Source organism: Pseudomonas sp. TE24901 (genome assembly GCF_054058375.1).
Window position 1 is genome coordinate 1 of sequence record NZ_JBSSAF010000001.1, and the last position, 115,343, is coordinate 115,343.

Below are 115,343 nucleotides of genomic sequence, written 5' to 3' on the forward strand. Positions count from 1 at the left end.
TCCGATCTCTCGTTAGCGGGAGGCGAATTCTACAGCGTTACACGCTGCTGTCAACACCTCTTTTTCTCCGCTTTCGACCGAGAAGATCGAAACGTCAATAGAGCCAAACAACACCGCCCTATCAACTCCTTCTGGGCTTCGATGAACTGAAGCAACTCACCATCGAAACCTACTTAACTCATTGAAAATCAAGGAGTTTTCCGTTTCGACTGCGCCGGAAGTGGGGCGAATTATAGACAGATATAATTCGCCGTCAACACCTAATTTCAGCTTTACTCGGATTTGAGCGTGATACGCGCAAACGCCTTCTTCCCAGCCTGACAAACGTGGGTAGCACCCAGCTCGTATATAAAGGTGCGATCCACAACCTCACCATCTATACGCACACCACCGGAGCCCAGGAGATCCCGCGCAACTGCCGAGTTTTTCACTAGGCCTGCCTTGTTAAGGACAGCCGCGATTGGCATCGCTTCAGCAGCAGACAGCTCGATCTCCGGAAGATCATCCGGCAACTCGCCATCCTTCATGCGATTACCTGCCGCACGATGAGCACTGGCCGCAGCCTCTTCACCATGGAAGCGCGCAACAATCTCTTCCGCCAGCTTGATCTTCACATCACGCGGATTGGCGCCCGCCTCAACTTCAGCGCGCAGCGCATTGATCTCGTCCATCGAGCGGAAGCTCAGCAATTCGAAATAACGCCACATCAACGCATCAGGAATAGACACCAACTTGCCGTACATAACACCCGGCGCTTCCTGGATGCCTACATAGTTACCCAAGGACTTGGACATCTTCTTGACGCCGTCCAGCCCTTCCAACAAAGGCATGGTGAGGATGCACTGCGCTTCCTGCCCATACGCACGCTGCAGCTCACGCCCCATCAGCAGGTTGAACTTCTGATCGGTACCGCCCAGCTCAACGTCCGCACGCAACGCCACCGAGTCATAGCCCTGAACCAGCGGATAGAGGAACTCATGGATAGCAATAGGCTGGTTGGTGGAGTAGCGCTTATCGAAGTCATCACGCTCAAGCATCCGCGCGACAGTGTACTGGGAGGTCAGTCGAATGAAGTCCGCCGGCCCCATCTGATCCATCCAGGTGGAGTTGAACGCCACTTCGGTCTTGGCCGGATCAAGAATCTTGAACACCTGAGTCTTGTAGGTCTCGGCATTATCGAGGACCTGCTCACGAGTCAACGGAGGGCGCGTAGCACTTTTGCCGCTCGGATCACCGATCATCCCGGTGAAGTCACCTATAAGGAAGATGACCTGGTGCCCCAGCTCCTGGAACTGGCGCAGCTTATTAATAAGCACGGTATGCCCCAAGTGCAGATCCGGCGCAGTCGGGTCAAAGCCGGCTTTAATACGCAGGGGTTGGCCGCGCTTGAGCTTTTCGATCAGCTCAGCTTCCACCAACAGTTCTTCCGCACCACGTTTTATCAGCGCTAGCTGCTCTTCAACCGACTTCATAACAGACCCGCAAGGCTCAGATTCAAAAGGGAACCAACCATACAAGATCAGGGACTAATTACAAGTTTTGCCCTGCGAACGGACACCGTTCAGCAAGCCCAGCGTTCGCGAGCTTGCGCCACAGATGATTTGGTTATATTTTATACAGTTATTTCATCTTCATCATGTCATTCATCTTTTCCATTTCATCTTCAAAGTCAAAATTACTTATGACCACAGAACCGTCTAAAGCGCCGCCGCTTTACCCGAAGACCCACTTGCTTGCCGCAAGTGGTATCGCCGCCCTTCTCAGCCTGGCACTCCTGGTATTCCCTTCCAGTGACGTAGAAGCCAAACGAACCTCCCTGAGCCTTGACCTGGAAAGTCCTGTTGAACAACTGACACAAGATCAAGACGCTTCCGACGCCCAACAAGCCACAAATGCGCCAACCGAATCGCCGTTCGCACAGATAGAAAGCACACCTGAAGACACCCAGCAGGCCACCCAGGAAGCGCCCGCCGCCAAGAACCCTCAACACCGCGAAGTCATCGTGACCAAGGGCGACACACTGTCCACCCTGTTCGAAAAGGTCGGCCTGCCCGCAGCAACCGTTAATGAGGTGCTGGCGAGCGATAAACAAGCCAAGCAGTTCACACAGCTCAAACACGGCCAGAAGCTTGAGTTCGAACTCACGCCCGACGGCCAGCTGAACAACCTGCACAGCAGTGTCAGCGACCTTGAAACCATCACCCTGACCAAGGGCGCCAAGGGCTTTGCTTTCAACCGCGTCACCACCAAGCCCGTCATGCGCTCGGCTTACGTGCATGGTGTGATCAACAGCTCCCTGTCCCAGTCTGCCGCCCGTGCCGGCCTGTCCCACAGCATGACCATGGACATGGCCAGCGTGTTCGGCTACGACATCGACTTCGCCCAGGACATCCGCCAAGGCGACGAATTCGACGTGATCTACGAGCAGAAAGTCGCCAACGGCAAGGTCGTCGGCACCGGCAACATCCTCTCGGCCCGCTTCACCAACCGCGGCAAGACCTACACCGCCGTGCGCTACACCAACAAGCAAGGCAACAGCAGCTACTACACGGCTGATGGCAACAGCATGCGCAAGGCCTTCATCCGCACACCGGTGGACTTCGCTCGCATTAGCTCGCGTTTCTCCATGGGCCGCAAGCATCCAATTCTGAACAAAATCCGCGCCCACAAAGGCGTCGACTATGCCGCCCCACGCGGTACGCCGATCAAGGCGGCAGGTGACGGCAAGGTACTGCTCGCAGGACGTCGTGGCGGCTACGGCAACACCGTTATCATCCAGCACGGCAACACTTATCGGACCCTGTATGGCCACATGCAAGGCTTCGCCAAGGGCGTGTCCACTGGCAGCAACGTGAAACAGGGTCAAGTGATCGGCTACATCGGCACCACCGGCCTGTCGACTGGCCCGCACCTGCACTATGAATTCCAGGTCAATGGCGTCCACGTCGACCCACTGGGCCAGAAGCTGCCGATGGCCGACCCGATCGCCAAGGCCGAGCGTGCGCGCTTCCTGCAACAGAGCCAGCCGCTGATGGCGCGCATGGATCAAGAGCGCTCCACCCTGCTGGCTTCGGCGAAGCGTTAAGCCATGACGCTCTATATAGGTGTGATGTCCGGGACCAGCCTCGACGGCCTGGACATTGCCCTGATCGAACAAGGCCCGGCGATCAACCTGATCGCCACGCATTACATCCCCATGCCAGACACCCTGCGCACCGAGCTGCTGAGCCTGTGCGCCAGCGGCCCAGACGAAATCGCCCGCTCCGCCATTGCTCAACAGCACTGGGTGAAACTCGCCGCCCACGGCATTCACACCTTGCTTGACCAGCAAAACCTCAAGCCCCAGGCCATTCGTGCGATTGGCAGTCACGGCCAGACAATCCGCCACGAACCTGCGCGGGGCTTTACCGTCCAGATCGGCAACCCTGCGCTGCTCACGGAGCTGACCGGTATCACCGTGGTCAGCGACTTCCGCAGCCGCGATGTTGCCGCAGGCGGCCAGGGCGCCCCTCTGGTTCCGGCTTTCCACGAAGCACTGTTTGGCGAGCGCACCGGTAACCGGGCGGTATTGAATGTGGGAGGTTTCAGCAACCTCAGCCTGATCGAAACTGACAAACCTGTAGCCGGTTTCGACTGCGGCCCAGGCAACGTTTTACTGGATGCCTGGATCCACCAGGCCCGCGGCGAGCACTTCGACCGCAACGGTCAGTGGGCAGCCAGTGGCAGGGTCGAGCCACAGTTGCTCAACGCCCTGCTCAGCGATCCATTCTTCGTGACCAAGGGACCAAAAAGCACCGGGCGCGAAGTGTTCAACCTGGGATGGCTGCAACAACACCTCGGGCGCCTGCCGGTATTCCCGGCGCAAGATGTGCAAGCTACGTTGCTGGAACTCACCGCCCTCACCATCGTCGAGTCCCTGCAAGCCGCCCAATCCAGCACCGAAACCTTGCTGGTCTGCGGCGGCGGCGCCCACAACGCGACGCTGATGAATCGCCTGGCAGCATTGCTACCTTCCACACAGGTCGCCAGCACCGCCGCCTACGGCGTAGACCCTGACTGGGTCGAAGCCATGGCCTTTGCCTGGCTCGCCCACTGCTGCCTGGAAGGCATTGCCGCCAACCGCCCCAGCGTCACCGGCGCACAGGGGCTTCGGGTACTGGGCGCCATCTACCCCGCTTAAGCCCCAGACAGCAAAACGCCGCTTGGCCTATGAAGGCCAAGCGGCGTTTTTGTTTGCGCCGTCGATCAGATCGAGAATGAAGACCCGCAACCACAGGTAGTGGTGGCATTAGGGTTCTTGATCACGAAACGCGAACCTTCCAGACCTTCCTGGTAATCCACCTCGGCACCTGCCAGGTATTGGAAGCTCATCGGGTCCACGACCAGGCTCACGCCCTCGCGCTCGACGATGGTGTCGTCATCGGCCACATCTTCATCGAAGGTAAAACCGTACTGAAACCCTGAACAACCGCCGCCCGTAACAAATACGCGCAGCTTCAAGCGATCATTACCCTCTTCATCGACCAGGCTCTTCACCTTGTGCGCAGCACCGTGGGTGAATTGCAAAGCCGTGGGGGTGAAGGATTCAACGCTCATGCTGATAATCTCCCGGCGTACCGCCGCCATATGCGTAATGGCGGGCATTATCCGCTTCTCCTAGAAAAGCGGTCAACTATTGTTACGGTATATCAATCTGCGCTGCCGCCATTAAAAACACAAAAGGCCCGATCAACGGGCCTTTTGCTTAGCGGCTCAACAGCCTTAAGGCAGCATGCCCGCGTGGGACAGGCCCAGTTTCTCATCCAGGCCGAACAGAATGTTCAGGTTCTGCACAGCCTGGCCCGAGGCGCCCTTGACCAGGTTGTCGATCACCGACAACACCACCACCAGGTCGCCATCCTGCGGACGGTGCACGGCAATTCGGCACACGTTGGCGCCGCGTACGCTGCGCGTTTCCGGGTGGCTGCCAGCCGGCATCACGTCGACGAACGGCTCATTGGCATAACGCTTTTCAAACAGCGCCTGCAGGTCGACCGAACGATCCACCACGGTTGCGTACAACGTGGAGTGAATGCCACGGATCATCGGGGTCAGGTGCGGCACGAAGGTCAGGCCGACGTCCTTGCCCGCAGCGCGGCGCAAACCCTGGCGGATTTCCGGCAAGTGACGATGCCCTTTCACTGCGTAGGCCTTCATGCTTTCGGACGTCTCGGAGTACAGCGAACCCACCGCTGCGCCACGGCCGGCACCGCTGACACCCGACTTGCAGTCGGCGATCAAACGCGAGGTGTCCGCCAAACCAGCTTCCAGCAATGGCAGGAAGCCAAGCTGCGTCGCCGTTGGATAGCAACCCGGCACCGCAATCAGGCGTGCTTGCTTGATCTGCTCACGATTGACTTCCGGCAGGCCGTATACGGCTTCTTCCAACAACTCAGGCGCACCGTGAGGCTGGCCGTACCACTTGGCCCACTCATCGGCGTCTTGCAGGCGGAAGTCCGCCGACAGGTCGATGACCCTGGTGCCGGCCGCCAGCAGCTCACCCGCCAGCGCATGGGCCACACCGTGGGGGGTGGCAAAGAACACCACGTCACAGGCGCCGAGGGTCTTGATGTCCGGAACGCTGAACGCCAGGCCATCGTAGTGGCCTCGCAGGTTCGGGTACATATCGGCCACGGCCAGCCCGGCCTCGGATCGGGAAGTGATGACCACCACCTCAGCTTGCGGATGCTGAGCCAACAGACGCAGCAATTCGACACCGGTGTAACCCGTGCCGCCGACGATACCGACCTTGACCATAAACCTGCCCTCAACGAACCCACTGGAAAGCCGTCGATAATAGGGGCCGTATCGCCCTGCGACAACCGTCAACGTGACGTACGGGCGCATGAGCCACTACTATCTTCGCTACCGTGAACCTGGGAATAACTAAAAATGCTTTATCTATGGGTCAAAGCCTTCCACATCATCAGCATCGTCTGCTGGTTTGCCGGGCTGTTCTACCTGCCACGCCTGTTCGTCTACCACGCCCAAAGCGAAGACACCGTCAGCAAGGAACGCTTCAGCCTCATGGAGCGCAAGCTGTACCGCGGCATCATGGGCCCGGCGATGATTGCCGCGCTGGTCTTTGGTGGTTGGCTGATCTACCTCAACCCAAGCATCTTTCACTCCGGCGGCTGGATCCACGCCAAGCTGACCCTCGTCGTACTCCTCATCGGCTACCACCACATGTGCGGCGCGCAGGTAAAACGCTTCGCCCGTGGCGAAAACACCCGCAGCCATGTCTTTTATCGCTGGTTCAATGAAGTGCCCGTTCTGATATTGCTGGCTATCGTAATTTTGGTCGTGGTCAAACCGTTCTAATTTCAATCACACGGGGTACCTCCAATGTCATTGCCCGCTCTGCTTGAACAACGCCTGCGCCTACCCGTGGTGGCAGCGCCGATGTTCCTGATTTCCAACCCGCAACTGGTCCTGGCGTGCTGTCGCAATGGAGTGGTCGGGAGTTTCCCGGCGCTCAACCAGCGCGAAAGCAGCGGCTTCAAGGCCTGGCTGGAGGAAATCGAGGCGGGCCTGGCGCAGTTGGACAACCCCGCGCCATATGCCGTCAATTTGATTGTGCATAACAGCAACCCACGGCTGGAAGCCGACCTGGCGATCTGCGTCGAGCACAAAGTGCCGATCGTCATCACCAGCCTGGGTGCCGTGAAGGAACTGGTCGACGCCGTCCACAGCTACGGCGGCCTGGTGTTCCATGACGTCACCACCCGACGCCATGCCGAGAAAGCCGCCGAGGCCGGTGTCGATGGACTGATCGCCGTTGCAGCGGGCGCCGGCGGTCATGCGGGCACCTGGAGCCCGTTTTCTCTGATCGCCGAAATTCGCCAGTTCTTCGACAAGACATTGCTGCTGGCCGGCTGCCTCAACCATGGCCACGAGATCCTCGCCGCCCAATTGCTGGGCGCCGACCTCGCCTATTTCGGCACCCGTTTCATCGGCACCACCGAAAGCCACGCCCCGGATGCGTATAAAGAGATGCTGCTCACATCGCGCGCCGCCGACATCGTGCACACTCCCGCAGTCTCCGGCGTGCCCGCAAGCTTCATGCGCCAGAGCCTGGAAAACGCCGGTTTTGACCTCGCCGCCCTGCAGGGCAAGGGCGAAGTCAACTTCGGTTCCAAGCTCAAGCCGTTGAGCGACGAGGCCAAGGCATGGAAGACTGTGTGGTCTGCCGGCCAAGGCGTCGGTGAGATTGATGATTTGCCCAGCGTCGATGAACTGATTGCCCGCCTGGATGCCGAATACCGCAAGGCACACGAGCAAGCAGCACAATTGCGCTGGCCACGCTGACCCAACCGCAAGGCCTGCCAACTGAGCAGGCCTGCATCACCTCCCAGACAAGTGACAAGGATGCCCGCATGAGCGACAACCGTTTCAAGATTGTGTTTGACGGAGCCTTGCTCCCGGGTGTCGAAAGCACCACTGCCAAACTGAACCTCGCCGAACTGTTCAAGAGCGACGTGGGTGCCATCGAAAAACTGTTTACCGGTCGCCCGGTTGCGCTCAAGCGTGACCTGTCCCGTTCCGACGCCGAAACCTACCTCACCGCGCTGAAAAGCGCCGGCGTCGATGCACGTATCGAAGCCGAGCAGCCCGTCGCCTTCAGCCTGGCGGAAACCCATGAGACCGATTCCGCTGACTATTCGCGCCCGGCCGCATCGCCTTACGCCCCACCCCGCGCAGCCGTGGGTGATGACGGGGCAGAGTTCTCCACGCTCAAGGTCTTCACCATCCACGGCCGGATCGGCCGCCTGCGTTACCTGGCGTGGACACTGGTGCTGACCGTCGCGATGCTGGTCGCGGGCGGTATCATCTCCACCGCCAGCTTTGCCGTGGCCGCCGCCTCGCCAACCATGGGCATCGTCCTTGGCTCCCTGCTGGGTTTTGCACTGTTTGTTGCGCTTGTCTGGGTCAGCGTGCAAATCGGTGTGCAACGCCTTCACGACCTGGGCTGGTCGGGCTGGCTGTACCTGCTCAACCTGGTACCGCTGGTGAACAGCATTTTCCCGCTGCTGCTGCTGGTACTGCCGGGCAACACCGGCGCCAACCAGTACGGCCCGCCGCCACCGCGCAACTCCACCGCGGTAAAAGTCCTGGCCACCTTGTGGCTGGCGTTCATCCCGGTGGTGTTCGCGATTGCCGTGACACTGGGTATGAACGGCTACCTGAACCAGTTGGAGTCCAGCGTCGACAGCGGCTATGAAAGCAGCTCCATCACCTCCGACGACGACAGCGACCCGAGCGTGATCGTTGAGGAAGAAGACGCGCAAAGTGCTGATGAAGCAGCCGAACCTGTAGACTCTCCAGAACAGTGAAGAAACGCCCGTCGCCTGTGATGCCTCTGTCACAGGCCCGGTCGCGTTGCGATGGAGAAAGGCATGACCCGTTACGCTCTGATCACCGGTGCCTCCAGCGGCATCGGCCTGGCCTTGGCCGAAGCATTGGCCCGTCGCGGCCGCAGCTTGATTCTGGTGGCCCGCCAGCGTGATCAGTTGGAAAGCATTGCAATCGAATTGACCCAACGGTTTGGCGTCGAGGTGCTGTTTCGGGCCTGCGACTTGGGCGAGCCGCTGCGTTTGTCCGGTTTTCTGCTGGAGCTTGAAGAGGGCGAGCGGCAGATCGACCTGCTGGTCAACTGCGCCGGTATCGGCACCAGCGGGCCGTTCCTGGCCCAGGACTGGATGACCGAGCAGGACCTGATCGAAGTCAACATCCTGGCCCTGACCCGCATGTGTCACGCCCTCGGCAACGCGATGGCACTGCAGGGCGGCGGGCAGATCCTCAATGTCGCCTCGGTCGCAGCCTTTCAACCCGGCCCGTGGATGAGTAGCTACTACGCCAGCAAGGCGTATGTACTGCACTTCTCCGAAGGCCTGCGCGAAGAGCTGAAGACCTGTGGCATCAAGGTCTCGGTGCTCTGCCCCGGCCCGACGCGCACTGCCTTCTTCGGCACAGCGCAGATGGACACCGCCAAGCTCGACGCCAGCGAAAAGCTGATGAGCCCCGAGGAAGTGGCGCTCTACACCGTGCGCGCGCTGGAAAAGAACAAAGCCATCATCATTCCCGGCCGACGCAACCGCTGGATCACCTTCAGCCCGCGACTCAGCCCGCGCTGGCTGACACGCAAGATCGCCGGTGCCATCAACAAGGCCTATTGCCCGCGCTGAACGCCTGGGTACACTCACCCTGCACTTTCATAATGGAGAAACAGCTGTGGATACTCTGTTCACCAAGATCATCAACAGAGAAATACCTGCGGACATCATCTACGAAGACGACCAGGTCCTGGCCTTCAAGGATATTTATCCGGCGGCGCCCGTGCATTTCCTGGTCATTCCGAAGAAACACATCCCGACCCTCAACGACCTGACCGAGGAAGACAAAGCCCTGGCCGGCCATATCCTGTTCACCGCCCAGCGCCTGGCCGTGGAACAAGGCTGCGAGGAAGGTTTCCGCCTGGTGATGAACTGCAACCCGAAAGGTGGGCAGACCGTTTATCACATCCATATGCACGTGCTGGGTCAGCGCCAGATGAACTGGCCTCCGGGCTGATCAGCCTTTGGGCAGCGGTCGCGCGCCCCCAGGCTGCGACCCTATGCCCTTGACTCAGCGCAAACGCTCGCCCCTCTCTTGCGGTAAACTGGCCGCCGAGATTCCTCCCGGAGGTCAGCATGACTACCCAACGTCACTACTCGCCGATTGATCGTCTGTTGCTGCAAGCCGACATGGCCATGCGCACGCTGCTGCCATTCAGCGGCCAACCGTACCGCCCGTCGCCCGCCATCGTGCAACCCGACGCACAGTTGAGCGAGACCGACACCCGCCATGTCGCCGGCCTGATGCGCATCAACCATACCGGTGAAGTCTGTGCCCAGGCGCTGTATCAAGGCCAGGCCCTGACGGCCAAGTTGCCGCAAGTGCGCGCAGCCATGGAACATGCCGCCGAAGAAGAGATCGATCACCTGGCCTGGTGCGAACAACGCATTCGCCAGCTCGGCAGCCACCCGAGCGTGCTGAACCCGCTGTTCTATGGCTTGTCGTTCGGCATCGGCGCCGCCGCCGGCTTGATCAGCGACAAAGTCAGCCTGGGTTTTGTCGCCGCCACCGAGCACCAAGTGTGCAAGCACCTGGATGAACACCTTGAGCAACTGCCAGCCGAAGACGAAAAGTCCCGGGCCATTCTTGAGCAGATGCGCATCGACGAAGAACACCACGCTGAAAGCGCGCTGGATGCTGGCGGTTTCCGTTTCCCGGCGCCGGTGAGGTTTGGTATGAGCCTGTTGGCCAAAGTCATGACTAAAAGCACGTACCGAATCTGAGCCGAAAAAAAGGGCGCTATCACAGCGCCCTTTCTTTTTGCCCACCGATTGCGCGATCAACCCAATTCGATGATTTCGTAATCATGGGTGATGGCCACGCCAGCCGCGCCAAGCATGATCGACGCCGAGCAATACTTCTCGGCCGACAGCTCGATAGCACGCTTGACCTGGGCTTCCTTCAACGCCCGGCCCTTCACCACAAAATGCATGTGGATCTTGGTGAACACCTTGGGGTCTTCAGTGGCGCGCTCGGCTTCCAGGAAGGCCTCGCAGCTTTCCACGGCCTGGCGGGATTTTTTCAGGATGCTGACCACGTCGAAATTGCTGCAACCGCCCACGCCAAGCAGGAGCATTTCCATCGGGCGTACGCCCAGGTTTCGGCCACCGGCTTCCGGCGGGCCGTCCATGACCACCACATGGCCACTGCCCGACTCACCGAGGAACATGGCTTCGCCCGCCCATTGGATGCGTGCCTTCATCGCCCAGACTCCACTGCTAAAAAAGGGTCGCCAGCTTAGCACAGGGTCAGATCAGCACAGCGCTTCCCATCAAAGCGATCAATAGCAGGCTTTCCCCAGTAAATTGGCTAATCGAGTCAGAATGTGTCTGGTAAGCTGGCGCCAGCGAAATGGCGCATTGCCATCCTTTGTACAGCGTGTATCAATGCCGATACCACTGGATAAAAACAACTCCAACCACACCGTGCAGTCTTTTCGGGATACAACCATGGTTGCTCTTACTCCCATACCCAAGATCAAGAATCTCGACAAACTGTTGATGCACTGCCAGCGTCGCCGCTACCCCGCCAAGCACAACATCATCTGCGCGGGGGAGCGTTCCGAAACACTGTTCTTCATTATCAAAGGTTCGGTCACCATCCTGATCGAGGATGAAGACGGCCGCGAGATGATCATCGCCTACCTGAACACCGGCGATTTCTTCGGAGAACTGGGCCTGTTCGAACAAGCCGGCAAAGAGCAGGAGCGCAGCGCCTGGGTGCGGGCCAAGGTCGAGTGCGAAGTGGCCGAGATCAGCTACACGAAGTTTCGTGAACTGGCCCAGCACGATCCCGACATCCTGTATGCCCTGAGCGGCCAGATTGCCCAGCGCCTGCGCGACACCACCCGCAAAGTGGGCGACCTGGCATTCTTTGATGTCACCGGCCGCGTAGCCCGCTGCCTGCTGGAGCTGTGCAAGCAGCCCGACGCCATGACGCACCCTGACGGCATGCAGATCAAAGTCACACGCCAGGAAATCGGGCGCATTGTCGGCTGCTCACGGGAAATGGTCGGGCGCGTGCTCAAGGACCTGGAAGAACGCAACCTGGTGCACGTCAAAGGCAAGACGATGGTGGTGTTCGGGACGCGTTAACCCGGCAGGAAACCGGCCAGCATCGTTCGGTACAGCTCATCCAGCCGACTGATTGCATCCGGTGCCGGGAAGGCTTCGTGCAAGGCGATGTGACTACCGGCGCGAACGCGCTGGTCGAGACCGCAGGCTTCATTGAAGCGATTGACCGCCGCGATCAGTTCTTCACGGTCGTTTTCCAATAGCAACGCGCCGTGGATCAGGCCCACCGGACGCCCTCCGCTTTGTCGCCAACGCTGTGCGGTGCCGACCATCTTGCGGCCATTAAGGTTGACGTTGTAACGGCCATCGCAAAACGCGCCGTCGATTTCGCCGACGGACGCATCACCGCCCAACTCGATCAGCAAGTCGCAGATCGGCTGGCACAAACGCAGGTAGCCGGTTTCGATACGCCCCTGGTCGCCTTCGCTGCGGGGCGGTGCATACACCAGGGCGATATTGACGGTGGCACTCGACTGCGGCACCGGCTCGCCACCGGTTTCCCGCAGCAATACGGGCCAACCGGCATCGGCCGAAACCTGGCTGGCGGCGTCGAAAGCCGGCAGACGGCTCAAGCGACGCGGCATGACGAGGGCTTGATCGATGGGTTGCCAGAACAGCAGGCCGAACTCCTGTTCGCCTGCGCAAACGGCGGCCAACAGGGTTTGCTCGGCAGCAAGACCTGCTTCAACCGTCATCCTTACTGGCTTATCCATCAACACCTACCTATCTGAATAGACACAAAACCCAATGTGGGAGCGGGCTTGCTCGCGAATGCGGTATATCAGACACATATTCAGTGACTGACCCACCGCTTTCGCGAGCAAGCCCGCTCCCACATTTAGACTGCATTCCAAATGATGGCCGCGTTTCAAATCAATCCAATGTCGAGCCGCTGACCGCCACACCACGCTCCGGGAAGAACAGGCGCTGCAATTCCGCCCCCGGGTTCTCGGCGCGCATGAAGGTCTCGCCCACCAGGAACGAATACACCCCACTGATTTCCATCAGCTCGACATCGGCACGGTTGACGATGCCACTCTCGGTGATCACCAGGCGGTCGCGCGGAATACGCGGCAGCAGGTCGAGGGTGTTTTCCAGGCTTACCTCGAAGGTGTGCAGGTTACGGTTGTTGACCCCCACCAGCGGCGTGTCGAGGGTTTTCAGTGCGCGCTCCAGCTCATCGCCGTCATGCACTTCCACCAGCACATCCAGGCCAACGCTTTTGGCCACGGCCGCCAGCTCGGCCATCTTCACATCGTCCAGTGCGGAGACGATCAGCAGCACACAGTCGGCGCCCAGGGCGCGAGCCTCGACGATCTGGTACGGGTCAACCATGAAATCCTTGCGGATCACCGGCAACTTGCACGCGGCGCGGGCCTGCTGCAGGAACAGGTCGGAACCCTGGAAGTAATCGATGTCGGTCAGCACCGACAGGCAGGTCGCGCCGCCCTTTTCATAGCTGGCGGCGATTTCTGCCGGGACAAAGTTCTCACGGATCACACCTTTGCTCGGCGAGGCTTTTTTCACCTCGGCAATCACGGCCGGCTGCTTGAGCTTGGCCTGGGCGATCAGCGCATTGGCGAAACCACGTGGCGCATCCGCGAGCTTCGCCTGGCTCTCCAGCTCGGCGAGGCTTACACGGGCACGGCGCTCGGCGACTTCTTCGGCTTTGCGGGCCAGGATCTTTTCCAGAACGGTCGGCACACTCATCCTTCATTCTCCATCTTGAACACCGCAGTAAAGGCACCCAGTTCTTCGAGCTTTTCGCGAGCGAGCCCGGTGTGCAATGCATCGTGAGCGAGGGCCACGCCCTCTTTAAGACTGTAGGCGTGATCGGCGGCATACAGCGCCGCACCGGCATTGAGCACAATCATTTCTGCCGCTTTCTGGCCGTTTTCGGTCTTGCGGCGCCCCAGGGCATCGCGGATCAGCTCCAGCGAGGCGGCCGGGCTTTCCACCGACAGGCCGTGCAGGCTCTGGCTCTTCATGCCCAGGTCTTCCGGCTCGACCCAATATTCGGTGACCTGGTCATTCTTCAGCTCCGCCACAAAAGTCGGTGCCGCCAGGCTGAATTCGTCCAGGCCATCCTTGGAATGCACCACCAGCACATGCTTGCTGCCCAGGCGCTGCAAGACTTCGGCCAATGGCCGGCACAGCGCCTGGCTGAACACGCCCACTACCTGGTGCTTCACGCCGGCCGGATTCGTAAGCGGGCCGAGCATGTTGAACAGGGTACGCAGGCCGAGGTCCTTGCGTGGGCCGGCGGCGTGCTTCATCGCCCCATGGTGGGATTGGGCAAACATGAAGCCGATGCCGACGCTGTCGATGCAGCGCGCCACTTGCACCGGCGTCAGGTTCAGGTAGATGCCGGCCGCTTCCAGCAAGTCGGCACTGCCGCTCTTGCCGGATACGGCACGGTTGCCGTGCTTGGCCACGGTGCAACCCGCCGCCGCCACCACAAAAGAAGACGCCGTCGACACGTTGAAGATGTTCGCACCGTCACCGCCGGTGCCCACCACATCCACCACGCCGTCGAGGGTGTTGAGTTCGACCTTGTCCGCCAGCTCGCGCATCACCGATACGGCACCGACGATCTCGTCGATGCTCTCGCTCTTCATGCGCATCGCCATCATGAAGGCACCGATCTGCGCGTCAGTGCATTGACCGGTCATGATCTCGCGCATCACATCGCTCATTTCAGCGGTGCTCAGGTCCAGATGGCCGACGATACGGCTCAGGGCAGTCTTGATATCCATGAAAAGTCCTTAGCGCGTGCCGCCGCTCTGCTTGAGAAAGTTGGCGAACAGCTCGTAGCCCTGCTCGGTCAGGATCGACTCGGGGTGAAACTGCACCCCTTCGATATTCAGTGTCTTGTGGCGCAGCCCCATGATCTCATCGACCGAGCCGTCTTCCAGCTGGGTCCAGGCGGTCAGTTCCAGGCATTCCGGCAAGGTTTCGCGCTTGACCACCAACGAGTGGTAGCGGGTCACGGTCACCGGCAAGTTAAGCCCATGGAATACGCCCAGATCATGATGGAATACCGGGCTGGTCTTGCCGTGCATCACCTGGCGCGCACGCACCACGTCACCGCCAAAGGCCTGGCCGATGGACTGGTGGCCCAGGCACACGCCCAGGATCGGCAACTTGCCGGCGAAATACTTGATCGCCTCCAGGGAAATGCCCGCCTCGGTCGGCGTGCACGGGCCTGGCGAAACCACGATGCGCTCCGGGTTCAGGGCGGCGATCTCGGCCACGGTCAGTTCGTCGTTGCGCACCACCTTGACCTCGGCACCCAGCTCGCCCAGGTACTGCACAACGTTGTAGGTAAAGGAATCGTAGTTATCAATCATCAGCAACATGGGGCAAACCTCAGGAATTGGGCGTCTGTTCAGCCAGCGCTACAGCGCGGAACATCGCGCGGCGCTTGTTCAGGGTTTCTTCCCATTCGAGGGCCGGCACCGAGTCGGCGACAATCCCGCCACCGGCCTGCACGTGCAGCTCCCCGTCCTTGATCACGGCCGTGCGGATCGCAATGGCCGTATCCATGTTGCCGTTCCAGGCGAAATACCCCACGGCGCCGCCGTAGACACCCCGCTTGACCGGCTCCAGCTCGTCGATGATTTCCATGGCACGAATCTTCGGTGCACCCGACAAGGTGCCGGCCGGCAGAATCGCGCGCAGTGCATCCATCGCCGTCAAGCCAGCCTTCAGCTCGCCGGTGACATTGGACACGATGTGCATCACGTTGGAGTAACGCTCGATGACCATCTTCTCGGTGAGCTTCACCGAACCGATTTCCGAGACGCGCCCGGTATCGTTGCGGCCCAGGTCGATGAGCATCAGGTGCTCGGCGATCTCTTTATCATCGCTGAGCAGGTCTTCTTCCAGCGCCTGGTCGGCCTCTTCGGTCGCGCCACGGGGGCGAGTGCCGGCAATCGGGCGCACGGTGATCAGGTTGTCTTCGACGCGCACCAGCACTTCCGGCGAGCTGCCCACCACGTGGAAGTCACCGAAGTTGAAGAAATACATGTACGGCGTCGGGTTGAAGCAGCGCAGCGCACGGTACAGGTCGATCGGCGCGGCCTTGAAGTCGATGGACATGCGTTGCGACGGCACCACCTGCATGCAGTCACCGGCGAGGATATATTCCTTGATGGTGTCGACGGCGCGCTCGTAGTCATCCTGGGTAAAGCTTGAGCGGAATACCGGATCAGCGGCCGGAGGACGGCTGAGGTCCAGGCCACGACGTGGGGTGATCGGCTGGCGCAGCTTTTCCAGCAAGGCTTCGAGGCTGGCCTGGCCCTGCTCGAACGCATCCGCCTGGGCCGGGTCGGCCAGCACGATGGCGTGCATTTTGCCGGCAAGGTTATCGAACACCACCACCGCGTCGGAGACCATCAGCAGAATGTCCGGCACACCCAGCGGGTCCGGGTTCGGGCATTTGCCCAAACGCTTTTCCACATAGCGCACGCAGTCATAGCCGAAATACCCCACCAGGCCGCCGTTGAAGCGCGGCAGGCCAGGAATGGTCGGCACGTTGTAGCGCGCCTTGAAGGTTTCGACGAACGCCAACGGGTCATCTACGTCGTGGCTTTCGATCTCGACGCCATCATGGGTGATGCTCACATGGTGGTCGTGTACCCGCAGGACGGTGCGGCACGGCAGGCCGATGATCGAATAACGGCCCCACTTCTCGCCGCCTTGTACCGATTCGAGCAGGTAGGAGTTGGGCTCGTCAGCCAGTTTCAGGTAGATCGACAGCGGCGTGTCGAAGTCGGCCAGGGTTTCGCAGGCCAGGGGAATGCGGTTATAGCCGGCAGCGGCCAAACGCAGGAATTCTTCGCGGATCATGTGTGCCTCGTGGCTTGAGGGTCTAACAGTCAGGTATGCAAACGTGCCGCAGAGCGCGGCCAGGATCAGTCAGGCGCGCCAACGCCAGCGGGCCAGGGCCTTGATGACTTTCATCCAGAGTTTGCGAGTGACCACCACGATGGAATTTCCAGAAGGGGACGGATCGATGTCGGGCAACGTTATCTCAGCGCCAGCTCCCAAGCAACCGGGGATTAACAGACGCAGGTCATCAATCACCATGGCCGGCGACTCTTCGGCAATCGGCCGACCGTGGTTATAGCCGTAGCTGAGCGCCACACACTGCACGCCAGCGGCCTTTGCCGCCAGCACGTCACTGCGCGAATCGCCGACGAACAAGGACTGGGAGGCCGGGATATTGGCCATTTTCATCACGAAAAACAGCGCCGCCGGGTCAGGCTTTTTCTGCGGCAAGGTATCGCCGCCAATGATCCAACGGAAATACCGGCCGATTTTCATCTGGTCCAACAGCGGCGCGACAAAGCGCTCCGGCTTGTTGGTGATCAGGGCCATTTCCACGCCCTGCTTGTGCAGCCATTTGAGGGTGTCGCGCACGCCGGGGTAGACCACAGTCAGCTCGTGGCCGTCCTCGTAGGCGGCGTTGAACAGTTCCAGGGCATGCTCGGCCTCCACGTCATCGACACCTTCGGCATCGATGTGGTTGGCCAGGGCCCGGCGTACCAACATGTGCACGCCGTTACCCACCCACATGCGTACTGACTCGATCCCGACCGGCTTGCGCCCCAGCTTGAGCAGCATCTCGTCCACCGCCGCCGCCAGGTCTGGCACCGAGTCGATCAAGGTACCGTCCAGATCGAACATCACCAGCCGTGGCAGTTTGCCGGGGAACAGCTGCTCAAAGCCGCTCATGGACGCGCCAGCGCCAGTTCGGCGCGCATCTTGCCGATGACTTCCTGGTAGTCAGGCGCGTTGAAGATCGCCGAGCCGGCCACAAAGGTGTCAGCGCCAGCGGCCGCGATTTCGCGGATGTTGTTGACGTTGACCCCACCGTCGATTTCCAGGCGGATGTCACGGCCCGACGCATCGATCAGCGCGCGGGCTTCGCGCAGCTTGTTCAGTGTGCCAGGAATGAACTTCTGCCCGCCGAAACCCGGGTTGACGCTCATCAGCAGGATCATGTCGACCTTGTCCATCACGTACTCGAGCACGCTCAGCGGAGTGGCCGGGTTGAACACCAGGCCGGCCTTGCAGCCGCCCTCGCGGATCAGTTGCAGGGTGCGGTCGACGTGCAGCGAGGCTTCCGGGTGGAAGGTGATGTAGGTGGCGCCGGCTTCGACGAAGTCGCCGATGATGCGATCCACCGGGCTGACCATCAGGTGTGCGTCGATCGGCGCAGTGATGCCGTACTTGCGCAGCGCCGCGCAGACCATCGGGCCGATGGTCAGGTTGGGCACGTAGTGGTTGTCCATGACGTCGAAGTGCACGAAGTCGGCACCGGCGGCCAGTACCTTGTCCACTTCCTCACCCAGGCGGGCGAAATCGGCGGAGAGAATCGATGGAGCAATGACGAAGGGCTGCATGACGCACCTTTTTTGAGCTAAATCACGATGGCGCGCATTGTATACCTCATGCTTTGCTGCGCGCACCGTGACCTAACTCAACGGTTAGTAGGCGGCCCGGTAGATTTTCTCGATATCCGCCGCGCTGAGCTTGCGCGGGTTGTTGCGCATCAGACGCTCGATACCCGCCGCTTCCGTGGCCATGGCCGGTATGGCCTCCTCCGGCACGCCAAAGCTGCGCAGCCCGGCGGGGATCTCCACTGCGGCACACAGTCGCGTCATCGCGTCGACCGCTTCATCGGCCGCCTGGTTGACGCTCAAGCCCGACACATTCACCCCCATCGCCTGGGCGATGTCCTGCATGCGCTCCACGCAGGCCAGCTTGTTCCAGTGCATCACGTAAGGCAGCAACAGCGCGTTGCTCACGCCATGGGCGATGTTGAACCGCCCACCCAACGGGTACGCCAGCGCATGCACCGCGCCAACCCCGGCATTGCCGAACGCCATGCCCGCCATCAGGCTGGCGGTGGCCATGTCGTCTCGGGCCTGCAGGTTGGCCGGGTTGGCGTAGGCCTTGGGCAACGCACTGGCGATCAACTTGATCGCGCCAATGGCCAACGCATCGGTAATCGGCGAGGCGTTCAGCGACAGGTAGGATTCGATGGCATGCACCAGCGCATCCACGCCACTGGCAGCAGTGACGCTGCGCGGGCAGGTCAGGGTCATCTGCGGGCTGATCAGCGCCACATCCGGCAGCAGGTAATCGCTGACGATGCCTTTTTTGAGTTGCGCAGCCTTGTCGGAGAGGATCGCCACATTGGTCACCTCCGAGCCGGTGCCGGCCGTGGTCGGGATCGCGATCAGCGGTGGGCCCTTGCGCGGTACCTGGTCGACGCCGAACAGGTCCGCCAGCGCGCCGTGGTAACCGGCGTAGGCTGCCACGCTCTTGGCGATGTCGATGGCACTGCCGCCGCCCACGCCAATCAGGCCGTCATGCCCGCCTTCGCGGTACACGCGCATGCAGTCTTCGACGATGGCGATTTCCGGGTCGGGCAGCACGCGGTCGAAAATTTCGTAGGTGCGCTCGCCCAAGTGTTCGAGGGCCAATGCCACGGTGCCGGATTTGACCAGCGCGGCGTCGGTGACGATCAGCGGGTTGTCCACATCCAGGCGGGTGAGTTCGGCAGCCAGTTGTTCGATGGCGCCAGCGCCAGTGAGCAGTTTGTGGGCGATCTTGAATGAGGAAGTACTCATGTGCGCGGCCTCTTATTAAGAAATGGGCTGGCACAAGAGTAGCTTCCTACGGCGTGTTGTCAGCTATTCAGCGACTGAATGCACACAAAACCCATGTGGGAGCGGGCTTGCTCGCGAATACGGTGTGTCAGCCATTACATTTGGCGACTGATCCACCGCTTTCGCGAGCAAGCCCGCTCCCACATTTTGAGCTTCGCCCGGGCTTTAGACCTGTGCGGTACGCAGTTTTTCGCTACGGCCGCGCAGCCATTCCAGTGTGAGCAACAGCAACACCGAGAAGGCAATCAACAAGGTCGCCGCCGCCGCAATCGTGGGGCTGAGGTTTTCGCGGATGCCGCTGAACATCTGGCGCGGCAAGGTCGCTTGCTCGGGGCCGGCGAGGAACAAGGTCACCACCACTTCATCGAACGAGGTGGCAAAGGCAAACAACGCCCCGGAAATAACCCCCGGCGCGATCAGCGGCAAGGTCACCCGGCGAAACGCAGTCAGTGGCGAAGCGCCCAGGCTGGCCGCCGCCCGCACCAGGTTGTGGTTGAACCCCTGCAACGTCGCCGACACCGTGATGATCACAAACGGCACACCCAACACCGCATGCACCACGATCAGCGAAAAGAAGCTGTTGCCCAGCCCCAATGGCGCGAAGAACAGGTAACTGGCCACGCCAATGATCACCACCGGCACCACCATCGGCGAAATCACCAGGGCCATCACCAGCGCCTTGCCGGGGAAGTTGCCACGGGTCAGGCCAATGGCTGCCAGGGTGCCGAAGACCATGGCCAGCACCGTGGCGGCGGGCGCCACAATAATGCTGTTCTTCAGGGCGCGCATCCATTCGGCCGAGCCGAAGAAGTCCTGGTACCAATGCAGCGAGAAGCCTTGCAACGGGTACACCAGGAAACTGCCGCTGTTGAACGACAACGGGATGATCACCAGCACCGGCAGAATCAGGAACAGCAGGATCAAGCCGCAGAGGATCCGCAAGCTGTAGAACCACACCCGTTCAATGGGCGACATATAAGGGCTCAGCATCGCAAGGTCTCCTTAGCTCAGGCGCAGGCGGCTGGCGCCAACCAGTCGGTTGTAGATCAGGTACAGCAACACCGTGGCCAGCAGCAGCAAGCCGCCCAGCGCGGTGGCCATGCCCCAGTTGATGCTGGTGTTGGTGTAGAACGCCACGAAATAGCTGACCATCTGGTCGTTCGGGCTGCCCAGCAAGGCCGGGGTGATGTAGTAACCAATCGCCAGGATGAACACCAGCAGGCACCCGGCGCCGACACCGGCGTAGGTCTGTGGGAAATACACGCGCCAGAAACTGGCGAACGGGTGGCAACCCAGGGATATCGCCGCCCGCATGTAAGTGGGCGAGATGCCTTTCATCACGCTGTAGATCGGCAGAATCATGAACGGCAACAGGATGTGCACCATGGAGATGTAGACCCCGGTGCGGTTGAATACCAGCTCCAGGGGTTTGTCGATCAGCCCCATGCCCATCAGTGCGCTGTTGATCAGCCCACCGGATTGCAGCAACACGATCCAGGCGGCGACCCGCACCAGGATCGAGGTCCAGAACGGCAGCAACACCAGGATCATCAGCAGGTTGCTTTTGCGCGCCGGCAAATTGGCCAACAGGTACGCCAGCGGGTAGGCCAGCAACAGGCAGATGGCGGTGATCACCAGGCCCATCCAGAAGGTGCGGGCGAAGATGTCCAGGTAGATCGCCTGGTCGGGCGTGGCCGGAGCCACTTCACCTAGATCGTCGATACGGTGATCGACGGCCGCCAGCAGGTAGAACGGCGTCAGGTTGCTGGTATTGCGCCGGATCGCCTGCCAGTACGCCGGGTCACCCCAGCGTTCGTCGAGGCTTTCCAACGCTTCTTTATAGGAGGCGGGCGCTTCGCTGAACGGCAGCGCCCGCGCGGTTTTGGTCAGCAGGCTGCGGTAGCCGGCCAGTTCCATGTTCAAGCGCTTGGACAGGTCGCCCAAGGTCTGGTTTTTGCGCGCTTCGCCCAGGTCCTCACTGAGGGCCTGATACACCGATTCACCGGGCAAGCCACGCCCGTCCCAGGCGGTCACGGCCACCACAGTGCGCGGCAAACCGCCCACCACTTCCGGGTTGCCCACGCTTTTGTAGAGCAGCGCAACGATCGGCACCAGGAACACCAGCACCAAGAACAGCACCAGCGGCGCAATCAAGGCCTGGGCCTTCCAGCGGTTGACCCGCTCGGCACGCGCCAGGCGCTGCTTGAGGGTGGGGAGAGCGGCGATGGCCATGGAAAACTCCGGAAAATCTAAGGTGGTTTCACTGTGGACCGCGCTCTCTGTGGGAGCCGGGCTTGCCCGCGATGGCATCGACTCGGTACATCAGATGCACCGAGGTGTTTGCATCGCAGGCAAGCCAGCACCCACACAGGTCCGTTCCCACAGAGGGTTATGCGGTGTTACTTGGCGGCCCAGGCGTTGAAGCGTTGCTCGAGCTGCTCACCGTTATCCGCCCAGAAGCTCACGTCGATCTGCACCTGGTTGGCGATGTTTTCCGGGGTGGTTGGCATATCCTTGAGGATGTCCTTGTCCAGCAACGGCACGGCTTGGGTGTTGGCCGGGCCGTAGGCGATGTTTTCCGAGTAGGTCTTCTGCTGTTGCGGCTGCACCGAGAAGGCGATGAATTTCTTCGCGGCTTCGGCGCGGTCCTTTGGCAAACCTTTAGGAATCGCCCACGCGTCGAAATCGTAGATACCGCCGTTCCACACTACTTTCAGGTTGCTTTCTTTCTGTACGGCAGCGATGCGGCCGTTGTAGGCGGAGCTCATCACCACGTCACCGGAAGCGAGGTATTGCGGCGGCTGGGCGCCCGCTTCCCACCATTGGATGTAAGGCTTGAGCTCATCGAGTTTCTTGAAAGCGCGGTCCTGGCCATCTTTGCCGGCCAGCACTTTGTAGACGTCCTTCGGCGCGACGCCGTCGGCCATCAGCGCAAATTCCAGGGTGTACTTGGCGCCTTTGCGCAGGCCGCGCTTGCCCGGGAACTGCTTCACGTCCCAAAAATCTTTCCAGCCGCCTGGCGGTGCTTTCAGCTTGTCAGCGTTGTACGCCAGCACGGTCGACCACACAAAGAAGCCCACGCCGCACGGCTGGATAGCGCCCTTCACATAGTCCGCACCATTGCCGAACAGTTTCGGGTCCAGCGGTTCGAACATGTCTTCGTCACAGCCACGGGACAGTTCCGGCGACTCCACCTCCACCAGGTCCCAGGACACGCTCTTGGTGTCGACCATGGCTTTCACCTTGGCCATTTCACCGTTGTATTCGCCGGCGACGATCTTGCCGTTGCCCGCGCTTTCCCATGGCGCATAGAACGCCTTGACCTGTGCGGCCTTGTTCGCGCCACCGAAGGACACGACCGTCAGGTCCGGGCCTGCCATGGCCTGGGTGGCGCCGATCAGGCCAAGGGCCAGGGCGGAAAATTTCAGGGATCTCAACATTGTTGTTCTCTCCACGTGCAGGGTTGGTGAAGCCATGGGGCGATTAATTCGCCTCTAGAAGTGGGTCGAGTGCGCGAACGTGCTCGACTTGCCAGCCAATCGGTACCACGTCGCCGACCGCCAACGCCGGGTCCAGCTCGGCGATCGGTTGTTTCACAAAAAAATCGGCCTTGCCGCAGACTTCCAGGCGCACACGCACGTGGTCGCCCAGGTAGATGAATTCCGCCACACGCCCCGAGAAGCGGTTGATGCAGCTTTCGCTGGAGCCGTTGAGGCTGACGCGCTCCGGACGCACCGACAGGGTCACCGGGCCGCCGACCTGGCCAACGTTCACCGCCAGCGCCTCGACTTTCTCGCCACGCGCCAGCTCCACCACGCAGCGCTCGCCGGTATGGCTGTGCAGGCGTCCATTGAGGCGGTTGTTCTCGCCGATGAAGTTGGCGACAAAGGTGTTCTTCGGCTCTTCATACAGCGTGCGCGGCGCGGCGATCTGCTGGATCTCGCCCTGGTGGAACACTGCCACGCGGTCGGACATGGTCAGGGCTTCGCCCTGGTCGTGGGTCACGTACACCACCGTCACACCGAGGCGCTGATGCAGATGCTTGATCTCCATCTGCATGTGTTCGCGTAGCTGTTTATCGAGCGCACCGAGGGGTTCGTCCATCAGCACCAACTGCGGTTCGAATACCAGCGCCCGGGCCAGGGCCACGCGCTGTTGTTGGCCGCCGGAGAGTTGCGCCGGGTAGCGCTGGGCGAAGGCGTCGAGCTGGACCATGCTCAGCACGCGCTTGACCCGCTCGCTGATGTCGGTCTTGCTCAAGCCCCGCACCGACAGCGGAAACGCCAGGTTCTCGGCGACGGTCATGTGGGGGAACAACGCGTAGTTCTGGAACACCATGCCAATGTCGCGCTTGTGCGGCGGCACGTTGTTGATGGAACGCCCGGCCAGCAGGATTTCGCCGGCGGTCGGCGTTTCAAAGCCGGCGAGCATCATCAGGCTGGTGGTCTTGCCCGAACCGGAAGGCCCGAGCAGGGTGAGGAACTCGCCCTTGCGAATCTCCAGGTTGAGGTCTTTGACGATCAGGTTCTCGCCGTCGTAGCTCTTCTGCACGCCACGAAAGCTGACCAGCACATCATTTGAATCCACCTCGCTCATACCCGCACCTTTTTGTTTTGGACTGCTGTGGCACAAGCGTAGTCCAGGGCGCAGGCCCCGGAAATCGGGGGCCGAGAGAGAATTGCATCAGCCGGATGGAAGGCTTGGGGTAAGGATTGCCCTACACGGATGGCGGGGATAGAACAGTACAGCGCTCGTTACCAGCCCCGCCTGCAATTTGCATGTCGCAAACAGACACACCACCCCCTGTAGAAGCCGGCTTGCCGGCGATGAGGCCCTTAGGTGCTATCGCTGGCAAGCCAGCTCCTACAAGGGGTGACGGTGGAGCGGATCACAGGAGTTTATGTTCCATGGCGTACTTCACCAGTTCCGCCAATGACGTGATATTGAGCTTCTGCATCAAGCGCGCCTTGTGGGTGCTGATGGTCTTGCTGCTCAGCGCCAACTGCTGGGCGATGTCGTTGACGTTGGCGCCCTGGGCCAGGCGCTCGAACACCGAGAATTCACGCTCGGACAACAACGAATGCAGCGGCCGCGTATCGGTGAGGCCCACTTCAAACACCATGCGGTCGGCCAGGTCCGGGTCGATGTAACGCCCGCCCGCCGCCACCTTGCGAATCGCCGTCAGCAACAGTGCCGGGTCACTGTCCTTGGTGGCATAGCCCGCCGCACCGACCTTCAAGGCGCGCGCGGCCATTTGGGCTTCATCGTGCATCGACAGCACCAGGATCGCCGGTGGATTGCTCAGAGCACGAATGCGCGCGATGGCCTCCAGGCCGTTGACCCCCGGCATGGAGATATCCAGCAACACCACCTCGCACGGCACATGGCGCAAGGTCTCCAGCAACTGCTCGCCATTGCTGGCTTCGCCGACCACCTGCAGATCCTTGGCCAGGCCAATCAACTGCTTGATGCCTTCACGGACGATGGTGTGGTCTTCGGCTACCAATACGCGAATCACAGGGGTTTCCTCTTATCGTTATGCATCCAGCGGCACCGTGACGCTCAGGGTGGTGCCCTCCCCCAACTCGCTCGCCAGGCTCAATTGACCGCCCATGATCAGCACCCGCTCACGCATGCCGACCAGGCCGAATGACACTGGCCGCCCCTGGGCCTGGACAAAACCCACGCCATCGTCGCTGATGGTCAGCCGCAAGTCGTTATCCTCTACCACCAGGGTCAGTTCCACAGTATGCGCCTGGGCGTGGCGCATCACATTGGTCAGCGCTTCCTGCAGGATCCGAAACAGGCCGATAGCCTTGGCATCACTCAAGGTCGGCAGGTTATCCGGCACTTGCACCAGGCAAGGAATCTGCGTGCGCGCCTCAAAACGCCGCGCTTGCCACTCGATGGCCGAGGCAATCCCGGCGTCGAGGATCGGCGGGCGCAGCGCCGTGGCCACATCACGCACCAGCTGGAACAACTGGGCGATCAGACGCTTCATGCTGTTGAGTCGCTCATGCAGCCCGGGGTCGAGTTGTGCATACGCCAGCTCGCACATGGAGGTTTCCAGCTTGAGCACCGTGAGCATCTGCCCCAGCTCGTCGTGCACTTCACGGGCGATGCGCGCCTTTTCTTCCTCGCGCACGGTTTCGAGGTGGGCCGACAACTCGCGCAATTGTGCGCGGGAAGCATCCAGTTCCAGCTCGATGCGCTTGCTCTCGCTGATGTCCCAGACAATCCCGTCCCAGACCACCGTGCCGTCGTCCAGGCGGCGGGTCACGGCCTTGATGTCGGCCCATCGCTGCTGCCCGAGTCGGGTAAGGATGCGCCCTTGCCACGACCAGTTGCTTTCCGTCTCGATGGCCTGGTCTTGAGTGCGGTGATAACTGGCGCGGTCATCCGGGTGCACCAGGCTGCGGATCCCCATGGCTGGATCACTGAGCACCGACGGCGAGTAACCGACCAGGCCTTCGCTGCCTTGGCTGATGTACGCGAACTCGATGGCGTCGCTGCGCGGCAGGCGCTCCAGGCGGAACACCAGCCCGGGCACGTTGGCGGCGATGCCCTGCAGGCGCGCTTCACTTTCCTGCAAGGCAGCCAAGGCACGACGGCGCTCGGTGACGTCGTTGAGGTACACCACCAGGTATTCGCCACCGCCATAACGCAAGAAGCTCAAGGACACATCGGCCGGCAACACGCTGCCATCGGCGCGCAGGCAATTGGTGGCAAAACTCTGCGGCCCGTCTTCGCTGGCACGGGCGCGCTTCCACAGGTTGAGCCAGCGGTCCATGGTGAGGGTCGGGTCGAACTCGATCAGCGGGCGCTCGATCAACGCGCCAGGCCTGTAGCCAAGCATGGTTTCGGCAGCCAGGTTGGCGTAGCGCACATGGCTGTCCCAGTTGACCCACAGGATGCCCACGGTGCTCTGGTCAATGGAAAACTGCGTCAGCCGCAACGCCTCGGCCCCGGCGGCGCGCGCCGCGCTTTCTTCCCGGGCCGCCAACAGGTTGTGCTCCAGCACGCGCTGCTGGCGGCGTTGCCAGGACACCACCGCCAGGCTGGCCAGCAGTAACAGGCCCAACAATAGGCTCAGGTTTTGCCAGAAGCCTGGAGACTCCGACAGCCTTGGGTACTTGGGTTGCAGCCAGCGGCTGTGCAGTTGATCCAGGTCGCGGGCGGGGATGGCACGCAAGGCGCTCTGCATGATGCTCGCCAGCTCTGGCCATTCGCGCCGCGTGGCGACGCGCAACAGCTGCGGCAGGCCAATATCGCCCACCACGGCCAGCCCGGCGAATTCCGCTTCGCCCGACAACCGGCTCAACTGCGCCTCATCCACCACGGCGTAGCGCGCCTGCTGGCTCACCAGCAACTGCAACGCCTGGCGCTCCATGGGCACGCCTTGCACATTCAGCTTGGGGTAGGTGCTGCGCAAATAGTCGGCAACGGCACTGGGCATGCGCACGGCAACTCGGGATTGTTCGTCGAGTTTTTCCAGGTCCACCGCCGCACCGCCTTCACGAATCCCTACGATGTGCTGGGGCACGCGCATGTAAGGGTCGGTGAACAACCACAGGCGCAGGCCGGCCGGGGTTTGCTGCAGGCCGGGAGCGATGTCCACCTCGCCCTCACGCACGGCAGCCTCCAGTTGCTCCTGGGTCGGGAAGTTGCGCCAGGTCAGCTCGATGTTCAGCGCCTTGGCCAGCGACTGCATCAACTCGACGTTGGCCCCGGACAAGCGCTGCAAGCGCCGATCGTATTGCGCGTAAGGCGCTTGCAATACCAGACCAACGCGCAGGTCCGGGTGTTGGGCCAACCACTCACGTTGCTGTGCATTGAGCTGCGCCTGTGGCGCGACAGGCGCAGGCGCGGCACTTGCCATCAAGGCAAAGCACAAGCAGCCGATAACCAGCAGACAGCGAAAACCCATGATCCACGTCTCACATCACTGACAAATACTGACCAACCCATTAGGCTGCTGGAATCACTTCTGGCCGGGAAATAACGATGCCACATCGAAACCGTTCGGCACTGCCAGCATTGTGCCTGTCGCTGCTATTTACCAGCGGCTTTTCTGTTCAGGCGGCTGACGCACCCGCTCCTAGCGCCGAAAAACCGGCTGAGCGCCAGCCTCTGCCCGAGCGCAGCCAGGAAGACGCCACCGCCCTTGAACGGCAGATCCCGCAGCAGGAACAACAACAACTGCAAGCCGGCAGCGATTCGTTCCTGGCCCTGTGGAAACCGGCCAACAGCGCCGAGCCCGAAGGGGTGGTGATTATCGTACCGGGCGCCGGGGAAAGTGCTGACTGGCCGCAAGCAATCGCACCGTTGCGGCGCAAATTACCGGACGCCGACTGGGGCACCCTCAGCCTGTCACTGCCCGACATGAGCCTGGATACCATACCGCCTCGCGTCATCGAAGCACCCAAAGCCGCCGTCGACACCAGCAGCAAAGAAGGCAGCACCGCCGCCAAGCCCATCGAACAGGCCGCCAGTGCCGAGGCCGAAGGGACGGACCCGGCGGTGGTGCCCGGCACGGATGAGCAGGACAAGACCGACGCCAAACGCATCTTCGACCGCATCGATGCTGCCGTCGCGTTTGCACAAACCCACAGTGCGCGCAACGTAGTGCTGCTCGGCCATGGCACCGGTGCCTGGTGGGCGGCGCGCTACCTGAGTGAAAAGCAGCCAACCCAGGTGCAGAAGCTGGTAATGGTGGCCGGCAAGACCCCTGCGGCGCGTGAGCCTAGCCTGCAGCAGTTGGCGCCAGCCTTGAAGGTACCCACGGCCGACGTCTTCTATCAGGACGACACCCAGGCGCGCAAAACCGCCCTGGAGCGTGGGCAGGCGGCCAAGCGCGCGAAGAATGCGGGTTACAAGCAGGTGTCGCTCACGACCTTGCCCGGCAATAGTTCGGCCGAGCAAGAGCAGTTGTATCGGCGGATTCGCGGTTGGTTGAGCCCGCAACCCCAGGCGGATTGAACCCCGCCCCCCCTGTAGGAGCCGACTTGCCGGCCCCTACAGGGAGATTGGGTTTCCAGGGCCGCATTCGGCAGCTAGCGAAAGTCCCGACGCTCGCGAATCAACGCGTAGGCGTTATGCAGCTCGCGGGTCCGCTCGGTGGCCTCACGCACTTGCGCGGGGCTGGCGCCACTGCCGGCGATCTTGTCCGGATGGTGACGGCTGAGCAGGCGCCGGTAAGCGCGCTTGATGGCCGAAGGCTCGGTGGTGGCCGTCACACCCAGCACGCGAAGCGCGTCCTGGTAAGTCGCGTTACGATTGACCAAGGGTTTGCGCTCCGGCGCGAAGTCGGCAGCCAGCGCTTGAAGCTGTTGCGGTGTCCAACCCAGCCACTTGCCCCATAGGTCGATCAGGTCGCGCTCGGCGTCATCCGCCCTGCCGTCGGCCCAGGCCATACGCCAGCATGCACGCAATACGCCTTCGGCGGCATGGGGTTGGGCCTTGAGCACACGCAGGTAGCTGCGCACGCGGTCGGTGCCTGACTTGCCACGATTGAAAGCCGTGATGGCGCGACGCTGGGCCGACTCGGTCATGTCCAACGAACGCATCTCTTGTCGCGCTTGCTGAATATGCCCGTCGGCCACCCGACCATTGCTTTTCGCCAGGCGCCCCAGCAGCACAAACAGCAGTTCGTCGTTGCGCAGTGCCGGGCGCCCGCCCAAGCGCTCGCGCAACTGCGCCCAACTCTGCAGTTGCAGGCGACGGTCCAGCGCCTGGCCCAACAAAGCCCCCAACAAGGCCCCCGGAATACTGGCAATGGCAAAGCCAGCCCCGGCGCCGATCAGCGTCCCTGGCCACAACATCCTATTGCTCCGCAGTCAGCAAGGCTTCGACTTGCGCCAAGCGTTCCAGCGTGCCGACATCAATCCAGCGTCCCGCCATGTGCTCCCCCGTTACCAGACCTTTAGCCATGGCCGCACGCAACAGCGGCGCCAGCTTGAAGGCACCTGCGCTGCAACCCGCGAACAACTGGGGGTCGAGCACTGAAATGCCACTGAAGGTCAGGTTATCGGCACCGGGCGCGGCATCATGAAGCAAACCCTGATCCAGATAGAAATCACCGCCCGACGGGTGATGCGCCGGATTGTCCACCATCACCAGATGGGCCAGGCCCTCAAGCGGCTGGCGCAACCGGGTAAAGTCGTAGTCGGTCCAGATGTCGCCATTGACCACCAGGAACGGCTCATCCCCCAACAAAGGGAGTGCCTGGAATATCCCGCCACCGGTTTCCAAAGGCTCACCCTCGGGCGAGTACTGGATGCGCAAGCCGAACTGGGCACCGTCGCCCAGGTAGCTTTCAATCTGCTGACCCAGCCACGCATGGTTGATCACGATATCGGTGAAGCCGGCCTTGGCCAGCGCCTCCAGGTGATACTCGATCAGGCGCTTGCCTCCCGCCTGCACCAACGGCTTGGGCGTGTGCAAGGTGAGCGGGCGCATGCGCTCGCCTTTGCCGGCCGCCAGGATCATGGCCTTCATACACCGGCCTCGGCCGGAGCACGCAGGCTGGTCAGCAGCTCGGCCAAGTCACTCAGCTCCGGGCGGTCGGCAAGCACCGCTTCTATATAAGCAAAGAAGCGCGGTACGTCCGCCAGGTAGCGTGGCTTGCCATCACGGTGGCAGATGCGCGCGAAAATGCCGATGACCTTGAGATGACGCTGTACGCCCATCAAGTCGCTGGCACGCAGGAACTCGTCGAAGTCCGCCTGCACTGCAATGCCGGCCTGCTGCGCGCGCTGCCAATAACCGTGCTGCCATTCACGCACACGAACCGCCGGCCAACTGAGGAATGCGTCCTTGAACAAGCAGGTGATGTCGTAGGTCACCGGGCCATAGACCGCATCCTGGAAGTCCAGCACGCCGGGATTCGGCTCGCTGATCATCAGGTTGCGCGGCATGTAGTCGCGGTGCACCAGCACCTTGGGTTGCGCCAGGGCACTGTCGATCAGTTGATCGCTGACACGCTGCCACAGTGTCTGTTGCCGGGTATCCAGTTCGATACCCAAGTGGCGACGCACGTACCACTCCGGAAACAATTCAAGCTCACGCCGCAGCAAGGCGACGTCATAGCTGGGCAACGGCGCGTCCATCGGCAATTGCTGGAAAGCCAGCAGGCTGTCGATGGCATCGGCAAACAATTGATCGGCGTTTTTGTCGTCAATTACGTCCAGATAGGTTTTTCGGCCCAGGTCATTGAGCAAAAGAAAGCCGCGCGGCAAATCTTCTGCGTAAATTTTTGGCACATTTATTCCCGATTTCGCGAGTAAATGGGCGATATCGACGAAGGGTTTGCAGTTTTCCTGGGGGGGTGGCGCGTCCATCACGATGAACGTGTGGTCCCCGCCTTCCCAGCGGAAATACCGCCTGAAACTCGCGTCGCTACTGGCCGCGGTCAATGTAGCCGGGGGGACGGCACCCCAACCCTGGGCATTGAAAAGGATCGGCAACTGCTCATCCAGCCAGACTTCCAGCTGTTGTAAACGTAGATCTTGCTCGGGCATTACAAGGGTCTCCGACGGCGCTAGCCGTCAAGCGGGTCATGCTTTATTATCACGCATCTTTTTCAGACCATCGAGAGGCGTGCGGCCCACACCGCGGGCAGATGGCACGCAGGAAGCCCGGACTAATAAGATGGCATTGAAATCCCCCGCGTTTCGTAGAAAATTTCCGTTGCTGGTAACCGGCAGTCTGCTGGCCATGCAACCTTTCGCCACCTCATTCGTGGTCGCCGCGGAACAGTATGACTGCTCAGTCTCTGCTTCGGGTGCCTGGGATTGCGCGCCGAAAACCGCCGCTGCCCCGTTGCCACCGCGTCCTGTGCATGACGGCGCTGCCGTCAGCTCGGCCACCAGCACGGCGCAAACCGACGCTGGCGGCAAAGCCGACGCCGGGCCGCAGACCGCACTGGTCACCGAGTCCAAGGGCCGTGGCCTGCGTTCGCGCAGCGCCGACTACAGCCATCTGGACTGGGTGCCTCGCGAGAAGCTGACCGCAGCCCAACTGGCTGAAACCGGTCCTTATTGCGGCGGTGCGTACATCGAGCCGACGCGCCCTGGCATGAACGACAAGACGAACAAGAGCGATGCGCCGACCTTCATCGGTGCCAAGGCTTCTCGTTACGAGCAGGAACAACAAGTCGCGACCCTGGCCGGTGACGTTGTCATGCGCCAGGGCAGCATGCAGCTGGAGGCTCAGGAAGCCAGCCTGTATCAGGCCGAGAGCCGTGGCGAGCTGAACGGCAATGTCCGTCTGCGCGACAACGGCGCCCTGATCGTGGGCGACCACGCCCAGGTCCAGCTCGACACCGGCGCCGCCCAGATCGACAACGCCGAATACGTCCTGCACAAGTCGCGTATCCGCGGCAACGCGCTGTACGCCAAGCGTGCCGAAAACGCGATCATCCGTCTCAAGGACGGCACATACACCACGTGCGAGCCAGACAGCAACGCCTGGCAGCTCAAGGGCAACAACATCACGTTGAACCCGGCCACCGGTTTCGGTACAGCCACCAACGCGACGTTGCGGATCAAGAACATTCCGATCCTCTACACCCCTTACATCTATTTCCCGATCGACGATCGTCGCCAATCCGGCTTCCTGCCACCGAGCTTCAGCACGGGCGGCGAGACCGGCTTCACCCTGGTGACGCCGTACTACTTCAACCTGGCGCCCAACTACGACGCCACGTTGTACCCGCAATACATGACCAAGCGCGGCCTGTTGATGGAAGGCGAATTCCGCTACCTCACCAAGTCCAGCGAAGGCCAGGTGGGCGGCGCGTACCTGAACGACGACAACAGCGAGCGTAAAGGCCAGACCGACTACGAGAAAACTCGCTACATGCTCAACTGGCAACACAAGGGCGGGCTGGATTCGCGTGTACTGACCCAGGTCGACTACACCAACATCAGCGACCCTTACTACTTCCAGGACCTCAAGTCTTTCCAGGAAGGCATCCGCAGCCAGGACTTCATCAACCAGCAGGGTTCCGTGACCTATCGCGGTGACTCCTACCAGGCACGCCTGAACCTGCAGGCCTATCAGCTGGCAACGATCTCCCAGATCACGCCGTATGACCGCCTGCCGCAGATCACCTTCAACGGCCAACTGCCATTCCACCCGGGTGGTTTGAACTTCAGCTATGAAACTGAAGCGGTGCGTTTCGAGCGTGACCTGGAAAACGGCAACTTCACCGACGAGAACGGCCTGGTTTCGCCGCGCCTGGACACCTACGTGACCGGCCTGACCCGTGCAAACGGTACGCGCCTGAACGTGGCACCGGCCGTCGAATACCCGATGAACTGGACCTACGGCTTCGTCACGCCGAAGCTCAAGTACGTCTACACCAAGTACGATCTTGACCTGGACAGCATCGGCAAGAACCAGATCATCGCGGCGCAAGCGGCCTCGACTCCTGCCAACCCGTATGCCGGTGGCAGCTTCAGCAGCTCCCAGGACCGTGCAGTTCCGGTTGCCAGCATCGACAGCGGCTTGTACTTCGACCGCAACACCAACTGGTTCGGCAAAGACTATCGCCAGACCCTCGAGCCGCGCGCGTTCTACCTGTATGTGCCGAACAAGGACCAAAGCGACATTCCGGTCTTCGACACCAGTGAGTACTCGTTCAGCTACGCCTCGCTGTTCCGCGACAACCGCTTCAGCGGTAACGACCGGATCGGTGACGAAAACAAACTGTCGCTGGGCCTGACCAGCCGCTGGATCGAAGACAACGGCTTCGAACGTCAGCGTGTATCCGTGGGCCAGGCGCTGTACTTCAAGGATCGCCAGGTTCAACTGCCAGGCATCCTGGCGGCCGACCGTGCCGATGCGAACACCGACGTGTCGCCAATCGCCCTGGACTACGAGTTCCGCTTCAACCGCGACTGGCGCGCCACTGCCGACTACAACTGGGACACCGAGAACCACAGCCCTCGTTCCGGCAGCGCGATGTTCCACTACCAGCCGGAAGACAACCCGAACAAGGTTATCAACGTCGGCTACCGCTACCGCAACGACCAGGTGGTGTACAACCAGCTGACCGGCAAGTGGCAGTTTGGTGGCGACTACGGCAGCCCAGGCGATCCGAACTTCGTGAAGGATTACTACAAAATCCAGCAACACGACTTCTCGATGATGTGGCCGATCGTTCCCCAGTGGAACCTGATCACCCGCTGGCAGTATGACTATGCCCGCAACCGTACCCTGGAAGCCTTCGGTGGTTTCGAGTACGACAACTGCTGCTGGAAACTTCGCGTGATCAACCGTTATTGGGTTTCCAACGACGAATACACTCAGATCGCCCCGTTGAACGAAAAGGGTGACCACGGGCTCTTCTTCCAGATCGTCCTCAAAGGACTCGGCGGCCTGACCGGCGCCAAGGTAGAGAGCTTCCTCGACAAAGGCATTGAAGGTTATCGTGAACGTGAAGACCAAGCTTTCTGATTGCTTGCGCCCGCTAGTGCTGGGCGCGCTGTTCCTGGGTACTGTTTCGGCACACGCTGCGGTTCAGCAACTGGATAAAGTGGCAGCCATCGTCGATAACGACGTAATCATGCAGAGCCAACTGGACCAACGGGTCAAGGAAGTTCAGCAAACCATCGCCAAGCGCGGTGGTGGCGTTCCACCGACCAGCGTGCTGGAACCTCAGGTTCTGGAACGCCTGATCGTCGAGAACCTGCAACTGCAGATCGGCGAGCGCTCCGGCATCCGTATTTCGGACGAAGAGTTGAACCAGGCGGTGGGCACTATTGCTCAACGCAACAACATGAGCATCGACCAGTTCCGCGCCGCCCTGGCCCACGACGGCTTGTCCTACGAGGACGCCCGTGACCAGATCAAGCGCGAAATGATCATCAGCCGTGTGCGTCAGCGCCGTGTGGCCGAGCGTGTTCAGGTGTCCGAGCAGGAAGTGAAGAACTTCCTGGCTTCCGACCTCGGCAAGATGCAGCTCTCCGAAGAGCTGCACTTGGCCAATATCCTGATCGCGACCCCGGACAGCGCCAGCGCCGAGCAACTCAACGCTGCTGCCGCAAAAACCCAGGCTGTTTATGACCGCCTGAAAGCCGGTGCCGACTTCGCCCAGACAGCCATTGCCGTTTCCGGCAGTGACAACGCCTTGGACGGCGGCGACATGGGCTGGCGTAAAGCTGCTCAACTGCCACCGCCATTCGACCGTGAACTGAGCGCCATGAGCGTGGGTGATATCACCCAGCCTGCACGTACACCGGGCGGCTTCATCATCCTCAAGTTGCTGGGCAAGCGCGGCGGCGAGAACTCGCTGAAAGACGAAGTGCATGTTCGTCATATCCTGGTCAAACCAAGCGAAATCCGCACCGAAGCCCAAACCAAGGAACTGGCCCAGAAGATCTATGACCGCATCGAAGGCGGTGAAGACTTCGCGACCCTGGCCAAAAGCTTCTCGGAAGACCCGGGTTCTGCCCTCAACGGCGGCGACCTGAACTGGATCGACCCGAAAGCGCTGGTGCCGGAGTTCCAGGACGTCATGGCCAAGACCCCGCAAGGTGTTCTGTCCAAGCCGTTCAAGACCCAATACGGCTGGCATGTGCTGGAAGTCCTTGGCCGTCGCGCCACTGACAACACCGCTCAAGCCCGCGAGCAGCAAGCACTCACCGTATTGCGCAACCGCAAATACGACGAAGAGCTGCAGACTTGGTTACGTCAGATCCGCGACGAAGCCTACGTGGAAAACAAGCTGCCCGCCGCCGAGCAAACAGGCGCCGATCAGGCAGCCCAGTGAAACCTCAGCGTTTCGCGGTGACACCCGGCGAGCCAGCCGGCATTGGTCCAGACCTGTGCCTGCTGCTCGCCTCGCAACCCCAGCCACATCCCCTGATTGCCATTACCAGCCGCGACCTGCTCCTTGAGCGGGCCGCGCAACTGGGTGTGGCTGTCAATTTGCTGGACGCAGCACCGGGCAATTGGCCCGATCTGCCCGCTCCGGCAGGCAGCTTGTACGTATGGGACACCCCATTGCAGGCCAAGGTCGTTGCCGGGCAACTGGACAAGGCCAACGCGGCCTTTGTGCTGGAAACCCTGACACGGGCAGGCCAAGGCTGCATCGACGGCACCTTTGCCGGCATGATCACCGCGCCGGTCCACAAGGGCGTGATCAACGAATCCGGCATTGCTTTCTCCGGTCATACCGAATTCCTCGCCGAGCTGACCCACACCGAACAAGTGGTGATGCTGCTGGCCACTCGGGGGCTGCGCGTGGCCCTGGTGACCACGCACCTGCCGCTGCGGGACATCGCCGATGCGATCACCGCCGAGCGCGTGGAACGCGTGACGCGCATCCTGCACGCCGACCTGCAACAGAAATTCGGCATCGCCCAGCCACGCATCCTGGTCTGCGGGCTCAACCCCCATGCCGGTGAAGGTGGCCACCTGGGCCATGAAGAAATCGACATCATTGAACCGACATTAGAGCGCCTGCGCCAAGAAGGCATGGACCTGCGTGGCCCACTGCCTGCGGACACTCTGTTTACCCCCAAATATCTGGAGCACTGCGACGCAGTGCTGGCGATGTACCATGACCAGGGGCTGCCCGTGCTGAAGTACAAAGGCTTCGGCGCCGCAGTCAACGTGACACTGGGCCTGCCGATCATCCGCACCTCCGTCGACCACGGCACTGCCCTGGACCTGGCGGGCAGCGGCAAGATCGATACCGGCAGCCTGCACGTGGCCCTGGAAACCGCCTATCAGATGGCCGAGACCCGTATATGACTGAGCATTACCAACACCGGGCGCGCAAGCGCTTCGGGCAAAACTTCCTGCACGATGCGGGCGTAATCGACCGCATCCTGCGCTCCATCCATGCCAAGCCCGACGACCGCCTGCTGGAAATCGGCCCGGGCCAGGGCGCGCTGACCCAAGGCCTGCTGGCCAGCGGTGGTCAGCTGGACGTGGTTGAGCTGGACAAGGACCTGATCCCGATCCTCAACCAGCAGTTCGCCGGCAAACCCAACTTCAACCTGCACCAGGGCGATGCGCTGAAGTTCGACTTCAACACCCTCAACGCCGCGCCCAATAGCCTGCGGGTCGTGGGCAACCTGCCATACAACATCTCCACACCGTTGATTTTCCACCTGCTCAACAACGCCGGGATCATCCGCGACATGCACTTCATGCTGCAAAAGGAAGTGGTTGAGCGTTTGGCCGCAGGCCCTGGCGGCGGTGACTGGGGTCGCCTGTCGATCATGGTTCAGTACCACTGCCGCGTAGAGCACCTGTTCAACGTCGGCCCAGGTGCATTCAACCCGCCGCCGAAGGTCGACTCGGCCATCGTGCGCCTGGTGCCTCACGCCGTACTGCCGCACCCAGCCAAGGACCATCGCCTGCTGGAGCGGGTGGTGCGTGAAGCGTTCAACCAGCGCCGCAAGACCTTGCGCAACACGCTCAAGGCGCTGCTGAGCAACGCTGAAATCGAAGCCGCCGGTGTAGACGGCAGCCTGCGCCCGGAGCAACTGGACCTCGCCGCATTCGTACGCCTGGCTGACCAGCTGGCGATCCAGCCCGCCCCAGCCGCTGAATAACCGTGTAGGAGCCGGCTTGCCGGCGATGGCGTCCTCAAGATCGCTATCGCCGGCAAGCCGGCTCCTACAAGGATGTGCACACCAGGCCAGATAGCATGTCTGGCCTAGTGCCCGGCTGATGGCCTAGACTGACCCGCATCTGCTGTCCTCCGCTTTTGCTTTTAAGGCCTCTTGCATGTCCGATCCTCGCTACCAGATCGACGTCAGCGTCGTCACCCGCTTCCTGGCGGACCAATCGCAACCTGAACAGAACCGCTTTGCCTTTGCCTACACCATCACGGTGAAGAACAACGGCCTGGTGCCTGCCAAGCTGCTATCGCGCCACTGGGTGATCACCGACGGTGACGGCCAGGTCGAGGAAGTGCGCGGTGCCGGTGTGGTTGGCCAGCAACCCTTGATCGACATCGGCGCCAGCCATACCTACAGCAGTGGCACGGTCATGACCTCCAAAGTCGGCACCATGCAAGGTTCGTATCAGATGAAGGCCACCGATGGCCAACTGTTCGATGCGGTCATTGCGCCTTTCCGCCTCGCCGTGCCCGGAGCCCTGCACTGATGGCGACGTACGCGGTCGGCGACCTGCAAGGCTGCCTGGAACCTCTCAAGTGCCTGCTGGAGCGGGTTGCCTTCGACCCGGCCAAGGACCGCCTGTGGCTGGTCGGCGACTTGGTCAACCGCGGTCCGCAATCCCTGGAAACCCTGCGCTACCTCTATAGCCTGCGCGATGCCCTGGTGTGTGTACTGGGCAACCATGACCTGCACCTGTTGGCTGTCGGCAAAAACATCGAGCGCCTGAAAAAGGGTGACACCCTGCGGGAAATCCTCGAAGCGCCGGACTGTGCCGAGTTGCTCGACTGGGTTCGCCGGCAAAAGCTCATGCATTACGACGAAGCGCGCAACATGGCCTTGGTCCATGCCGGTATCCCGCCACAGTGGACGTTGAAGAAGGCACTCAAGTGCGCGGCCGAAGTCGAAAGCGCCCTGGCTGATGACAACCTGTACGCCACCTACCTCGACGGCATGTACGGCAACGAGCCCGTGAAGTGGGATAACGATCTCACGGGCGTGACCCGCCTGCGCGTCATCACCAACTACTTCACGCGCATGCGCTTCTGCACCGCTGAAGGCAAGCTGGACCTCAAGAGCAAGGAAGGCGCCGACACGGCGCTGCCGGGCTACAAGCCATGGTTCGCGCATAAAGAACGCAAGACCCGCGACACACAGATCATCTTCGGTCACTGGGCGGCCCTGGAAGGCCAGTGCGAAGAGCCCGGCGTGTTTGCCCTCGACACCGGTTGCGTGTGGGGCGGCGCCATGACCCTGATGAACATCGACACTGGCGAGCGCCTGAGCTGCCAGTGCGAATCTCCCCTTTCCGTTACCCTGCCGGCCGCCAAGCCCTAGGAGCCCCCGTGAGCGAATTCAAACGTATCCCCCCCGAACAAGCCCAGGCCCTGCGCGAACAAGGTGCCGTGGTGGTCGATATCCGCGACCAGCCGACTTACGTGGCGGCCCACATCAAGGGCGCCCAGCACCTGGACAACGTCAACATTGCCGATTTCATTCGCGCCGCCGACCTCGATGCGCCCGTGATCGTCGCCTGCTACCACGGCAATTCCAGCCAGAGCGCAGCGGCTTATCTGATCAGCCAGGGCTTCTCCGACGTCTACAGCCTGGACGGCGGCTTTGAGCTGTGGCGTACGACGTATCCTGCGGAAATTGCCTCCGGCGATTCGCAATAATTTTTTTCACACCCCGCTACCCCGCGTGACGCTTGGCCTCGCGCCGTTTCTGACGAACGGCGCAGCCAAACTAATTACGCATCGCGCCTTGACCTCCCCGATTCCGAACTATCCTTAAGCGCAGGCCATCCGAATCAGGGGAGAGCCGGTACACCGGCGTGCGGGTCATCGGTAGCGTTTCAGGGTGTTCTGGGGGGAAAACGGCCATTGGCGATCGCCAATGACTGCCAGCATCGACTGATTGATCCGGCGTCGGCTCCACGTATCGAGCGAGGTGACGACGTCATGAGTATTTTTAGCCACTTCCAACAACGCTTCGAGTCCACACGGCAAGAAGAACTCACGCTGCAAGAGTATCTCGAACTGTGCAAACAGGACCGCAGTGCCTACGCGTCTGCCGCCGAACGCCTGCTGCTGGCAATTGGCGAGCCGGAGCTGGTAGACACCTCGAACAATTCGCGCCTGTCGCGAATATTCTCCAACAAGGTGATCCGGCGCTACCCGGCCTTTGAAGACTTCCACGGCATGGAAGAATGCATCGACCAGATCGTCTCCTACTTCCGCCATGCCGCCCAAGGCCTGGAAGAGAAGAAACAGATCCTCTATCTGCTCGGCCCCGTCGGCGGCGGCAAGTCGTCCCTGGCCGAAAAGCTCAAACAACTGATCGAGAAGGTGCCCTTCTACGCCATCAAGGGTTCTCCGGTTTTCGAATCGCCTTTGGGGTTGTTCAACGCCACGGAAGATGGCGCGATCCTCGAAGAGGACTTCGGTATCCCACGGCGCTATCTCAACACCATCATGTCGCCCTGGGCCACCAAGCGCCTGGCCGAGTTCGGCGGCGATATCAGCCAGTTCCGCGTGGTCAAGCTCTACCCGTCGATCCTCAACCAGATTGGCGTGGCCAAGACCGAACCGGGCGACGAGAACAACCAGGACATCTCGGCGCTGGTGGGTAAGGTCGATATCCGCAAACTGGAGGAATTCCCACAGAACGACGCCGACGCCTACAGCTACTCGGGCGCACTGTGCCGGGCCAACCAAGGCCTGATGGAGTTCGTGGAGATGTTCAAGGCACCGATCAAGGTGCTGCACCCACTGCTCACCGCCACCCAGGAAGGCAACTACAACAGCACCGAGGGCTTGGGCGCGATTCCGTTCACCGGGATCCTGCTGGCCCACTCCAACGAGTCGGAATGGCACACCTTCCGCAACAACAAGAACAACGAAGCTTTCATCGACCGGATCTACATCGTCAAGGTGCCGTACTGCCTGCGGGTCAGCGATGAGATCAAGATCTACGACAAGCTGCTGTTTAACAGCTCCCTGGCCAAGGCTCACTGCGCGCCCGACACCCTGAAGATGCTGGCCCAGTTCACCGTACTGTCGCGCCTCAAGGAGCCGGAGAACTCGAACATCTACTCGAAGATGCGCGTGTACGACGGCGAAAACCTCAAGGACACCGACCCCAAGGCCAAGTCGATCCAGGAATACCGCGACAGTGCCGGCGTGGACGAGGGGATGAACGGCCTCTCGACACGGTTCGCGTTCAAGATCCTGTCCAAGGTCTTCAACTTCGACCCGCACGAGATTGCCGCCAACCCGGTGCACCTGCTCTACGTGCTGGAACAGCAGATCGAACAGGAGCAATTCCAGGCCGAAACCCGTGAACGCTACCTGCGCTTCCTCAAGGAATACCTGGCGCCGCGCTACATCGAGTTCATCGGCAAGGAAATCCAGACGGCGTACCTGGAATCCTACAGCGAGTACGGCCAGAACATCTTCGACCGCTACGTGCTGTACGCCGACTTCTGGATCCAGGACCAGGAATACCGCGACCCGGAAACCGGCGAAATCCTCAACCGCGTGGCCCTCAACGAAGAACTGGAGAAAATCGAGAAACCGGCCGGCATCAGCAATCCGAAGGATTTCCGCAACGAGATCGTCAACTTCGTGCTGCGCGCCCGCGCCAACAACAACGGCAAGAACCCCACCTGGCTCAGCTACGAGAAACTGCGGGTGGTCATCGAGAAGAAAATGTTCTCCAACACCGAGGATCTGCTGCCGGTCATCAGCTTCAACGCCAAGGCCAGCAAGGAGGATCAGCAAAAACACAACGACTTCGTCACACGAATGGTCGAGCGTGGCTACACCGACAAACAGGTACGGTTGCTCTCCGAGTGGTACCTGCGGGTGCGCAAATCGCAGTAAGGCAGCCACAGGCGTGCACTGCCGGGCCAAGCGCCCGGCAGCTGACCGCTTGTCTCTAAGCTTCCAGCGCGTAGCGTGAAGCTTGTAACGTGAAGCTGCCCGGAGGGCTCCCCATGAGCTATGTGATCGACCGACGCCTCAATGGCAAGAACAAGAGCACGGTAAACCGCCAGCGTTTCCTGCGCCGTTACCGTGACCACATCAAAAAGGCCGTGGAAGAGGCCGTGAGCCGCCGTTCCATCACCGACATGGAACATGGCGAACAGATCAGCATTCCTGGCCGGGACATCGACGAACCGGTGCTGCACCATGGCCGGGGCGGCAAACAGACCGTCGTGCACCCCGGCAACAAGGAATTCACCACCGGCGAACATATCCAGCGGCCCCAGGGCGGAGGCGGCGGCAAGGGCCCGGGCAAGGCCGGTAACTCCGGCGAGGGCATGGATGAGTTCGTGTTCCAGATCACCCAGGAAGAATTCCTCGAATTCATGTTCGAAGACCTGGAGCTGCCCAACCTGGTCAAACGCAACCTGACCGGCACCGACACCTTCAAGACCGTGCGCGCCGGGATCAGCAACGAAGGCAACCCATCCCGCATCAATATCATCCGCACGCTGCGCTCGGCCCACGCACGGCGCATCGCCCTGTCCGGCAGCAGCCGCGCAAAGCTGAAGGAGGCCAAGGAAGAGCTGGCACGCTTGAAACGCGAAGAACCGGACAACTTCGGCGATATCCAGGAAATCGAAGCCGAAATCGAGAAACTCAGTGCGCGCATTCATCGCGTGCCGTTCCTCGACACCTTTGACCTGAAGTACAACCTGTTGGTCAAACAGCCCAACCCCAGCTCCAAGGCGGTGATGTTCTGCCTGATGGACGTGTCCGGCTCCATGACCCAGGCCACCAAGGACATTGCCAAGCGCTTCTTTATCCTGCTGTACCTGTTCCTCAAGCGGAACTACGACAAGATCGATGTGGTGTTCATCCGCCATCACACCAGCGCCCGGGAAGTGGACGAAGAAGAGTTTTTCTACTCGAGGGAAACCGGCGGCACCATCGTTTCCAGCGCATTGAAACTGATGCAGGAGATCATGGCCGAGCGCTACCCCGCCAACGAGTGGAACATCTACGCGGCCCAGGCCTCCGACGGCGACAACTGGAACGACGACTCGCCGATCTGCCGCGACATCCTGATCAACCAGATCATGCCATTTGTGCAGTACTACACGTACGTTGAAATCACCCCCCGTGAGCACCAGGCCCTGTGGTTCGAATACGAGCGCATCGGCGAAGCCTTTGCCGACACGTTCGCCCAGCAGCAACTGGTCTCGGCCGGCGATATCTACCCGGTCTTCCGTGAACTCTTCCAGCGCAGGTTAGTGACATGACCGCCAAAAAAGAGCAAAAACGCCAACCGATCTCCACAGGGTCCGAGTGGACCTTCGAGCTGATCCAGGCCTACGACCGGGAAATCAGCCGCATCGCGGCGGGTTATGCCCTGGACACCTATCCCAACCAGATCGAAGTGATCACCGCCGAACAGATGATGGACGCCTACGCCTCCGTCGGCATGCCCTTGGGCTACCACCACTGGTCCTACGGCAAACACTTCCTCAGCACAGAGAAGTCCTACAGCCGCGGCCAGATGGGCCTGGCCTACGAGATCGTGATCAACTCCGACCCGTGCATCGCCTACCTGATGGAAGAAAACACCATCTGCATGCAGGCACTCGTAGTGGCCCATGCCTGCTACGGGCATAACAGCTTCTTCAAGGGCAACTACCTGTTCCGCACCTGGACCGACGCCAGCTCGATCATCGATTACCTCGTGTTCGCCAAGCAGTACATCATGCAATGCGAGGAACGCCACGGTATCGATGCAGTGGAAGACCTGCTCGACTCCTGCCATGCCCTGATGAACTACGGCGTGGACCGCTACAAGCGCCCCTACCCGATCTCTGCCGAGGAAGAACGTCTACGCCAGAAGGAGCGCGAGGAGCATCTGCAGAAACAGATCAATGACCTTTGGCGCACCATCCCTAAAAAGACAGGCAAGAACAGCGACAAGGACAACGCTCGCTTCCCCGCCGAACCTCAGGAAAACATCCTGTATTTCCTGGAAAAACACGCGCCACTGCTTGAGCCTTGGCAACGGGAAATCGTGCGCATCGTGCGCAAGATCGCCCAATACTTTTATCCACAGCGCCAGACCCAGGTGATGAACGAAGGCTGGGCCACGTTCTGGCACTACACGCTGATGAACGACCTGTACGACGAAGGCCTGGTCACCGACGGCTTCATGATGGAGTTCCTGACCTCCCACACCAGTGTGGTGTTCCAGCCAGGCTTCGACAGCCCGTACTACAACGGTATCAACCCGTATGCACTGGGCTTTGCCATGTACCGCGACATTCGCCGCATGTGCGAGCACCCTACCGAAGAAGACCGCCGCTGGTTCCCGGAGATCGCCGGTAGCGACTGGCTGTCGACCATCAAGTTCGCCATGAGCAGCTTCAAGGACGAGAGTTTCATCCTGCAGTACCTGTCACCCCAGGTGATTCGTGACCTCAAGCTGTTCAGCATCCTTGATGACGACCTTAAAGATGACCTGGTGGTGCCCGCCATCCACGACGAACCCGGCTACCGCACCATCCGTGAAACCCTGGCGGCGCAGTACAACCTGGGCAACCGTGAGCCCAATGTGCAGATCTACAGCATTGATGTGCGCGGCGACCGCTCGCTGACCTTGCGCCACCAGCAGCACGACCGTAAACCCTTGGGCGAATCTACCGAGGAGGTACTCAAGCACCTGCATCGCCTGTGGGGGTTCGATATTCACCTGGAGACCCTGCAGGGCGACCAGGTCATGAAAACCCATCACGTACCACCGCGCACCGATCACAACGACAACGACTACGGCCGCCTGGACCTGGCCGTCGTTCATCTCTGAAACTGCAAAGCCTCCATTGGCCAGTCACAGGCGGTATCCTGTGCCGCTAATGGAGGCTTTTTCATGAAAATCTACAAAGTCGGCGGTGCCGTGCGTGACCGCCTGCTGGGCATCAAGGTCACCGATATCGACCGCGTTGTCGTGGGCGCGACGGCTGAAGAGATGCTCGCCAAAGGCTACAAGCCGGTCGGCGCTGACTTCCCGGTGTTCCTGGACCCTAAGAACGGCGAGGAATACGCCCTCGCCCGTACCGAACGCAAGAGCGGCCGGGGCTATGGCGGCTTTGTGTTTCATGCCAGCCCAGAAGTAACCCTGGAAGAAGACCTGATTCGTCGTGACCTGACTATCAACGCGATGGCAGAGGATGACGACGGCATCCTGACGGACCCCTATCACGGCAAGCGCGATCTTGACGCCCGCATTCTGCGGCACGTATCCCCCGCGTTCGCCGAAGATCCACTACGAGTGCTGCGCGTTGCCCGCTTTGCAGCACGCTATGCCCACCTTGGGTTTACGGTCGCGCCGGATACCCTGGCGCTGATGCGTCAACTCAGCGAATCTGGCGAGCTTGAGGCGTTGACACCCGAGCGCAGCTGGAAGGAAATCTCCCGCGCCCTGATGGAAGATCAGCCACAGGTGTTTATCCAGGTACTGCGTGACTGCGGCGCCCTGAAAACCCTGATGCCCGAAGTCGATGCGCTGTTTGGCGTGCCACAACCCGAAATCCATCACCCGGAAATAGACACCGGCGTGCATACGTTAAGCGTGCTGGAACAGGCTGCCCTGCATAAACAACCGCTGACCGTGCGCTGGGCTTGCCTGCTGCATGACGTGGGCAAAGGCCTGACACCTGTGGATAAGTTGCCGCAGCATATTGCCCATGAACACACAGGTTTGAAGCTGATCAAGGCGGTCAACGAACGTTTTAAAGTCCCAAGGGATTGTCAGGAACTGGCGCTGCTGGTGGGCCAATATCACACCCATGGCCATCGTGCCTTGGAGCTGAGGGCCTCGACGCTGCTGGAGTTACTGCAGAGTTTCGACGTGTACCGTCGGCCGCAGCGCTTTGAGGAGTTTGTGGTGGCGTGCGAGATGGATGCGCGGGGTCGCAAGGGGCTTGAGCAGCGTAGTTACCCACAGGCAGATTATTTGCGTGGTGCGGCGAAGGCTGCCCGCGAAGTCGCCGTTGCGCCACTGCTGGAGAAAGGTTTCAAAGGCCCGGAATTGGGCGAAGCGCTGAAGCGCGAAAGGCTCAAGGCACTCAAAATCTATAAGGAACACCACGCCCCGTAGGAGTCCGGCTTGCCGGCGATAGCGTCCGTAGGATTGCCATCGCCGGCAAGCCGGCTCCTACAGGGGTGCGTTTGGCGCAGAGATCAGGGTGGTCGGGGTCAGTTGCTGGCCCTGCCATTCGAACGCAACAGGCGCCAGCACCTGGTCGATTTGCGCATCACGCCACAGTTCGGCCAGGGTTTTGCCCGCTTCCGGGTGTACGCGTTCCGGCGCCATCAACGACAACGGCCACAGCACAAAGGCGTTTTTCAGGATTTCGGCACGGGGCAGGATCAGCCCATCGAAATTGCCCACAAGGTCGCCGTACAACAGCACGTCGATATCCAGCGGCAACCCCTTGCGATCCGGCGCATAGCGGCCATTGTCGGCCTCGATGAATTTCAATCGGCGATCCAGCTCCATCAACGGCAGGTCGGTGCAGGCCGAGACCACCAGATTGAAGAACGGCCCGCTCTTGATACCGACCGGCTGGCTTTCGAACACCGCCGAGCAGCGCACATCCGTCAAGAAACTCGCCAATGCATCAAGGCCGGCGCAAAGGTGAGACTCGCGCTCGATGTTGCTGCCAAGGCCAAGGTAAACCTGAGTTAGCGACATCCGCGCTCGATCTCCACGCCCACGCCCCTGGCAGCCGGCACGGCCCCTGGCTTGGTCAACTTGAGGTGCAGCCAGGGAATCTGGAATTCACTCATCAGCACTTCGGCCAGGCGTTCGGCGAAGGTTTCTACCAGCTGGAACTGGGATTGCTCGGCAAAGGCTTGGATGCGTGCGGACACGCTGGCGTAATCCAGGGCCAGGGTCAGGTCGTCACCGGCGGCGGCCGGGCGGTTATCCCAGGCGAAACTCAGGTCCAGGCGCAGGCATTGCTTGATGCCGCGCTCCCAGTCGTAGGCCCCGATCACGGTGTCGACTTCCAGGCCTTCGATAAACACTCTGTCCAAGCACTCTTCTCCGCAGCACGACAAGGGCGCGATGCCCCGTTAGAATCAGGGCGTCCTCGCCCGGAATAGTTAGCATGTTTTGGTCACTGGCGATTCTCGCCTACCTGCTCGGCTCGCTGTCCTTCGCCATTTTGCTCAGCCGCCTGACGGGAAATCCCGACCCGCGAATGAGTGGCTCAGGCAATGCCGGCGCCACCAATATGTTGCGCCTGGCCGGCAAAAAGCTCGCGGTGCTGACCCTGCTCGGCGACCTGTGCAAGGGCCTGCTGCCCGTGCTGATCGCCCACCTCGCCGGCCTTACCCTGCAACAACAAGCCTGGATTGGCGTGTGCGCCGTCCTGGGCCATCTGTTTCCACTGTACTTCCGCTTTCGCGGCGGCAAAGGTGTAGCGACGGCGGCCGGCATGTTGCTGGGGATCTACCCACCCGCCGCATTGCTGGCCGTGCTCGCCTGGCTGCTGACGTTCTACCTGACCCGCACCAGCTCACTCGCCGCGCTGATCGCAACGCCCCTGACCCTGCCGCTACTGGCCTGGCAGGAACCGGCAGCGCTGTTGCCGATGAGCGTGCTGACACTGCTGATCGTCTGGCGCCACCGGGGCAATTTACGCGACCTGTTTGCCGGGCGCGAACGGCATTTTTAAATACCGTCGATGAACCCGGCCCAGGCTGCCCCCTTACAACGGTGAAAGCTGCTCCATCGGCCAGCGTGCCTGCACGCTGATCGCCAGGCTTTCATGCTGCCCGGCCTGCAGGCGCTGGCAACCGGCGTAGGCGATCATCGCGCCGTTGTCGGTGCAGAACTCGGGGCGTGCGTAGAACACATCGCCCTTCATGTCGCCGAGCATTTTTTCCAGCGAAGCACGCAACGCCTTGTTGGCACTGACGCCGCCTGCGATCACCAGGCGCTTCATACCCGCCTGTTTCAGGGCGCGCTTGCACTTGATGGTCAAAGTCTCCACCACGGCCTGCTGGAACGCCAGTGCGATGTCGCAACGGGCTTGCTCGCCGTCGTCCCCGGCGCTGACGCTCTGCTGCCAGGTGTTCAGCGCGGAGGTTTTCAAACCGCTGAAGCTGAACATCAGGCCCGGGCGATCGCACATCGGACGCGGGAAGGTATAGCGGCCGGCAACGCCTTTTTCGGCGAGACGGGCGATTTCCGGGCCACCGGGATAATTGAGGCCCATCATCTTCGCGGTTTTGTCGAAGGCTTCACCGGCCGCGTCATCCAGGGATTCACCCAGCAGGGTGTATTGGCCGATGCCGTCCACCTGAACGAGCTGCGTATGGCCGCCGGAAACCAACAAAGCGACGAACGGGAACTCAGGCGGTGTTTTTTCCAGCATGGGCGCCAGCAAATGGCCTTCCATGTGGTGTACACCGAGCGCCGGAATGCCCCAGGCAAACGCCAGGGCCTGGGCGCAAGAGGCCCCAACCAGCAGGGCTCCGACCAATCCGGGGCCTGCGGTGTAGGCAATGGCGTCGATCTCGGTCGGCACACAGCCGGCCTCATCCAGCACCTGGCGAATCAACGGCAGCATGCGCTTGACGTGATCGCGGCTGGCCAACTCCGGCACCACACCGCCATAAGCACGGTGCAGGTCGATCTGACTGAACAGTGCGTCGGCCAAGAGCCCGCGTTCACTGTCATAAAGTGCGACACCGGTTTCGTCGCAGGAGGTTTCAAGTCCCAGTACTAGCATGGGTTTGCGCCTTGTAGAGGCTGAATTCGAAGGCGCGCATAATAGTCGCCACTCCCCCTCCCGACTAGCGGTTTTCGATCAGAGGCTTTGCATTCCGGGCAATGAGGGGTTAACATCCGCAACCCTTAAAAACCGACGACCTCAGCCGCGAATTGTTTGCGACGAGAACGTTGATCCCGGTAATGAAAGAAGGTAGCTCTGGATGCCAGCCGTCAAAGTTAAAGAGAACGAACCCTTCGACGTAGCTCTGCGTCGTTTCAAGCGCTCCTGCGAAAAAGCCGGTGTACTGGCTGAAGTTCGTAGCCGCGAATTTTACGAGAAGCCAACTTCTGAGCGTAAGCGTAAAGCAGCAGCCGCTGTTAAGCGTCACGCCAAGAAAGTTCAGCGCGAACAGCGCCGCGCCGTTCGTCTGTACTAATACACAGACGTTCGTAGCAAGCTTCTGCCAAGCCCGGCCCTCAGCCGGGCTAATGGCATTTGCGGATATCGCTTGATGCTTCACTGTTGACGCCGCACATGCGACCGAGACAACTGCTTCACACGTCAGGACTGGCTCTTTTGCCAGCGGTGCACGTCTCTTCTGACGAGCCTATCAAGGCTACTGACGAGCACACTTATTCTTCAAACAGACGATCAACTGTATCGACTGTGCCCGACGATGAGCTTCCGAGGCCGCATTGGCCAAGACCGGACGCCGGGGCAACATTTCCATGCCAAAAACCTGATTGAAACTAACGTCAGTGAATGAACGGCAGATACACTTCCTGAATGCCCACGCAGACAACTGATGATCGAGCTACGCAATACGCGCGCTTGAGCATTTGATGGGCCCTCATTGACACGCAGTGATGACGAGAACGCCATGGCCGGGCTGATTCCCCAGAGCTTTATTGACGACCTTCTGAACCGCACCGACATCGTCGATGTTGTCAGCTCGCGCGTGCAACTGAAAAAAGCCGGCAAGAACTACACTGCCTGCTGCCCATTCCATAAAGAAAAGACTCCATCCTTCAGCGTCAGCCCCGACAAGCAGTTCTATTACTGCTTCGGCTGCGGCGCGGGCGGCAACGCCCTGGGCTTTCTCATGGACCACGACAACCTGGACTTCCCCCAGGCGATCGAGGACCTGGCAAAAGCCGCCGGCATGGAAGTCCCTCGCGAAGAAAGCGGGCGCTCGCACAAACCGCGTCAGCCCACCGATTCGCCGCTGTACCCGCTGCTGACTGCCGCTGCCGAGTTTTACCGTCAGGCGCTTAAAAGCCATCCGCAGCGCAAGGCCGCCGTCGACTACCTCAAGGGCCGCGGCCTTACCGGTGAAATCGCCCGCGACTTTGGCCTGGGGTTCGCCCCGCCTGGCTGGGACAACCTGTACAAGCACCTGAGCAGTGACACTCTCCAGCAAAAAGCCATGATCGATGCCGGCTTGCTGGTGGAAAACGCCGAGACCGGCAAGCGCTATGACCGCTTCCGCGACCGGGTGATGTTCCCGATCCGCGACAGCCGGGGCCGCATCATCGCTTTTGGTGGCCGGGTACTGGGGGACGACAAACCCAAGTACCTGAACTCCCCGGAAACACCGGTGTTCCACAAAGGCCAGGAACTCTACGGCCTGTTCGAGGCGCGCAAGAACAATCGCAACCTCGACGAAATCATCGTGGTTGAAGGCTATATGGACGTGATCGCGCTCGCCCAACAGGGCCTGCGCAATGCCGTCGCGACCTTGGGTACCGCGACCAGCGAAGAACACATGAAGCGCCTGTTTCGCGTGGTGCCCAGCGTGCTGTTTTGCTTTGACGGCGACCAGGCGGGCCGCAATGCCGCCTGGCGTGCCCTGGAGGCAACACTGTCGAGCCTGCAGGACGGGCGCCGCGCGCGCTTCCTGTTCCTGCCCGAAGGCGAAGACCCGGACACCCTGGTGCGCTCCGAAGGCACCGACGCGTTCCGCGCGCGCATCAATCAACATGCGCAGCCGCTGGCGGACTATTTCTTCCAGCAGCTGACCGAAGAAGCCGACCCCCGCTCCCTCGAGGGTAAGGCCCATATGGCCACGCTCGCGGCGCCGCTGATCGACAAAGTCCCCGGCGCCAACCTGAAATCGCTGATGCGCATGCGCCTACAGGAAATCACCGGGTTGAGCGGCGAAGCGGTCAGCCAACTGGTGCACAGTGCACCACACGACGCACCGCCACCGGCCTACGACCCCGGCATGGATTACGACGCCATGCCGGACTATTCGGACTTCCACCAACCGCAGGAGGCCTACGCGCCCCAGCAGGAGTGGACACCGAAAAAGTCGGGTGGCGACGGCAAGAAATGGGACAAGAAACCGTGGAGCAAGAACGGCAAGCGAGGCGACCGCGATGAAGCCTACGCACCGCGCACGCCCGTTGCCGTAGAAGCGCCTACACTGATCGCGCTGCGCACACTCATCCACCACCCGCAACTGGCGGAAAAGGTCGAAAGCGCCGATCACTTTGCCAACGCAAGCAACACTTACGCCCAGGTGCTGATCGCGCTGATCGAGGCGGTACAGAAAAATCCTAAGCTAAACTCAATTCAATTGATGGCGCGCTGGCACGGCACCGAACAGGGCCGCCTTCTGAAGGCGCTTGCGGAAAAGGAGTGGCTAATTGACGGCGAAAACCTTGAACAACAGTTTTTAGACACCATTACTAGGTTATCCGCGGGTCAGCACACGCAGACCCTCGACGAACTCATCAAGAGAGCAAGGCAGCCGGGATTGTCGGCTGAAGAGCAAATTCAGATAGCAAAACAGATGCGCGACCTCTTAAAACAGAATGTTTCCGCATCAAACCCGACCTCAGCTGGCGTGTGAGGTCATAGCTCGGGTATAATCCTCGGCTTGTTTTTTGCCCGCCAAGACCTTCAGTGGATAGGGTGTTATGTCCGGAAAAGCGCAACAGCAGTCTCGTATCAAAGAGTTGATCGTTCTCGGTCGTGAGCAGGGTTACCTGACTTACGCGGAGGTCAACGACCACCTGCCTGAGGATATTTCAGATCCAGAGCAGGTGGAAGACATCATCCGCATGATCAACGACATGGGGATCAACGTATTCGAAGCTGCGCCAGATAAGGATTCCCTTATGCTGGCTGACGCCGATACCGACGAAGCCGCCGCTGAAGAAGCTGCCGCCGCGTTGGCTGCGGTGGAGACCGATATCGGCCGTACGACTGACCCTGTGCGCATGTACATGCGTGAAATGGGCACGGTCGAGCTGCTGACTCGCGAAGGCGAAATCGAAATCGCCAAGCGTATCGAAGAGGGCATCCGTGAAGTGATGGGCGCAATCGCGCACTTCCCTGGCACGGTTGACCACATTCTCTCCGAGTACAACCGCGTGACCACCGAAGGTGGCCGCCTGTCCGACGTCTTGAGCGGTTATATCGACCCGGACGACGGCATTGCCCCGCCTGCCGCCGAAGTACCGCCGCCTGTCGATGCGAAAGCTGCGAAAGCTGACGACGATTCCGATGACGACGATGCTGAAGCCAGCAGCGACGACGAAGAAGAAGTCGAAAGCGGTCCGGACCCGATCATCGCAGCCCAGCGTTTCGGTGCGGTGTCCGATCAGATGGAAGTCACCCGCAAGGCGCTGAAGAAGCACGGCCGCACCAACAAGCAGGCAATCGCCGAGCTGTTGGCCCTGGCTGAGCTGTTCATGCCGATCAAGCTGGTGCCCAAGCAATTCGAAGGCCTGGTTGAGCGCGTTCGCAGCGCCCTTGAGCGTCTGCGTGCACAAGAGCGTGCGATCATGCAGCTCTGTGTCCGCGATGCGCGCATGCCGCGTGCCGATTTCCTGCGCCAGTTCCCGGGCAACGAAGTTGACGAAAGCTGGTCCGACGCACTGGCCAAGGGCAAGGCGAAATACGCCGAAGCCATCGGCCGCCTGCAACCGGATATCATCCGTTGCCAGCAGAAGCTGACTGCACTTGAGACCGAAACCGGTCTGACGATTGCCGAGATCAAGGACATCAACCGTCGCATGTCGATCGGTGAGGCCAAGGCCCGCCGCGCGAAGAAAGAGATGGTTGAAGCGAACTTGCGTCTGGTGATCTCCATCGCCAAGAAGTACACCAACCGTGGCCTGCAATTCCTCGACCTGATCCAGGAAGGCAACATCGGCTTGATGAAGGCTGTGGACAAGTTCGAATACCGTCGTGGCTACAAGTTCTCGACCTATGCCACCTGGTGGATCCGTCAGGCGATCACTCGCTCGATCGCCGACCAGGCCCGCACCATCCGTATTCCGGTGCACATGATCGAGACGATCAACAAGCTCAACCGTATTTCCCGGCAGATGTTGCAGGAAATGGGTCGCGAACCGACTCCGGAAGAGCTGGGCGAACGCATGGAAATGCCTGAGGACAAGATCCGCAAGGTATTGAAGATCGCTAAAGAGCCGATCTCCATGGAAACCCCGATCGGTGATGATGAAGACTCCCATCTGGGTGACTTCATCGAAGACTCGACCATGCAGTCGCCAATCGATGTCGCCACCGTTGAGAGCTTGAAAGAAGCGACCCGCGACGTACTGTCCGGCCTCACTGCCCGTGAAGCCAAGGTACTGCGCATGCGTTTCGGCATCGACATGAATACCGACCACACCCTTGAGGAAGTCGGTAAGCAGTTTGACGTGACCCGCGAGCGGATCCGTCAGATCGAAGCCAAAGCGCTGCGCAAGTTGCGCCACCCGACGCGAAGCGAGCATCTGCGCTCCTTCCTCGACGAGTGATACCAGAACCCCCGGCCCAGGCCGGGGGTTTTGTTTTGTATCGATAAAATCCTTCGCAGCACCTCCCTCCCGCAATGCCCGTCTACACTCGAAACATTCCCCGTGCCATAACGAGACCGTTATGCCCAGATTGCCGACTGTGTTACTGCTGTCGCTGCTGACCTGGACCGCAACGGCTGGCGCGTTGACTCTTACTGATGATGAGCGTGGCTGGTTGGCGGACCATCAGGAGCTGCGCCTGGGCGTGGACGCGTCCTGGCCACCGTTTGAATACCGCGACGAAAATGGCCGCTACCAAGGTTTGGCGGCTGACTATGTGCGCCTGATACAGGACCGCTTGGGCGTCAGGATCAAGCTGATCGAGCCGGCAAACTGGACCGCTGTGCTGGAGCAGGCCAAAAACAACCAGCTGGATTTGCTACCCGGTATCATGTCCACCCCGGAGCGCCAGAGCTACCTGGCGTTTACGCGCCCGTACCTGGACTTCCCCATCGTCATCCTCGCCCATGAAGGCGGCGCGAAACCGCGCAACCTCAAGGACCTGTACGGGCTCAAGATCGCCGTGGTGGAGAACTACGCCCCCCACGAATTGCTGCGCACTCACCACCCCGACCTCAACCTGGTGGCCATGCCTAATGTCAGCTCCACCCTGCAAGCCCTGGCCACGGACGAAGTGGACGCGGTGGTGGGCGACCTGGCTTCCAGCGTCTGGAGCCTGCGTCAGCTCAAGCTCGACGGTTTATATGTCAGCGGAGAAACGCCCTACCGCTATCAACTGGCGATGGGCGTGCCACGGGACGGGAAAATGCTGGTGGGCATTCTGGACAAAGTCCTCGCCGACCTCAGTTCGGATGAAACCGATGCCATCCAGCAGCACTGGGTAGGCAGTTTTACCGATCACCGTACGTTCTGGGCGGACCTGCTGCTGTACGGCCTGCCAGCCGTATTACTGCTGAGCACTGTGCTGGCCATCGTGATTCGGATCAATCGTCGGCTCAGTTCGGAAATTTCCCGCCGCGTGGCCCTTGAGCAGGAACTGCGCAGCAGCGAATACCACTATCGCGGCCTGGTGGAGAGCCTGTCCGCCATCGCCTGGGAAGCCAGCATCACTGATTTCACCTACAGCTACGTTTCCCCCCACGCCGAGGAACTGCTGGGCTACCCGCGGGCGCACTGGCTGATCCCGGGCTTCTGGCGCAACATCATCCACCCCGCCGACCTGACGCGCGCCGAAGCCTACTGCTACCGCGAAACCCGCGCCAACCGCGACCACAGCCTGGATTATCGCGTCATCACCGCTGATGGCCGCTGCCTATGGGTGCGGGATATTGTCAGCCTGATCGAGCACGGGCATGAGCCGGTACTGCGTGGCTTGATGATCGACATCAGCGAAGCCAAGCGCACCGAGGAAGCACTGCAGCTGTCCGAGCAGAAATTCGCCTCAGTGTTCCAGCAATGCCCGGACATCCTGGTGATCGCACGGCTGTCGGATGGCTGCCTGCTGGAGGTCAACAAGGCCTTTGAGGACCAGATCGGCCTGAGCGCTGCCGACGTTGTCGGCAAAACCGCCACCGAGCTGAATATCTGGGGCATCCAGGGGGTCGGTCCCGACCTGCTGCAACGGGTGCAGACCACCAGCATTCGCAACCTGGAAATGCCCTTTTTACGCAGCAACGGCCAGGCCTTCATCGGGCTGATCTCGGCCGAACCGTTCCAACTCGACACCACCGAAGCCCTGGTGGTGGTGGTACGCGACATCACCCAACTCAAGGAAACCCAGCAACAACTGCAGACCTCCGAAGAGAAGTTCGCCAAGGCGTTCCATGCCTCGCCCGACGGCTTGCTGCTCAGCCGCCAGCGCGATGGGCTGCTGATTGAAGTGAACGAAGGCTTCAGCCGCCTCACCGGGTTCACCAGCGCAACTTCCCTGGACCAGTCCACGCTCGACCTGGGTATCTGGGTCGACCTCAACGAACGCAAGCATATGCTGGAGCTGATGCAGCGCGACGGTTTCGTACGCGACTTCATCTGCCATATCCGGCGCGCCGACGGCCTGATTCGCCTGTGCGAGCTGTCCAGTCGCCCGCTACCCATCGGCGATGAAGATTGCATGCTCACCATCGCCCGCGACATCACCGACCGCCAGCTAATGCAGGAAAAACTCCAGCAAGCCGCCACTGTGTTCGAGAGCACGGCCGAGGGCGTGCTGATCACCGACACCCGCCAGAACATCAGTGCCGTGAACCGCGCATTCACCGAAATCACCGGCTACAGCGAAGTCGAGGCCCTCGGCCACACCCCGCGCCTGCTCGCGTCCGGCCTGCACGACAGCGCGTTCTACGCCGCGATGTGGCACCAACTGACGGCTCAGGGGCATTGGCAGGGCGAGATCTCCAACCGTCGCAAGAATGGCGAGCTGTACCCCAGCTGGCTGACGATCAGTGCCGTGCGCAACCGCGACCAGTTGATCACCCACTTTGTTGCGGTGTTCGCCGATATTTCCAGCCTCAAACTGGCCCAGGCCCGTCTCGACTACCAGGCCCACCACGACCCACTGACCGGCCTGCCCAACCGCACGCTGTTCGAAAGCCGCTTGCAGGCCGCCCTCAACGGCCATCAGGAAACCGGTAAACAGGGTGCCGTGCTGTTTCTGGACCTGGACCGCTTCAAACACATCAACGACAGCCTCGGCCATCCCATCGGCGACCTGTTGCTCAAGGACATCGCCGTGCGCCTCAAGGAGCAATTGCGCGACATCGACACGGTGGCCCGCCTGGGCGGCGACGAATTCATCATCCTGCTGCCGGGCCTGCAACACGCCAGCGACGCCGAACACCTGGCCAATAAGCTGCTGGCGTGCTTCACCCCACCGTTCCAGGCCGGCGAGCACGAGTTCTTTATCAGCGCCAGTATCGGCACCAGCCTTTACCCCCAGGACGGCACCGACGTCGCCACCCTGGTCAAGAACGCCGACGCGGCGATGTACCGCTCCAAGGCCAAGGGTCGCAACCGGGTCGAAAGCTACACCCGCGACCTCACGGCCCAGGCCAATGAGCGCGTGGCGCTGGAGCATGAACTGCGCCGCGCGATCGAGCGCGAGGAACTGAGCCTCTACTACCAGCCCAAACAGAGCCTGCTGACTCAGGAATTGATCGGCGCCGAAGCCCTGATCCGCTGGCATCACCCGACCTTTGGCGAAGTGCCTCCCGAGCATTTCATTGCCCTGGCCGAAGAGAACGGCATGATCCTGCAGATTGGCGACTGGGTGCTGGAGCAAGCCTGTCGCCAAATGTCCGCCTGGAGAGAGGCCTTCGATGATTTCGGCCCGCTGTCGGTCAACCTCGCCGGCGCACAACTGCGTCACCCCGGCTTGCTGGCACGCATCGAGCAATTGCTGCGCGACTACCGCCTCGACCCCGGCAACCTGCAATTGGAGATCACCGAAAACTTCATCATGAGCCAGGCCGAGGAGGCCCTGGAGGTGCTGCACCAGCTCAAGCGCCTGGGTGTGCAACTGGCTATCGATGATTTTGGCACCGGCTACTCATCCCTCAGCTACCTCAAGCGCCTGCCGCTGGACTTCCTGAAGATCGACCAATCCTTCGTGCGCGGCCTGCCCGACGACCCCCACGACGCCGCCATCGTACGAGCCATCATCGCCCTGGGCCACAGCATGCAATTCACCATCATCGCCGAAGGCGTGGAGAACCCCGCCCAGCAAGCCTTCCTGGCCGCAGAAGGCTGCGAGCAGATGCAAGGCTACATCGTCAGCCTGCCCCTGCCGCCCGAGCTGTTTGCCGCTACCTTCCTTCGTATGAGCCTTGAGGATTTTTCGGATAGCACAGCGGAGAAACCATCGCTATAATCCGCGACCTGTTACAGGGCCTATAGCTCAGTTGGTCAGAGCAGAGGACTCATAATCCTTTGGTCCACGGTTCAAGTCCGTGTGGGCCCACCAACTCCAAAGCCGCGCATTGCGCGGCTTTCGCGTTTCTGGCTGGTCCATCGCAGATACAGTCCTATGGTCCAAGGGTACAATTTAGGTACAGTGCTGGTTCGCCAGCCGCCTAGGAGCCCCCTCTCATGGCTACTCTCGTCAAAACACCTTCCGGCACCTGGAAGGCGCTCATTCGTAAAAATGGCTGGCCCACTGTCGCCAAAACCTTCCGCACAAAGCGTGATGCGGAGGACTGGTCGAGGCGTACCGAAGAAGAAATGGTGCGTGGCGTGTACATCCGGCGTAGCGGCTCGGAGAAAATGACGCTAGAGGCTGCACTCAAGCGCTACCTGAGCGACATAACCCCCACCAAGAAGCCCACCACTCAGCGTGGCGAAACCTCGAAAGCCAAGAAGCTCATCGAACACCTGGGCAAATACTCACTGGCCGCCCTCTCCGCTGAAATCATCGCTGGTTATCGTGACAAGCGCCTAAACGAACCCAGCCGTGGTGGGACCATCAGCAACAACACCGTGCGCCTCGAACTTGCGCTATTGAGCCACCTGTACACGGTAGCGATTCAGGAATGGGGGTTGGGTCTTACGTTCAACCCAGTGCTGAACATCCGCAAGCCGAGCCCTGGGGATGGTCGTGACCGAAGATTATCGCCGGAGGAAGAACGCCTTTTGCTCGCGGCCGTGAATCGACACAGCAACCCTATGCTGGGCTGGATTGTTTGCATCGCTCTGGAAACGGGCATGCGCTCCTCTGAGATCTCTTCCCTACGTCGACCTCAAGTGGATTTGGCAAAGCGCGTCATACGTCTCTCAGACACAAAGAACGACGGTTCCCGAACCGTTCCACTGAGCAAGCGCGCGACTGAGGTATTCAAAGCTGCGATGGATAACCCGGTGCGACCAATCGACTGCAATCTGGTGTTTTTCGGTGAGCCAGGGAAGGATGGGAAGCGTCGGCCGTATACCTTCACGAAAATATGGGGGCAGTTGAAGAAGAAGCTTGATCTGCCTGATTTCAGGTTTCACGATCTGCGCCATGAGGCAGTGAGTCGACTTGTCGAAGGCGGGTTATCTGATCAAGAGGTGTCGGCCATCAGTGGTCATAAATCAATGCAAATGCTCAAGCGATATACCCACCTTCGGGCTGAAGATCTGGTTGAAAAGCTGGACAAGATCTCAAGATGACTAATCCGCCCAAAAAAACTTGATATAAATGCGACTATTTTCATAGTCGCACAACCAAAAACAACAAAACACCAACAACCATCAGATACATATAGACATCATCAGAGTTTCACCACCCAACTTTAAAACCAAGATAGCTAATCCGAAGCTACCAAGACATACAAAACCTTGAACCAAAATACTACATATTGGTAATTTCAGCACACTAGCCAGTTTGACAATACGGCAATCCCACTCAAGAATTCGCAGACCTTCACCAAACACTGCGAGCTTACACATGACGACCGAAGAGTATTTACTTAACCGTTTCGGACCCTTAATGAGCATTCTAGATATTGCCAATTTACTAGGGCGTTCTCCTGACGGAGTGAGAGTCTCTCTTTATTCCGACAGCGACATTTCCCGCAAGCTCAAGCCAGCAATGATCCGAATCGGCCGTCGTGTATATTTCAGGACAATGCAGATCAATGATGCGCTCAACTTAGACTCTGAGGTAAGTCCCCAGGACAAACTGCAATGAGCTACAAAGCCTATGACTGGGTCTGGACACACACGTTCGGCTCCCCTACCGCGAAGCTTGTAATGATGGCAGTAGCTAAACATGCGGATGAAAAAGGAATGTGTTGGCCAAGAGTGCGGACTCTAGCCGAGTTTTGCGGAATTTCCTCCAGAACCGTGCAACGTCAACTGAAGGAATTTGAAAGAGCCGGCCTTATAACCATTCAGAAAAAGTATCGTGGCGATGGGGGACAAACGGCGAATGTATATTGCATAGCGCTTCCTGTCGTAAAAGGCTTAGGCACCACTGACACCGCTGTCACCGGGGGGATGTCACCCACGACACCCCAGCCCCAGACACCAGAGTGTCACGGGGGGAATGACACAGCAGTGACACACCAAGAACTAACAAGAGAACCCCAAAAAGAACTACTACAAACAACAAATGACGAGCTGCGCCTGCCTAAGCTGTTAAAGAAAGGAGATCGCGCATGGATCGTTCAACTCTTGGAGGACATTCCTAGGTATGACCATCAAGTACTTCTTGATGAGCTTTCGGAAGCACTGAAATCTGGAAAAATCACGACAACCCCACAGCGATGGTTTTATGGATTGAAGAAAAACTACTTGAATGGAAATTTTTGCCCTCTCGCGAAACCGAGCAAGTTAAAACCAGCAACCGATCCAAGCTTAATAACGGACAGTATCGACAAACCATTACTGATGAGCCACGAAAGCAAACAAGAACACATTAATGCTTTGAAGTTATTAACTAGGAATACGATACGACCTCTGTAGCCATCGACAATTAAAGCCACAAACTAAACGAACAGCATTGAAAGGACAGAGCTATGTCACTCCATTTTAAGCAGCTTGAAAGCTATTGCGACAGCCTAGACAGAACAGGCGATATACAAGTCATCCTCAGAGCGCACTACAAAAACGGCTTTGCACTCAGTGTCTCCGACGGTGTAATAGATCACACTGTCATCGATGAAGAGAATCGCCCCTACTGGTTCAGGACAGTAGAAATGGCATTAGATGAGCTCGCAAACATTCCGTATATTGCTGACCAGATCATGATTGACCGAAAGTCTTGGTCTTGATTTTGAAACCAAAGCGTCAACCAATGAACGCAGCTAATTTATACCCCAAGAACGCCTAAGCGTGCAGGGTGCTGGGACCGAAAAGAAAGTCCCTGACAGGTGGGAACAGTAGCTCGATAGAAAGAGCCACCGGACAAGCAGCGGAAAGACGCGCCGTATAGACCACATCCCAAGAGCGCCGCAAAGGCTCACTGGATACGGGCCTTAAACAAGCCCTGACTGGCGAGAAAAGTAGCTCGATAAAAAGAGTCGCCGGACGGCTGGAAAGACAGCTCTGCGTTCGCCCCTACTCCAAGGAGCAACACAATGATTTCGTACCTTTACCTACCGATTCTCACCTTCTGCACGTTCGTTCTCATCTCCATCCGCCGATACTGGGTCTGCGTGGACCACCTCGGATACATGAAAGAGGTTTCGACACGGGCACCGTCGTTACTGCACCGGGACCTAATAGCCGCAGTGCTTGCGATGGTGCCATTCGCAATGGCGGCGATTGATTGGTTTGAAATAACGCTTCCCCGGCAGTCAGCCCCCATTCCTTCAGGTTTCGCTGCACTGCTCTCGGTGTGCTGCGTATGCACCTGCATAGGCGTTCTAAACAAGACCCTTGAACGCCTCGCAGGCAACTGGGCGGAAACGCGGGAAAGCGTTCTCCGCACGGTCGCGGCGCTACGGATCATTGATCAAGCAGAGCTGAATGTATTGAGCAATCACAGCCCGAAAGCCGTAAGCACGGAACCAAGCAGCATCGGCCAGGTGGTGAAGAAATGAACAAGGTCCCTGCTCTACTGCTCATCGCTGCTTCAATTCTCACGGGCTGCGGACAACAAGAACCGGTTCAAACCGTTGACTGGTACAAGGCCAATCCATCTGAGCGGTTGAAAATGCTAGAGAGGTGCAAAGCCAACCCTGGAGAGCTATCGATCTCTGCGAACTGCATCAACGCATCATCTGCCGCGAATGCCATAACGCTGGAGCTGCGTGGTTACAAACAGCGCGAACCGGTCAATTTTTCTTCTCAGGGAAAATAGAATGACCACCACGACCGGAATATTTGAATGGATCGCGGGGAGCATGGACCAAACGCTCCAGACGTTCATACGCATCACTTCCAGCCAAGTCATCAATGACTTTTCACTGACGATAACGCTGTGCGGAACGCTCTACCTGACCATGATCGGATTCATGATGATCATTGGCACAATCGAGCAACCCGCGTCCCACCTCCTCAAGACCTGTGGAAAATTTCTGCTTATCAGCGGACTGGCAATGAACGCGGACACGTACATGTCGTGGGTAGTGGAGGCACTAAATGGCTTGGAAACGGGGGTAGCATCTGCCTTTTCAGCAACAGGCGATTCAACGGCCTCAACATCTGTATTTCAGGTAGTGGACAAGGCAATGTCCGACGGCTGGGCGATAGGCGCCGATATTCTAGCGAAGATGGGAACGCGCGCCTGGCATGAAGTGGGCATGATCTTTTTTGATTTGCTGACTGCCATCATCGTCTACGCGGCGACACTCGTCATCGCGGTTCCAGCAGGGGCCATGATCATCGTTGCAAAGGGAATGTTGTCGATCATGCTGGGCATCGGCCCAATTTTTATCATGATGCTGTTGTTCGGGCAGTTCACATCCAAATGGTTCGATAGCTGGTTCGCCCAGGTCATCACATACATTCTGCAAATCGCGCTGGTGCTCACAGTGCTCAGCTTCGGGATCAAATTTTTCTCGTCGCTGACCAGCGACATACTCGCAACACCCGCTGACTACCCCATCTCCACATTTCTGGAACTTCTGGTGGTGACGGTCGTGGTGTTGTACATGTTGCAGCAAGCCAACGCTGTTGCTGGGAGCCTTGCAGGCGGGTTATCAAGTGCAGGACTCACCCTACGCGGAATCGCAAGCGGTGCCGCTTCACCGATCACCAAAGGGCTTAACCGACAGTCCACACGCCGCGACATGCAGTCGGGGCAAATGGTCACCGCTGGACGACTGAACCATCTTGCGGCTGGTAACACAGCCTGGAACCCCGCGTACCGACAGCACGTCATGCAGAACATGGGCAAAAACTGGGGCAATGCGACAGGGGGAAAAGTGAACCGCTAGGCCTGAATCAAAGTTCATCAGACCTCGCTTCGGCGAGGTCTTTTTTTGAGCAACTTCAACAAGCGGATGACGGGTCAAGGGGTTGGTGCGGCCCGCAGGAGCGAAGCGACGAGGACCCGGCCCCTTGATGCGGCAGAAGCGACCCACGCTCACGTCACGGGTGTAGGGGATCAAGGCCGGAGGCCTCCCCTGCACCCTTGACGACAGAGGGCGACTCGCTCCCTTCCCGCTTGCGGGAAGGGCGGGGGGATGGGTTACGAAAGAACGTTAACCCATAGAATTTAATTACTTAACGGCAAAAACAAGACAGTTTCAGCGTGTACGCATTGATGGTATTTGCGTACACAAACGCTCAAGACCGGACGATCACTTGGTCCGATAAATCCTTCGAAACCAAGTCTTACCTTTGTAAAGACGTTTACAGATCTTGATGGACAGAATGCCTACCAGCACCAGTACGACCCCGAACACAATCCAGAGGAATGTCGAATTGGTGGAGAGGTGATCATGAACGAGCTTCGCCGCATACCAACCTGCCGCCACTGAAACGACAATGAAAAAGATGGTGATTGCCCCAGGCGTGCCATAGGCAATTTCCGCATGACAGCCTCTACAAACTGAGGCGCCCCACGGGACGTCGTTCATGCAATGTGGGCAACTGACGGTTTGATTGGTTTGCACCGGTTCACTCCTTTGAAAAGCTTCCTTGAAGAACCGCTAGTCTAACGGATGTTCTCCCCAGCGAGTCATCAGGGGACACGCAGACACGGATCAGAAATCCAAACGATTGGAATGTTTGAACATCAGCCTTGAAGCTCCGCGCCCTGCTTGGGCAACCCCTTCGGTTGCATCCCGTGTCCGAACTTGCCGGACTGGCTGCGGGGCAGGCACGGCGGGCGGAGCCCTTGACCTACCCCTGGCGATAGGCTGAGCGCTTCCTATGGAGTCAAGGGTACGGCTACGCCCGGCATCCTCGCCCGTTCGGTGCTCGCCTTCGGCTCCGCTCCGCATGCGGCCTCCGGTGCCGCCCTTGACACCACATCCAGCAAGAACCTTGGTACTTTGGCTACTGTACGATTTCATGTATACCAAGGCTTCCATCAAGATCCTGTTGCCTGGTCAACGCCCGCAGCATGAGGGTCGTCAACTTCCATTCCTTTGTGTATGAACAAAGTTTCTCAAGCTCGTCAGGGACAGGTATGACCTTCGAAAATCAAAACGCAGCCAAACAGCAAGGCAAAGTTGAACCCTCAACCAATAATGATCGGCCGGAGACACACCTGCTCACTGAGTCCGAACGGAGTGAGCGGATAAAAGCTGTGAGCTTTGCCACTGCCTCACTAAACCAATCGGGATTTGAAGTCACCGAAGCAATGCGGCTCCTGGGCGAGCGCTACATCAATGGTGAGATTGAATTGAATGAGTTCGTAGCAACCGCGATGAAATAAATCCCTCAGCCCGACCTGACCGGTCTTTCCATAGGGCTTCGCCACGGTCGGCAGAGAGCCACTCGACGCCGCAAGACCGGCGAAATACCGACTCCGGAGCTGTCAGCTCAAATCAGGGGTTGTCGTGATGGAACGTCGATGAGACGTTTTGGCTTGAGGATAATCGCGTCATCCAACACCTCGACATCCAAATCGTCCCCAAGGGCTAAGCCCATTTTTGCGAGTAGTTCCAATGGCAACTCGACGATAACGTCGCCACTTCCATCAACAGTACCCTGACACTTCACAGTCCAGCGTTCGCTTCCGCACATAACCGTACAACCCTCAAGTCTTCGTTGGACGAGTTCTATCATGCCCGTGCTGTAGCTACCAACTTCATTCAAGCCCTCCAAGGAAGGCCGCTAGGCTGAACGAGTACAGTCGGTATCAACTGCAATGCAAGCGGGGTCATGTATGAAAGACGGTGAAGCACTAATGCAGGATAGGCAGATCGCCGGTTAATAGACGCCCAAAGCTTGTTCATGAACAAGGACTCAAGCGCATGGAGATCTAGTGCAGGATAGGCAAAACGCCGGTAAAGTACGCGCGTACTTTGGAAAAAATCTCGCGGCATTACCGCTGGTTGCTTTGGACGGCCACCATGAAAAAAGAAAATCCGTACCTGAACGTGTACTTGGGTTCACTGAAAAAGCCATGGGCTGACTACTGCGCGTCAATTGGAAAGAAGCCCGGTGCGGCTCTCAAAGAAGCGATTGAAAGACAGCTAGAAAGCGCGGAAGCGTCACTAGAGCCGAAGGTGTATCAGCAAACCAAGCCAACCCCAGATAAAGTGCCAAAGGTGCGAGTTGAGATCCTGCTGACACCATCCGAAAAGGCAGCTCTTTTAAAGCGCGCCGAAGTTGAACGATGCTCACAGCGTCGATGGATCATCGATGCAATTCGGGCCGGACTGACAAATGAAGCGCAGTTCAGCATGAGTGAAATCGAGGCATTGGGCGAATCCAATTACCAGCTGCTTGCTATAGGTCGAAATTTGAACCAGATCGCGAGAAAGCTGAACGAAGGCGACTCCACACCCGTTCAAGCCAAATTGATCGAGGGGTTAAGTGAAACAATCGACAAGCATACGCATGCCGTATGCTCAACTATCCGAGCCAGCCTTGAGCGCTGGGATCTGGAGTGAGAACGGCAGCCATCTATGCAGCAACTCTCAAAAGTATTTTTATAATGACTGGATGGACTTGGCCACTATATTTTTCCAAAATCATTAAAAGACAGTTATGTTGATATAATAATATCACGTTATATTTATAGCCATCAATCCAGATGAGCACTCAATAACCTCAGAGACTTCCTAAGTTACGGTTTGTATAATGCAGATTAGTCACATCGAGCAAAGATCCCGATCACTCAACCAGCCTGATGCAGCATTTATTAAAAATATGCAGCTGAGCCGAATAAGCGCTGTTTGGCAAGCCTGAAGACTTAAAGACACGCATAGCACAACATGGCTTATTACTGCACCAAACAATCTTACGAAGAAAGGCGATTGTATACTTTACTACCTAACCAACGGGCTATTACATCTTGCAAGTCAGGCTTACTCATATAGCCAACAAAAAGCTCCTCATTCAGCTCCATTCGTTCGACAAATAGAGATTCAAGCACCTCTCTAAATAACAACTGAAACTTACCCAACGAATTTACTGTAGCGGCTTTCCTAAGAGATTCAATTGCAATTGCAGATTCTGTTATTTGATCAAAGAAAAGTTGATCAGAGTCGTTCAACTCGACACCAAATCTTTCATTAATCAAATCAATCAGACGAGAAAGAGACAGGTTCTCCTCACGCACCATGCCTGAACCTACTTCACGTGGGCCGTCTAGCGGCTTGGCATACCCCTCGTTTAGGCTGATCGAACCTTCGCTGATCTTCTGCAGACGGTAATAGTCTAGCTCAACTTCCTCGTTAAACTGGTACCCTACACCAGTCTTACGTTTTGGCAACTTCAAAGACAAGTGACGCAGGAAGGTAAACAATTTTTCAAGATCACTATCCTGATACGGAATCACCTGACTCAAAAAGCTGTACAAATTGCGGAAGGCATGTAACTTGCCATGCCACAACTCGGCCTCCTCTTCCTCATTGTCTTGCAAATGTGTAAAGCGTGCCACCGCCCGATCCAACAGTGCATTCATGGCCTTGTGATCACCCAGGCTCTGTCTACGCTTAGGGGCGAAAAAGATACTTGAGAACTCTTCTACCTCTGACTGCTGATAAACACCCGAAGAATCAAGTTCAGATTTGACCTCATAAAGTTTGTCGGCATCAACCTGTTCCCCCATCACCGAGCCTTCGTAATACTGTCGGAAAGCTTCTTGAATCTCACCAGGTTCGTTGATGAAATCAAGCACGAAAGTGTCATCTTTGAGCGGATGCGTACGATTCAGACGTGAAAGAGTTTGGACTGCCTGAACTCCCGCCAGACGCTTGTCCACATACATTGTATGCAACAGAGGCTGGTCAAAGCCGGTCTGATACTTTTCAGCTACCAGCAACACGCGGAAATCTGGTTTCGCGAACACCTCAGGCAGATCCTTTTCCTTAAGGCCGTCGTTCATGTCGACCTCGCGGTAAACTTTCTCAGTGATTTTGTTGTCCTCAACGGCTCCGGAGAAAGCTACGAGGCTCTTTATAGGGTAGCCTTTTTCCTTGATGTAACGATCGAACTCTTGCTTATACCGAACGGCTTCCAGACGTGAACCTGTAACCACCATTGCCTTGGCATGACCACCGATTTTATGACTAGTGAAATGTTGAAAGTGCTCCACCATTACTTCTGTCTTCTGCCCGATGTTGTGCGGGTGCAAGCGCATAAAGCGAGCTAATGCCTTGGCCGCTTTCTTGCGCTCGACGCTCGGGTCGTCCTTGGCCATTTTAATTAGCTTGTAATATGTCTTATAAGTGACGTAATTCTTGAGCACGTCTTCAATAAAGCCCTCTTCAATGGCCTGTTTCATCGTATAACGGTGAAAAGGATGTCCGTTTCTGCCGAACATTGCCAAGGTTTTATGTTTGGGCGTCGCAGTGAAAGCAAAGAAACTTATATTCGGCTGCTGACTCCGATTGGTCATAGAGCGATACAGACGCTCCAGCTCAACTTCGCCCTCATCCGCGGCAATTTCCCGTGCCTTTTTACGCAACTCAGCGCCGCCGAGGACGCCCTTCAGCTCAGCGGCAGTCTCGCCGGATTGGGAACTGTGGGCCTCGTCTATGATGACTGCGTACTTCCGAGTGGGCAGATGACTCTTGTTACCATCACCGCGCTCCTCGCTCAGCTTAGCCAGGTGGCCCGAGACAAAAGGAAACTTTTGTAACGTGGTGATTATGATTGGGGTGCCGGTTTCTAACGCCTCGGCTAGCTGGCGCGAATCTCCATCGATTTTCAGTACCACTCCCTGACGATGGTCAAACTGGTAAATTGTATTTTGGAGCTGGCGATCTAATACCACGCGATCAGTGATAACTACCACGCTGTCGAACAAGCGCTCGTTACGTTCGTTGTGCATGTTGGATAATCGGTGCGCTAGCCAAGCGATTGTATTGCTCTTACCGCTGCCCGCCGAATGCTCAATTAGATAGTTATGACCCACTCCTTTACTGCCCGCAGATGCCACTATTTGGCGCACTGCCTGCAATTGGTGATATCGCGGAAAGATCAGATTTTCCTTGCGTACCTTCTTGCCGTCATCCGATACCTTCTCCTGAATATCGAGGTGAAGGAAGCGGGCTAAGAGATCCAGCAGGCTGTCTCGCTGCAGTACTTCCTCCCATAGATAAGCAGTCTTGTAATTTCGCCCAGCCGGATCTGGCTGGTTACCCGCCCCCCCATTAGATCCACGGTTGAATGGTAAAAACTGGGTGGAGGAGCCCGCCAAGCGCGTCGCCATGTGTGCTTCTTCGGTGTCTACCGCAAAATGCACCAAGGTACGCTTACCGAACTCAAAGATAGGGTCACGCTGGTCACGGTCGCGGCGATATTGATAAATAGCGTCAGACGCCGTCAGCCCTGAGAGTGGATTCTTCAGCTCCAGCGTCACAACTGGAATACCATTGACCGTCAGCACGACATCCAGGGACTTCTCACTTTTGGGACTGAAGTGCAGCTGACGAGTTAGACCCAGACGGTTAGCTTGGTAGCGAGCCTCTAGCTCCGCATTAAGACCATGAGCAGGGCGAAAGAACGCCACGCGCAGTGTTTTGCCAAAACACTTGAAGCCATGGCGTAACGTAGCTAGCGTGCCATGGGTATTCAACCACTTAGTCAACGACTCCAATACGCGCTCGCTTGTCTGCACACCGTGCAGGACTTCTAGCTTTTCCCAAACTCGAGGTTGTGTATCGCGAATGAAGGCTAACGCTTCAGCTGGAAAGATGGCGCGCTCACGGTCGAAGCTCCTGCCATCGACCTTGCTGTAGCCATCGCTCAGTAAGACCACCTCGATTGCAGTTTCGAAAGCTTCTTCGCTGGTGCGCTTCATACTTATCCTTTTGTTCTCTCTATGTATTTTGGTAACAACTGCTTGAGCACAAAGCAGAACTCCCGTAATCGGCCATTACCGTCACGGCTCTCAATATTCTCCAAGGCTATTCTCGCGTCCGCAATTGACAAGGGCCGCGCCCGAGTCCTCGGCCCGAAGCCAAAGAAACCATCAACACGCGCTTTCCTCAACAGACGAAGGGAGTCAGCATCCAAACCAAGCGCCTTGATAGTTTCTTTAGCGCATTCGTTCTCTTCTGGGTTGGGATGCACATGACCACTCCAGGCAAACCGAAAACGCCGTTCGCAGTCTTCAGATAACGGGGAAACGAATCGTTGCTCATCCCACCAATTTGCTTTGACCGGCGCACCGTATCCATGTGAGACGTCTCCGCCGTCTGCTGGGAAGCAAGCAACAACATTTCGGTACTCGACGTCCTCCCACTCAGCACATTGGCATTGTGGTTTGAGGTGCTCAACATGAGATGAGTGATTATCAATGGCCCTTCCTGTATAGGCGCATAATCCACCCTGCTCCTGGAGCAGTTTCGACTTTAGGGTGCGATGCGCTTCCGTTCCAAGTAAATCGCGATATTTCCTATTGCCTACTCGATTTTCCTCACGCCAAGAATTCAACTCCTGCGGCGGATGCGTCTTAACAATTTTTCTCATTCCAGCCTCAATAACGTGAATCTGTCCAGCAGAGCGAGAGCCTCCTGAAGATCAGGGAAATCACCAATGTCGGCTCGAAGACTTTCAGCGAGGTTCAATGCTTCTTCAAATTTGTCATCATCAATTGCCTGATAGATTGCAGAGAGTCGTTGCTCTGTCTCGTAATCGCGAGCAGGCACGCCCATGATATTTTGGAGAACCCAACTGCTATCCATACCAAAGGATTGTGAAGCGGTTGCGAGGACTATTTTCCCACTTTCGTCATGATGCAAGAGTCGTAACTTATCAGGCTTAATTTGGCCAATGACTTGAGGGGAGTGCGTGGTAATTACAAACTGACATTGCTTGAATGTTGTTTGTAACAGCCGCAATATGCGTCGCTGCCAGCTCGGATGGAGGTGTAGCTCAATCTCATCGATGAGTACTAGTCCCACTCCTTCGGCAATAGGGTTTATGCTTTCCGGATTTGCTATGGCCAGGCGACGTGTAAGATCGAACACCAGCGCCAGCAAGCCGCGCTCCCCATCGGAAAGTTGTTCCAAAAAGTAAACTTTTCCGCTTTTAAACACACTGAACCGCGGAGGACGCTCCTCATGCAGCCTAAGATCGGAGACTTCCGGTAGAAAGGTTTTAACAGCTTTTTCCAGTTGCTGGAACAAACGGACTTTTATTTCAGTCTGCGCCCCCGCTGCGATTACCCGATACCAGTTTGCAAAGTCGTTCAGAGATACTTCAAGTTGACTAAGAGACTTATCATAGGCCGTCGCGGTGTCCATCCGTTTTGTCTTGGGCAGCACAGGTGGCAACCGTGACAAAAACCGTGTGGTTGAATACAACACGGTAAGCGGTTGCTTTTGCCTCGTCTTAAAGTCGGCGATCAGATCTTCTTCTGATACTGCGTGGTCATTTGGCAGGATGCGAACAGCCGTGATACCAGACGTCTGCTTGAGCTGTGTATCAATCAGGTGAATCTCATCTTCAATTTTCTGTTCTTCCTTGGAGCCCTTTTTCGTTTCCCTGGTGGCGAACCGAAGCTCATCGCGACGTTTTTGCAGGCTTTCGGCCGCGCCGAGAGCAAGCGGCGCAGCTCGGCCGAGATCGACAATGACATCTGCAGCATCAAAGCTCAGATTTACCGCAACCGACAATCCAGATTTGTCCGATTGGATGTCCGTATCACTTAGCCCTAAAGGAGCCTCCTTAGATACCGTGAGTTTCGGCAGCGCTAAGGACATCGCACTTGATAGTGCTTTAAGTATTCCGGACTTTCCCACTCCGTTGATGCCAGCAATCACGGTGATATCGGGGGAAAAATCGAGATCGATCTGATCGAACCCTCTATAATTGGCTAGCGTGAGTCTCTCTAGTTTCATGCGCGCATCTCTCTCAAGGAGACTTGACCGTTGACGGTGGCTGTGATCAGAGCAGCACGACGCTCAGTTAATAAACGTAACGATTTGCTTAGCTCGACTTTTAACATTTCGATTCGACTGCTGGTTTTTCTAACTAGATCCTTGATTCCTTTCTGCTCTAAATCAGGAGGCATTGGAACTGGAAGCTCCTTCACGTTACTCCCCGAAATAGATGCTAAATTCGTAGATCGCTTAGCACGGCTTTCGAAGTAGCGTTTGGCTTGAAGCGTGGAGGTCCATAGCGCCAACCATTCCGAATCGACACTGTGGGGACGAACGGCAAAAACATGGTTTTGATGAAGACACGGCTTAATTTCATCGCGCCAGACACAGCCTCTCCCAAGTTTATCTATATCACCACCTTCGTTCATCAAAACGTCACCATAGGCAAGAAGGTTTGCTGATGCTTCAGAAGCTGGGACCTCAACTGTGAGCACACCTTCTAGATTTAGATGGCCATCTTGCACGTTCGCCACTCGCAAATACGGGTACTTTTCCAAATTATTTGAAGAGTATTGCTTACCCAATGTTAGGCCTCCGCGGACTTCGGCTAAATGCTTAAGTCGCTGCAGAACCCAATGCGACGGGATCTCCCCCAGCCATTCCTGACCGGAGTGTTTCATTGGGATATTGGGTTCAAGACCGCCGGTTACTAAGCGACTAATTGTGGCAACGCGCTTTTCTTCCAGTAGCACGAGCATATTTTCTTTTTCAGCAATCAGTTTGTCTATATGAGCGGTTTCACGGTCGAGATAATCGACGACTAAAAGCTGTACATCTTCAGCAGGAAAAGGTAGATGATGTTGGCGTAGAAGTTCCGGTGAAACTCGCTTAAGCCCACCAGCCCCGGTCATCGATGCCGCACCCTCCTGCTTGAAGCCCGACGATTGCAAGTAATAGAAAAGAAATCTTCCATTAACTTTTGTTGGCCTTATTACAAATAGCTCTGAGCTGCCAAACCCCTTTTGCCCAACCAAGCTTTTTGCAATAGCTATATTTCCGTTTTCGAAGCAAGGAGTGACCTTCGCAAGAAGGATATCTCCTTCCTCAAATGTGCAGTAAGAGGAAGCATATTTTGAAAATTTATCGGCGTTCTGGATAAAAAAACCATTTTTGACTTTATCCATTGGCAGAAAGGTCAAATCGTCGTCCTCCCCGAATCCACTAAAGGAGATGGAAGGGCTAAGTTCGGAAACATATCTCAGAGGAATCGTTTCCCAAGGATGATCAGGAGGAGTAGTGCTCACTCGGTCACCTCATAAAGCAAACTCATAATGCGCTGCTCAACCTCGGCCAGTTCGGCATCAATCAGCTTCAGCGGACGGGGGGCCTTGTATTGAAAGAACACTCGATTAAAGTTGATCTCATAACCCACCTTACCTATACCACTGTCCTGCTCGTCGGTACTTTCGCGGTCAATCCATGAGTCCGGTACATAAGGCTGCACTTCGCGCAAAAAGTAGCTGACTATGTCTTCTTTCAACGGAATGCTTTCAGTATCTTTTAGCGCGGGGTCAGGTTCGTATTCGATGTATTTGCCTTTGTCATCACTATAGAGACCGAGTAGCGAGTGAATCGACTGAGGAGGGAGATCGTCCGGCAACGCCTGCCCCGGGAACAGCGCCGCGCGGTCTAGTAGTGCGATCTTGTGGTGTTTAGCGAACACCGGCTCGGCCTCAGGATCCACTGCTGTGAAGCAGTCCCGGAAGATTTTCTTTTGCGCAGTGCCTTTAGCCCCCTTGGCCCAAATTTCCACGTCATCGGGCAATGCCCGGAACACCGCCTCAACCGCCCTCCATGCACGGTTCCAGTCATGCCAAGGCTCAATACCAAGCGCGTCCTCAACTGCTAACAGGGCATCAAACAGTTCAGGGCAGGTATTGAGGAAGCGCTCCCTGCTCTCAGGGGTTATCTCGAAACGCAGCCGCAACGGGCGGTTGACGGTAATACGGCGATATCCGAAGTCGATGTTGTCGAACACCTTGCTAGTGGCCGTGTCGATGTTCGCTCCGTGCTCACGGGTGATTTCATCAATAGCGGTCTGTTCAAGGTAGCGACGTTTATTTCCCAGGCTACGCCTCATTGGGGCCCAACGCTCACGGGCATCAATGAGTTGTATTTTCCCTTTTCGATGGGCCTCTTTGCGATTGGTTACCACCCATATGAAGGTACCAATGCCAGTGTTGTAAAACATCTGCTCGGGCAGAGCAATAATGGCTTCGAGCTGGTCGCGCTCGATGATCCAGCGACGAATTTCACTCTCTCCACTGCCAGCGCCACCGGTAAACAGCGGTGAGCCGTTAAAAACGACAGCGGCACGTGAGCCGGGCAGGTACTTATCACCAGGTTCGTAGGGGGCGAACTTATCGAGCATGTACAGCAGGAACAAAAGCGCACCATCATTGATACGAGGTAGCTTGCCTTTGTAGCCATGGAAATCGCCCCATCGATCAATAATTTTCTTCTCGGCCTTCCAATCAACCCCGAACGGCGGGTTAGCCAGCAAATAGTCAAAAGGAAGGTCCGCAAAGGGGTCTTCTATCAACGTATTGCCACACTCAACTCGGCTGTCTTTGTTACCTTTAATCAGCAGATCGGAGGCAGCCACCGCGAAGGAGCGAGGGTTATAATCCTGCCCGTAAACCTTAACAATCGCTTGCTCATTATGGGCACGAATCCAACTCTGAGCTTCAGCCAACATTCCTCCTGTGCCGCAGGCTGGGTCACAGACGGTGACGATCACCCCTTCTTGCGTCAGTACTTCTGTATCAGGCTCCAAAAGCAGGTTAACCATGAGCTGGATGACTTCGCGCGGAGTGAAATGATCGCCCGCCGTTTCGTTGGCTTGTTCGTTGAAGCGGCGAATCAGATCCTCGAATACCAAGCCCATGGTAATGTTATCTACCTGCCTGGGGTGCAGATCGATCTCAGTAAACTGGGCTACAACCTGGTACAAACGATTGGATTCTTCGAGCTTCTCAATCTCCTTTTCGAATTCGAAGCGCTCAAATATCTTACGGATATTTTCAGAGAAGCCGTTGATGTAATCCGTCAAGTGACGGCCGATATTATCTGGGTCACCCTTCAGCTTGTAGAAATCTAGCTTGCTGTGGTTGTGAAAACCTAGTGCTCGACCATCATCGTCCTTGGCCAAATTATTCAGAATGGCATCGATGTTGACGATTTTCTTATCAACAAGCTCCTCGTAGCGCTCCAATACCACTTCTTTGGTAGAAGCCAAGACAGCATCAAAACGCCGCAGGACGGTGAGCGGCAGCATGACTCGTTCATACTGGGGAGGGCGATAGGGCCCGCGAAGAAGGTCTGCCACCGACCAGATAAAATTGGAAAGCTGCTGAAAATTCTGGGAAGCCATTTATTATTCCTACCGCTGGGGCTATCCCAGCGATACCAGTTAGACGAGCCGGGTACTTGCTTCAGGATGATGTCCACTCGCGAGTGGCACCTTAGCAGGACATTTGATTCGGACAATGGTACACCAGCGGTACACCGCCTAGCTCTGTTGGGTTTCGCAAAATTACGCTAGAACCCAATAACCGCGCTGCTTTCAGCTTGCCTCACCTACGGTATCGTAGGTACAGTTTCGCTTGGCTAGCAGCGTAACTAGCCAACTCATAATCCTTTGGTCCACGGTTCAAGTCCGTGTGGGCCCACCAACTCCAAAGCCGCGCATTGCGCGGCTTTCGCGTTTCTGGCGCAATAGTTTCTCAGCCCACCCAGGCGAACAAAACGACGAAAGTGTCCAAAAAACGTCCACACTCTCAGCGCTAACTCACTGGAGCCCTCCCCTTGCCCATCCTCGATGAAATCGACCGCCAACTGATCGCTGCCCTGCAGATCAACGCCCGCGAAAGCGTCGCCATGCTTGCCCGGCAGTTGGGTATCGCACGCACAACGGTGACGTCGCGCCTGGCGCGGCTGGAGAAGACCCAGGTGATCACCGGATACGGCGTACGTCTCGGCCAGCGGGTGGTCGACGGCGGCTTGCAGGCGTATGTGGGCATTACCGTGCAGGCGCGTTCGGGCAAGGACGTGCTGCGCAAGCTCAGTGCCATGGCCCAGGTCCAGCAATTGTGCGCGGTGAGTGGCGAGTTCGACTATGTGGCGTGGCTGCGCACCGATTCGCCGGAACAGCTGGATCAACTGCTGGACCAGATCGGCAGTGTCGACGGTGTGGAGAAAACCACCACGTCGATCATCCTCAGTAACAAATTGGATCGTGGGCAGCCAATCTGACCATCGACTTCGTCACTCTGACTAAAAACAATTCATTACGACGACACTTTGCGTCTTATTAACGAGCGCAAGGCTCCCTAAACTGGCTGCCATCTTTTCCTATACTCAGCGGGACGTGCCCCGCCGAGTTGCCAGCCAGGTTTGCCATGAACGAACTCAACAAGAACAATCGCCACCCTGCAGACGGTAAGAAACCCATCACCATCTTCGGCCCGGATTTCCCGTTTGCCTTTGATGACTGGATCGAGCACCCGGCCGGGCTCGGCAGCATCCCCGCCGCCAACCACGGTGCCGAAGTGGCGATCGTCGGCGCGGGCATCGCAGGCCTGGTGGCCGCTTACGAGTTGATGAAGCTGGGCCTCAAGCCGGTGGTGTACGAGGCCTCGAAGATGGGCGGCCGCTTGCGCTCCCAGGCCTTCGAAGGCGCCGAAGGCATCATCGCCGAACTGGGTGGTATGCGTTTCCCAGTGTCGTCCACCGCGTTCTACCACTATGTGGACAAGCTGGGCCTGGAAACCAAACCCTTCCCCAACCCGCTGACACCCGCCTCTGGCAGCACGGTGATCGACCTCGAAGGCCAGACCCACTACGCGCAAAAACTCTCCGACCTGCCCGTGCTGTTCCAGGAAGTGGCCGACGCCTGGGCCGATGCCCTGGAAGCGGGCTCGCAGTTCGGCGATATCCAACAAGCCATCCGTGACCGCGACGTACCGCGCCTCAAGGAACTGTGGAACAAGCTGGTACCCCTGTGGGACGACCGCACCTTCTACGACTTCGTCGCCACCTCCAAGGCGTTCGCCAAGCTCTCGTTTGCGCACCGCGAAGTGTTTGGCCAGGTGGGTTTCGGCACCGGTGGCTGGGACTCGGACTTCCCCAACTCCATGCTGGAAATCTTCCGAGTGGTGATGACCAACTGCGACGACCATCAGCACCTCGTCGTCGGCGGCGTCGCGCAGGTGCCCATGGGCATCTGGCGCCATGTGCCAGAGCGCTGCGCCCACTGGCCGGCCGGCACCAGCCTGAGTTCGCTGCACCGCGGTGCGCCGCGCGCCGGGGTGAAACGCATTGCCCACGCACCGGATGGCCGTTTCGCGGTCACCGACAACTACGGCGACACCCGCGAATACGCCGCCGTGCTGACCACCTGCCAAAGCTGGCTGTTGACCACCCAGATCGAATGCGATGAAACCTTGTTCTCGCAAAAAATGTGGATGGCCCTCGACCGCACCCGCTACATGCAATCATCGAAGACCTTCGTGATGGTCGATCGCCCGTTCTGGAAAGACAAAGACCCGGAAACCGGCCGCGACCTGATGAGCATGACCCTCACCGATCGCCTCACCCGTGGCACTTACCTGTTCGACAACGGCGACGACAAGCCAGGGGTGATCTGCCTGTCGTACTCGTGGATGAGCGATGCACTGAAAATGCTGCCGCAACCCATCGACAAACGCGTGAAGCTGGCCCTGGATGCGCTGAAAAAAATCTACCCGAACGTCGACATCAAGGCGCGCATCATCGGCGACCCGATCACCGTGTCCTGGGAGGCTGACCCGCACTTCCTCGGCGCCTTCAAAGGCGCCCTGCCTGGCCACTATCGCTACAACCAGCGCATGTATGCGCACTTCATGCAGAAGGACATGCCCGCCGAACAGCGCGGGATCTTTATCGCCGGTGATGACGTCTCCTGGACACCGGCGTGGGTGGAGGGCGCGGTGCAGACCTCGCTGAACGCCGTGTGGGGCATCATGACCCACTTCGGCGGCAGCACTCACCCCGAGAACCCGGGGCCTGGGGATGTGTTCGACGAAATCGGGCCAATCGCCCTGGCCGACTGAGGAACTCAACATGCGCGTTGCCTTGTACCAATGCCCGCCGCTGCCGCTGGACGTCGCCGGCAACCTCACGCGCCTGCACCAACTGGCGCACGAGGCCTCTGGCGCCGATGTACTGGTGCTGCCGGAGATGTTTCTCAGCGGCTACAACATCGGCGCAGAAGCGGTGGGCGCCCTGGCCGAGGCGCAGGATGGGCCGTCGGCACAGGCCATTGCCGAGCTGGCCAAAAGCGCCGGGCTGGCGATTCTCTACGGTTACCCGGAGCGTGCCGAAGACGGGCAGATCTACAACGCCGTGCAACTGATCGACGCCCAGGGCCAGCGCCTGTGCAACTACCGCAAGACGCACCTATTCGGTGACCTGGACCACTCGATGTTCAGTGCCGGCGAGGATGACTTCCCGCTGGTGGAACTCAACGGCTGGAAGCTCGGTTTCCTGATCTGCTACGACCTGGAGTTTCCGGAAAACACCCGGCGCCTGGCCCTGGCTGGTGCCGAGCTGATCCTGGTGCCCACCGCCAACATGGTGCCCTTCGACTTTGTCGCCGATGTCACCGTGCGGGCGCGAGCCTTTGAAAACCAGTGTTATGTGGCCTACGCCAACTATTGTGGGCACGAAGGTGAGATCCAGTACTGCGGGCAAAGCAGCATCGCCGCGCCGAACGGCCAGCGCATCGCCCAGGCGGGACTGGATGAAGCCTTGATCGTTGGCACCCTGGAGCGCCAATCGATCCTCGATGCCCGCGCCGCTAACCACTACCTGCAAGACCGTCGCCCCGAACTCTACGGCGCGCTGCACAAACCCTGAACCAGCCGGTTTGTTAACATGGGCACTTCCAACGTTTCGGAAGTGCCCATGCCCGCGCCGGCCCACCCTCATCACCTTCACCTGACCCTGGCCAACGGCCTGCGGGTTTCCCTGCGTCATGCGCCGCGCTTGAAGCGTTGCGCTGCTGTTCTCCAGGTGGCTGCCGGCAGCCATGACGTGCCCTTAGCGTGGCCGGGGCTGGCGCATTTTCTTGAGCATCTGTTGTTTCTGGACACTGAGCGCTTTCCTGCGGGCGAAGGGCTGATGGCCTACGTGCAACGCCATGGGGGCCAGGTCAACGCCAGCACACGCGAGCGCACCACAGACTTCTTCTTTGAACTGCCAGAACCGACGTTTGCCGGTGGCCTGGACCGGCTGGCGCACATGCTGGCCCAGCCGCGCCTGGCAGTGGAAGACCAGTTGCGCGAACGCGAGGTGCTGCAGGCGGAATTTGTCGCCTGGAGCCAGGATGCCAAGGCGCAGCAGCAAGTGGCTTTGCTGCAAGGCTTGGCGGCGGACCATCCGCTGCGAGGGTTTCATGCGGGCAACCGCGACAGCCTACCGGTTGAGCGTGAGACCTTTCAGCAGGCATTGCGGGAATTCCATACCCGCTTTTATCAGAGCGGGCAGATGACCCTGAGCCTGGCCGGGCCACAGTCGCTGCAAACACTCCAAGCCCTGGCACAGCAGTTCAGCGAGCAACTGCCCTCCGGCACCCGACAACCGCAGGCCAATCCGCCCGCCCTGATGCCCGGGCCAACGCCCAGCTATCAGCACCTGGCCGGCGATCATCTGCATCAGGTTATCACCGGTGATGCGCCCCGTGAGGCCCTGGATTTTCTCTGCACCTGGCTCAACGCTTCGGCGCAGGGCGGGCTGCTGGCCGAACTGAAAACATGCCAGCTGGCCACGACAGTGCAGGCCAGCGTGCTGTATCACTTCGCGGGGCAAGCCGTGTTGGATATCGACATTACGCTCAGCCCCGACGGCGCATCACCGACCCAGATCGAGGCATTGCTGCACGACTGGCTGAGCTTTTTCGCACACAGCGATTGGACGGCCCTGCAGGAGGAGTTCACCCTGCTGGCCGCTCGTCAACAACAGGTCCAGGGCGCCCTGGCATTGGCGCGAAACAATCAGGCAGCCCTGTCACAACAGAGCCTCGCAGCCCTCAAGACCCTGCTGGACGCACTGCACCTCAAGCCCGCCACGCATGCCTGGCAACTGCCGCCACCCAACCCGTTCCTGCGGGCGCCGGTGAAAGAAGAACGTGCTGGGCTGATCCGCGGCCAGACCAGCGCCCACCGGGGCTTGCGCACCTTTGCCCAGGATCGCTCCCGTGGTCGGCGTGAGGTGTCGGCGCTGACATTCAGCCAGGCGTTGGCGGACGACGGTGATGAAGGCGCGCTGTACGTGCAATGGCAGGGTGCCCCTGCTGACCTGGAAGGTGCCTTGCAGCCCCTGCGTGAGAACGCTCGCCAGGCCGGCGTGGAATTGTCATTCGAAACGCTAGGCAATGACTGGCTGGTGAAGCTGGTTGGGCTGCACGCCCCCATGCCGGCCGTCCTGGAGGCGTTGGCGCAAAGCCTGAACCAAGCTCACGAGGCACCTTCAACCAACACGCCCATGATTGCCATCCGGGAATTACTCAAGGCGCTGCCCGCTTTTCTCACGGCCCACCCTCTGGACAGTAAGGCTTCATGGGCCACTGCTCGCTGGCAAGCCCAGGGGCTGGGGTTTCCCGCCTCGGTGGAGGCCGCACTCAAAACGGCGGCGGCGCGCTTGCCCGGCCAGCCAGCCAACCTTGAGCACTCACCTGTGACGCTGGGCGGGCTTCATTGGCATGAGGTGAAAACCGATTCCAGCGAAGCCGCACTGTTGCTGTTCTGCCCAGCACCGAGCCAAACCCTGGCCGATGAGGCCGCGTGGCGGCTGCTCGGCCACCTGCTCCAAGGACCGTTCTACCAACGCCTGCGGGTCGAACTGCAAATCGGCTACGCCGTGTTCAGCGGTATCCGACAGATCAACGGGCAAACCGGCCTGCTATTTGGCGTGCAATCCCCTGACGTAGCGCTGGAAGGCATCGTTGATCACCTGCAAACCTTCCTCCAGCAGGTGCCGGCGCTGATCGATGACAGCCCTGACCTGGGCCATCAGGCGTTGGCACAACAGTTCTCACCTCAAACGCTGCCGATTGCCCAAGCTGCCGACCTGATCTGGCAGGCACGATTGGCCGGCCATCCGTCGGGATACCTTGAAGCCCTTCAACAACAGATCCAAGCCTGCACCCGCGAAGACCTGCAACACGCCGCACGGCAACTGAACGCGGCCACAGGCGACTGGCGCTGTGTCGCCAATGGCCCGCGAACTTCAGATAGCTGGCAGGTAGCAGATTGATCATTGCCGTCTCTGCAACAGGCTTTTTCCGCCGAGACAGCGCTAACTCGACAAGAATTGGGTAACATTCCTACGCAATATCTGAACATCTCCGACTGGAGGTGGACTATATGTATTACTTGGTAGTGAACGTCCCATCCCTTGGTAGGAGTATGAATATGACCTGGTCCAAACCTGCTTACACTGATCTGCGCATCGGTTTCGAAGTCACCATGTACTTCGCCAGCCGTTAATCCGCTGGGTAATACAACGCCTCGGTTCGCCCGGGGCGTTTTTGTTTTGAGCTTTGCTTGATGGAGTTGCCATGTTTGTCCAGATTCTAGGTTCCGCCGCTGGCGGTGGTTTCCCGCAGTGGAACTGCAACTGCGTCAACTGCGCGGGTTTTCGCGACGGCAGCCTGCGGGCCCAGGCGCGCACCCAGTCGTCCATCGCAATCTCCGACGACGGTGTGAACTGGGTACTGTGCAACGCCTCACCGGATATCCGTGCGCAACTCCAGGGCTTTGCCCCGATGCAACCCGGCCGTGCCCTGCGTGACACCGGCATCAGTGCGATCATCCTGATGGACAGCCAGATCGACCACACCACCGGCCTGCTCAGCCTGCGCGAAGGCTGCCCGCACCAGGTGTGGTGCACCGACATGGTCCATGAAGACTTGAGCACCGGCTTCCCGCTGTTCACCATGCTCACCCATTGGAACGGCGGCCTTGCCTGGAACCGCATCGAGCTGGATAAAAGCTTCACCGTCCCGGCCTGCCCCAACCTGCGCTTTACCCCATTGCCACTGCGCAGCGCCGCGCCACCCTATTCGCCGCACCGTTTCGACCCGCACCCGGGCGACAACATCGGCCTGATCGTCGAAGACCTGCGCACCGGCGGCAAACTGTTCTACGCCCCGGGTCTGGGCAAGGTCGACGCACCGTTGCTGGAGATCATGGCCGCCAGCGACTGCCTGCTGGTGGACGGCACGATGTGGGACGACGACGAAATGCAACGCCGTGGCGTCGGCACCCGTACCGGTCGCGAGATGGGCCACCTGGCCCAGAACGGCCCTGGCGGCATGCTGGAGGTACTGGCGCAATTGCCGAAGCAGCGCAAAGTGCTTATCCACATCAACAACACCAACCCGATCCTCGATGAAGATTCCCCCGAGCGCGCGGAGCTGGTGCGGCGTAATGTCGAAGTGGCTTACGACGGCATGAGCATCGAACTGTAGGAGCGACCGAAATGACTGACACGCCGTTGACCACCACTGAATTCGAAGCCGCCCTGCGCGCCAAGGGCGCCTTCTACCATATCCATCACCCCTACCATGTGGCGATGTATGAAGGCCGCGCTACCCGTGAGCAGATCCAGGGCTGGGTCGCCAACCGCTTCTACTACCAGGTGAACATCCCCCTGAAAGACGCCGCGATCCTGGCCAATTGCCCGGACCGTGAGATCCGCCGCGAGTGGATCCAGCGCCTGCTCGACCACGACGGTGCCCCGGGTGAAGACGGCGGCATCGAAGCCTGGCTGCGCCTGGGCCAGGCCGTGGGCCTCGACCCGGACCAATTGCGCTCCCAGGAGCTGGTGTTGCCCGGCGTGCGGTTTGCGGTGGATGCCTACGTCAACTTCGCCCGTCGCGCCAGTTGGCAGGAGGCGGCCAGCAGCTCGCTGACCGAGCTGTTTGCGCCGCAGATCCACCAGTCGCGCCTCGATAGCTGGCCGCAGCATTACCCCTGGATCGACCCGGCCGGCTACGAGTACTTCCGCACTCGCCTGGGCCAGGCCCGTCGCGATGTGGAGCACGGCCTGGCAATCACGCTGCAGCACTACACCACCCGTGAAGGCCAGGAGCGCATGCTGGAAATCCTGCAGTTCAAACTGGACATTTTGTGGAGCATGCTCGATGCCATGAGCATGGCCTATGAACTCAAGCGCCCTCCGTATCACAGCGTGACCGACGCGCGGGTGTGGCATAAAGGGATCACCCTATGAGCTTTGATCGCAGCAAGACACCCGCATGGCGCCCTGGCTATCGCTTCCAGTACGAACCGGCGCAAAAAGGCCATGTGCTGCTCTACCCCGAGGGCATGATCAAGCTCAACGACAGCGCCGCATTGATCGGTGGCTTGATCGATGGCGAGCGCGATGTGGCCGCGATTATCGCCGAGCTGGATCAGCAGTTTCCCGGCGTGCCTGAACTCGGTGAAGACATCGAGCAATTCATGGAGGTCGCCCGTGCTGAGCACTGGATCACCCTTACCTGAAAAACCGGCCATCGGCCTGCCGCTGTGGTTGCTCGCCGAGCTGACCTACCGCTGCCCGTTGCAGTGCCCTTATTGCTCCAACCCGCTGGATTTTGCCGAGCAGGGCAAGGAGCTGAGCACCGAGCAGTGGATCAAGGTATTTCGTGAGGCGCGGGAAATGGGCGCGGCGCAACTGGGGTTCTCTGGCGGCGAACCGCTGGTGCGCCAGGACCTGGCCGAGTTGATTGGCGAGGCGCGCAAACTGGGGTTCTACACCAACCTGATCACTTCCGGCATCGGCTTGACCGAACAGAAGATCAGCGACTTCAAGAAAGCCGGCCTGGACCATATCCAAATCAGCTTCCAAGCCAGCGACGAACAGGTGAACAACCTGCTGGCCGGCTCTAAAAAAGCCTTCGCACAAAAGCTGGAAATGGCCCGCGCGGTGAAGGCCCATGGCTACCCGATGGTGCTCAACTTCGTGACCCATCGGCACAACATCGACAAGATCGACCGCATCATCGAGCTGTGCATCGCTCTGGAGGCGGACTTTGTCGAGCTTGCCACCTGCCAGTTCTACGGCTGGGCCCAGCTCAATCGCGTGGGGCTGTTGCCGACCCAGGAACAGTTGGTGCGCGCCGAACGCATCACCAACGAATACCGGGCCAAACTGGAAGCCGAAGGCCACCCGTGCAAGCTGATCTTCGTGACGCCGGACTACTACGAAGAGCGCCCGAAAGCCTGCATGAATGGCTGGGGCAGCATCTTTCTGACAGTCACACCCGACGGCACTGCCCTGCCGTGCCATGGTGCCCGACAGATGCCGGTGCAATTTCCCAACGTGCGTGACCACAGCATGCAGCACATCTGGTACGACTCGTTCGGCTTCAATCGCTTTCGCGGCTACGACTGGATGCCCGAGCCGTGCCGCTCATGCGACGAAAAGGAAAAGGACTTTGGCGGCTGCCGTTGCCAGGCGTTCATGCTCACGGGCGATGCGAGCAATGCCGACCCGGTGTGCAGCAAGTCCGAGCAGCACGGCATCATCCTTCAAGCGCGGGAAGACGCCGAGCACGCCACCCAGACCATCGAGCAACTGGCCTTTCGCAATGAACGCAACTCACGGCTTATCGCAAAAGGCTGACGGCCTCAGCGTTTGGCGATGATGTACACCGCGTGCACGATGCCCGGGATGTAACCGCACAAGGTCAGCAGAATATTCAGCCAGAACGCGCCGCCGAAGCCTACTTGCAGGAACACACCCAGTGGTGGCAACAGAATGGCGATGATGATTCGAATGAAATCCATGGGGTCAGCTCCAAAAAATCGGCTCGTGTGAGCCGTTAAGCTAATCGACCTTGCCGGTGTGTGAGGGTTCAGTGAAATCTGGCGTTGGGCCATCTATGCCTGCGCAGACAAAAAAACGCCCCCAGCCAAAAGAATCAGGCCGGAGGCGCCGCGTATACCGCGAGACGGTTCAGGAAATCAGGTTTAAACAGCAATACCCTTGCGGCATTGCAGTTGTGCGGTGCGCACGCGGGAGAAGGCGCGCGCCAGGCGCAGGAGCATTTCGTCGATGTTGCTTTTGCTCACGGTCAGCGCTGGGGTGAAGCGCAGGCAGTTGGGTTGCGGGGCATTGAGGATCAGGCCTTCATGCAGTGCAGCTTTTACCACTGCATCCGCGGAATCATCCGATAAGGTCAGGCCCCACATCAGCCCATGACCGCGCAATTGGCCGTGGTCGTAGCGGTAGGCCAGGCGAGCAAGCCCTTCGCCCAGGTACAGGCCGGACTCACGCACGTGTTCAAGAAAGCCGTGTTCCAACACGGCATCAAGTATCGCCCCACCCGCCGAGGCCATCAGCGCATTGCCATGATGGGTGCCTTCCAATTCGCCCACCTCGAAACAGCAGGCTTTGCCACGTGCCAGCAGGGCTGCCAACGGAACGCCGCCACCCAAGCCTTTGCCGAGCGTGACAATGTCGGCACGCACACCGTACTGCTGCTCGGCGAGCAGCGTGCCGCAGCGCCCCATGCCGGTTTGCACTTCGTCGAGGATCAGCAGGATCCCCAATTCCCGGCACAGGCGTTCAACGCCCTTGAGGTAGTGTTCGGTCGCGGGAATCACGCCGGCTTCGCCCTGGATCGGTTCGAGCAGGATAGCGACGGTGTGCGCATCGACTGCCGCGTGCAGGGCCGGCAGGTCGTTGAAGGGCACATGGCTGAACCCCGGCAATTGCGGCTCAAAGCGGTTTTGCGGGCCGCCCGCCGATGCCGACATCGCCGCAAAGCTGCGCCCATGGTTGCCGGCGCTGGCGCTGATGATTCGATAGGCACCGTTGCGATGCAATTGCCCCCACTTGCGCGCCAGCTTGATCGCGGCTTCAACGGCCTCGGAGCCACTGTTGAGCAAGTAGGCCTGGTCGCTGCCCGTGCGGTGGCACAGGCGTTCAGCGAGGTTGAGTTGGGCGCGGTTGTGCAGGCCATTGCCTGGGTTGATCAAGGACTGGGCTTGATCGGCCAGCGCCCTGATCAAGGCTTGCGGGCTGTGGCCGAGGCTGTTGGCGCCGTTGCCCTGGCTGAAATCCAGGTAGGCACGCTCGTCACTGTCCCACAGCCAAGAGCCCTGGCCGCGCACGAAGACTTGAGGTGGGCGTGCCACGGTCGGCATCAGGAACTCACTGGAAGGATTGTTGCTGGAAGCCTCCAGGACCAAATCGTCCAGGCTCGGCGCGGGGCGACGGAACAGATTCATAGCTCACCTGTAATAGCAACGGGACCTTGGTCGGTGCGCCCCGTAATCACGGGTGTGAGATTTATTGCCTTGCCTATGTAAACGCCATCAACAAAAACGCTGTTCATTGTCCGATCCGGCCCTGTAAGCCCTGCGAATAGGCGCTAGACTAGGCGCCCAAGGGGCCAGCGGCCATTTCGATTTTCCAGCTTTTTCGATAAGTAAGTCTTATGGATTTCAAGCAACTGCGTTATTTCGTCGCGGTGTATGAGGAAGGCCACGTCGGCCGTGCTGCCGAGCGCCTGTCGATCTCCCAGCCAGCCCTGTCGCAACAGATTCGCCAGCTGGAACAGAACCTCGATGTGAGTCTGTTCGAGCGCAGCAGCAAACGCCTGCTGCCCACCCTCGCTGCGCACACCTTGTATAACCACGCGCTGCCGTTGATCGACGGCATGCAACACGCCGTCGAAGCCCTGCGCAACTTCAAGGGCCAGGCGATGCGCACCCTGGCCATCGGCGTGCTGCAAACCGTGCACACCAGCCTGGTGCCGCAAATGCTCGAACGGGTGCGCAAGGCCCAGCCGCACCTGGTGGTGCAGATCTATGAATTGACGGGGTTGGAGATTGAGCGGCGTTTGCTCAACGGCTCGCTGGATATCGGCATCAGCTACCTGCCACCGCGCCAGCCTGGGCTGCATGGCGTGCTGCTGTACGAAGATGAGTTGAAGGTGGTCATCCCCGAGGACCATCCCCTGCGGGAATTCAAGAAGGTCTCGCTGAAACAGGCGGCCGAATTGCCGATGTTGTTGTTGGGGGAAGAGTTCCAGGTCCGGCAGATCTGGCAGGGCCAGCTGTCCAACCTCGGGCGGCGCCCGCAGGTGCAGGCAGAGCTCAATACCATGGTGGGGATTCTCGACAGCCTGCCCCATACCCAACTTGCCACCGTGTTACCGGGGCGCTCACAGGATGAGCACAACAGCCAATTGCTGCTGTGGAAGCCGTTGAGTGAACCGAGGGTGCCGCTGAAAGTGGGCCTGGTGTGCCGCGACGTGCAGCGCCAGCAAGCGACGGTGGCGTTGCTGCGCACCTTGCTGGAAGACGTGATGAATGCCCCGCAGGCGCCTGCCTGAACTTTTTCGCAGGCAAAAGAAAACCCCGCCGAAGCGGGGCTTTGCAGACTGTTTCCCTGACATCCATTTCACTCCGCCGTCCTGGCAGAATCCTACGTGTCCGTGTTGTTGCTTTGCGCTTCCTGCGCGACGTCCATGTGAAGTAGATTATCGATGGATCCAATTTGGCGATAGAGGACGAATAGCAGCACGTCACGTAAGAGAATGCTTACACGCCCTCCCGCCCCTTAAAACAGTGCCTCATCCAGCAGGAACAGTGATTCACTGCCGGCTTTTACCGATGCACTCAGCGAGTGAATCCGCGGCAACAGGCGCGCAAAGTAGAACCGCGCAGTGCCCAGCTTGCTGGCGTAGAAGTCTTCCTCAGCCTCTTTGCCCCACGCGGCCTTGGCCATGCGCGCCCACATGTAGGCGTACGCCATGTAGCCAAAGGCGTGCAGGTATTCCACCGAAGCCGCACCGATTTCATTCGGGTTGGTCTTGGCGCGATCCAGCACCCAGGCGGTCAATTCGTCGAGGTTATCCACCGCCGCGCTGAGCGGACGGGTGAACTCACCCAGCTCGGCGCCTGCTGAGGCAATGAACTGGCGAATCTCGTCGGCAAACAACGCATAGAACGCCCCACCGCTGCCGACGATCTTGCGCCCCATCAAGTCCAGCGCCTGAATGCCGTTGGTGCCTTCGTAGATCTGAGTGATGCGCACATCACGCACCAGCTGTTCCTGGCCCCATTCGCGGATGTAACCGTGGCCGCCGAATACCTGCTGGCCCATCACGGTGGTTTCCAGGCCGAGGTCGCTGAGGAAGGCCTTGGCGACTGGGGTCAACAACGCCACCAGATTGTCTGCCCGCTCGCGGGCGGCGGCATCCTCACTGAACTTGGCGATGTCCAGCTGCGTCGCCACGTAAGTCGAAAACGCGCGTCCGCCCTCGTTCGCCGCCTTCATGGTCAACAGCATGCGACGCACGTCGGGGTGCACGATGATCGGGTCGGCGACTTTGTCTTTGGCCTGGGCGCCCAACGGGGAGCGGCTCTGCAGACGGTCGCGCGCGTACTCAATGGCGTTCTGGTAAGAACGCTCACCGGACGCCAAGCCCTGGATACCCACGCCCAGACGCTCGTAGTTCATCATGGTGAACATCGCCGCGAGGCCACGGTTGGGCTCGCCCACCAAGTAACCCACCGCACCGTCAAAGTTCATCACGCAGGTGGCGGACGCCTGGATGCCCATCTTGTGCTCGATGGAACCACAGCTCACCAGGTTGCGCGCGCCCAGGCTGCCGTCGGCATTGACCATGAATTTGGGCACCAGGAACAACGAAATACCCTTGGGGCCAGCCGGTGCGTCCAGCAACTTGGCCAGCACCAGGTGGATGATGTTTTCGGTGAGGTCGTGCTCGCCACCGGTGATAAAGATCTTGGTGCCGCTGATGGTGTAGGAACCGTCCGCCTGGGGCTCGGCCTTGGTGCGGATAATCCCCAGGTCGGTGCCGGCATGGGCTTCGGTCAAGCACATGGAACCGGCCCACTCGCCGGAGTACATCTTCGGCAGGTACGCGGCCTTGAGTTCTTCACTGGCGTGGGTGTTGATCGACACGCACGCGCCGGAGGTCAGCATCGGGTACAACCCGAAGGCCAGGCTCGACGAGTTGATCATCTCTTCCACCTGGGCCGACACCGCCTTGGGCATGCCCATGCCGCCGAACACAGGGTCACCGCCGACACCGACCCAACCGCCTTCTGCGTAGGTTTTATAGGCCTGTGGATAACCGTCCGGGGTAAAGACCGCCGTGTCTTCCCAGCGGCAGCCTTGTTCATCGCCAGCGCGGCTGATCGGGGCGATGGATTTGGCCGTGACCTTGCCGGCTTCTTCGAGGATGGCTTCAACCGTTTCGGCGTCGACGGTGTCTGCCAATGCCGGCAATTGGGCCCAAGTCTTGGCGACCTCAAAGACTTCATTGAGGACGAAGCGCATATCACGCAGCGGCGCTTTGTAATCAGCCATGGCAAACCTCGTGAGAACGTGAAAAGTAATTCGGTAAGAGTCGGTTTTACAGGGTCAGAGTGTACCCGAACAACTTTTCAGACACATAGGGTCCTTTTGTGACCAATCAGTATTTGCAAGTCACGCTTGCAGCAAATGTGGGAGCGGGCTTGCTCGCGAATGCGCTTTGTCAGTCACCCGATTTGTTGGCTGATCCGCCGCATTCGCGAGCAAGCCCGCTCCCACAGTTAAACGACGCGGTGCCAGCGCCTAAAGGGCAAACAACTGAGCAGGTAAGCTCATCAGGCATTCGCTGCCCGCCTCCACAGCTGCGCGATGGGTTGCCGTACGCGGCAGCAGGCGCTTGAAGTAGAAGTCGCAGGTGGCAAGCTTGGCTTCGGCGAACTCACTGTCATCGTGTGCCTGAGTCGCAATCGCCATGCGCAACCACAGATAGGCCAGGATGATGTAACCGCTGTACATCAGGTAATCCGCAGCCGCAGCTCCTACTTCGTCGGGGTTCTTCATGGCTGCCATGCCGACCTGGGTGGTCAGTTCGCCCCACTCCCCGTTCAACTGATTGAGCTGCGCCACATACCCCTTGAGCTGCGGATGCTCGGCATTCGCCGCGCAGAACTTATGCACGATTTTGGTAAACCCGCGCAGCAACTTACCCTGGCTACCCAGCACCTTGCGCCCCAGCAGGTCGAGGGCCTGGATGCCGTTGGTGCCCTCATAAATCGGTGCGATACGCGCATCGCGTGCCAGCTGCTCCATGCCCCATTCGCGGATGTAACCGTGGCCGCCGAAGATCTGCATGCCGTGATTGGTCACTTCCAGGCCGGTGTCGGTCATAAAGGCCTTGCAGATCGGTGTGAGGAACGCCAGCAGGTCTTCGGCCTCCTGACGCTGGCCCGCGTCAGGGCTCAGGTGCGCGGTGTCGAGCAACTGCGCGGTGAAGTAGGTCAGCGCCCGGTTGCCTTCGTTGAAGGCCTTCATGGTCAGCAGCATGCGCCGTACGTCGGGGTGCACGATGATCGGGTCGGCGGCTTTTTCCGGGGCCTTGGCGCCGGTCAGCGAGCGCATCTGCAGACGGTCGTTGGCGTACTTGATCGCACCCTGGAAACTCGCCTCACCGTTGCACAGCCCCTGCATGCCGGTGCCCAGGCGCGCGTGGTTCATCATGGTGAACATGCAGTTGAGACCTTTGTTCGGCTCACCGATCAAAAAGCCCTTGGCCCCGTCGAAATTCAGCACGCAGGTGGCCGAGGCCTTGATACCCATCTTGTGCTCGATGGAGCCGCAGTGCACCGCATTGCGCTCACCGGAATCGGCATGGAACTTGGGCACGATAAACAGCGAGATGCCCTTGGTACCCGCCGGCGCATCCGGCAGCTTGGCCAGCACCAGGTGGATGATATTGGCGCTCATGTCGTGCTCGCCGGCCGAGATGAAGATCTTGCTGCCGGTGACCGCATAGCTGCCGTCCGCCTGGGGCACGGCGCGGGTCTTGATCAGGCCCAGGTCGGTGCCGCAATGGGCTTCGGTGAGGCACATGGTGCCGGTCCACTCCCCGGCCGTCAGTTTGGTCAAGAAGGTGTCTTTTTGTTCGGCAGTGCCATGGGCGTGGATCGCCGACATCGCGCCGTGGGTCAGCCCCGGGTACATGCCCCATGAGGTGTTGCTGGAACCGATCATCTCGCTCAGCACCAGGCCCAGTGACTGCGGCAAGCCCTGGCCCCCGTAGGCCGGATCGGCCGCCACGCCATGCCAGCCGCCTTCCACGTACTGGGCGAAAGCTTCCTTGAACCCCTTGGGCGTGGTGACCACGCCATTGTCGAAATGGCAGCCCTCTTCATCACCGCTGCGGTTGAGCGGTGCGAGGACGTTCTCACAGAATTTCGCGCCTTCTTCGAGGATCGCGCTGACCATGTCAGGGCTGGCGTCGGTGGCGCCCAGGGCCGCGTAGTGGCCGTGGAAATCAAACACGTGGTCGATCAGAAAGCGCATGTCGCGCAGGGGAGCTTTGTACTCAGGCATGGCAATGTCTCCGGCAGCAGATGGTTTCAACCTACTGCTGGCCACCGCCGTGAACAATGACTGTAGCGCTGCTGAATACAGCGCCATCACTCAACCGGCAGCACCTTCCGTGCGCACCGCGCCGCGCCGGGTTTGCCCGGAGGCGACCACGCAGTTACGCCCGGCGCCCTTGGCCGCGTACAGCGCCTGGTCGGCGGATTTGAGCACTTCTTCAGGGGTGCGCTGCTCGGCCTGGCGTTCGGCCACGCCGATGCTGATGGTCACCGAGACACTCGATGCACCGCTGCCCGCACGGCGCTGGCGGCCCTGATGATCGTCCTGTGGGCGGTCCGAGTTGCGCAGCTTGATGTCGTAGTCAGCGATGATCTCGCGGATTTCCTCCAGATGCGGCATGCACTCGTCCAGGGTCTTGCCGGCAAACACCACGGCAAACTCTTCCCCGCCATACCGGTACGCCCGCCCGCCACCGTTGACCTTGGACAGCTTGCTCGCCACCAGGCGCAGCACCTGGTCGCCCACGTCGTGGCCATGGGTGTCGTTGAAGCGCTTGAAGTGGTCGACGTCGCTCATCGCCAGCACATAGTTGCGCCCCAGGCGTTGCATGCGCTCGTTGAGTGCACGCCGGCCCGGCAGGCCGGTCAGTTCATCGCGAAAGGCCATCTGGTAGGCCTCGTGGGCTACACCCGCCGCAATCATCAGCATTACCTGGCTGCACATGATGTTCAGGGTGAACGGCAGGATGAAGGTTTGCGGCAACATCCAGAACATCCCCAGCAACCCGACCATTTGCGCCGCATGCAACGGGCGTGGCTGATACCAATACTGCGCTGCCAGGGTCAGGAAGCCGATCAGGAACATCGGGTACGACAGCTGGATCAAGCTCATCCAACTGCCATGCAGCGCCGGCCAGCGGATCTCTGCCAACCAGGCCAGCAGCGCCTGTGGGTAACTCTGCTCCAGCGCCAGCGCCACGCTGCCGACGGCAAACAGCACGGCGCAGCGAGCGACAAAATCGCGGAACAGGTGGGTCTTTTCCTGCCACAGCGCGTAGATGCTGAACAACAGCGGCAACAGCAGGCAACACAGGTGGAACACCACGGCCGCGTCTTCGCGCACGCGGCCGTTGTCACGGTAGAAGTCGGTCTGGGTATCGAGCAGGAAGTAGGCGATGTACACCGTGATCATCAGGAACAGTTCACGCTGGCGCCGATACACCGCGCAGTACGAACCGCCGAGCAACAGCACCAGGGTCGGCAGCACGTTGAACAGCGAGGTGAAGAAGACGTTGAGGTCCTTGACGTACGCAGCCGAGAGCCCGGCCAGCAACAGCAGTAACGAAGGTAGAAAATGACTGAAACGTACAGCGGACACGCGTGACAAGGGTAAAACTCCGACCCGCAAAAAATGATGGCACTGTGCCTTTATGCCGACAGTTAAGCACAACCTGGCACGCATGTATCACATTGCCATCACTGTAACGGCAGCCGAGCAGAATCCCTGAGCGCTGTACTGTGGTTTTTTCTCACCCATAAAAAAACCGCCGCACCCAAGGGGCGCGGCGGCTTCACGAGAACTCGGTAAGGCTTAGTAAGCCAGGCCGAAGTCTTCTTCTTTCATGTCCATCAGGTTGTTGGCGCCCGACAGCATGGTGGCCACGTGGGTACGGGTACGTGGCAGGATGCGCTGGAAGTAGAAGCGCGCGGTCTGCAGCTTGGCGGTGTAGAACGCTTCTTCGGTGGTGCCGGCAGCCAGTTTCTCGGCCGCCAGGCGCGCCATGTCGGCCCAGAAGTACGCCAGGCACGCGTAGCCGGAGTACATCAGGTAGTCCACCGAGGCGGCACCCACTTCTTCACGGTCTTTCATCGCGGCCATACCGACCTTCATGGTCAACTCGCCCCACTCTTTGTTCAGTGCCGCCAGCGGTGCGACGAACTCTTTGACGGCTTCGTTGCCTTCGTTGGCCTGGCAGAACTTGTGCACGATCTTGGTGAAGCCCTTGAGCGCTTCGCCCTGGGTCATCAGCACTTTACGGCCCAGCAGGTCGAGAGCCTGGATGCCGGTAGTGCCTTCGTACAGCATCGAAATGCGGCTGTCGCGAACGTTCTGCTCCATGCCCCACTCGGCGATGAAGCCGTGGCCACCGTAGATCTGCACGCCGTGGTTGGCCGACTCGAAGCCGACTTCGGTCATGAAAGCCTTGGCGATCGGGGTCATGAACGCCAGCAGGCCGTCGGCCTGTTTCTTGGCTTCGTCGTCGGTGCCGTATTTGACGATGTCCACTTGCTTGGCGGTGAAGTACACCATCGCACGGTTGCCTTCGGCGAAGGCTTTCATGGTCAGCAGCATGCGGCGCACGTCAGGGTGCACGATGATCGGGTCAGCGGCTTTGTCCGGCGCTTTCGGGCCAGTCAGGGAGCGCATTTGCAGGCGATCACGCGCGTATTTCAGGCCGCCCTGGAAGCCGATCTCGGCGTGGGACAGGCCTTGCAGTGCGGTGCCCAAGCGAGCGGTGTTCATAAAGGTGAACATGCAGTTCAGGCCTTTGTTTGCCGGGCCGATCAGGAAACCGGTGGCCGCGTCGAAGTTCATCACGCAGGTGGCGTTGCCGTGGATGCCCATCTTGTGTTCCAGCGAACCACAGCTCACCGCGTTGCGCTCGCCAATCGAACCGTCGGCGTTCGGCAGGAATTTGGGCACGATGAACAGCGAGATGCCTTTGGTGCCGGCCGGTGCGTCCGGCAGGCGGGCCAGCACGATGTGGACGATGTTGTCGGCCATGTCGTGCTCACCGGCCGAGATGAAGATCTTGGTGCCGGAGACTTTGTAGGAACCGTCGGCTTGAGGCTCGGCCTTGGTGCGCAGCATGCCCAGGTCGGTGCCGCAGTGTGGCTCGGTCAGGCACATGGTGCCGGTCCATTCGCCCGACACCAGTTTGGTCAGGTAGGCCTCTTGCTGCTCGGGGGTGCCGTGCTCGGAAATCGTGTTCATCGCACCATGGGACAGGCCCGGGTACATGCCCCACGACCAGTTGGCGGCGCCCACCATTTCGCTCACGGCCAGGCCCAGGGATTCCGGCAGGCCTTGGCCGCCATGCTCCACGTCGTGGGCCAGGCTTGGCCAGCCACCTTCGACGAATTGTTTGTAGGCTTCTTTGAAACCAGTAGGGGTCTTAACGCCTGACTCACTCCAGGTACAGCCTTCGATGTCACCCACGCGGTTCAACGGGGCCAGCACTTGCTCACAGAACTTGGCGCCTTCTTCAAGGATGGCGTCAACCATGTCCGGGGTAGCGTCCTGGCAAGCCGGCAGGCTCTGATAGTGCGCTTCATAGCCAAGCAGTTCGTCACGAACGAAGCGAATATCACGCAAGGGGGCCTTGTAGTCAGGCATAGCGATAAACCTCTGCTGATGAATCTGGAATGAACAACCGCGTGGATTTGTTATGGCGGTCAAACAGGTGTTTGAAACATACGTTTACGACCTGGGGATGTCAAGCGTCGTCCGGACGCCGTTTGTCATGACATGAATCAAACGCGCACGCGCCGACGTCTGCGACGGGTTGCCACAGGGCTTTCCAAAGAGAATAGAAGTTCAGGGGAATGGCGCAGAACAAATGTGGGAGCTGGCTTGCCTGCGATACAGACGGCGCGAAGTATCAGGAAAATCGAGTAGAAGCTATCGCAGGCAAGCCAGCTCCCACAGAAGAGCCGGCATGTCTGAAGAGAGGGGATTAAACGTAGGTATCGATCAAGGTGCCGAGCATTTCATCCGACGCCTTGGCGACTTTGGCGCCCAGCTCCACTTGAAACTTACCTTGGGCCAGTTCGACCATGTTGCTCGCCGAGTTGGTGGGCTGAGCACGATCGTTGGCTTGCAGACGGTCACTTTGCGCGTCCGAGGGCTGGGTCGTTGCGGCGCTGGCAATTTTGCCGGCAGCCTGATCGACACGGTTCTGCCCGGTCTGAATGCTGCTCAGTCCCGAATAAAACGCGCTGCTTCCAGAGATTTCCATGGCGTAAGCCTGCCTTTAGAGAATCGTGAACCTGAATTGAAGCAGAGATCCTGGCAAAACACCCGTCAAAAACACTAATGGCATAATGCCTTCGCGATAGCCAAAATCAGTCAAGCAGGTCCAGTTCCAGGTATTCGGCCACCGCTTCAGCCCCGGCGTGCTTGAGTTTCGGCACACGCCCCAGGCACGGTGCCGGCAACCTTTCGGCGAGAGTGGCGAGGTTTTCTTCCAGACGAGAGGTCTTGGGGTCGATGATATTCGCCACCCAACCGGCCAGCGGCAAACCGTCCCGCGCAATGGCTTCAGCCGTGAGCAACGCATGGCTGATGCAGCCCAGGCGCACGCCCACCACCAGAATGACCGGCAGCTTGAGCGCCATGGCCAGGTCCGACAGGTTGCTCTGGTCGGCCAACGGCACACGCCAGCCGCCCGCGCCTTCGATCAGGGTGAAGTCCGCGTGTTTGGCGAGGATGTGCTGCATGGGCTTGAGTAACGATTGCACCGTGAGCGCCACGCCTGCTTCACGCGCCGCCAGGTGTGGCGCGATAGCCGGTTCGAACGCCACCGGGTTGACCTCGGCATAACTCAACGGCAACGAACACTCGGCCAGCAACGCCAACGCATCGGCGTTGCGCAAACCTTTAGGCGTGACCTGGCAACCCGACGCCACCGGCTTGCCGGCGGCGGTGCTTTTGCCCGCCAACCGCGCGGCATGAAGCAGGCCTGCGGCGACCGTGGTCTTGCCGACATCGGTGTCGGTGCCGGTGATGAAGTAAGCGGCGCTCATAGAGGTTTCTCCAGTACGGCGTACACCACTTGGTAAGTCGCCGGCAGGCCCTGGGCCTGGCGGAACTGCTCGTAAGCGTTGACCAGTGCAACAATCCGCGCGCGGCCCGTCAACCCTCCCGGGCGCCCCGGGTTGAGGTTATGGGCGCCCAGCGCTTTCAATTCATGGGTCAGGCTGCGCACGTCCGGGTAATGCAGGACATGGGGTTGACGCTCCAGGCTAACGACCCGCAGGCCGCTGGCGGCGCACACCTGTTGATACGCCTCGAAGGTACGGAAACGGTTGACGTGGACCAGGCCATCCACCGCGCGCCAGCTGTCACGCAACTCGCCCAGGGTGCCCACGCATAGGCTTGCAAAAGCCAGCACGCCACCCGGCTGCAGCACGCGATAGGCCTCACTGAGCACCGCCTCGAAGTTCGCACACCACTGCACTGCCAGGCTGGAGAAGATCAGCCCGCAGCTTTCATCCTGTAGTGGCAAGCGTTCGGCATCACCCGCGATAAAGTGCTCGGCACCGTCCAAAGGCCTGGCGTGGCTGAGCATGCCCTCGGCGATATCCAGCGCAACGCCTTGGCTGGCGGGCAAGCGCTCATTGAGCACACGGCTGAAATATCCCGTGCCACAGCCCATATCCAGCCAGCGTTGCGGCGAAATGTCGGCCGGCAAACGCGCCAACAACTCACCGCCCACCGTCCGCTGCAACTCGGCCACACTGTCGTAGCTGGCGGCCGCACGGGAGAACGACGCGGCAACCTGGCGCTTGTCGGGCAAAGCGCCGGGCAGTGAAGGGTGGGATAGATCAGTCATCGACGCACTCATGCAAAAAAGCCTGGATGGCCCCCGCTACACCGTGAGGGTCTTCCAGAAGAAAAGCGTGGCCGGCCTGTTCAATCAGGCCGATTTCGACATCGGGCAGCAGGGTCAGCAGGTCGCTGGCCGCTTCGGCCGGCACCAAGCCGTCCAGCCCAGCAAACAGATGCATCTGCGGGCCACGGTAGGCGAGCAGCGCTTCACGGGTATCCAGTTGCGCCAGCAATTCAAGGCCCGGCATCAGCACGCTGGAAGGCGAGTTCGGTGCGCCGCTGACCAGCAAGCGCGACAGCCCACGCGGATCCTCGGCGCCCTTGGCACACAACAGGCCGAAACGTTTGAGGGTGACCTGGGAATCGGCATGGCACCCGGCCAGGAAGGCATCGAACGTCTCGGCGGGCATCGCGTTCGGCCAGCCCTCGTGGGCGACAAAACACGGGTTGCTGGCCAGGGTCAGCAGGCCACAGCAGCGCTCGCCGCGCCGTGCGGCCAGCTCGGAGGCGAGCATGCCACCCAGGGACCAGCCGCCCAACCAGGCGTTGTCCGGCAGCGTGGCGTCGAGTTCGTCGAGCCATTCATCAAGGTCGCTGGAATCCAATACGGGCAGCGGCTCGATCTGCACCCGCAAGTGTTCGTCCAGGCCCTGCAAGGCGGCGGCCAGAGGCTCCAGCGGCGATACACCGAGGCCCCAGCCGGGCAGCAATATCAGTCGATCACGCATGGTCGGGCTCCGTGGCGCCTAACAAGCGGAAACACTCTTCCAATGCGCTTAACAATAGCTGCACCTGCGCCTCGGTGTGAGCCGCCGTCAACGTCACGCGCAAACGGGCGCTGCCAGCGGGTACGGTCGGTGGGCGGATGGCGGTCACCATCAAGCCACGCTCGCGCAGCATCTGCGACAGGCGCACGGCCTTGGCGCTGTCGCCGATCAGGATCGGCTGGATCGGCGTGAAGCTGTCCATCAAGTCCAGGCCAAGCTGCTCGGCCCCTTGGCGGAACTGGCGGATCAAGCCATTGAGGTGCTCGCGCCGCCAGTGTTCGGTCCGCAGCAGCTCAAGGCTTTTCAAGGTGGCGCAGGCCAGCGCTGGTGGCTGGCTGGTGGTGTAGATATACGGCCGGGCGAACTGGATGAGGCTTTCGATCAGCTCTTCACTGCCGGCCACAAACGCGCCTGCAGTTCCGAATGCCTTGCCCAGGGTGCCGACCAACACCGGCACATCTTCCTGGCTCAAGCCGAAGTGCTCGACGATCCCGCCGCCGGTGGCTCCCAATGGACCAAAACCGTGGGCATCATCCACCATCAACCAGGCGCCTTTTGCGCGCGCTTCGCGGGCCAGTGCGGGCAAGTCGGCCAGGTCGCCGTCCATGCTGAACACGCCATCGGTGACCACCAGCGTATTGCCGGTGGCCTTCTCCAGGCGCTTGATCAGGCTACCGACATCGTTGTGCAGGTAACGATTGAAACGCGCGCCGGAGAGCAAGCCGGCGTCCAGCAAGGAGGCGTGGTTCAGGCGGTCTTCGAGCACCGTATCGCCCTGCCCCACCAACGCCGTGACGGCGCCGAGGTTGGCCATGTAGCCCGTGGTAAACAGCAAAGCGCGGGGGCGGCCAGTGAGGTCAGCCAGGGCTTCTTCCAGTTCATGGTGCGGCGTAGCGTGCCCCACCACCAAGTGCGAAGCACCACCGCCCACACCCCAGCGGGACGCACCGGCACGCCAGGCTTCGATCACGTGCGGGTGATTGGCCAGGCCCAGGTAGTCGTTGTTGCAGAACGCCAGCAGCGACTGGCCGTCCACCACCACTTCCGGGCCTTGGGGGCTGTCGAGCAGCGGGCGTTGACGATAAAGGTGTTCGGAACGGCGGGCAGCGAGGCGCGCGGCGAGATCAAAAGACATGCTGGCCTCGATTAAGCAGACTGAACGCGGTTCAACTGTGGGAGCGGGCTTGCTCGCGAAGACGGTGTGTCAGCCAGCACATACATCAACTGAAAGACCGCTTTCGCGAGCAAGCCCGCTCCCACAGTTGGATCGCATTCCAAAGTGAGATCACGGGGTCAAACAACAGCGTTGTAGAACTGCTCGCTGCTCTTCTGCTCCACCAGCGCCTGCTCGATCGCGGCCTGGTGCACTTCGTCGGCATGCTCTTCACGGGCTTCCGGCAAAATCCCGAGGCGCGAGAACAGTTGCATGTCCTTGTCGGCCTGCGGGTTGGCGGTGGTCAGCAGCTTGTCGCCGTAGAAGATCGAGTTGGCGCCGGCGAAAAACGCCAGGGCCTGCATTTGCTCGTTCATCGCCTCGCGACCGGCCGACAGGCGCACGTGGGACTGCGGCATCAGGATGCGCGCCACGGCCAGCATGCGGATGAAATCAAACGGGTCGATGTCTTCGGCGTTTTCCAGAGGGGTACCGGCCACTTTCACCAGCATGTTGATCGGCACCGATTCCGGGTGCTCCGGCAAGTTCGCCAGCTGGATCAGCAGGTTGGCGCGGTCGTCGAGGGACTCGCCCATGCCGAGGATGCCGCCCGAGCAGATCTTCATCCCCGAATCACGCACGTAGGCCAGGGTTTGCAGGCGCTCGCTGTAGGTGCGGGTGGTGATGATGCTGCCGTAGAACTCCGGCGAGGTGTCCAGGTTGTGGTTGTAGTAGTCGAGGCCAGCCTGGGCCAGGGCTTCGGTCTGGTCCTGGTCGAGACGGCCGAGGGTCATGCAGGTTTCCAGGCCCATGGCCTTCACGCCTTTGACCATCTGCAGCACGTAGGGCATGTCTTTGGCCGACGGGTGTTTCCAGGCGGCGCCCATGCAGAAGCGGGTCGAACCGATGGCCTTGGCGCGAGCGGCCTCTTCGAGGACCTTCTGCACTTCCATCAGTTTTTCTTTTTCCAGGCCAGTGTTGTAGTGGCCCGACTGCGGACAATATTTGCAATCTTCCGGGCAGGCGCCGGTTTTGATCGACAACAGGGTCGACACCTGCACACGGTTGGCGTCGAAGTGCGCGCGGTGCACGGTCTGCGCCTGGAACAACAGGTCGTTGAACGGCTGCACGAACAGCGCTTTGACTTCGGCGAGGGACCAATCGTGACGCAGGGTGGCAGAGGTGCTGGCGCTCATGGGCGATTCCTTGATTATGCTTTGGCAAGCGCTGCGGGAAGGGCAATACCCACAGGCACGACACGGATGCTCGGCATATTTAAGGAAGATTCATGCACTGTCAACCAGACTACAAACACCAGGTTTACATCTGGTCAACAAACAACCAAATCTGTTTAATCTGCGATGAAAGCACAGAATCCGCCGATCCTGTGTGCAACGTCTGCGAAACAGAGCTGCCTTGGCTGATAGAGCAGTGCAGCGTGTGCGCCCTGCCGCTGCCGATGGATGGCCTGATCTGCGGCCAATGCCAGAAAAACCCGCCGGCCTTTAAACAGGTGATCGCACCCTGGACCTACAGCTTCCCGATCGACACCTTGATCAGCCGCTTCAAGCACCAGGCACGCTGGCCACTCGGGCACCTGCTGGGGCATTTGCTCGGCCGACACCTGAAACACCGTCTCGACAGTGGCGAGCTGGTGCGCCCCGATTGCCTGCTGCCCGTGCCCATGGCGAACAAGCGCCTGCGTGAACGCGGCTTCAACCAGGCCTGGATGCTGGCACGCTGGCTCAGCAGCGACCTGAATATCCCCCACGATGAACACCTGTTGTTACGCCCCCATGAAACCGTCGCCCAACAGGCCCTCGACGCCAAGACACGCAAGCGCAACCTGCTCGGCGCCTTCGCCCTGGCGCCTGATGCCCGAGTACAGGGGCGCCACTTTGCCTTGGTGGACGATGTGCTCACCACAGGTGCCACCGCCCACAGCCTGGCCCGGTTGCTGATGAGCGCGGGCGCACGCGCGGTGGACGTCTACTGCCTGGCCCGCACGCCAAAACCAGGCCCGTGACTTGACTCCTCAGCCCGGCGCCTGCAACGTCCGCCCATCTCACCACAGCGAATCCCCATGTCTCTGCCCACCTCCCTCAGCCAACACATCATTCGCCGCCCCCAGCGCATCGCCCTGCTGGCGCACATCGCCGAACAAGGCTCGATCACCCGCGCCGCCAAAAGCGCCGGCTTGAGCTACAAGGCCGCATGGGACGCCATCGATGAGCTGAACAACCTGGCGCAGAAACCGTTGGTGGAGCGTAGCGTCGGTGGCAAAGGCGGCGGCGGTGCCAAGCTGACGGCCGAAGGTGAGCGCGTGTTGCGCCTGTACCAACGCCTGCAAGTGTTGCAGGCCGAAATACTGGGCTCAGATGAAGATGCCAGCGACTTCAACCTGCTGGGCCGGTTGATGCTGCGCACCAGTGCGCGCAACCAGTTGCATGGCCAGGTGATCACCATCGACAGCCATGGCCGCAATGACCTGATCCGCCTGCAATTGGCGGGCGACCTGAGTCTGGATGCCCAGATCACCCATGACAGCACGCACCGGCTGGAACTGGAGCCGGGTGTGGAAGTGGTCGCCTTGATCAAGGCCGGCTGGCTGGAACTGCTCGCCCCCGGGCAACCTGCAACACCTGGACACAATTGCATGAGCGGTATTATCGAGACGATTCTCGACGCCGAGGACGGCCCCAGCGAGGTGCGCATCACCCTGCCCAACGGCCAGGTTTTATGCGCCCTGGCGCAGCCTGCCGCGCTCACGGCACTCGGTGCGGCAGAAGGCCAGCCGATCCAGGTGCAATTCGCTCCCAGCCATGTGTTGCTCGGCACGCCGGTGTAGCCGGCCGCCCGACTTCAAACCGCAACAATTTCGTCACAAGCGCTCCTTAAGGTGTCTGCAAAAACCGCAGGGAGCCTGAAATGAGCCTATTAGAAGAAAACCAAGCCACCGACCTGGAACAGATGGTCGGCCTCACCCGCCGCCGCTTTATCGGCGCCGGCGCCCTGTGCGGGGCCGCGATGTTCCTGGGGGGCAACCTGCTGACTCGCAGCGCCATGGCCGTGAATGCCGCCACCGCCAGCCCGCTGCTGGGCTTTACCAGCATCGGCGCCGCCACCAGCGACGCGATCACCTTGCCGCCCGGCTATAGCGCCTCGGTGCTGATCAGTTGGGGCCAACCCTTGAGCAAGGGCGCCCCGGCCTTCGACCCGTCCGGTAATGGCACGGCAGCGGCCCAGGAGCAGCAATTCGGCGACAACAACGACGGCATGAGCCTGTTCGCCTTCCCGGGCGACGACAATCGCGCGCTCATGGCCATCAACAATGAATACACCAATTACCGCTACCTCTATGCCCACGGCGGCGCGCCGCAATCGGCCGAAGACGTGCGCAAAGCCTTGGCCAGCGAAGGCGTGTCGGTGATCGAAGTGCGGCGCAAGGGCGACACCTGGCAGTTCGTCCAGGACTCGCGCTACAACCGCCGCATCCACGGCAACTCGCCGATCCGCCTCAGCGGCCCGGCCGCCGGCCACGACTGGCTCAAGACCGCTGCCGACAAGTCCGGCAAGAAAGCCCTGGGCACCTTCCAGAACTGCGCCAACGGCAAGACCCCGTGGGGCACTTACCTGACGTGCGAAGAGAACTTCACCGACTGCTTTGGCAGCAGCAACCCACAACAGGCGTTCGATGCCGGGCAAAAACGCTACGGCGTGGTTGCCGCCAGCAAAGACATCAACTGGCACCCGCACGATCCGCGCTTTGACCTGGCCAAGAACCCCAACGAACTCAACCGCCATGGCTGGGTGGTGGAAATCGACCCGTTCGACCCCAAATCCACACCGGTCAAGCGCACCGCCCTGGGCCGCTTCAAGCATGAAAACGCCGCGCTGGCCGAAACCCGCGACGGCCGCGCCGTGGTGTACATGGGCGACGACGAACGCGGCGAGTTCATCTACAAGTTCATCAGCCGCGACAAGATCAACCACAAGAACCCCAAGGCCAACAAAGACCTGCTCGACCACGGCACCTTGTACGTGGCGATCTTCGACGCCGGCGACGGCAACGCCGACCACCCCAAGGGCAAGGGCCAATGGGTGGAGCTGACGCACGGCAAAAACGGCATTGATGCCAGCACCGGTTTTGCCAGCCAGGCCGAGGTGTTGATCCACGCGCGCCTGGCCGCCAGCGTGGTGAAAGCCACACGCATGGACCGCCCGGAATGGATCGTGGTGAGCCCCAAGGATGGCCAGGTCTATTGCACCCTGACCAACAACGCCAAGCGCGGCGAGGAAGGCCAGCCGGTGGGCGGCCCCAACCCACGGGAGAAAAACGTCTACGGCCAGATCCTGCGCTGGAAGGCCGACGCCGATAACCACGGTGCGACGACATTCACCTGGGACCTGTTTGTAGTGGCGGGCAACCCGGGCGTGCACGCCGGTACGCCGAAGGGCGGCTCGTCCAACATCAACCCGCAGAACATGTTCAACAGCCCCGATGGCCTGGGGTTCGACAAAGCCGGCCGCTTGTGGATCCTGACGGACGGCGACTACAGCAACGCGGGCGATTTCGCCGGCATGGGCAACAACCAGATGTTGTGTGCCGACCCGAGCACCGGTGAAATCCGCCGTTTCATGGTAGGACCAGTGGCCTGTGAGGTGACGGGCATCAGCTTCTCGCCGGATCAGAAAACCTTGTTCGTGGGCATCCAGCATCCGGGTGAGACCGGCGGTTCGACCTGGCCGGAGCATTTGCCGAATGGCAAGCCGCGCTCGTCGGTGATGGCGATTCGACGGGATGACGGCGGGATCGTCGGCGCCTGATAGGGCCTCATCGCAGGCAAGCCAGCTCCCACATTCGACCGTATTCCAAAGGTGGAACTCGGTCGAATGTGGGAGCTGGCTTGCCTGCGAAGGCGTCCGCACAGCCACCACCTATCGATGCTGTTACCATACCCGGCCGGACGCGGCGCCCTGCTGCGCGCAGGAGTTCGCATGGCCCACCCGTTTGAAACACTCACCCCCGACCTGGTACTCGACGCTGTCGAAAGCATCGGCTTTCTCAGCGACGCGCGCGTTCTGGCGCTCAACAGCTACGAAAACCGCGTCTACCAGGTGGGCATCGAAGATTCCGAACCGCTGATCGCCAAGTTCTACCGGCCTCAGCGCTGGACCAACGAAGCGATCCTGGAAGAACACCGCTTCACCTTCGAACTGGCTGAATGCGAAGTACCGGTGGTCGCGCCACTGATCCACAACGGCGAAAGCCTGTTCGAACACGCGGGTTTCCGCTTCACCCTGTTCCCCCGCCGTGGTGGCCGCGCGCCGGAGCCAGGCAATCTCGACCAGTTGTATCGCCTTGGGCAATTGCTCGGGCGCCTGCATGCGGTGGGCTCCACCCGTCCATTCGAACACCGCGAAGCGCTGGGTGTTAAGAACTTCGGCCAGGACTCCCTGACCACCCTGCTGGAAGGCAACTTCATTCCCAAGAGCCTGCTGCCGGCCTACGAGTCCGTGGCCCGCGACCTGCTCAAGCGCGTGGAAGAGGTGTACAAGGCCACGCCGCACAAGAACATCCGCATGCACGGCGACTGCCACCCCGGCAACATGATGTGCCGTGACGAGATGTTCCACATCGTCGACCTCGACGACTGCCGCATGGGCCCGGCGGTGCAGGACCTGTGGATGATGCTCGCCGGCGACCGCCAGGAATGCCTGGGGCAGTTGTCGGAATTGATGGACGGTTACCAGGAGTTCCACGATTTCGACCCGCGTGAACTGGCCCTGATCGAGCCCCTGCGCGCGCTGCGTCTGATGCATTACAGCGCCTGGCTGGCACGGCGCTGGGATGACCCGGCGTTCCCCCACAGCTTCCCGTGGTTTGGCAGCGAACGCTATTGGGGCGATCAGGTGCTGGCCTTGCGCGAGCAACTGGCGGCCCTCAACGAAGAGCCCCTCAAACTCTTCTGACTCACACTCGACCTGTAGGAGCCGGCTTGCCGGCGATAGCATCCTCAAGATCACCGCCGCCCTCACTGGCGTATCGCCGGCAAGCCGGCTCCTACAGGGGATGTGGGAACAGGGTCGGGGCCATTTTTCAGCACACATTGCCTGACAAATATCCTTACAATCGCGCTTTGTTAGCTGCCTAAGCAAGGATTCTGCAATGCAACCCGCCAACCCCCGCAAGGGGTACATCCTGGGCCTGAGCGCCTACGTCATTTGGGGCCTGTTCCCGATCTACTTCAAAGCCATCGCCAGTGTGCCTGCCGCCGAGATCATCGTGCACCGCGTGCTGTGGTCGGCGTTGTTCGGTGGTTTGTTGCTGTTGGTATGGAAACACCCAGGCTGGTTGCGCGAACTGCTCGACAACCCCAAGCGCTTGGCCATCCTGGCGCTCAGTGGGTCATTGATTGCGGGCAACTGGCTGACCTATGTGTGGTCGGTGAACAGCGGGCGCATGCTGGAAGCGAGCCTGGGTTACTACATCAACCCTTTGGTGAATGTGCTGCTTGGCATGCTGCTGCTTGGCGAGCGCCTGCGCCGTCTGCAATGGGTTGCCGTCGGGCTGGCCGCGGTGGGCGTGGCGCAACAGGTGTGGCAGGTGGGCAGCCTGCCTTGGGTGTCACTGGTGCTGGCGCTGACGTTCGGGTTCTACGGGCTGATCCGCAAACAGGCACCGGTCAAGGCGCTGCCGGGGCTGGTGGTGGAAACCTGGATGCTGGTGCCGATCGCCGTGGCCTGGCTGCTGTTCAACCCGACCGCACACAGTGCACAACTGGCGTTCTGGAGCACCTCCGAAGCCTGGTGGCTAGTGGCCGCAGGCCCGGTGACGCTGATCCCGCTGGTGTGTTTCAACGCCGCCGCACGGCATTTGCCCTACACCGCCCTGGGCTTTTTGCAGTACGTCGCACCGACGTTGGTACTGCTGGAGGCCGTGCTGCTGTTTGGCGAACACCTGGCGTCGAGCACGTTGATTGCCTTCGCCTTTATCTGGGCCGGCCTGGTGGTCTACAGCCTGGACGCGTGGCTGACTGTGCGCAAACGCTGATCAAATAACGTACAAACCTCTGCAAGCCACAGCGGGCGTGGCTTGCAGGCATCCACCCCAAGGTTATCCACAGCCTGATCCCCGCCATTTGTGCACAAGCCCTTGAAACTGCTCGTTTTTTGCTCAGCGGGCGAAGAAGCCCGGCCGGCATGGGCTGGCGCCGGGTCTCTACAGGTTATCCACAGGCCCATGCAAGATTTCCATGCATAACCTTGTGGATGGATTATTCCTCGTTGTGCAACTCCACCATCAAATCATCCGCCAGGGTTTCCAGGGACACCTGCAAGTCATCCAGGGATAACGTCGCCGGCACCTGCAACAGTGCCTCGGCGGTAAACAGCGGGTCGCCACTCATGGGCGCCGGGCGCACGTCGGTGCTCAGGCTTTCCAGGTTCACGCCCTGCTTGCTCAACAGCGCAGTGATCTCACGCACGATGCCCGAACGGTCATTGCCCACCAGCGTCATCATGATCGACTTGGAGGCCGACGCCTGCCCGCTGCTGCCCTCGCCCACCAGCACACGGATGCCATGGGTGGACAAGTCTTCCAGCGCGCCCACCAATGCCTGACGGTTCTCCGTGGGAACGCTGACCCGCAAGATCCCGGCAAACTGCCCGGCCATATGGGCCATGCGGCTTTCCAGCCAATTGCCACCCTGGGCCGCAATGTTTTGCGCAATGCGTTCAACCAGCCCGGGTTTGTCGGCGGCGATAATTGTGAGTACAAGATGGTCCATGGCGAAATTCCTCAGGGGCATTGTTGTTCTATAGGCGCCGGCTTGCCGACGATAGCGGCCCGATGATCGCCGCAAGGCCCAAGGGCCTTATCCCTACAAAGTGGACGCACAGGTCCATGAAAACAAATCGTGTACCATTTTTATATTTATCTGGAACAATCCAGTAGTTTTTTGAGAACATCCCGTTCCCCACTGTGACCGAATGTCACAGGTGGGTCGCTAAACGACGTATTTGGTCTGATTTTCACAACCGCAAGTCATCATGTAGTATGCCCAATCGCGCACTACATAACGTTAGGTCGATGTCTGCCAAGGCACCAACGCATCGCGATAACCCGCCAGCCCAGCCGCCTGAACGGCATGTACTGGGGGATCGGGTTCGTGGTTTAAATGGCCAGAGGCTTCATTGGTAAATTGAAAAGCTGAAAAGCGCATAAGCTCCGAAGAGTGAGGCAAGAGATGACTGAACACGTTCAAGTCGGTGGCCTGCAGGTCGCCAAAGTCCTGTTCGACTTCGTGAACAACGAAGCCATTCCCGGTACCGGCATCACCGCCGAGCAGTTCTGGGCCGGCGCCGACAAGGTCATCCACGACCTGGCACCGAAGAACAAAGCCCTACTCGCCAAACGCGACGATTTCCAAGCGCGGATCGATACCTGGCACCAAACCCACGCCGGCCAGGCCCACGACCCGGTGGCCTACAAGGCCTTCCTGCAAGACATCGGATACCTGCTGCCAGAAGCCGCAGACTTCCAGGCCACGACCCAAAACGTCGATGACGAAATCGCCCGCATGGCCGGCCCACAGCTGGTCGTACCGGTGATGAATGCCCGTTTCGCCCTCAACGCCTCCAATGCGCGCTGGGGCTCGTTGTATGACGCGCTGTATGGCACCGACGCCATCAGCGAAGCCAATGGTGCCGAAAAGGGCCAGGGCTACAACAAAGTGCGTGGCGACAAGGTGATCGCCTTTGCCCGCGCCTTCCTCGACGAAGCCGCGCCGCTCACTGCTGGCAGCCACGTCGACTCCAACGGCTACAAGATCGTTGATGGCAAGCTGATCGTCAGCCTCAAGGGCGGCAGCAACAGCGGCCTGCGTGACGATGCGCAGCTGATCGGTTTCCAGGGCCCTGCGGCGGAGCCGATTGCGATCCTGCTGAAACACAACGGCCTGCACTTCGAAATCCAGATCGACGCCAGCACCCCGGTCGGCCAGACCGACGCCGCCGGCGTCAAAGACGTGCTGATGGAAGCCGCGCTGACCACCATCATGGACTGCGAAGACTCCGTGGCCGCCGTCGATGCCGACGACAAAGTGGTGATCTACCGCAACTGGCTCGGCCTGATGAAGGGTGACCTGGCCGAAGAAGTGGCCAAGGGCGGCAAGACCTTCACCCGCACCATGAACCCTGACCGCGTCTACACCGGCGTGAATGGCCAGGACGTGACCTTGCATGGCCGTTCGCTGTTGTTCGTGCGCAACGTTGGCCATTTGATGACCATCGACGTGATCCTCGACAAAGACGGCAACGAAGTGCCGGAAGGCATTCTCGACGGCCTGGTCACCAGCCTGGCGGCGATTCACAGCCTCAACGGCACCAGCAGCCGCAAGAACAGCCGCACCGGTTCGGTGTACATCGTGAAGCCGAAGATGCACGGCCCGGAAGAAGCCGCGTTCACCAACGAGCTGTTCGGCCGCATCGAAGACGTCCTGAACCTGCCACGCAACACACTGAAAGTCGGGATCATGGACGAGGAGCGCCGTACCACGGTCAACCTCAAGGCCTGCATCAAGGCGGCCAGCGAGCGCGTGGTGTTCATCAACACCGGCTTCCTCGACCGCACCGGCGACGAAATCCACACCTCCATGGAAGCGGGCGCGATGGTGCGCAAAGCCGCCATGAAGGCCGAAAAGTGGATCGGCGCCTACGAAAACTGGAACGTCGACATCGGCCTGAGCACCGGCCTGCAAGGTCGCGCACAGATCGGTAAAGGCATGTGGGCCATGCCCGACCTGATGGCGGCGATGCTCGAACAGAAAATCGCCCACCCATTGGCCGGCGCCAACACGGCTTGGGTACCGTCGCCTACCGCGGCAGCACTGCACGCGCTGCACTACCACAAGGTTGATGTGTTTGCCCGCCAGGCCGAGTTGGCCAAGCGCGAGCGCGCCTCGGTGGACGACATCCTGACCATTCCTCTGGCCACCAACACCGATTGGTCTGACGAAGAAATCCGCAACGAGCTGGACAACAACGCCCAGGGCATCCTGGGTTACGTGGTGCGCTGGATCGACCAGGGAGTTGGCTGCTCGAAGGTGCCGGACATCAACGACGTGGGCCTGATGGAAGACCGCGCCACCCTGCGCATCTCCAGCCAGCACATCGCCAACTGGCTGCGCCACGGTATCGTCAACGAAGCCCAGGTGCTGGAAAGCCTCAAGCGCATGGCGCCGGTGGTGGACCGTCAGAATGCCGGGGATAAGCTGTACCGCCCGCTGGCACCGGACTTCGACAGCAACATCGCGTTCCAGGCAGCGGTGGAGTTGGTGATTGAAGGCACCAAGCAACCCAACGGCTACACCGAGCCGGTGTTGCACCGTCGGCGTCGGGAGTTCAAGGCCAAAAACGGCCTGTAAATGAAAAAAGCCCCGGTCGAAAGATCGGGGCTTTTTCTTTGGGACCGCATCTTCACCAAAAAATCAGGACGCCATTCCCAATTCCCGCTTCACCATCTTCGCCAACTTCACGCTATCGATCGGCTTCAGCAAGAAGTCCACCACGCTCAAATGCATCGCATCGATCACATCCGGCGCTTCGGCGTCACCCGACATGATGATGATCGGCAACGCCGCCCGTGTGGATTCGCGCACTTGTCGGATCAGTTCCAAGCCATTGCTGGGTGCCATGCGCAGGTCAGTAATGAGCAAACCAATGGAGCTGCTGGACTTCAGCAAGTCCCACGCCGCCTCGCCGCTGTCGGCGGTCATGCAGCGAATGCCGTCCAGCCCCAGGATTTCCGCCAGCAATTCACGCGCGTCCTTGTCGTCGTCGACAATCAACACCCGTTGCGGCGGTAAATCAGGCTCCAGCATCACGGCGCTCAGCGCCTCGCGCTCGGCATCACTCAAAATATCGTGGTCGGACATACGGTTCTCAGCAGTTCTCATCAATCTCCCAGCACACTCGTCAGACATCTGCGGAAGGGCGATCAATGTGCACTTCGTCGGAAAGTTTGCCTAGTGGGCGTTCTACGGGTTTTGGACGATAGTCATGTAAGGTTTTTCCCTAGTCGTGAGTGGTTTTACCAGTACCTAGACTTACGTCCAATGGGCACCCGCTGCGCAGGAGTTGACCATGCCTGACGATAACGACAAAAAAACTGCGGTCACTGTTATGAGTAAAGCTGATGCTTTCACGCAGGCGGGGAAAACCGCCGTGTTGCAGAACATCCACGGCACCCTGCAATTCCTGCAACGCTTCCCACCGTTCAACCAGATGGAACACGCGCACCTGGCGTTCCTGGTAGAACAGTGCCAATTACGCTTCTACGGCCCCGGAGACAGCATCCTCAAGCCCTCGGGCGGGCCTGTGGAACACTTCTATATCGTCAAGCAGGGCCGCGTCGTGGGCGAGCGGCCGGATTCCACCGAAACCACCTTCGAAATCACCACCGGCGAGTGCTTCCCGCTGGCTGCCTTGCTGGGTGAACGAGCGACCCGCACCGAGCACAAGGCCGCCGAAGACACCTTCTGCCTGCAACTGAACAAGCCGGCGTTCATCAAGCTGTTCGCGCTTTCCAGCCCGTTTCGTGACTTTGCCCTGCGCGGCGTCAGCAGCCTGCTCGACCAGGTCAACCAGCAGGTCCAGCAGAAAGCCGTGGAGACCCTCGGCACCCAATACTCACTGAACACGCGCCTGGGCGAATTGGCCATGCGCCACCCGGTCACCTGCAGCCCGAATACGCCGCTGCGCGAGGCGGTGACGCTGATGCATGAGCAACAGGTGGGCAGCATCGTGATCGTCGATGAACACAAGACGCCCCTGGGCATCTTTACCCTGCGCGACCTGCGCCAGGTGGTGGCCGATGGCACCAGCGACTTCAATCAGGTCATAGAAGGTCATATGACCCAAGCGCCCTTCTTTTTAACACCGGACCACAGCGCCTTCGACGCCGCGATCGCCATGACCGAGCGGCATATCGCCCACGTGTGCCTGGTCAAGGACCAGCGCTTGTGCGGCGTGGTGTCCGAGCGCGACCTGTTTTCCCTGCAACGCGTCGACCTGGTGCACCTGGCCCGCACCATCCGCAATGCGCCCCGGGTGGAGAACCTGGTGGCGATTCGCGGTGAGATCGGGCAGTTGGTCGAGCGCATGCTGGCCCACGGCGCGTCATCAACCCAGATCACCCACATCATTACGCTGCTCAACGATCACACCGTGTGCCGGGTGATCGAGTTGACCCTCGCCGAAAAAGGCGACCCCGGCGTGCCGTTCAGTTGGTTGTGTTTCGGCAGCGAAGGCCGTCGTGAGCAGACGCTGTTCACCGACCAGGACAACGGCATTCTGTTCGACGCCAAGGACGCGGCCGAGGCGGCGGCGATCCGTGGGCGACTGTTGCCACTGGCCCAGCAGATCAACCAGAGCCTGGCGCTGTGCGGGTTCAGCCTGTGCAAGGGCAACATCATGGCCGGCAACCCCGAGCTGTGCCTGTCGCGGGCAGAATGGGCGCGGCGTTTTGCGGCATTCATTCGCGAGGCCACGCCGGAGAACCTGCTGGGCTCGAGCATTTATTTCGACCTGCGGGTGGTGTGGGGCGATGAGCGCGGCTGCGAGCAACTGCGCCAGGGCATTCTTGATCAAGTGGCGGACAACCGGTTGTTCCAGCGCATGCTGGCCGAGAACGCCCTGCGCCATCGCCCGCCCGTGGGGCGCTTCCGTGAGTTTGTACTGACGCGCAAAGGCGGTGAGAAAGCCACCCTGGACCTCAAGGTGCAAGGCCTCACACCCTTTGTCGACGGTGCGCGCCTGCTGGCCCTGGCCAACGGCATTCCCGCCAACAACACGCTGGAACGCCTGCGCCAGCTGGTGGCCAAGGAAGTGATCGAGCCCCTGGACGGCGCAGCGTACGAAGAGGCGTATCACTTCATCCAGCAAACCCGCATGCAGCAGCATCAGTTGCAGACCCGTGAGAACCAGCCGTATTCCAACCGCGTCGACCCCGACAGCCTCAACCACCTGGACCGGCGCATCCTGCGTGAATCCCTGCGCCAGGCCCAACGCCTGCAAGCCAGCCTGACCTTGCGGTATCAACTGTGAGGCTGTTCAACTGGTTGCGCCCGAAAAAACCCGGGCTCGATGCAACGCAACAACAGCGCCTGGCCCAACTGCCTGCGGCCGGCGCATTGGGCGACGGCGCACTGCACAGCCAACGTTGGGTCGTGGTGGACCTGGAAACCAGCGGGCTGAACCTCAACCGAGACCAGGTGCTGTCCATCGGCGCGGTAGTGATCGAAGACGGCGCCGTGGACTTCTCGCAGATGTTCGAACGCACCCTGCAACGGGCCGAGACCAAACTCAGCCCCAGCGTACTGATCCATGGCCTGGGGCCCAGCGCCATCGCCGCCGGCAGCGACCCGGTGGAGGCGCTGCTGGATTTCATGGCGTTTGTCGGTGATAGCCCATTGCTTGCGTTTCATGCGCCGTTCGATCAACACATGCTCTGCAGGGCACTCAAGGACAGCCTGGGTTACCGCCTGGCGCACCCGTTTCTCGACGTGGCCGACCTCGCCCCGCTGCTGTGCCCTGATGCGAACATCCGTGAAGCCGGGCTCGACGATTGGACCCGGCACTTCAAGCTGCACGTAGGCGAACGCCATCACGCCAGTGCCGATGCCTTGGCCACGGCTGAGCTGATGCTGATCCTGTTCAGCCGCGCACGCCAACAGCACATCGACACACCGCAGGCGTTGCAAGAGCGTTTGAGTCAATGGAAACGGCGCAAGCAAGCGCCATCGTTTTAATAGCATTGCCCGACAGACGCCAATTGCGCCCATCCGACGCCTCTGACACAATCGCGAATAATTCTCGTTAGTTTAAACCTTTTGTTTATTCGGTGATGCCTTGTCGTCGGTCCAGAACCCACACAGTGAGCTTGTTGGCGCGTTGTATCGCGACCATCGTGGCTGGCTGTTGGCCTGGCTGCGGCGCAACGTGGCCTGCCCGAGTCGCGCCGAAGACCTGAGCCAGGACACCTTCATGCGCCTGCTGGGCCGTGACGAGTTGCGCGCACCCCGCGAGCCACGGGCGTTCCTGGTGGCAATCGCCAAAGGGCTACTGTTCGACTACTTCCGCCGCGCGGCCCTCGAACAGGCCTACCTCACCGAATTGATGCTGATCCCGGAAAGCGAACACCCTTCGCCCGAAGAACAGCAACTGATCCTCGAAGACCTCAAGGCCATCGACCGCCTGCTCGGCAAGCTGTCGAGCAAGGCTCGCGCCGCCTTCCTCTACAACCGCCTCGACGGCCTGGGCCATGCAGAAATCGCCCAGCGCCTCGGCGTCTCCGTTCCCCGCGTGCGCCAGTACCTGGCCCAGGGCATTCGCCAGTGCTACATCGCGCTGTATGGCGAGCCGCTGTGACAAGCTCCCGGCCGGTTTCGGCCCGTGTGCTGGACGCCGCGATTGCCTGGCAACTGTCCCTCGACTCGGGGGACGGCAGTGCGGTGGAGCGTGAAGAATTCGCCAAATGGCTGGCCAGCGATGAAGAACACGCCCGCGCCTGGCGCCAACTGGGCATGCTCGACCAGCGTTTCAGCGTGGCCTCAGGCCCGGCGCGGGCGGCACTGTTGCAGTCGCGCGAAGGCATTCGCCAGCGGGTGCGCAAGCTGGGCAGCGGCCTGGCCAGTGTTGCGCTGGTGATCGGCCTGGCGTTGTTTGCCGGTGAGCGCTATGTGCCAATCCACTATTGGATGGCTGATCAACGCACTGCGACAGGCGAGCAACGCACGCTGAAACTGGCGGACGGTACGCTGATCAACCTCAACACCCACAGCGCCATTGACGTGCGTTTTGATGAAAAGCGCCGGCTGATCGTATTGCAGGAAGGCGAGATTCTGGTCGAGACCGGCCACAACGACGCCCGCCCCTTCTATGTGCAAACCCGCGACGGCAACCTGCGCGCTCTGGGAACACGGTTTATCGTCAAGCGCGAAGACGACGCCACGCGCCTGAGCGTGCTGCAATCGGCCGTGGCCGCGCAGCCCGAGGCGTTGCACCAGGAACAGATCTTCAAGGAAGGCCAGCAAGTGCTGATGCGCAGCGACGGCCTGGGCCCTGCGCTGGCCGTCACCCCCGCCACCGACGCCTGGACCCGCGGCATGCTGGTGGTGGACAACGCGCGCCTGGGCGATGTGGTTGACGAACTGAGCCGCTACCGCACCGGGTACCTGGGTGTGGATAAGAACGTGGCGGACCTGCGGATTACCGGCAGCTTCCCGCTGCATGACACCACCCTGGCACTCAATGCCCTGCTGCCCACCTTGCCGGTGCAGATCGAGCAGCACACGCCGTGGTGGGTGACGGTCAGGGCCAAGCCTTAGGTTCGGCGGTGCCAGGGCTATTGCTATCGCAGGCAAGCCAGCTCCCACATTTTGACCGTGTGAACCCAATCAAATGTGGGAGCTGGCTTGCCTGCGAAGAGGCCCTCAAGGCCCTCCAAAAAAATATTTTCACCCCGCCCTATCACTTTTCAATTCTCGTTCGGCACCTAGGCAATTGAGAAATATTTCCATTCAGGAGCCGCCCTATGTCCCGCACGCTAGACACCTTGTTGCGCCCCAGCCTGTTAGCCGTGGCCATTGCCTTGAGCACCCCGCTGGCCAGTACTGCACTGATGGCAGCCGAACAAGCCTCGAACGTGCGCGCCTACAACCTGCCGGCGGCGCCGCTGGCCACCACGTTGAACCAGATCGCCAGCCAGGCCGGCCTGGCGCTGACCCTCAACCCGGCGCTGGCCTCGGGCAAGACCTCGGCACCGGTCAAAGGCCAGTTCGACCCACAGGGCGCGCTGCGTGAAGCCCTGCGTGGCACCGGTTTGCAGCTGGAGCAAAGCAGTGCCGGCACCTTCACCCTGGTTGCGATCCCCGACGGTGTGGTGGCCCTGCCGGAAACCAGCATCACCGGGCAAGATGCCAATTACGAAAGCGCCTGGGGCCCGGTGCAGGGCTACCTGGCGACCCGTACCGCCGCTGGCACCAAGACCGACACGGCGCTGGTCGAAGCACCGCGCTCGATTTCCGTCGCCACCCGCCAGCAGATGCAGGACCGCAACGTCCAGAACCTGGATGACGCCGTCAAATACATGCCCGGTATCGTGTCCGCCAGCTACGGCAGCGACACCCGTTACGACTGGATGCGTGTGCGCGGCTTCGAACCCACTCAGTTCCTCGACGGCCTGCCGCTGCCACGCGGTGTGTACGCCAACCCGAAAGCGGAAACCTGGAACCTCGACCGCCTCGCCCTGCTGCGCGGACCGGCGTCTTCGATTTACGGCCAGACCCCACCCGGTGGCCTGCTGGACATGGTCAGCCGCCGTCCCAGCGCCGAGTCGAGCAATGCCGTGCAGGTGCAATACGGCAGCGACAACTACCGTCAGATCAACTTCGCCAGCACCGGCAAGATCGATGACGAAGGCCAGTTCCTCTATGGTCTCAGCGGCGTGGTACGGGATGCCGGCACCCAGGTCGATCACATCGACAACAAGCGCTACAACATCGCGCCGAGCCTGACCTGGAACATCGACCCGGATACGAAGCTGACCTTCCTGTCGCAGTTCACTCGCGACGATACCGGTGCTACTAGCCAGTTCCTGCCTATCGTGGGCACCAAAATTCATTCGCCATTGGGCGAAGTGTCACACCACAAGAACCTCGGCGACCCAGACTACGAGTTCTACGACCGTACCTACTACGCACTGGGGTATGCGTTCGAACATCGCTTCAATGACACTTGGCAGTTCAAACAGAACCTGCGCTACACAAAGTCGGAGTTGTCTTTCCAACAACTGACCGTGGGTGCCTATGCCTATGCCCCCGTAGATGCCGCAGGCAATATGGATCGTCTCTCAACCAATGTTGACGAGAACATCGGACAGTTCGCTGTAGATAACAATTTCCAGGCCGACTTCGCCACTGGCGACATCACCCACACCCTCCTACTGGGCCTTGATCACCAGCGTACCGACACCTCTTACTTGTCGATTTACGGAGGCGCCGGACGCGTCAATATCTTCAACCCGATCAACAGCACGCCAGTAGTACGTCCTTTGCGCTCCGATGCGTTTTACGACTATAACCAGAAGACTGTGCAGACTGGCCTCTACGCGCAAGACCAGATGGCCCTGGACAAATGGCGCCTGACCCTCGGTGGCCGTGAAGACTGGGTGCACCAGGGCACCACGTACTTCAATAAAAAAGACGCCACCAATACCGACCGCAGCAAAAACTTCAGCGGCAACGCGGCGATCAGCTACGTATTCGATTCCGGCTTCGTGCCGTACCTGTCCTATGCCGAGTCGTTTCAACCTGCGAGCAACGCCAGCGTCGACCCGTTGACGTCCTACAAGCCCACCGAAGGCAAACAATGGGAACTAGGGATCAAGTATCAGCCACCCGGCTCCAACACACTGCTGAGCGCAGCGGTCTACGACCTGACCCAGAAAAACGTGTTGGTGACCCGAATTGGTTCGGGTAGCCAGTCAATCACTGATCAAGCAGGCGAAGTGAAGGTCAAAGGCTTGGAGCTGGAAGCGGTATCCGACGTCACCGAAAACCTCAAGGTCATTGCCTCCTACACCTTGTCTAAGTCCGAAGTTCAAACAGGCATCTACAAAGGTAATCGCCTGCAACTGATACCTAACCAGCAGGCGTCGTTGTGGACAGACTACACCTGGCACAACGGCGTGCTCGACGGCTTCGGCATCGGCTTCGGTGCGCGCTACACCGGTAACACCTATGGCGATCAGGCCAACACCTGGCTGGGCAAGTCCGATGCCTACACCGTATTCGACGGAGCCGTTCACTACGACCTCGGTCGTCTCGATAACAGCCTCAAAGGTGCATCGGTGAAGTTGAATGCCACGAACCTGTTCAACAAGGACTACATTTCCACCTGCGACGCGTCTTACTGCTACTTCGGCGACCAACGCAGTGTCGTCGCCAGCGCCACCTACCAGTGGTAATCGGCTGAGTTCATCACCAGGCCGCCCCAATGGGCGGCTTTGGTGTGTCTGAAGGTTGAAAAAATGAAAAGCAAAACCATCCGCCGCTGGTCCTTCATCCACACCTGGACCAGCCTGATCTGCACGGTGTTCCTGTTACTGCTCGCCCTTACCGGCCTGCCGCTGGTGTTTCACCACGAGATCGACCACCTGCTGGGCAACGAGCCGGAACTGGCGCAGATGCCCGCCGACACGCCGCAGCTCAACCTGGAGCAACTGGTGGCCAAGGCCCAGGCCCATCGTCCCGGCGAAGCCATGCAGTACCTGGCCTGGGACGAAGACGACAAGAACGGCGTGATCGCAATCATGGCCGCCACGGCCGGCACCGAACCCAATTCGTCGCACACTTTCATGCTCGATGCGCGCACCGGCGAAGCCGTGGAAACCCCTGCGGCCAATGGCGGGCTGACGCTGTTCCTGCTGCGCTTGCATGTAGACATGTTCGCCGGCCTGCCGGGCAAGCTGTTGCTGGCGTTCATGGGCATTCTGTTTGTGGTGGCGATTGTCTCGGGCACGGTGTTGTACCTGCCGTTCATGCGCCGCTTGAAGTTCGCCACCGTGCGCCAGGACAAGTCCACCCGCCTGCGCTGGCTCGACCTGCATAACCTGATCGGCGTGGTCACCCTGACCTGGGCGCTGGTGGTGGGCGTGACGGGCGTGATCAGCGCCTGCGCCGACCTGATCATCGCCGCCTGGCGCCAGGACAGCCTCAGCGCGATGATCGAGCCGTACAAGAACGCTCCGCCGCTGACCCAGCGAGCCCCGGCCACCGAGTTGCTGGCCATCGCCGCCAAGGCTGCGCCCGGCATGGAGCCGGACTTCATCGCCTTCCCCGGCACACGCTT

At 59.8% G+C, this 115,343-nt stretch carries 101 protein-coding genes and 1 tRNA gene (1 of these 102 running past the window's edge); 58 read left to right on the plus strand and 44 right to left on the minus strand.

What is annotated here, in order from left to right; translation table 11 throughout:
- Nucleotides 1-272: 272 nt before the first annotated feature.
- Nucleotides 273-1,472: a tyrosine--tRNA ligase gene (gene tyrS, locus ACVWVP_RS00005; RefSeq protein ID WP_457404061.1), complete on the minus strand. Its 1,200-nt coding sequence runs from the start codon at nt 1,470-1,472 to the stop codon at nt 273-275.
- A 209-nt stretch (nt 1,473-1,681) separates the two neighbouring features.
- Here tyrS and ACVWVP_RS00010 point away from each other — a divergent pair, with 209 nt between their 5' ends.
- The gene (locus ACVWVP_RS00010; RefSeq protein WP_457404063.1) at nt 1,682-3,085 is read left to right on the plus strand and encodes a peptidoglycan DD-metalloendopeptidase family protein; all 1,404 of its coding nucleotides are present in this window, start codon (nt 1,682-1,684) and stop codon (nt 3,083-3,085) included.
- Nucleotides 3,086-3,088: 3 nt separating this feature from the next.
- A complete protein-coding gene (locus ACVWVP_RS00015; protein WP_457404065.1) occupies nt 3,089-4,180 on the plus strand; it encodes an anhydro-N-acetylmuramic acid kinase in 1,092 nt (363 codons plus the stop codon).
- A gap of 65 nt (nt 4,181-4,245) precedes the next feature.
- Here ACVWVP_RS00015 and erpA read toward each other — a convergent pair whose 3' ends face one another.
- Together erpA and argC are read right to left on the minus strand one after the other, a co-directional pair.
- A complete protein-coding gene (erpA, locus tag ACVWVP_RS00020) occupies nt 4,246-4,596 on the minus strand; it encodes an iron-sulfur cluster insertion protein ErpA (protein WP_003176443.1) in 351 nt (116 codons plus the stop codon).
- 165 nt (nt 4,597-4,761) lie between these two features.
- Nucleotides 4,762-5,796, minus strand: a complete 1,035-nt coding sequence (gene argC, locus ACVWVP_RS00025) for an N-acetyl-gamma-glutamyl-phosphate reductase (RefSeq protein ID WP_457404067.1) — start codon at nt 5,794-5,796, stop codon at nt 4,762-4,764.
- Nucleotides 5,797-5,931: 135 nt separating this feature from the next.
- Between argC and hemJ the strand changes: the two genes are divergently transcribed.
- The 6 genes from hemJ to coq7 all read left to right on the plus strand — a co-directional run bounded on the left by hemJ (nt 5,932) and on the right by coq7 (nt 10,376).
- Nucleotides 5,932-6,360: a protoporphyrinogen oxidase HemJ gene (hemJ, locus tag ACVWVP_RS00030; protein WP_178920258.1), complete on the plus strand. Its 429-nt coding sequence runs from the start codon at nt 5,932-5,934 to the stop codon at nt 6,358-6,360.
- A 24-nt stretch (nt 6,361-6,384) separates the two neighbouring features.
- The gene (locus ACVWVP_RS00035) at nt 6,385-7,347 is read left to right on the plus strand and encodes an NAD(P)H-dependent flavin oxidoreductase (protein WP_457404069.1); all 963 of its coding nucleotides are present in this window, start codon (nt 6,385-6,387) and stop codon (nt 7,345-7,347) included.
- 68 nt (nt 7,348-7,415) lie between these two features.
- Complete coding sequence (locus tag ACVWVP_RS00040; protein WP_457404071.1) at nt 7,416-8,372, plus strand: DUF805 domain-containing protein; 957 nt, start codon at nt 7,416-7,418, stop codon at nt 8,370-8,372.
- Nucleotides 8,373-8,435: 63 nt separating this feature from the next.
- Nucleotides 8,436-9,224: an SDR family NAD(P)-dependent oxidoreductase gene (locus ACVWVP_RS00045; protein WP_176996589.1), complete on the plus strand. Its 789-nt coding sequence runs from the start codon at nt 8,436-8,438 to the stop codon at nt 9,222-9,224.
- 46 nt (nt 9,225-9,270) lie between these two features.
- Complete coding sequence (locus ACVWVP_RS00050) at nt 9,271-9,609, plus strand: histidine triad nucleotide-binding protein (RefSeq protein ID WP_457404074.1); 339 nt, start codon at nt 9,271-9,273, stop codon at nt 9,607-9,609.
- A 119-nt stretch (nt 9,610-9,728) separates the two neighbouring features.
- Nucleotides 9,729-10,376 (plus strand): 2-polyprenyl-3-methyl-6-methoxy-1,4-benzoquinone monooxygenase, encoded by a 648-nt coding sequence (gene coq7, locus ACVWVP_RS00055; RefSeq protein ID WP_176996590.1) that lies wholly within the window; start codon nt 9,729-9,731, stop codon nt 10,374-10,376.
- A gap of 56 nt (nt 10,377-10,432) precedes the next feature.
- Here coq7 and ACVWVP_RS00060 read toward each other — a convergent pair whose 3' ends face one another.
- A complete protein-coding gene (locus tag ACVWVP_RS00060; RefSeq protein WP_005792019.1) occupies nt 10,433-10,855 on the minus strand; it encodes an OsmC family protein in 423 nt (140 codons plus the stop codon).
- Between the two features lie 247 nt (nt 10,856-11,102).
- Between ACVWVP_RS00060 and crp the strand changes: the two genes are divergently transcribed.
- Nucleotides 11,103-11,747, plus strand: a complete 645-nt coding sequence (gene crp / locus ACVWVP_RS00065; RefSeq protein ID WP_099585649.1) for a cAMP-activated global transcriptional regulator CRP — start codon at nt 11,103-11,105, stop codon at nt 11,745-11,747.
- On the opposite strand, the gene ACVWVP_RS00070 is transcribed toward crp, so the two are convergent.
- From ACVWVP_RS00070 to ACVWVP_RS00135, 14 genes are all read right to left on the minus strand, one after another.
- Entirely contained in the window at nt 11,744-12,439 is a 696-nt protein-coding gene (locus ACVWVP_RS00070; protein WP_457404076.1) for a lipoate--protein ligase family protein, read from the minus strand. The genes crp and ACVWVP_RS00070 overlap by 4 nt on opposite strands.
- Nucleotides 12,440-12,599: 160 nt before the next feature.
- On the minus strand, nt 12,600-13,436 hold the full coding sequence (gene trpC / locus ACVWVP_RS00075; RefSeq protein WP_178920253.1) for an indole-3-glycerol phosphate synthase TrpC: 837 nt from the start codon (nt 13,434-13,436) through the stop codon (nt 12,600-12,602).
- Nucleotides 13,433-14,482 carry an anthranilate phosphoribosyltransferase gene (gene trpD, locus ACVWVP_RS00080; RefSeq protein WP_016972406.1) on the minus strand — a complete coding sequence of 350 codons (1,050 nt, stop codon included), beginning with the start codon at nt 14,480-14,482 and terminating at the stop codon, nt 13,433-13,435. Before trpD ends, trpC begins: the two co-directional genes overlap by 4 nt.
- A gap of 9 nt (nt 14,483-14,491) precedes the next feature.
- A complete protein-coding gene (locus tag ACVWVP_RS00085; protein WP_078050412.1) occupies nt 14,492-15,085 on the minus strand; it encodes an aminodeoxychorismate/anthranilate synthase component II in 594 nt (197 codons plus the stop codon).
- 10 nt (nt 15,086-15,095) lie between these two features.
- The gene (trpE, locus tag ACVWVP_RS00090; RefSeq protein ID WP_259172041.1) at nt 15,096-16,577 is read right to left on the minus strand and encodes an anthranilate synthase component I; all 1,482 of its coding nucleotides are present in this window, start codon (nt 16,575-16,577) and stop codon (nt 15,096-15,098) included.
- Nucleotides 16,578-16,646: 69 nt separating this feature from the next.
- Nucleotides 16,647-17,465: a phosphoglycolate phosphatase gene (locus ACVWVP_RS00095; RefSeq protein ID WP_259172042.1), complete on the minus strand. Its 819-nt coding sequence runs from the start codon at nt 17,463-17,465 to the stop codon at nt 16,647-16,649.
- Nucleotides 17,462-18,136, minus strand: coding sequence for a ribulose-phosphate 3-epimerase (rpe, locus tag ACVWVP_RS00100; RefSeq protein WP_178920250.1), 675 nt, complete (start codon nt 18,134-18,136; stop codon nt 17,462-17,464). The genes ACVWVP_RS00095 and rpe overlap by 4 nt, the downstream gene beginning before the upstream one ends.
- 84 nt (nt 18,137-18,220) lie before the next feature.
- The gene (locus tag ACVWVP_RS00105; RefSeq protein WP_259172043.1) at nt 18,221-19,369 is read right to left on the minus strand and encodes an iron-containing alcohol dehydrogenase; all 1,149 of its coding nucleotides are present in this window, start codon (nt 19,367-19,369) and stop codon (nt 18,221-18,223) included.
- A gap of 204 nt (nt 19,370-19,573) precedes the next feature.
- Nucleotides 19,574-20,398 (minus strand): ABC transporter permease, encoded by an 825-nt coding sequence (locus ACVWVP_RS00110; RefSeq protein WP_071484832.1) that lies wholly within the window; start codon nt 20,396-20,398, stop codon nt 19,574-19,576.
- A 12-nt stretch (nt 20,399-20,410) separates the two neighbouring features.
- On the minus strand, nt 20,411-21,640 hold the full coding sequence (locus tag ACVWVP_RS00115) for an ABC transporter permease (protein WP_457404081.1): 1,230 nt from the start codon (nt 21,638-21,640) through the stop codon (nt 20,411-20,413).
- Between the two features lie 167 nt (nt 21,641-21,807).
- Nucleotides 21,808-22,848, minus strand: a complete 1,041-nt coding sequence (locus ACVWVP_RS00120; RefSeq protein ID WP_178920247.1) for an ABC transporter substrate-binding protein — start codon at nt 22,846-22,848, stop codon at nt 21,808-21,810.
- A 43-nt stretch (nt 22,849-22,891) separates the two neighbouring features.
- Entirely contained in the window at nt 22,892-24,004 is a 1,113-nt protein-coding gene (locus tag ACVWVP_RS00125; RefSeq protein ID WP_176996599.1) for an ABC transporter ATP-binding protein, read from the minus strand.
- A gap of 292 nt (nt 24,005-24,296) precedes the next feature.
- Nucleotides 24,297-24,926, minus strand: coding sequence for a response regulator (locus tag ACVWVP_RS00130; RefSeq protein WP_178920246.1), 630 nt, complete (start codon nt 24,924-24,926; stop codon nt 24,297-24,299).
- Between the two features lie 18 nt (nt 24,927-24,944).
- Nucleotides 24,945-27,335 (minus strand): PAS domain-containing sensor histidine kinase, encoded by a 2,391-nt coding sequence (locus ACVWVP_RS00135; RefSeq protein WP_457404084.1) that lies wholly within the window; start codon nt 27,333-27,335, stop codon nt 24,945-24,947.
- Between the two features lie 77 nt (nt 27,336-27,412).
- Between ACVWVP_RS00135 and ACVWVP_RS00140 the strand changes: the two genes are divergently transcribed.
- Nucleotides 27,413-28,387: an alpha/beta hydrolase family protein gene (locus tag ACVWVP_RS00140; RefSeq protein WP_457404086.1), complete on the plus strand. Its 975-nt coding sequence runs from the start codon at nt 27,413-27,415 to the stop codon at nt 28,385-28,387.
- Between the two features lie 74 nt (nt 28,388-28,461).
- Here the strand turns inward: ACVWVP_RS00140 and ACVWVP_RS00145 are convergent, their stop codons facing one another.
- From ACVWVP_RS00145 to ACVWVP_RS00155, 3 genes are read right to left on the minus strand one after another with little or no spacing between them, the layout of a single operon-like run.
- Nucleotides 28,462-29,229, minus strand: a complete 768-nt coding sequence (locus tag ACVWVP_RS00145) for a TerB family tellurite resistance protein (protein WP_259172048.1) — start codon at nt 29,227-29,229, stop codon at nt 28,462-28,464.
- Nucleotide 29,230: 1 nt separating this feature from the next.
- On the minus strand, nt 29,231-29,905 hold the full coding sequence (gene murU / locus ACVWVP_RS00150) for an N-acetylmuramate alpha-1-phosphate uridylyltransferase MurU (protein ID WP_457404088.1): 675 nt from the start codon (nt 29,903-29,905) through the stop codon (nt 29,231-29,233).
- Nucleotides 29,902-30,927 carry an aminoglycoside phosphotransferase family protein gene (locus ACVWVP_RS00155; RefSeq protein WP_259172050.1) on the minus strand — a complete coding sequence of 342 codons (1,026 nt, stop codon included), beginning with the start codon at nt 30,925-30,927 and terminating at the stop codon, nt 29,902-29,904. The genes murU and ACVWVP_RS00155 overlap by 4 nt, the downstream gene beginning before the upstream one ends.
- A gap of 130 nt (nt 30,928-31,057) precedes the next feature.
- On the opposite strand from ACVWVP_RS00155, the gene ACVWVP_RS00160 reads away from it, so the two are divergent.
- From ACVWVP_RS00160 to ACVWVP_RS00210, 11 genes are all read left to right on the plus strand, one after another.
- Complete coding sequence (locus ACVWVP_RS00160; RefSeq protein ID WP_178920240.1) at nt 31,058-33,868, plus strand: LPS-assembly protein LptD; 2,811 nt, start codon at nt 31,058-31,060, stop codon at nt 33,866-33,868.
- The gene (locus ACVWVP_RS00165; protein ID WP_176996607.1) at nt 33,843-35,183 is read left to right on the plus strand and encodes a peptidylprolyl isomerase; all 1,341 of its coding nucleotides are present in this window, start codon (nt 33,843-33,845) and stop codon (nt 35,181-35,183) included. The genes ACVWVP_RS00160 and ACVWVP_RS00165 overlap by 26 nt, the downstream gene beginning before the upstream one ends.
- On the plus strand, nt 35,180-36,169 hold the full coding sequence (gene pdxA / locus ACVWVP_RS00170; RefSeq protein ID WP_457404091.1) for a 4-hydroxythreonine-4-phosphate dehydrogenase PdxA: 990 nt from the start codon (nt 35,180-35,182) through the stop codon (nt 36,167-36,169). Before ACVWVP_RS00165 ends, pdxA begins: the two co-directional genes overlap by 4 nt.
- A complete protein-coding gene (gene rsmA, locus ACVWVP_RS00175; RefSeq protein WP_178920239.1) occupies nt 36,166-36,978 on the plus strand; it encodes a 16S rRNA (adenine(1518)-N(6)/adenine(1519)-N(6))-dimethyltransferase RsmA in 813 nt (270 codons plus the stop codon). Before pdxA ends, rsmA begins: the two co-directional genes overlap by 4 nt.
- 175 nt (nt 36,979-37,153) lie before the next feature.
- Nucleotides 37,154-37,534, plus strand: a complete 381-nt coding sequence (gene apaG, locus ACVWVP_RS00180; RefSeq protein WP_065904636.1) for a Co2+/Mg2+ efflux protein ApaG — start codon at nt 37,154-37,156, stop codon at nt 37,532-37,534.
- On the plus strand, nt 37,534-38,382 hold the full coding sequence (locus ACVWVP_RS00185) for a symmetrical bis(5'-nucleosyl)-tetraphosphatase (protein WP_457404093.1): 849 nt from the start codon (nt 37,534-37,536) through the stop codon (nt 38,380-38,382). Before apaG ends, ACVWVP_RS00185 begins: the two co-directional genes overlap by 1 nt.
- Nucleotides 38,383-38,390: 8 nt before the next feature.
- Complete coding sequence (gene glpE, locus ACVWVP_RS00190) at nt 38,391-38,720, plus strand: thiosulfate sulfurtransferase GlpE (RefSeq protein ID WP_178920237.1); 330 nt, start codon at nt 38,391-38,393, stop codon at nt 38,718-38,720.
- 285 nt (nt 38,721-39,005) lie between these two features.
- Nucleotides 39,006-40,928, plus strand: coding sequence for a PrkA family serine protein kinase (locus ACVWVP_RS00195; protein ID WP_178920236.1), 1,923 nt, complete (start codon nt 39,006-39,008; stop codon nt 40,926-40,928).
- A gap of 113 nt (nt 40,929-41,041) precedes the next feature.
- Nucleotides 41,042-42,313: a YeaH/YhbH family protein gene (locus ACVWVP_RS00200; protein WP_016977872.1), complete on the plus strand. Its 1,272-nt coding sequence runs from the start codon at nt 41,042-41,044 to the stop codon at nt 42,311-42,313.
- Nucleotides 42,310-43,875, plus strand: a complete 1,566-nt coding sequence (locus ACVWVP_RS00205; protein ID WP_178920235.1) for a SpoVR family protein — start codon at nt 42,310-42,312, stop codon at nt 43,873-43,875. Before ACVWVP_RS00200 ends, ACVWVP_RS00205 begins: the two co-directional genes overlap by 4 nt.
- A 63-nt stretch (nt 43,876-43,938) precedes the next feature.
- Nucleotides 43,939-45,168 carry a multifunctional CCA addition/repair protein gene (locus tag ACVWVP_RS00210; RefSeq protein ID WP_457404096.1) on the plus strand — a complete coding sequence of 410 codons (1,230 nt, stop codon included), beginning with the start codon at nt 43,939-43,941 and terminating at the stop codon, nt 45,166-45,168.
- A 57-nt stretch (nt 45,169-45,225) separates the two neighbouring features.
- On the opposite strand, the gene folK is transcribed toward ACVWVP_RS00210, so the two are convergent.
- Nucleotides 45,226-45,765, minus strand: coding sequence for a 2-amino-4-hydroxy-6-hydroxymethyldihydropteridine diphosphokinase (gene folK / locus ACVWVP_RS00215; RefSeq protein ID WP_457404098.1), 540 nt, complete (start codon nt 45,763-45,765; stop codon nt 45,226-45,228).
- Nucleotides 45,756-46,109 carry a dihydroneopterin aldolase gene (folB, locus tag ACVWVP_RS00220; RefSeq protein WP_176996618.1) on the minus strand — a complete coding sequence of 118 codons (354 nt, stop codon included), beginning with the start codon at nt 46,107-46,109 and terminating at the stop codon, nt 45,756-45,758. The genes folK and folB overlap by 10 nt, the downstream gene beginning before the upstream one ends.
- 74 nt (nt 46,110-46,183) lie before the next feature.
- Between folB and plsY the strand changes: the two genes are divergently transcribed.
- Nucleotides 46,184-46,753 (plus strand): glycerol-3-phosphate 1-O-acyltransferase PlsY, encoded by a 570-nt coding sequence (gene plsY, locus ACVWVP_RS00225; RefSeq protein ID WP_176996619.1) that lies wholly within the window; start codon nt 46,184-46,186, stop codon nt 46,751-46,753.
- Nucleotides 46,754-46,786: 33 nt separating this feature from the next.
- On the opposite strand, the gene tsaD is transcribed toward plsY, so the two are convergent.
- Nucleotides 46,787-47,812 carry a tRNA (adenosine(37)-N6)-threonylcarbamoyltransferase complex transferase subunit TsaD gene (tsaD, locus tag ACVWVP_RS00230; RefSeq protein WP_259172057.1) on the minus strand — a complete coding sequence of 342 codons (1,026 nt, stop codon included), beginning with the start codon at nt 47,810-47,812 and terminating at the stop codon, nt 46,787-46,789.
- Nucleotides 47,813-48,014: 202 nt separating this feature from the next.
- On the opposite strand from tsaD, the gene rpsU reads away from it, so the two are divergent.
- The 12 genes from rpsU to ACVWVP_RS00290 all read left to right on the plus strand — a co-directional run bounded on the left by rpsU (nt 48,015) and on the right by ACVWVP_RS00290 (nt 61,418).
- A complete protein-coding gene (rpsU, locus tag ACVWVP_RS00235) occupies nt 48,015-48,230 on the plus strand; it encodes a 30S ribosomal protein S21 (protein WP_002551877.1) in 216 nt (71 codons plus the stop codon).
- 444 nt (nt 48,231-48,674) lie between these two features.
- On the plus strand, nt 48,675-50,648 hold the full coding sequence (gene dnaG, locus ACVWVP_RS00240; protein ID WP_457404485.1) for a DNA primase: 1,974 nt from the start codon (nt 48,675-48,677) through the stop codon (nt 50,646-50,648).
- Between the two features lie 67 nt (nt 50,649-50,715).
- On the plus strand, nt 50,716-52,566 hold the full coding sequence (gene rpoD, locus ACVWVP_RS00245) for an RNA polymerase sigma factor RpoD (RefSeq protein WP_178920231.1): 1,851 nt from the start codon (nt 50,716-50,718) through the stop codon (nt 52,564-52,566).
- A gap of 121 nt (nt 52,567-52,687) precedes the next feature.
- Nucleotides 52,688-56,431 carry an EAL domain-containing protein gene (locus ACVWVP_RS00250; RefSeq protein WP_457404101.1) on the plus strand — a complete coding sequence of 1,248 codons (3,744 nt, stop codon included), beginning with the start codon at nt 52,688-52,690 and terminating at the stop codon, nt 56,429-56,431.
- Between the two features lie 16 nt (nt 56,432-56,447).
- Nucleotides 56,448-56,524: transfer RNA gene (locus ACVWVP_RS00255), tRNA-Ile, on the plus strand.
- Between the two features lie 125 nt (nt 56,525-56,649).
- A complete protein-coding gene (locus ACVWVP_RS00260) occupies nt 56,650-57,705 on the plus strand; it encodes a site-specific integrase (protein ID WP_350614369.1) in 1,056 nt (351 codons plus the stop codon).
- A gap of 277 nt (nt 57,706-57,982) precedes the next feature.
- A complete protein-coding gene (locus ACVWVP_RS00265; protein WP_457404103.1) occupies nt 57,983-58,225 on the plus strand; it encodes a plasmid-related protein in 243 nt (80 codons plus the stop codon).
- Nucleotides 58,222-59,001: a helix-turn-helix domain-containing protein gene (locus ACVWVP_RS00270; protein WP_457404104.1), complete on the plus strand. Its 780-nt coding sequence runs from the start codon at nt 58,222-58,224 to the stop codon at nt 58,999-59,001. The genes ACVWVP_RS00265 and ACVWVP_RS00270 overlap by 4 nt, the downstream gene beginning before the upstream one ends.
- A gap of 53 nt (nt 59,002-59,054) precedes the next feature.
- On the plus strand, nt 59,055-59,309 hold the full coding sequence (locus ACVWVP_RS00275) for a hypothetical protein (protein WP_457404106.1): 255 nt from the start codon (nt 59,055-59,057) through the stop codon (nt 59,307-59,309).
- 306 nt (nt 59,310-59,615) lie between these two features.
- Nucleotides 59,616-60,080 carry a hypothetical protein gene (locus ACVWVP_RS00280; RefSeq protein WP_457404108.1) on the plus strand — a complete coding sequence of 155 codons (465 nt, stop codon included), beginning with the start codon at nt 59,616-59,618 and terminating at the stop codon, nt 60,078-60,080.
- Nucleotides 60,077-60,340, plus strand: a complete 264-nt coding sequence (locus tag ACVWVP_RS00285; protein ID WP_457404110.1) for an EexN family lipoprotein — start codon at nt 60,077-60,079, stop codon at nt 60,338-60,340. Before ACVWVP_RS00280 ends, ACVWVP_RS00285 begins: the two co-directional genes overlap by 4 nt.
- 1 nt (nt 60,341) lies before the next feature.
- The gene (locus tag ACVWVP_RS00290; RefSeq protein ID WP_457404112.1) at nt 60,342-61,418 is read left to right on the plus strand and encodes a type IV secretion system protein; all 1,077 of its coding nucleotides are present in this window, start codon (nt 60,342-60,344) and stop codon (nt 61,416-61,418) included.
- Between the two features lie 366 nt (nt 61,419-61,784).
- On the opposite strand, the gene ACVWVP_RS00295 is transcribed toward ACVWVP_RS00290, so the two are convergent.
- Nucleotides 61,785-62,099, minus strand: coding sequence for a hypothetical protein (locus tag ACVWVP_RS00295; protein ID WP_457404115.1), 315 nt, complete (start codon nt 62,097-62,099; stop codon nt 61,785-61,787).
- Nucleotides 62,100-62,617: 518 nt separating this feature from the next.
- Between ACVWVP_RS00295 and ACVWVP_RS00300 the strand changes: the two genes are divergently transcribed.
- Together ACVWVP_RS00300 and mobC are read left to right on the plus strand one after the other, a co-directional pair.
- Entirely contained in the window at nt 62,618-62,866 is a 249-nt protein-coding gene (locus tag ACVWVP_RS00300) for an antitoxin VbhA family protein (protein ID WP_457404117.1), read from the plus strand.
- A gap of 640 nt (nt 62,867-63,506) precedes the next feature.
- Entirely contained in the window at nt 63,507-64,049 is a 543-nt protein-coding gene (mobC, locus tag ACVWVP_RS00305; protein ID WP_457404119.1) for a plasmid mobilization relaxosome protein MobC, read from the plus strand.
- A 350-nt stretch (nt 64,050-64,399) separates the two neighbouring features.
- Here the strand turns inward: mobC and ACVWVP_RS00310 are convergent, their stop codons facing one another.
- From ACVWVP_RS00310 to ACVWVP_RS00330, 5 genes are read right to left on the minus strand one after another with little or no spacing between them, the layout of a single operon-like run.
- Nucleotides 64,400-67,408: a type I restriction endonuclease subunit R gene (locus ACVWVP_RS00310; protein ID WP_457404121.1), complete on the minus strand. Its 3,009-nt coding sequence runs from the start codon at nt 67,406-67,408 to the stop codon at nt 64,400-64,402.
- A 2-nt stretch (nt 67,409-67,410) separates the two neighbouring features.
- Complete coding sequence (locus ACVWVP_RS00315) at nt 67,411-68,079, minus strand: retron system putative HNH endonuclease (RefSeq protein WP_457404123.1); 669 nt, start codon at nt 68,077-68,079, stop codon at nt 67,411-67,413.
- Nucleotides 68,076-69,452 carry an AAA family ATPase gene (locus ACVWVP_RS00320; RefSeq protein ID WP_457404125.1) on the minus strand — a complete coding sequence of 459 codons (1,377 nt, stop codon included), beginning with the start codon at nt 69,450-69,452 and terminating at the stop codon, nt 68,076-68,078. Before ACVWVP_RS00320 ends, ACVWVP_RS00315 begins: the two co-directional genes overlap by 4 nt.
- Nucleotides 69,449-70,738 (minus strand): restriction endonuclease subunit S, encoded by a 1,290-nt coding sequence (locus ACVWVP_RS00325; protein WP_457404127.1) that lies wholly within the window; start codon nt 70,736-70,738, stop codon nt 69,449-69,451. The genes ACVWVP_RS00320 and ACVWVP_RS00325 overlap by 4 nt, the downstream gene beginning before the upstream one ends.
- Nucleotides 70,735-72,867 (minus strand): type I restriction-modification system subunit M, encoded by a 2,133-nt coding sequence (locus ACVWVP_RS00330; protein ID WP_457404129.1) that lies wholly within the window; start codon nt 72,865-72,867, stop codon nt 70,735-70,737. Before ACVWVP_RS00330 ends, ACVWVP_RS00325 begins: the two co-directional genes overlap by 4 nt.
- A gap of 434 nt (nt 72,868-73,301) precedes the next feature.
- On the opposite strand from ACVWVP_RS00330, the gene ACVWVP_RS00335 reads away from it, so the two are divergent.
- From ACVWVP_RS00335 to pqqE, 9 genes are all read left to right on the plus strand, one after another.
- The gene (locus ACVWVP_RS00335) at nt 73,302-73,748 is read left to right on the plus strand and encodes an Lrp/AsnC family transcriptional regulator (protein ID WP_178920229.1); all 447 of its coding nucleotides are present in this window, start codon (nt 73,302-73,304) and stop codon (nt 73,746-73,748) included.
- A gap of 146 nt (nt 73,749-73,894) precedes the next feature.
- Nucleotides 73,895-75,586, plus strand: a complete 1,692-nt coding sequence (locus ACVWVP_RS00340; RefSeq protein ID WP_259172064.1) for a flavin monoamine oxidase family protein — start codon at nt 73,895-73,897, stop codon at nt 75,584-75,586.
- Nucleotides 75,587-75,596: 10 nt separating this feature from the next.
- The gene (locus ACVWVP_RS00345; RefSeq protein WP_178920227.1) at nt 75,597-76,391 is read left to right on the plus strand and encodes a carbon-nitrogen hydrolase family protein; all 795 of its coding nucleotides are present in this window, start codon (nt 75,597-75,599) and stop codon (nt 76,389-76,391) included.
- Between the two features lie 48 nt (nt 76,392-76,439).
- Nucleotides 76,440-78,788: a pyrroloquinoline quinone biosynthesis protein PqqF gene (pqqF, locus tag ACVWVP_RS00350; protein ID WP_457404486.1), complete on the plus strand. Its 2,349-nt coding sequence runs from the start codon at nt 76,440-76,442 to the stop codon at nt 78,786-78,788.
- A gap of 158 nt (nt 78,789-78,946) precedes the next feature.
- Complete coding sequence (pqqA, locus tag ACVWVP_RS00355) at nt 78,947-79,021, plus strand: pyrroloquinoline quinone precursor peptide PqqA (RefSeq protein WP_003194766.1); 75 nt, start codon at nt 78,947-78,949, stop codon at nt 79,019-79,021.
- Between the two features lie 71 nt (nt 79,022-79,092).
- On the plus strand, nt 79,093-80,004 hold the full coding sequence (pqqB, locus tag ACVWVP_RS00360) for a pyrroloquinoline quinone biosynthesis protein PqqB (RefSeq protein WP_457404132.1): 912 nt from the start codon (nt 79,093-79,095) through the stop codon (nt 80,002-80,004).
- 11 nt (nt 80,005-80,015) lie between these two features.
- Nucleotides 80,016-80,768, plus strand: coding sequence for a pyrroloquinoline-quinone synthase PqqC (gene pqqC / locus ACVWVP_RS00365; protein ID WP_176996626.1), 753 nt, complete (start codon nt 80,016-80,018; stop codon nt 80,766-80,768).
- The gene (pqqD, locus tag ACVWVP_RS00370; protein ID WP_178920225.1) at nt 80,765-81,040 is read left to right on the plus strand and encodes a pyrroloquinoline quinone biosynthesis peptide chaperone PqqD; all 276 of its coding nucleotides are present in this window, start codon (nt 80,765-80,767) and stop codon (nt 81,038-81,040) included. Before pqqC ends, pqqD begins: the two co-directional genes overlap by 4 nt.
- A complete protein-coding gene (pqqE, locus tag ACVWVP_RS00375) occupies nt 81,012-82,163 on the plus strand; it encodes a pyrroloquinoline quinone biosynthesis protein PqqE (protein ID WP_457404135.1) in 1,152 nt (383 codons plus the stop codon). The genes pqqD and pqqE overlap by 29 nt, the downstream gene beginning before the upstream one ends.
- Nucleotides 82,164-82,168: 5 nt before the next feature.
- Here pqqE and ACVWVP_RS00380 read toward each other — a convergent pair whose 3' ends face one another.
- Entirely contained in the window at nt 82,169-82,327 is a 159-nt protein-coding gene (locus tag ACVWVP_RS00380; protein WP_003228885.1) for a YqaE/Pmp3 family membrane protein, read from the minus strand.
- Between the two features lie 183 nt (nt 82,328-82,510).
- Nucleotides 82,511-83,773, minus strand: coding sequence for an aspartate aminotransferase family protein (locus ACVWVP_RS00385; protein WP_259172069.1), 1,263 nt, complete (start codon nt 83,771-83,773; stop codon nt 82,511-82,513).
- Between the two features lie 209 nt (nt 83,774-83,982).
- Between ACVWVP_RS00385 and ACVWVP_RS00390 the strand changes: the two genes are divergently transcribed.
- Nucleotides 83,983-84,882, plus strand: coding sequence for a LysR family transcriptional regulator (locus ACVWVP_RS00390; RefSeq protein ID WP_178920222.1), 900 nt, complete (start codon nt 83,983-83,985; stop codon nt 84,880-84,882).
- 227 nt (nt 84,883-85,109) lie between these two features.
- Here the strand turns inward: ACVWVP_RS00390 and ACVWVP_RS00395 are convergent, their stop codons facing one another.
- The 10 genes from ACVWVP_RS00395 to bioB form a co-directional block, all read right to left on the minus strand.
- Entirely contained in the window at nt 85,110-86,888 is a 1,779-nt protein-coding gene (locus ACVWVP_RS00395) for an acyl-CoA dehydrogenase C-terminal domain-containing protein (RefSeq protein ID WP_457404137.1), read from the minus strand.
- A gap of 249 nt (nt 86,889-87,137) precedes the next feature.
- Nucleotides 87,138-88,907 carry an acyl-CoA dehydrogenase C-terminal domain-containing protein gene (locus ACVWVP_RS00400; RefSeq protein WP_457404139.1) on the minus strand — a complete coding sequence of 590 codons (1,770 nt, stop codon included), beginning with the start codon at nt 88,905-88,907 and terminating at the stop codon, nt 87,138-87,140.
- Between the two features lie 90 nt (nt 88,908-88,997).
- Nucleotides 88,998-90,287: a GGDEF domain-containing protein gene (locus ACVWVP_RS00405; RefSeq protein ID WP_176996633.1), complete on the minus strand. Its 1,290-nt coding sequence runs from the start codon at nt 90,285-90,287 to the stop codon at nt 88,998-89,000.
- 204 nt (nt 90,288-90,491) lie between these two features.
- Entirely contained in the window at nt 90,492-92,297 is a 1,806-nt protein-coding gene (locus ACVWVP_RS00410) for a phenylacyl-CoA dehydrogenase (RefSeq protein WP_178920219.1), read from the minus strand.
- A gap of 340 nt (nt 92,298-92,637) precedes the next feature.
- Nucleotides 92,638-92,919, minus strand: a complete 282-nt coding sequence (locus tag ACVWVP_RS00415; protein WP_457404141.1) for a pyrroloquinoline quinone biosynthesis protein PqqE — start codon at nt 92,917-92,919, stop codon at nt 92,638-92,640.
- Nucleotides 92,920-93,025: 106 nt separating this feature from the next.
- Nucleotides 93,026-93,706, minus strand: a complete 681-nt coding sequence (gene bioD / locus ACVWVP_RS00420; protein WP_176996638.1) for a dethiobiotin synthase — start codon at nt 93,704-93,706, stop codon at nt 93,026-93,028.
- Nucleotides 93,703-94,515 carry a malonyl-ACP O-methyltransferase BioC gene (gene bioC, locus ACVWVP_RS00425; RefSeq protein ID WP_457404143.1) on the minus strand — a complete coding sequence of 271 codons (813 nt, stop codon included), beginning with the start codon at nt 94,513-94,515 and terminating at the stop codon, nt 93,703-93,705. Before bioC ends, bioD begins: the two co-directional genes overlap by 4 nt.
- Entirely contained in the window at nt 94,508-95,239 is a 732-nt protein-coding gene (locus ACVWVP_RS00430; RefSeq protein WP_178920216.1) for an alpha/beta fold hydrolase, read from the minus strand. The genes bioC and ACVWVP_RS00430 overlap by 8 nt, the downstream gene beginning before the upstream one ends.
- Nucleotides 95,232-96,413 carry an 8-amino-7-oxononanoate synthase gene (gene bioF / locus ACVWVP_RS00435; RefSeq protein ID WP_178920215.1) on the minus strand — a complete coding sequence of 394 codons (1,182 nt, stop codon included), beginning with the start codon at nt 96,411-96,413 and terminating at the stop codon, nt 95,232-95,234. The genes ACVWVP_RS00430 and bioF overlap by 8 nt, the downstream gene beginning before the upstream one ends.
- 158 nt (nt 96,414-96,571) lie before the next feature.
- Nucleotides 96,572-97,627: a biotin synthase BioB gene (gene bioB / locus ACVWVP_RS00440; RefSeq protein WP_016974158.1), complete on the minus strand. Its 1,056-nt coding sequence runs from the start codon at nt 97,625-97,627 to the stop codon at nt 96,572-96,574.
- 92 nt (nt 97,628-97,719) lie between these two features.
- On the opposite strand from bioB, the gene ACVWVP_RS00445 reads away from it, so the two are divergent.
- The 5 genes from ACVWVP_RS00445 to rarD all read left to right on the plus strand — a co-directional run bounded on the left by ACVWVP_RS00445 (nt 97,720) and on the right by rarD (nt 103,485).
- Nucleotides 97,720-98,457 carry a ComF family protein gene (locus ACVWVP_RS00445; protein ID WP_457404146.1) on the plus strand — a complete coding sequence of 246 codons (738 nt, stop codon included), beginning with the start codon at nt 97,720-97,722 and terminating at the stop codon, nt 98,455-98,457.
- 57 nt (nt 98,458-98,514) lie between these two features.
- Nucleotides 98,515-99,279, plus strand: coding sequence for a TOBE domain-containing protein (locus tag ACVWVP_RS00450; protein WP_457404148.1), 765 nt, complete (start codon nt 98,515-98,517; stop codon nt 99,277-99,279).
- A gap of 80 nt (nt 99,280-99,359) precedes the next feature.
- Complete coding sequence (locus ACVWVP_RS00455) at nt 99,360-101,258, plus strand: PhoX family protein (protein WP_178920212.1); 1,899 nt, start codon at nt 99,360-99,362, stop codon at nt 101,256-101,258.
- A 171-nt stretch (nt 101,259-101,429) separates the two neighbouring features.
- A complete protein-coding gene (locus ACVWVP_RS00460) occupies nt 101,430-102,404 on the plus strand; it encodes a serine/threonine protein kinase (protein ID WP_178920211.1) in 975 nt (324 codons plus the stop codon).
- 196 nt (nt 102,405-102,600) lie between these two features.
- On the plus strand, nt 102,601-103,485 hold the full coding sequence (gene rarD / locus ACVWVP_RS00465) for an EamA family transporter RarD (RefSeq protein WP_176996646.1): 885 nt from the start codon (nt 102,601-102,603) through the stop codon (nt 103,483-103,485).
- 223 nt (nt 103,486-103,708) lie between these two features.
- On the opposite strand, the gene ACVWVP_RS00470 is transcribed toward rarD, so the two are convergent.
- The gene (locus ACVWVP_RS00470; RefSeq protein WP_178920210.1) at nt 103,709-104,221 is read right to left on the minus strand and encodes a glycine cleavage system protein R; all 513 of its coding nucleotides are present in this window, start codon (nt 104,219-104,221) and stop codon (nt 103,709-103,711) included.
- Nucleotides 104,222-104,680: 459 nt separating this feature from the next.
- On the opposite strand from ACVWVP_RS00470, the gene ACVWVP_RS00475 reads away from it, so the two are divergent.
- A complete protein-coding gene (locus ACVWVP_RS00475) occupies nt 104,681-106,858 on the plus strand; it encodes a malate synthase G (protein WP_457404150.1) in 2,178 nt (725 codons plus the stop codon).
- Nucleotides 106,859-106,921: 63 nt separating this feature from the next.
- Here ACVWVP_RS00475 and ACVWVP_RS00480 read toward each other — a convergent pair whose 3' ends face one another.
- Entirely contained in the window at nt 106,922-107,368 is a 447-nt protein-coding gene (locus tag ACVWVP_RS00480; RefSeq protein WP_058426679.1) for a response regulator, read from the minus strand.
- Between the two features lie 247 nt (nt 107,369-107,615).
- Between ACVWVP_RS00480 and ACVWVP_RS00485 the strand changes: the two genes are divergently transcribed.
- From ACVWVP_RS00485 to ACVWVP_RS00510, 6 genes are all read left to right on the plus strand, one after another.
- Complete coding sequence (locus ACVWVP_RS00485; RefSeq protein WP_178920208.1) at nt 107,616-109,538, plus strand: putative nucleotidyltransferase substrate binding domain-containing protein; 1,923 nt, start codon at nt 107,616-107,618, stop codon at nt 109,536-109,538.
- Nucleotides 109,535-110,242, plus strand: a complete 708-nt coding sequence (locus ACVWVP_RS00490) for a 3'-5' exonuclease (RefSeq protein ID WP_178920207.1) — start codon at nt 109,535-109,537, stop codon at nt 110,240-110,242. The genes ACVWVP_RS00485 and ACVWVP_RS00490 overlap by 4 nt, the downstream gene beginning before the upstream one ends.
- A 100-nt stretch (nt 110,243-110,342) precedes the next feature.
- A complete protein-coding gene (locus ACVWVP_RS00495) occupies nt 110,343-110,861 on the plus strand; it encodes an RNA polymerase sigma factor (RefSeq protein WP_178920206.1) in 519 nt (172 codons plus the stop codon).
- Nucleotides 110,858-111,820 (plus strand): FecR domain-containing protein, encoded by a 963-nt coding sequence (locus tag ACVWVP_RS00500; protein ID WP_457404152.1) that lies wholly within the window; start codon nt 110,858-110,860, stop codon nt 111,818-111,820. The genes ACVWVP_RS00495 and ACVWVP_RS00500 overlap by 4 nt, the downstream gene beginning before the upstream one ends.
- Nucleotides 111,821-112,026: 206 nt before the next feature.
- Nucleotides 112,027-114,459: a TonB-dependent siderophore receptor gene (locus ACVWVP_RS00505; protein ID WP_178920204.1), complete on the plus strand. Its 2,433-nt coding sequence runs from the start codon at nt 112,027-112,029 to the stop codon at nt 114,457-114,459.
- Nucleotides 114,460-114,522: 63 nt separating this feature from the next.
- Nucleotides 114,523-115,343 carry the 5' portion of a PepSY-associated TM helix domain-containing protein gene (locus ACVWVP_RS00510; protein ID WP_176996652.1) on the plus strand. 283 nt of this gene lie beyond the right edge of the window, so 821 of the gene's 1,104 nt are visible here — the first part of the coding sequence; it begins with the start codon at nt 114,523-114,525; its stop codon lies off the right edge, out of view.

What these genes read in the sequence shown, in the direction of transcription:
- ACVWVP_RS00380 (WP_003228885.1), bottom strand. Translation starts at nt 82,327, where the DNA reads ATGGATTTCATTCGAATCATCATCGCCATTCTGTTGCCACCACTGGGT.
- ACVWVP_RS00270 (WP_457404104.1), top strand. Translation starts at nt 58,222, where the DNA reads ATGAGCTACAAAGCCTATGACTGGGTCTGGACACACACGTTCGGCTCC.
- ACVWVP_RS00105 (WP_259172043.1), bottom strand. Translation starts at nt 19,369, where the DNA reads ATGAGTACTTCCTCATTCAAGATCGCCCACAAACTGCTCACTGGCGCT.
- pqqB (WP_457404132.1), top strand. Translation starts at nt 79,093, where the DNA reads ATGTTTGTCCAGATTCTAGGTTCCGCCGCTGGCGGTGGTTTCCCGCAG.
- ACVWVP_RS00110 (WP_071484832.1), bottom strand. Translation starts at nt 20,398, where the DNA reads ATGCTGAGCCCTTATATGTCGCCCATTGAACGGGTGTGGTTCTACAGC.
- ACVWVP_RS00085 (WP_078050412.1), bottom strand. Translation starts at nt 15,085, where the DNA reads ATGTTGCTGATGATTGATAACTACGATTCCTTTACCTACAACGTTGTG.
- argC (WP_457404067.1), bottom strand. Translation starts at nt 5,796, where the DNA reads ATGGTCAAGGTCGGTATCGTCGGCGGCACGGGTTACACCGGTGTCGAA.
- ACVWVP_RS00450 (WP_457404148.1), top strand. Translation starts at nt 98,515, where the DNA reads ATGTCTCTGCCCACCTCCCTCAGCCAACACATCATTCGCCGCCCCCAG.
- ACVWVP_RS00250 (WP_457404101.1), top strand. Translation starts at nt 52,688, where the DNA reads ATGCCCAGATTGCCGACTGTGTTACTGCTGTCGCTGCTGACCTGGACC.
- ACVWVP_RS00140 (WP_457404086.1), top strand. Translation starts at nt 27,413, where the DNA reads ATGCCACATCGAAACCGTTCGGCACTGCCAGCATTGTGCCTGTCGCTG.
- ACVWVP_RS00155 (WP_259172050.1), bottom strand. Translation starts at nt 30,927, where the DNA reads ATGCCCGAGCAAGATCTACGTTTACAACAGCTGGAAGTCTGGCTGGAT.
- pqqC (WP_176996626.1), top strand. Translation starts at nt 80,016, where the DNA reads ATGACTGACACGCCGTTGACCACCACTGAATTCGAAGCCGCCCTGCGC.
- ACVWVP_RS00315 (WP_457404123.1), bottom strand. Translation starts at nt 68,079, where the DNA reads ATGAGAAAAATTGTTAAGACGCATCCGCCGCAGGAGTTGAATTCTTGG.
- folK (WP_457404098.1), bottom strand. Translation starts at nt 45,765, where the DNA reads ATGTCGCTAACTCAGGTTTACCTTGGCCTTGGCAGCAACATCGAGCGC.
- ACVWVP_RS00160 (WP_178920240.1), top strand. Translation starts at nt 31,058, where the DNA reads ATGGCATTGAAATCCCCCGCGTTTCGTAGAAAATTTCCGTTGCTGGTA.
- ACVWVP_RS00070 (WP_457404076.1), bottom strand. Translation starts at nt 12,439, where the DNA reads ATGGATAAGCCAGTAAGGATGACGGTTGAAGCAGGTCTTGCTGCCGAG.
- ACVWVP_RS00390 (WP_178920222.1), top strand. Translation starts at nt 83,983, where the DNA reads ATGGATTTCAAGCAACTGCGTTATTTCGTCGCGGTGTATGAGGAAGGC.
- ACVWVP_RS00445 (WP_457404146.1), top strand. Translation starts at nt 97,720, where the DNA reads ATGCACTGTCAACCAGACTACAAACACCAGGTTTACATCTGGTCAACA.
- ACVWVP_RS00430 (WP_178920216.1), bottom strand. Translation starts at nt 95,239, where the DNA reads ATGCGTGATCGACTGATATTGCTGCCCGGCTGGGGCCTCGGTGTATCG.
- bioC (WP_457404143.1), bottom strand. Translation starts at nt 94,515, where the DNA reads ATGACTGATCTATCCCACCCTTCACTGCCCGGCGCTTTGCCCGACAAG.
- ACVWVP_RS00345 (WP_178920227.1), top strand. Translation starts at nt 75,597, where the DNA reads ATGCGCGTTGCCTTGTACCAATGCCCGCCGCTGCCGCTGGACGTCGCC.
- ACVWVP_RS00010 (WP_457404063.1), top strand. Translation starts at nt 1,682, where the DNA reads ATGACCACAGAACCGTCTAAAGCGCCGCCGCTTTACCCGAAGACCCAC.
- ACVWVP_RS00015 (WP_457404065.1), top strand. Translation starts at nt 3,089, where the DNA reads ATGACGCTCTATATAGGTGTGATGTCCGGGACCAGCCTCGACGGCCTG.
- dnaG (WP_457404485.1), top strand. Translation starts at nt 48,675, where the DNA reads ATGGCCGGGCTGATTCCCCAGAGCTTTATTGACGACCTTCTGAACCGC.
- ACVWVP_RS00275 (WP_457404106.1), top strand. Translation starts at nt 59,055, where the DNA reads ATGTCACTCCATTTTAAGCAGCTTGAAAGCTATTGCGACAGCCTAGAC.
- ACVWVP_RS00135 (WP_457404084.1), bottom strand. Translation starts at nt 27,335, where the DNA reads ATGGGTTTTCGCTGTCTGCTGGTTATCGGCTGCTTGTGCTTTGCCTTG.
- ACVWVP_RS00200 (WP_016977872.1), top strand. Translation starts at nt 41,042, where the DNA reads ATGAGCTATGTGATCGACCGACGCCTCAATGGCAAGAACAAGAGCACG.
- ACVWVP_RS00185 (WP_457404093.1), top strand. Translation starts at nt 37,534, where the DNA reads ATGGCGACGTACGCGGTCGGCGACCTGCAAGGCTGCCTGGAACCTCTC.
- rpoD (WP_178920231.1), top strand. Translation starts at nt 50,716, where the DNA reads ATGTCCGGAAAAGCGCAACAGCAGTCTCGTATCAAAGAGTTGATCGTT.
- pqqD (WP_178920225.1), top strand. Translation starts at nt 80,765, where the DNA reads ATGAGCTTTGATCGCAGCAAGACACCCGCATGGCGCCCTGGCTATCGC.
- ACVWVP_RS00330 (WP_457404129.1), bottom strand. Translation starts at nt 72,867, where the DNA reads ATGGCTTCCCAGAATTTTCAGCAGCTTTCCAATTTTATCTGGTCGGTG.
- rpe (WP_178920250.1), bottom strand. Translation starts at nt 18,136, where the DNA reads ATGCAGCCCTTCGTCATTGCTCCATCGATTCTCTCCGCCGATTTCGCC.
- ACVWVP_RS00195 (WP_178920236.1), top strand. Translation starts at nt 39,006, where the DNA reads ATGAGTATTTTTAGCCACTTCCAACAACGCTTCGAGTCCACACGGCAA.
- ACVWVP_RS00505 (WP_178920204.1), top strand. Translation starts at nt 112,027, where the DNA reads ATGTCCCGCACGCTAGACACCTTGTTGCGCCCCAGCCTGTTAGCCGTG.
- trpE (WP_259172041.1), bottom strand. Translation starts at nt 16,577, where the DNA reads ATGATCCGCGAAGAATTCCTGCGTTTGGCCGCTGCCGGCTATAACCGC.
- ACVWVP_RS00340 (WP_259172064.1), top strand. Translation starts at nt 73,895, where the DNA reads ATGAACGAACTCAACAAGAACAATCGCCACCCTGCAGACGGTAAGAAA.
- ACVWVP_RS00265 (WP_457404103.1), top strand. Translation starts at nt 57,983, where the DNA reads ATGACGACCGAAGAGTATTTACTTAACCGTTTCGGACCCTTAATGAGC.
- ACVWVP_RS00125 (WP_176996599.1), bottom strand. Translation starts at nt 24,004, where the DNA reads ATGAGCGAGGTGGATTCAAATGATGTGCTGGTCAGCTTTCGTGGCGTG.
- erpA (WP_003176443.1), bottom strand. Translation starts at nt 4,596, where the DNA reads ATGAGCGTTGAATCCTTCACCCCCACGGCTTTGCAATTCACCCACGGT.
- rsmA (WP_178920239.1), top strand. Translation starts at nt 36,166, where the DNA reads ATGACTGAGCATTACCAACACCGGGCGCGCAAGCGCTTCGGGCAAAAC.
- ACVWVP_RS00210 (WP_457404096.1), top strand. Translation starts at nt 43,939, where the DNA reads ATGAAAATCTACAAAGTCGGCGGTGCCGTGCGTGACCGCCTGCTGGGC.
- ACVWVP_RS00475 (WP_457404150.1), top strand. Translation starts at nt 104,681, where the DNA reads ATGACTGAACACGTTCAAGTCGGTGGCCTGCAGGTCGCCAAAGTCCTG.
- ACVWVP_RS00060 (WP_005792019.1), bottom strand. Translation starts at nt 10,855, where the DNA reads ATGAAGGCACGCATCCAATGGGCGGGCGAAGCCATGTTCCTCGGTGAG.
- bioF (WP_178920215.1), bottom strand. Translation starts at nt 96,413, where the DNA reads ATGTCTTTTGATCTCGCCGCGCGCCTCGCTGCCCGCCGTTCCGAACAC.
- ACVWVP_RS00485 (WP_178920208.1), top strand. Translation starts at nt 107,616, where the DNA reads ATGAGTAAAGCTGATGCTTTCACGCAGGCGGGGAAAACCGCCGTGTTG.
- hemJ (WP_178920258.1), top strand. Translation starts at nt 5,932, where the DNA reads ATGCTTTATCTATGGGTCAAAGCCTTCCACATCATCAGCATCGTCTGC.
- ACVWVP_RS00460 (WP_178920211.1), top strand. Translation starts at nt 101,430, where the DNA reads ATGGCCCACCCGTTTGAAACACTCACCCCCGACCTGGTACTCGACGCT.
- ACVWVP_RS00290 (WP_457404112.1), top strand. Translation starts at nt 60,342, where the DNA reads ATGACCACCACGACCGGAATATTTGAATGGATCGCGGGGAGCATGGAC.
- pqqF (WP_457404486.1), top strand. Translation starts at nt 76,440, where the DNA reads ATGCCCGCGCCGGCCCACCCTCATCACCTTCACCTGACCCTGGCCAAC.
- ACVWVP_RS00260 (WP_350614369.1), top strand. Translation starts at nt 56,650, where the DNA reads ATGGCTACTCTCGTCAAAACACCTTCCGGCACCTGGAAGGCGCTCATT.
- ACVWVP_RS00280 (WP_457404108.1), top strand. Translation starts at nt 59,616, where the DNA reads ATGATTTCGTACCTTTACCTACCGATTCTCACCTTCTGCACGTTCGTT.
- ACVWVP_RS00480 (WP_058426679.1), bottom strand. Translation starts at nt 107,368, where the DNA reads ATGTCCGACCACGATATTTTGAGTGATGCCGAGCGCGAGGCGCTGAGC.
- ACVWVP_RS00395 (WP_457404137.1), bottom strand. Translation starts at nt 86,888, where the DNA reads ATGGCTGATTACAAAGCGCCGCTGCGTGATATGCGCTTCGTCCTCAAT.
- ACVWVP_RS00285 (WP_457404110.1), top strand. Translation starts at nt 60,077, where the DNA reads ATGAACAAGGTCCCTGCTCTACTGCTCATCGCTGCTTCAATTCTCACG.
- ACVWVP_RS00145 (WP_259172048.1), bottom strand. Translation starts at nt 29,229, where the DNA reads ATGTTGTGGCCAGGGACGCTGATCGGCGCCGGGGCTGGCTTTGCCATT.
- bioB (WP_016974158.1), bottom strand. Translation starts at nt 97,627, where the DNA reads ATGAGCGCCAGCACCTCTGCCACCCTGCGTCACGATTGGTCCCTCGCC.
- trpD (WP_016972406.1), bottom strand. Translation starts at nt 14,482, where the DNA reads ATGGATATCAAGACTGCCCTGAGCCGTATCGTCGGCCATCTGGACCTG.
- ACVWVP_RS00400 (WP_457404139.1), bottom strand. Translation starts at nt 88,907, where the DNA reads ATGCCTGAGTACAAAGCTCCCCTGCGCGACATGCGCTTTCTGATCGAC.
- ACVWVP_RS00310 (WP_457404121.1), bottom strand. Translation starts at nt 67,408, where the DNA reads ATGAAGCGCACCAGCGAAGAAGCTTTCGAAACTGCAATCGAGGTGGTC.
- ACVWVP_RS00470 (WP_178920210.1), bottom strand. Translation starts at nt 104,221, where the DNA reads ATGGACCATCTTGTACTCACAATTATCGCCGCCGACAAACCCGGGCTG.
- trpC (WP_178920253.1), bottom strand. Translation starts at nt 13,436, where the DNA reads ATGAGTGTGCCGACCGTTCTGGAAAAGATCCTGGCCCGCAAAGCCGAA.
- ACVWVP_RS00415 (WP_457404141.1), bottom strand. Translation starts at nt 92,919, where the DNA reads ATGGAAATCTCTGGAAGCAGCGCGTTTTATTCGGGACTGAGCAGCATT.
- ACVWVP_RS00120 (WP_178920247.1), bottom strand. Translation starts at nt 22,848, where the DNA reads ATGTTGAGATCCCTGAAATTTTCCGCCCTGGCCCTTGGCCTGATCGGC.
- ACVWVP_RS00300 (WP_457404117.1), top strand. Translation starts at nt 62,618, where the DNA reads ATGACCTTCGAAAATCAAAACGCAGCCAAACAGCAAGGCAAAGTTGAA.
- coq7 (WP_176996590.1), top strand. Translation starts at nt 9,729, where the DNA reads ATGACTACCCAACGTCACTACTCGCCGATTGATCGTCTGTTGCTGCAA.
- plsY (WP_176996619.1), top strand. Translation starts at nt 46,184, where the DNA reads ATGTTTTGGTCACTGGCGATTCTCGCCTACCTGCTCGGCTCGCTGTCC.
- ACVWVP_RS00410 (WP_178920219.1), bottom strand. Translation starts at nt 92,297, where the DNA reads ATGCCTGACTACAAGGCCCCCTTGCGTGATATTCGCTTCGTTCGTGAC.
- ACVWVP_RS00045 (WP_176996589.1), top strand. Translation starts at nt 8,436, where the DNA reads ATGACCCGTTACGCTCTGATCACCGGTGCCTCCAGCGGCATCGGCCTG.
- ACVWVP_RS00115 (WP_457404081.1), bottom strand. Translation starts at nt 21,640, where the DNA reads ATGGCCATCGCCGCTCTCCCCACCCTCAAGCAGCGCCTGGCGCGTGCC.
- rarD (WP_176996646.1), top strand. Translation starts at nt 102,601, where the DNA reads ATGCAACCCGCCAACCCCCGCAAGGGGTACATCCTGGGCCTGAGCGCC.
- tyrS (WP_457404061.1), bottom strand. Translation starts at nt 1,472, where the DNA reads ATGAAGTCGGTTGAAGAGCAGCTAGCGCTGATAAAACGTGGTGCGGAA.
- ACVWVP_RS00095 (WP_259172042.1), bottom strand. Translation starts at nt 17,465, where the DNA reads ATGAGCGGCTTTGAGCAGCTGTTCCCCGGCAAACTGCCACGGCTGGTG.
- rpsU (WP_002551877.1), top strand. Translation starts at nt 48,015, where the DNA reads ATGCCAGCCGTCAAAGTTAAAGAGAACGAACCCTTCGACGTAGCTCTG.
- tsaD (WP_259172057.1), bottom strand. Translation starts at nt 47,812, where the DNA reads ATGCTAGTACTGGGACTTGAAACCTCCTGCGACGAAACCGGTGTCGCA.
- ACVWVP_RS00040 (WP_457404071.1), top strand. Translation starts at nt 7,416, where the DNA reads ATGAGCGACAACCGTTTCAAGATTGTGTTTGACGGAGCCTTGCTCCCG.
- ACVWVP_RS00205 (WP_178920235.1), top strand. Translation starts at nt 42,310, where the DNA reads ATGACCGCCAAAAAAGAGCAAAAACGCCAACCGATCTCCACAGGGTCC.
- mobC (WP_457404119.1), top strand. Translation starts at nt 63,507, where the DNA reads ATGAAAAAAGAAAATCCGTACCTGAACGTGTACTTGGGTTCACTGAAA.
- murU (WP_457404088.1), bottom strand. Translation starts at nt 29,905, where the DNA reads ATGAAGGCCATGATCCTGGCGGCCGGCAAAGGCGAGCGCATGCGCCCG.
- ACVWVP_RS00035 (WP_457404069.1), top strand. Translation starts at nt 6,385, where the DNA reads ATGTCATTGCCCGCTCTGCTTGAACAACGCCTGCGCCTACCCGTGGTG.
- crp (WP_099585649.1), top strand. Translation starts at nt 11,103, where the DNA reads ATGGTTGCTCTTACTCCCATACCCAAGATCAAGAATCTCGACAAACTG.
- ACVWVP_RS00385 (WP_259172069.1), bottom strand. Translation starts at nt 83,773, where the DNA reads ATGAATCTGTTCCGTCGCCCCGCGCCGAGCCTGGACGATTTGGTCCTG.
- apaG (WP_065904636.1), top strand. Translation starts at nt 37,154, where the DNA reads ATGTCCGATCCTCGCTACCAGATCGACGTCAGCGTCGTCACCCGCTTC.
- ACVWVP_RS00455 (WP_178920212.1), top strand. Translation starts at nt 99,360, where the DNA reads ATGAGCCTATTAGAAGAAAACCAAGCCACCGACCTGGAACAGATGGTC.
- ACVWVP_RS00320 (WP_457404125.1), bottom strand. Translation starts at nt 69,452, where the DNA reads ATGAAACTAGAGAGACTCACGCTAGCCAATTATAGAGGGTTCGATCAG.
- bioD (WP_176996638.1), bottom strand. Translation starts at nt 93,706, where the DNA reads ATGAGCGCCGCTTACTTCATCACCGGCACCGACACCGATGTCGGCAAG.